The organism is Paenibacillus sp. XP01 (assembly GCF_057364885.1).
Window position 1 is genome coordinate 5,530,001 of the sequence record NZ_CP139481.1, and the last position, 115,343, is coordinate 5,645,343.

Sequence of the window (115,343 nt, forward strand, 5' to 3'; positions counted from 1 at the left end):
TCGGCTGCACTATTGGATGCATTGTTGCCAGTCGCAGCCCCTCCTTGACCTTGTACCGAAGGAATATACACCGTTTCACCGACAAGGAGTGCATTGGGATTTTTAAGCTGCGGATTTGCTTCGAGCATACTCTTCAATGGAACTCCCCAAGCTTGCGAGAGCTTCCATAACGTATCCCCCTGCTGCACCTTGTGACTATGCAGCACCCCATCCAGATTTGGCGTCACGGGCTCAGCAGGAATTTTGACCTTCATGCCAACGTCCAATTTGTCAGGATCAGCGATTTGCGGATTCGCCGCAATAATTTTTTCAAGCGACACATTATACTTTTTGGAAAGCAAATACAGGGTGTCGCCCTTTTTCACCATGTGTATTTTCACTAGAAACAAACCTCCTAGGCGATACTTGGGCTGTACAATCGCCCATATTGTTAATACATCCTATGCAGCAACCGCCCTGATGACATCAATAACGCAAAAAAAATCCTTCCCGCCCCGGAATCGGCATGCATTTGCATACCCATTCTGTCATTAGGCAAAAAGGATCTCTTACTACAAAATCAGATATTAAAACTTAAGCTTCCCACACTTTATGGCCGTCTTTGTCAACGATTTGACGGAACGCTTCAAGCAGCCTCAGTGTCACAGGGCCGGCTACACCTGCACCGATGGTTCTTCCATCCACTTCGTATGCCGCAATGACTTCAGCAGCAGTCCCCGTGAAGAACACCTCGTCCGCAACATACACGTCATGCAGCGTGAACGGAGTCTCTTTCAACTCGAATCCAAGTTCGCCGCAAAGGTCGATAATAGCTTGACGTGTAATCCCCTCCAGAGCTCCCAGATAACAAGGAGGCGTGTAAACAACACTGTTTTTCACGATAAAAATGTTGTCACTCGATCCCTCGGTCACGTACCCCTGGGAGTTCAACATAATCGCTTCGTCAACACCCGCATAATTGGATTGGATTTTAACCAATACGTTGTTCAGGTAGTTCAGGGATTTGATTTTCGGATTCAGCGCGTCCGGGATATTGCGTCGTTGTGATACGGACACGGCCTTTAACCCCGTCAAATAAGCTTCCTCCGGATAAATTGCGAGCTGCTCCACGATGATAATCACGGAAGCTTTCGGACAACGCGTCGGATCCAACCCCAAATTACCTGCTCCACGCGATACAATCAAACGGATATATCCATTGCGCATCTCGTTGCGGCGCACGGTTTCAGCCACAGCATCAAGCATTTCGTCATACGACAACGGAATGTTCAACGCAATGGATTTGGCGGAATCGTACAAACGGTCCAAATGGGCCTTGCATCTGAAAATATTGCCATTGTAAATGCGGATTCCTTCAAAAATGCCATCCCCGTATAAAAAACCGTGATCGTACACGGATATGGTTGCATTCTCCTTGGTTACAAATTGACCGTCCAAATAAATCCACTGCTCTGACATAATCATTGCACCTCCGTTATATTTCAAAATCACTGCTCCGAATACTCCGTCCAACTCCTCTATTGTACAACAAAAAGCAGTCAGGACGTGAATTTTCACCCATACGCATGACAACCTTCAACAAATCTCAACCCGGCCCTCAGGTCGTCTTCAACGAAGGATAGGTATAACAAGGGTAGCTTCCAAGAACACGCACCTGGCAATTCAAAGCCTCGATTTCGGCCATGGCCGCCGTTAATAGCACGGAGTCTACCGTCTCTTCTACATCAATGTAAAAGTAGTAACTCCCCAGCCTTTTTTTCGTCGGACGCGATTCCAGCCTGGTAAGGTTCAACTTCCGCCATGCAAATGCCGATAACACCTGATGCAGCGCCCCTGGAGCATCCTCCGGAAGCGTGACGAGCAAACTTGTCTTGACATGGTCCGGTTCCCGCGGAATTTGCACCGGCTCATGGCCGATGAGCACAAAGCGAGTATAGTTGTTGTCATGGTCCGTAACCCGTTCCGCCATGATGTCCAGGCCGTGTTTCTTCGCCGCAAGCTTTGTGCCGATGGCCGCCCAGCCTTTGCCCGGATTTTTTTTGACCAATTCCACCGCTTCGGCCGTACTGTTCACCCCTTCAAGATCTGCTTCAGGGGAATAAGTACGGATGAAGTTTTGGCATTGCGGAATCGCAACGGGGTGTGACATGATTTTGGTGATTTTGCCGAAATCATACCCTCCGTCGCCTGTTGCAAATTCAGACCCGTGCCCGATCACGTTTTGTATGGAAGGATAGACCCATTCTGCTTGCATGGGGATATCGACTTCATTGACTAACCAATCCATGTGGAGGCTGACCGAGCCTTCGATCGTATTTTCGATAGGGATCACGCTATATTGGGTCTTTCCGTTGTCTGTTGCGCGGAACACATCGGAAATCAATTTGGAATGGTACAATTCCAGCGGTTCTCCATTAAACAGAAATTCAATAGCCTCGTGGGAAACCGATCCTTCAGGTAACACGGCGATTCTTTTCATGCGTTGATTTCTCCTCTGACGATGTCCAGAAAAGGACTGTTTTCTTGATCTGAAAGCACGGTCACCCCGTCCAGGTCAGGATCAAGCCACAACGCGGAAGCAGCAATGCCCTCGCGCTTCATTGTATCCAACAAATATTGCTCCAAACCGGTCTTGCGAGGATCATGTCGGTCCACCAACGTCAGTACCGTCGGTCCGGCTCCGCTCAACGCAGCGCCCAAAGCCCCGTGATCCGCAGCATGCTCCAAAATCTCAGCCATGCCCGGCACAAGCGATGCCCTGTAAGGCTGATGCACCCGATCCTTCATTGCTGCGTGGATCATGTCCAGACGTCCGCCGGCCAAAGCGGCAACAAGCAGCGAAGATCGGCTCACATTGTACACCAGATCCCCTTTGCTGAATTGATCAGGAACTACATCACGGGCTTTCGAGGTGGACAACTGGAAATCGGGCACAACGACAAGTGCCTGCAGATCCTGATGAGGCTCGATTCGGATATGTTCTACCCGCGTTCCGTCCCAAGCTGCAACAACAACCCCTCCATACAGGGAGGCTCCAACATTATCGGGATGTTTCTCCAACGACGTCGCCATATCAAACAATTTAGCGTCCGTCAGGGGGGACCCAATCAAAGCGTTCGCCGCAGCAAGCGCGCCAACGATGGCGGAAGCGCTGCTGCCTAACCCGCGGGTAAGCGGAATGTCCGAGAACATGGAGACTTCCAGCTCCGGAACAGGCACCCCGGCTTCGCGGAACACCATTTGGGCAACCTCATAGATCAAATTGGTCTTGTCGGATGGCAAACCGTTCAGATTATCCCCATGCAAATGGAAAACGGTCTTATCCGCCGGCTTCATTTCCAGCCATGCATATAATGACAATGCCATGCCTAGAGTATCAAACCCGGGACCCAGATTGGCCGTGCTTGCAGGCACCTTTACAACAACTTTTTGATTCATGCTCATTCGGTTTGCATCTCCAATCGTTCGATTGCCGCCATTACGGCTTTCTCGCTATCTTTAACAACCAACGGTTCGGATGCCACCGTCCGGATCGCAACGTTGGGATCTTGCAGCCATGATGGATCAGGACGCCTCTACCGCGGACTCTCCGCCTTTAAAATGCCTTTTCGAGCTTCAGCTCGTATACTCACGATGCCCAAAAGGTTGAAGCGCGCTCAGCAAATATGCTTTAACGCACAGCAAGGTCCGATACGCTTTCAAAATCGTATATCCATTCCGTTGTCCACTGATCCATCAGGCTCTACATCGGCAGCAACCGCCGTTCCTCGTGATTCGCGCGCGTTAACCTTCTACGCGATATACGCTCTTGATTCGGCGTATAACACTCAAGGATTCAAAATGCTTAAGCACCTTATCCATGCTTGCCTTGCTTGCATTATGCGTCACGATAATGATCTCTGCATCCGGATTGTGCTCATTCGGCTGTTGAACAACCGAAGCAAGGCTAACGTTGTATTCAGCAAAGACTTGCGTAATCTGTGCCAACACACCTGCTTTGTCATCCACATGCAGCAGAATAAAGTTTTTGGATACGATCTGTTCGTCGCTTTGCAAACGTTTCTGCTTATAGGGAACGATAGCTTTAAGGCCGTTGACACCCAGCTTCAAGTTTTTGATCACAGCCACAAGGTCAGCCACAACGGAAGTTGCCGTTGGCAATTCGCCTGCGCCCGCCCCGTAAAACATCGTTTCACCCACGGCTTCGCCATGGACATAAACCGCATTGAATACGCCGTTGACCGAGGCAATCGGATGATTCTGTCTGACCATCGTCGGCTGTACGCTAATGCTGATCTCGTCGCCCTCGCGGTCGGCAATGCCGAGCAGTTTCATTTCATAGCCCAAACGTTTGGCGTAAATGATGTCTTCACGGGTCACCGACGAAATGCCTTTTACGGCGACATCCTTGAGCTCCACGTTTGTCCGAAATCCAAGCGTTGCCAAGATGGCCATTTTGCGTGCGGCATCCAGTCCTTCGACATCTGACGTAGGATCGGATTCAGCGTATCCCAACGCTTGCGCCTCGGCCAACACTTCCTCATAAGAAGCGCCTTCCTGGCTCATTTTGCTCAAAATATAGTTCGTCGTTCCGTTCACGATCCCCATGATGCGGGTAATCCGATCGGAAGAAAAGCCTTCGATCAGCGTGCGGATAATCGGGATTCCTCCGGCCACGCTCGCTTCATAGAACACGTCGCACTGCTTCTCCTGTGCCTTTGCCAAAATTTCCGATCCATGCAGAGCCATCAGGTCTTTATTGGCCGTAACGATATGTTTGCCTCTCTCCAAAGCTTCCAGAATATACTCTTTCGTCCGATCGATCCCCCCCATCACTTCTACGATCACATCGATATCCGGGTGGCGGATGACATCCCAGGGATTTTCCGTCAGCTTGGCACGGTCAATAGGAATGACACGGTCCTTTTCCGTATTTTTCACCGCGATTTTCTCAATGACAATCGGTGATCCCACTTGGCTGCTGAGATCCTCCTGATTGCCTTCCACAATACGAACAACCCCTGTCCCTACTGTTCCGAGACCCAATAGTCCCACTTTTACCGGTTTCACGAACGATCTCCCCCTAATGTCTGTTGATGGTTGCCAACCACCTGCGATGAATCCGTTGCCTTCGAATCTAGTTTTGCATGTTGCCCCGTGCAGTCCGTAATACAATCAACCTTGGCCTACAATCCGCGTACGACGAACACCAGGCAGTTCCTGCATCCGTTCCAGCATCTCCCCGATTTCGCCATGCAGATGCGACGTTTCGACTGAAATCACCACGTTGGCCCTTCCCTGGAGGGGGATACTCTGGTTAATGGTAAGCACATTGGCTCCATAGCCGGCCACATGCCCCAATACTTTGGACAGGATGCCCGACTGATGCTCCAGATCAATGGATATGGTCACGATTCTCTCGCGCTCGAGTTGGTTGATCAAATGAATTCCATCTTTGTATTTATAAAACGCACTACGGCTCAATCCTACCTGTTCCACGGCCTCATGCACCGTTTTGACATCCCCTGAAGCGAGCAGTTCCTTCACTTGCATCGTCTTCACGACTGCCTCGGGCAAAATGTCTTCTCGTACTAAGTAATAGCGTTCATTCATGAACGTCCTCTCCTCAAAGACTCATGTTTTTATTTAGTGGACATTATATCGGATATGTGAAAAAAGGGCAATACATAACACGCACATTTTCAAAACGACCGTCTCCCCGTATGCACGTTGGCCCAAAGTATGTAATGTACTAAAAATGACTATGTTCATTCAATACACGCCCAAGAACATAAAAAACGCAGGCAGCGGGAACATCCCGCCACGCTGCGTTTTTTTACATCTTTCTTCCGGCAAAGACAGCTTTTAATAATAACTGCTGCTTTCCACGAATTCGAACTCGAAATCGCCAATGCGCACAATGGTGCCTTCTTCGGCCCCGCGCTTGCGCAGTTCGTCGTCTACGCCCATATGGCGCAGCGTTCGTGCAAGCTTGAGGATCGCTTCATGCGAATTCAATTGCATGCGCTTCATCATGCGATCAATCTTGGCGCTATGCACAACGAAGATATCGTTTTCCCGCACGATGCGGAACCCTTCGTCTTCTTTTTTGTCCAAGCTGTATACCTTGCGTTCGGATACCTCGGCCACTTCGTCCACCGTGACTTCTTCCGGCACTTGATCCAGCAGATCGGCGGCACGGTAAAGCAACTCTGAAATGCCCTTCCGCGTGAGGGAAGATATCGCCATAACTTCAATATCCGGTTGGACCTCGCGAACCTGTTTCAGGAATTGTTCCAGATTTTCTTCCGAATCAGGCATATCCATTTTGTTTGCCGCGACGATCTGCGGTCTTTCCGCAAGCAGCGGGTTGTACTGTTTCAATTCTTCGTTGATCTTCTGCCAATCTTCAAACGGATCGCGTCCTTCGGAACCGGACATGTCCACCACATGAATGATGATGCGGGTACGCTCGACATGGCGTAAAAACTCATGCCCCAGCCCGATGCCCTCATGCGCTCCTTCAATGAGTCCAGGCAAATCGGCCATCACGAAGCTGCGGCCCTCATCCACGGCTACAACGCCCAGATTTGGCGTGATGGTTGTGAAATGATATGCCCCGATTTTCGGCTTCGCCGCCGAGACGACGGACAACAACGTCGATTTGCCCACGCTCGGGAAACCGACCAGGCCAACATCCGCCATCACTTTCAGTTCCAGCACAATATAGCGCTCTTCGCCTTCCTCGCCATTTTCCGCAAGTTCGGGCGCAGGGTTGTTCGGCGTAGCGAAGCGAATGTTGCCGCGTCCTCCCCGTCCACCTTTAGCCACGATAACTTGCTGACCATGACGTGTAAGGTCCGCAAGCACTTCTCCGGTATCTTCATCCATTACGATTGTACCTGGTGGTATGCGCACGACCATATTTTCCGCATTGGCTCCATGCTGGCTTTTGTTGCGGCCCTTTTCTCCGCGTTTCGCTTTGAAATGGCGCTGGTAACGGAAGTCCATCAGGGTACGAAGCCCTTCATCCACGCGGAAGATCACATCGCCGCCCTTTCCCCCGTCACCGCCTGCAGGTCCTCCTTCAGGTACGTACTTTTCCCGGCGGAAGGAAACAATCCCGTCTCCACCGTCTCCGCCTTTGACATATATCTTCGCTTTATCTACAAACATGGCTACCCCTTCCTATACCTCACACGACATTCTGAATTGGATAAACGTATCTTCAGACGGAAGTTGCTCCGTTCTGACTTTCTTTCCTTTGAGTACGGCATCAAGCTGTTTTATCGTTTCCGGGTCGGGCGTCTGATCCCCGTCCAGCCGCACAACGACATCCCCGTGATCCTGTCCAAAGCTCAAGGTCAGTTTGCGAACCTCTCCCCAAGACGACCGGCCGCCGCCATACTGATAGGCACGGATGGCATCCGCAATTGCGCATGTTAGTGACTCGCCATCCTCGGGAGAGACCAGAGCACCAAGCTGCAGGTTTTCCTCCACTTCCACGTGCAAATCGAGCGCAGCCCCGCTCGCGCGGAAGGATTGAAGGTAAAATACGAGTGAAGGAATGCCCAGTTTGGAAATCCGGCTTTCCTCCTGAACCCGTTCTTTTATTCTTTCCACACATTGCAATGATTTATCAAGCTTGCCCATTCGAAGGTATCCATACAATACCTGAAGGTCGTTCATCCAATCATGCCGGTGATGATTCAGCGACGATATCGCTCTTTCTTCCAACGATTGTATAATGGCTCTGCGCTCCGCATCCGCCTGCTTTCTCATCGCAGCTAGCGAAACCAGCAGCACAACGACGGACCACAATGCATATGCAACGATCGATACGGCCGCCGGATACAGCATGATGAAAACCAAAGGAATCAGAAGTGAACATGCCGCAATCCACGGCACTCTTTTCCAAGATTTCATGGCTTCTCCCCGTTCTACCAAACTCGGTTGGTTTATCCCACCGTTACCAAGTATATCATGTCTGATCTGCCAGTTCATTACCGAATGCACATCCACGCAAAAAAGCCTCCGGCAAAAATGCCGAAGGCTTTCTGGCGAAGAATGCCGATATTACGCCTCTACTGCAGCTGCTACTGGAGCAACATCTACAGGATAGACGCTAACTTTTTTGCGGTCACGGCCCCAACGTTCGAATTTAACAACGCCGTCCACTTTGGCGAACAAAGTGTCGTCTTTGCCGATTCCCACGTTAGTTCCTGGGTGGATCTTGGTTCCGCGTTGACGAACCAGGATGCTTCCACCAGTCACGGCTTGACCGTCAGCACGTTTAGCGCCAAGGCGTTTGGAGCGGCTGTCGCGTCCGTTCTTCGTGGAACCCACACCTTTTTTCGATGCGAACAACTGAAGATTTAATTTCAACATGATGGTTGACCTCCTTCTTTAATTATTGAACTGCTCTATTTTAATATACTTCCCGTATGACTCTGCAATACTAGTGAGCATAATCACCATGGATTCGAGCAATAATTGCACCTGAGACCCGTCTTCATCCTTATTCAACGTTGGCATGGAGGCGCTCAGAAAACCGTTTTTCATCTTGGAATTCATTTCGACACCCGTCAACGCTTCAATGGAATTGACCGTACCTACCGTAACGGCAGAAACTCCGGCACAAACGATATCTTCTCCCCGCTTGGCATAATTGGCATGCCCTTGGATCGAAAATTTCTCTATACTGCCTTCACCATTGCGAAAGATTTGAACGATAATCAATTATCGCACCTTCTTACGCGTTGATTTTCTCAATGATTACTTTAGTGTACGGTTGACGGTGACCTTGCTTCACATGGTAGTTCTTTTTCGGTTTGTATTTGTATACAACAACCTTTTGACCTTTACCATGCTTCTCCACCTTAGCTGTTACAGTTGCTCCGGATACAACTGGAGTTCCTGCAGTCAGACCTTGCTCGCTGGATACAGCCAGGACACGATCGAACGTTACGCTTTCGCCGTCGTTCGCAGCCAATTTCTCGATGAACAGAACATCGCCCTCTTGAACTTTGTACTGTTTGCCGCCTGTTTCAATAATTGCGTACATTTGCCTTGCACCTCCTCATGTCTCAGACTCGCCCGATCTCGGGTGTCAGCCACCTCGCGGGGCTGTTCTTGTACCCGGCCAGTGCGGTTACAGCATGTGCAAGACCTACCGGCTCAACACATACCTGAACATTATAGCACTACTCACGGCAAAAATCAATGCAACGGCGAAATATATCTTTTCCCCGTTCCATGACAGGAAGAGCATGCCTCCACGTAAGGGAGCGTGCTTTCCTCACGCACCTTTTTGCGGGTCATTTCAAGCAGGCCAAGCTTGGTCCAACCTATCACGAATGCTTTCGTTCTGTCTTTTTTGAGCTGGGCCTCCAGCGTGGCCGCCACTTCCTGCCGATTCGCCTCTTCCTCCATATCGATGAAGTCCACGATAATCATGCCGCCAATGTCACGAAGCCGCATTAAGCGGGCAATTTCTACTGCAGCCTGCATGTTGGTTTCAGTGACGGTGTCTTCCAGTCGGTCTCCGCCAGCACCGGTATATTTGCCGGTATTTACATCCACCACAGTTAGTGCTTCCGTGTGGTCGATCACGATATATCCTCCGCCCGGCAGCCAAACTTTGCGCGCAAAATCAAGCTTCAGCTGCTCCTGCACGCCGTATGCCGCAAAAATCGGATCTTGCCCTCTGTAAACCTGCACTTTAGGCCGATGTCCCGGTCCGATTTCTTCCAGCAGGGCGGCGATCGCATCGGCATTCGGCTGGCTGTCGGTAATGACCTCATCGCTTCCAGGCGTGTACACATCCCGGATAATGCGCTGCACCAGCCCAATATCACGATGCAGAAGTTTCGGAGAAGGCATCCCCTCGGCCTTTCGGAGAATATTTAGCCATTGTTGGCGCAGAACTTCAAGGTCTGCCTGGATGGCCTCCTGATGCTTCTCGGCAGATACGGTACGAATAATCAACCCTTCTTCGCCGTTCCGAAGTTGTTCACCGAGTGCCTTGAGTCGGGAGCGGTCCCCTTCGCGGGCAATCTTTTTGGATACGGCCACATAATCTGCCATGGGCATGTACACTAACCAGCGTCCCGGCAAAGAATAATGCGTCGTCACCCTCGCTCCTTTTCCGCCCACCGGCTCTTTCAGTACCTGAACAATAATATCCTGTCCAGGTTTGACCAACTCCGAGATGGAGGGCTTCACCTTGGGCTGTTTCTCCAGGTGTGGATGAAGCAGGTCATCCACGTACAGAAATGCGTTTTTTTTCTGCCCGATATCGACGAAAGCAGCCTGCATTCCCGGCAATACATTCACGATCCGTCCCTTGAAAAAGGAGCCGAGCAGTCCCCGGTCATTGGTATGCTCTGCCGCGAATTCTACAACCCTTCCTTCTTCCAGTAGCGCCATTTGCACGAGGTTGTGTTCATTATGTATGATCATTTGTTTCATGGCTGCACCTCAAGAAGAGCATTCAATTCTTCCACATCCGTTTCTGTATGTTAGCAATGCATGCACGCATGCATACATGAACCGTATAACCTTGATTTCGGCCGGTTAACCAGCGAAAACTATTTTTTTTCGGTATTTTGCTTGAAATAAGAACCGATAAGCCGCTGTTCCGGCAGAACGGCCATAATGCGGCCCTCTTTGTTCATGACGTATATCATATGATATCTTTCTCTCTTTAATAGACGCAAAATGGTATCCAAAGGTTTCGCCGGAAATGAGATTATCGGCTGCACAAGACTGCCAGCGGTCGCATGACGAACAAACACTTCTTCCCTATTCATCAGAAAGCGGATAAATCGATAGGGAACATTCCTAAAATCGGTTACATTCGAATACAGCAGGAACACCCCGATCAGCAGCAGGTTTAAAGGCAATCCGTCTCCTGCAGCCAGCCAACGGCTAATTGCATATCCACTAATGCCCAGGCTGCACAAGATGCCTATACGATACGTCCACATCAATGTGCTGTAATAAGGAGCAAACAGGCTGACAAGCGCCTGCACGATTTTGCCGCCATCCAGCGGCATTACGGGTAGAAGGTTGAACAAAGCGATGAGCATGTTTCCCTGGATGATGTACCGGATAAATTCAGGATCGCCCACACCCAACTGCAGTATTAGCAGTGCAGCTCCTACCATCAGCATATTCTGCATTGGACCGGCGAGCGCGATCAGAATTTCCTTTCCCGCCGTAAGATTCCCCCGATCCTCGATGACAGCCACGCCCCCGAACGGAAGCATCTGAATCGAAAGGACTCGGCAGCCCAGCAGGCCCGCTGCAGCCGCATGCCCGCATTCATGAATGAATACGATGGCGAACAAGGTCACCAGCTCGATAAAATGCCCTGTCAGCACGGAAGCCAGCATAATGATGACAAAGAACGGATGCATCGTGATGCGCACGCCCCAAAACCTAATCAAGGGCAACCACTTCTGCCGGATCTACATATTGGTCGCCTTCCTTAATGGCAAAATACAACGATGCAGGCTGTTCGCCCCGGCTTGCGGGCAAGCTTCCTACGACGCCTCCGGCTTCCAACCAGTCATTTACCGCTACATCGCTCTCTCCGAGTCGTCCGTAAATGGCCGTGAGGCCACCCGTATGCTGAACAACAACCGTAATGCCGCTCTCCGGGTCCCCCAGCACCTGCAGAACCCTGCCTGCATCCGAGCTGACCACCCGCACGGAATCTTCTCCGGCCAGATCAGGAACGATCTCAATCCCTTTCATGCTCATCGCAAAAGGCTGCACAACGGTTCCGGATATCGGCTTGCCCAGCAGCGAATGCACTCCCTCCCCGCCGTTGACAGCATCCGCGGCATGCCCGAATACCGGCAAAAATGAGGGGTGTCCCCCAAAGTGCTTCTCATACCAAGCCGTTGCAGCCTCAAAATCCATCTCCCGATGCAATGCATCGGCTACTGCCGTTTTGGGAGATACCGTCCAGGAAGCATTCCATTGAAACATTCCCCAGACTGCTCCAAACAGCACTGCACTGACAAGCGTTCGCTTCATCAATGATTTAAAAAAATGGAAGCGGACGTGTCCATTCGGTCCGTACCGCCCATTCTCCTGCTTCCATAACAGCTCAGGATCGCGCTCCCGTTCCTGCATCGACGATGCAAGGTCTCCAGGCTTGTCCTGTATATCATCAGACATCGACGGTATGCGCCGCTGATTGGCTTTGTCTTCCTTATGAACGAATCCCGGCCGCTCCTCCTGCATGATCTCCTTCGCAGCTCCGTCCAGCAGCCGCCTGATCCGCTCTTCCCTTCTCTGCTTCACCCTCAGTTTGGTATCCATGGAATGTCCTCCCGCCAAGGCTTGTTCAGGATGCCGCGATTCTGCGTTAACCGCCATTCGCATCCTGTGATTTCGCCAGAAAACCTCCGTCATATGACAGACGGCTTGTCTGCTTGCGATGATCAATTCACAAACGCATTTCTTTGGTACATTCTATGAAGGGTCTGTCCATAATATGAGCAGGCATGTTCGGAGGAAAAGCAAATTCGGGACACAACAATAACGGCGTAAATAAAGAAAGAAGAGAAGCCGAAAAAGCCGCGCTTACCGCCACGGCTGTTCGTCTGAGGGAATCATGAATCGGCAAGCTAAATCTGTCGCTTAACCCATACCGAAAAACTTTTTAAAGCGTGAGAATGCTCCCTTTTTTTGATCCATCTGCATCAAGGGAACGGTATCTCCGAGAATACGACGCGCAATATTGCGATAGGCAATCGCTGCATTCGAATCCGGGTTCATGACCGTCGGTTCGCCGGAATTGGCGGACTTGATCACCAGCTCGTCATCGGGCACGATCCCGATTAGATCAATGTTAAGCACCTGCAAAATACCATCGATATCCAGCATATCCCCCGACTTGACCATATTGTTGCGTATACGGTTCACCACAAGCTTCGGTGATTGTACATGGGAACTTTCGAGCAATCCGATGACCCGGTCTGCATCGCGAACGGCAGCATTCTCGGGCGTCGTAACAACGATAGCCTGGTCTGCGCCGGCAACCGCATTTTTGAATCCCTGTTCAATCCCGGCCGGGCAATCAATAATAACGTACTCAAAATCTTTTTTCAGTTCAAGGATGATATCCTTCACCTGTTCAGGCGATACGGAATTTTTATCTCTCGTTTGTGCTGCAGGCAGCATGTATAATTGTTCGAAGCGTTTATCTTTAACCAGAGCCTGATTCAGCCGGCAGCGGCCGTCGGCAACGTCACACAAATCGTAAATGATCCGGTTTTCGAGTCCCATTACGACATCCAGATTGCGAAGGCCGATATCCGTATCGACCAGACAAACCTTTTTCCCGAGCAGCGCCAGCGCCGTTCCGATGTTTGCCGAGGTCGTCGTTTTGCCAACGCCACCTTTACCCGAAGTGATCACGATCGCCTCTCCCATGAGCTACACTCCTTTAAACACATTAAAATCACGGCGTAACCGAACGATATTGCTCATTTTGTCGATCTGCATCTGATTGTCCTGCAAATAAGCAAATTCCATCCCGGCTTCGCGGCTCTCCCATTCATCGGGAGGACGGCTGATGATGTCAGCGATCCGCAACTGCGTCGGCGCAAAAAACGAGGCCGCAATAATGGATTCCTCATCCCCGCCGATCCCCGCGTGAGCCATGCCCCGAAGAGAACCCATTATGTATATATCACCGGTACACGTAACCGTTCCTCCCGGATTGATATCTCCCAAAAACAGCAGATTTCCTTCATGGTGCAGCACTTGGCCCGAACGAACCATGCCGCACATCGTTACGATTGGCGGCGGTCCTATCACCTCTGGTTTTAGGTCGGGCGAGTCGATGGAACGAATGAGCAGGTTGCCCTTTTGACTCAAAATATTCAGTATTGATTCTTTCTGGTCCTGGGTAACCTCACGTTTGCCCAATTTGACGTCGACATGAACGATGGGACCCGTCAGAATATTTTGATGGCTATGTTCCAGCTTATAGCGGAGCTCAACGAGCAGATCCTCGAATTCACATTGATCGTCCAGCAAGAAAACCAGGCCGTCTCGGATGCCTTTTATCGTCACGTGATTCGATTTGACCGTCATAAGCCTGTCCCTCCCATCTCATTACATTTCGTGCCCGACGCCTCAAGTTCCTGCTTCCCTATCCAGAAATGGTTTAAGAAGCTTCCTTTGGTTTGCTGCGCTTCTTCGCAATCTTCTCCAGCTGCTTGCGAAGCGGCACGTAAATGATCAAAGCAAACACAAAATGAACAAACAAATTCGGAATCATGTACTCGATCAGCGCCCAATCAAACGTAACATGATTCAGACGAAAAAGCTTGTACAGGAAAAACAGCATCGTATCGTTAAGAAGGCTTCCCAAAAAAACGACCGTAACCATTACCGGAAGCGGTGCGCGCGGTGCCTGGAAAATGAGGCCCATCATATAGGCGGACAATCCCATGGAGAATCCGTAAGGGCCGATCATCTCGCCATAGAATACGACATCGTGCAGCAAGCCGAATAATATCCCGAGCACCAGCGCCGTATGACGGTGGTAATAGACAGCGAAGAAAAGGATAACGATATACACAAGATTAGCCGAAATCCGCATCTGCCAGGCAGAGGGAATCAGAAGCGGCAGCACGGTTCCTTCCAAAATGAAGAGAATGAACAACAACAGAAACAGAACCTGTTTGCGAGCGCCCACTATTTTTTCACCTCTGGAGGGACAACCACCATCAGCTCTTTCCAATCCAGAAAGCTGGCATAAGGCTCAATCATTGCAGTCCGCGTCAGTCCATACTCCCCGACTTCAATGCTTTTCACTTTACCGATACGCATGTATTTCGGGAAGTTGTTGATAATCCCGGACGAAATGATTTCATCGCCTTCTTTAATTTTGGATTCTTCCGATATTTTGGTCATCTTGAACATGCCTGTTTTGGGATCATAACTTTCGATCATGCCGAATACGTTGTCTTCCTTGCCCACGGCCGTAGCGGCGATGGCATTGGAGTTGGGATCGTTGGCATCCAGGGAAGTCAACAGATTGACGGTCGACGTGTATGCACTAACATGACTAATTACACCAACGAGACCTTCTTGTGAGGTCACAGCCATTCCCGGTTTGATGTTTGCATTTTCTCCGATGTCGATATTGATCGTCCTGCTGTTTGGATCGGCATTGGCACTGATGACCTGTGCGATTCGATAATCGTAGTTATAACGGTTTCTTTGTTCTTCCGTGAAATGAAAAAGTTCTTTGTATCTTGCGTTAACCTGCTCCATCTCATTGTATTTCAATCGATCCCGCGTATAGTGACCCATGGCAATACGAAGCCGTTCATTCTCTTCATAAACGGAACTCATGTTCGCTATATCCTTAAAAAAGCCCGCTACATAGGAAGCGGGCTTGTAAAATACGTATTGTACGAAACCGACGGAATCCTTCAGGAATTTTTCCGGCCAGGATAACGCCGTCCGCGGACCGAGCGTAAAGCCCATTAACGCGATAAATGTAACAAGGCCCACCAGCAAAACAAAAAGTCTTTTGTTGCCCAGCAGCTTAAACAGTTCGAACACCCTCTAACATCCATTATTCTCTTCCGAGCCTGGCCCGGCGGGGAGACTGTCAGGTCTATAGTCCCTTTGAGAATATTCGCCATCTCCCCGAATACGCGGGTTTAGCTCTCCCGGCCATCCGCCGGGATTATTTTCGCTGTTTATACATATTCCGGTTCACAGGGAACCAGAATGTGCTTATCTTTCAATTAACGTTTGGAGCGAACTGCCGAGCTGCTTCTGCTTTTGAACAAATGGATGTTTTCCAACGCTTTACCGGTACCGATCGCTACGCAATCCAGCGGATTCTCCGCGACAATGACTGGCATACCGGTCTCGCCCGCCAGCAGCTTGTCCAGGTTGCGAAGCAATGCGCCGCCGCCAGTCAGTACGATCCCGCGGTCCATGATGTCGGCCGCCAGTTCCGGCGGGCATTTTTCAAGCGTCACTTTAACCGCTTCAACGATGGCGTTCACCGTATCCGCCAAAGCTTCGCTGATTTCATCGGAAGTGATGGTGATCGTTTTAGGCAGGCCTGTAACGAGGTCCCGGCCGCGAATTTCCATCGTTTCCACGGACTCGAGCGGCATCGCGGAACCGATCTCCATTTTCAACTGTTCGGACGTACGCTCACCGATCATCAGATTGTACTGGCGTTTGATGTACTGAATGATGGACTCATCCATTTCATCGCCCGCAACGCGAACGGAACGGCTGGTTACGATTCCTCCGAGGGAAATAACGGCCACTTCAGTCGTACCGCCGCCGATATCCACAACCATGCTTCCGGTCGGCTCCCATACCGGCAGATCGGCACCGATTGCGGCTGCAAACGGCTCCTCGATCGTGTAAGCTTCGCGTGCGCCGGCTTGCTTCGTTGCATCTTCAACCGCGCGTTGCTCCACCGCAGTGATCCCGGATGGTACGCACACCATCACGTTTGGATGACGCTGGAACATGGAACGCTGCTTCTGTGCCTGACGGATAAAATATTTGATCATCGTTGCCGTCGTGTCGAAATCGGCAATAACGCCATCCTTCATGGGACGAATGGCACGAATGTTGCCAGGTGTCCGGCCGATCATTTTTTTCGCCGATTCACCCACGGCCTCAATGCTTTTGGTATCCGTGCGAAGAGCAACAACCGAAGGTTCACGCACCGCAATCCCTTTCCCACGAACATAAACCAACGTATTTGCTGTCCCCAAATCAATCCCTAAATCCTTACTTCCAAACATGACGTAATCTCCTTTTCTGCCTTATATAGCCGTCCTGAATTTTCAGAACATTTTCATTTTTTTAGAATGCTTTTTGATTTCACATGCCATTTTTCATCATCGTTTTCATTTCCCGGCAATCTGCAGGGAGATTAGTATTGATCAAAAATTAGTTCAACGCCACCCATTATATTATACCAAGCCCTTCTCCTTCAAACTTACATAGGTTCCATCGCCAATAACTAGGTGATCCAGCACATCTATGCCAACAATCGTGCCGGCTTCGATCAATCGCTTCGTGATTTGGATATCCTCTGGGCTCGGTGTAGGATCACCGCTTGGATGGTTGTGAGCGCACACAATCGATGCGCTGCTGCATTTGATGGCAGCACGGAACACTTCGCGCGGGTGGACAATGGAAGCGTTCAGGCTGCCCATGGAGAGTGTTTCCTGGGCAATAATGTGGTTTTTGCTGTTCAAAAAGAGACAAACAAAATGTTCTTTTTGCAGATAACGCAACTGCTCGACCAAAATATCAGCCGCATCGCGCGGAGTGCGAATCGAAGGAGACTGTGCCAGTTTGCTCTTGGCAATCCGGTGGCCCAGCTCGATGCCCGCCTTCAACTGCACGGCTTTGGCTTTGCCGATGCCCTTCATTGCCGTCAGTTCCTCAAGCGTCAAGTCCATTAGCGAGCGGATCCCGCCCGTCTCTGCGAGAATTCGCTGCGCCATGTGAACGGCGGATTCTTTTCTTGTACCGGTTCGAAGCAGAATGGCCAGCAGTTCGGCATGGCTCAAGGCGCCCGCCCCATATTCCATCATGCGTTCTCTCGGGCGTTCTTCATGGGGGATGTCGCGCATCATATACTGCGGCGACTCCATATACTCCCTCTTTTCACGTCATCCATTCGAATTATTCATGGGCCGGGGCTCATTCACGCGGCAATACATGTACCCCGAATCCGTCCAGCATATCGCTGAGCAAGGATAAAGGCAGACCTACGACATTGAAATAACATCCTTCGATGCGATCAACCAGAGAAGCACCAATGCCTTGTATGGCGTACGATCCTGCCTTGTCCATAGGTTCTCCCGTACGTACATAAGCACGGATCGTGGCTTCAGACAATGCTTTCATCGTTACATCCGTTTGCCGATAATGAACCGAAGACTGACCGCTAATGGCATCGATACAAGCTACGCCTGTAAACACGCGGTGGGTTCGTCCTTGCAGCCTCGCAAGCATGTTCTCCGCATCCTTCTCATCTGCCGGCTTGCCCAAAATATCTCCATCCAGAACAACGATCGTGTCGCTCCCAACGATGACGGCATCCCGCTGCTGGCCTTCGATGCTGCGAAAGACGGCAAGCGCTTTGCGCATCGCAAGCTCCTGCACCGTTTGTTCAGGAGTCCATGAAGGGGGCGTATCTTCGTCAGCACGGCTTGGGATTACTTCAAAATCCAACATCAGTCCGGCCAGCAGTTCTTTGCGACGTGGCGATGTAGACGCCAAAATAATGCGGCGTTGTCCTGTTTTATCCAATATCAACGGCTCCTCACATTCCAGTGGTGTCCTCGTCCTTGCATACACTTCTTGCGGTTCTGCAGCGTTCGTTGTTGTTCAATTCATCATAATTCGTCATTCTCCTACAATCTGCGGTATAGCCATACAGCGGCGATGATGCCGATCAGACTGAGGAGGCTCATTTGAAATTGAAGTGAAATGTCATAACTGAAAATGTCAAGATCAGCCTGTGGCGACCAGCGAATGGTCGTGGCTTTGGTTAAAAAAGCTACAGCCTTGACCGGCTGCAGTGCCTTGGCGATCCATGCTCCGGCCAACCAGCCGAGCAGCAGGAAAAGTAATAACATGCCGAAGTTTTTTTTCATCCGTTATCGTCCCTCGCCATTTTTTGACACCCACATTATTATACGGGGTTTTGTACGTCAATACAAACACAAATCCGGCAAGGGGAACTATTTCCAGTTCCCTGCCGGACAAGCATTTCAAGACTGTGTTAGGAGATCCAACGATTACTGCTCCTGCAGCGTATCAAGCCATTTTTTTTGCTGCAGCACGTAGTCCATCAAATTCGTCTGCACCGACCACATATGTGCGGCAGAAGGTTTTTTGTTATATTCGGCAACCGCCGTGATGGCGCTGTTCATCGCTTTGGCCATCGCCGCCGCATAAGGCGCTGCCTCCCCGTTCGTGTTTGCGGACAGGTCGTTGAAGCCGCGCAGCCACGATTCATGCCGATTCTGAATGGAGGTCATCGTTTCGGCGGATACCGCTTGGGGCGCTGCCTTGCCCAGTTCTCCGATGGACAACGTCGAGAGCAGCCCGATCAACGTTTCGCTATCGTTAAAGAACTGTGTCGCGGTTGCCTGGTTAACGCCCAACGCCGTCACACCGACTTCCGGATACGGTATCTCTTTAACGTAAAGTTCCACGCCCTGGGCCTTTAGGCGCGTGCTGAGCAGTTTGGCCTCTTCGCGATCAGGGGATATGCCGGCATAGACCCGGTTGCCGTCCTCCGGGTCCGCCTCTGCAGCAATCCCGGCCTGAGTCAATTCAAGTTTGGCCTGTTCAGCACGCTCCGGGGAACTGAAAACGCCGTACTGCAGCGCATAGTAATTGCCGCCAGCCAATGTGGCCTGGGCCTGCTGCCCTGCCGAGACCGATACATTGGCCGTATTCTTTTGAGGTACGACGTTTGGAGCTGCCCCGTCTTTGTTGAAAAACGAAAGGATGACGAGGCCGAACAATGCTCCGGTGACGATTGCTCCCGTTACGGAACCAATCATTTTCCACCCCCGCGGGGCCCGGTTTCGCTGATAGGAATAGTGATTGTGCTCGCTTACCCAGTTGTGGTCCGCGTACTCCTCGTTCCATGGATCAACGGCTTCGCTCGCTTCCGGAAGGTCCCGGCGCTCATTGGCATACCCTGCCTGCGGGTACTCGCGTTCAGAAGCATGCTTGTCCATTCCTTTCCCGGGTTTGAGACCCTCGGTAAGTATCGGCAGCGTTTCCCCCCAATCTCCCGGTATCTCCTCCGCAGACCATTGCGGAGCACTGTCTATGCTCGCTGGAGCATGCGTTATCTCCTCGTTCGCCGCTTGGAGCGTTGCAGGCGCGAGCCGCCCTTCGTTTTGCGGCTTGACAGCATCGTGCTCCCCGAAGCGAAACGTCATTCTAGCATTGTTCACCCCGTACCCTCTCCCTTTGTCCCATTTATACAAGCTATATGCGGGAGAGCAGCCATTCATTCCTGAAACAACGAAAAACCCGTCTCTTCCCTAATACGGGAGACGGGTTTCCCCTTGTGTTCCGATTCTATGCTTTGATCAATTTGGCGAGCGTGTCGCCCACCTTCCAGATGTCGCCTGCGCCCATGGTAAGAACAAGATCACCCGGCTGCAAACGGCTCTGCAGATCGGCAACCACGTCCTCCTTCGTAGGCAAGTAACGAGCCGATGCATTGCTGTTCTGCACGATCAGTTCCACCAATTTGGCGGAATGCACGCCTTCGATCTGTTTTTCCCCTGCCGGAGAATAAATGTCGGTAATCAACACCTCATCGGCTTCGGCAAATGCACGGCTAAATGCGTCCAACAGGAAAAACGTGCGCGTGTACCGCTGCGGCTGGAACACCGCGATGATGCGTTTTCCCGTTGCTTTCGCCGCACTGATCGTGGCCTCGATCTCGGTCGGGTGATGTGCGTAATCATCGATAATCAACATGTCGTTGGCTTCGCCCAGCACCTGGAATCTGCGTTTGGCTCCATGGAACTCAATGATAGCTTCGACGATTTTATCGAATGAAATTCCTGCTTCCAAACACGTAATGACCGTTGCCATCGCGTTGTATACATTGTGCTTGCCTGGTACGGAAAGTTCAACGGTTCCGAGCGTTTTGCCCTGGTGGTTCATCGTAAAGGAGATTTGGCGGTCTCCCAATTGGATATCCGTTGCAGTGTAATCCGCATCCCGATCAATGCCGTACGTAGTAACGCGTGCCTGCAGCTGTGGCAAAATACTTTGAATGTTCTCGTCGTCGGCGCATACGATAGCCGTGCCTTCCGGACGAATCTGGCTAAGGAACTGCACGTATGCCTTTTTGAGCTCTTCAAAGTCGCTATTGTAATTTTCGAGGTGATCGGCTTCAATGTTGGTTACGATGCCAAGCCATGGATGGTATTGCAAAAACGAGCCGTCGCTCTCGTCAGCCTCCGCAACGACCCAATCGCCTTGACCCGCTTTCGCGTTGGTGCCCAGGTTCATGATTTCCCCGCCGATGATGTATGTCGGATCCGTTCCGCATTTATCCATGACGAGCGCGATCATCGAGGAGGTTGTCGTTTTGCCGTGTGCTCCCGCAACCGCCACGCCCTTGCGTTCATTAAGTAACCGTGCCAGCATCTGGGCCCGGTGCAATATAGGAATGTTCAGCTGCTGAGCAGCCACACGCTCCACATTGTCCGCCGGAGCTGCCGTCGAATAGACGACCAAGTCGGCCCCGTTTACATGCTCCGCAGTATGTCCGATGTATATTTTCGCCCCTTTGGCTGCCAACTTCTCGGTCAACTCCTGGGAAGCGACATCCGATCCGGTCACGGTGTATCCCATTTCAAGCATAACTCTGGCAATGGCACTCATGCCATAACCGCCAATCCCTATAAAATGAACGTGTTCCGATGTATTTAACAAAACCTTCACCAACCTTTTTCAGAATCGGTTTGATGCAAAAGGGCTGCCCGCACATCCGCAATCAAGTACAATGTGCCGGAGACTACCCCCAGATCTTCCGCTTCCGTCCGTGATTTCAATAATTCAAGCGCCTTCACCCAATCGGGCTCGACGATGATTTCAAGTTCCTTCTTCGCGAAACCGGGACGCACCTGTGCTACAACGTCCTGCAGCTTGGCTGCATCCATTTTGCGCCTAAAGTCCGGCTCGGTCAGGATCAGCGTATCCACTAGTGGCAGTATATGCTGCAAATATGCTTCATGATGCTTATTCTCCAGCATGCCCATCATCAAATTTAACCTTTTGTGGGGGTAGACCTCCTTAATGCTTTGGGCCAGCGATTCCGCCCCTTCCGGATTATGTGCTCCATCCAGAACGATCCGCGGATCATCAACCACTTTTTCGAAGCGCCCCGCCCAAAATGCATGTTCAAATCCTTGCACGAGATCCTTGTCTTCCAATACAAACGCCATGTATTGCCGCAGCACTTCAAGTGCCATAAGCGCGCCCGCGGCGTTGTCGCATTGGTATGTACCCTTCATGCAAATGCGAATGTCCAGTTCGCGGAAAGGTCCGGCAAAATGAATGGTCTGACTGTTTTCGTCGCGATCCACTCTGCGATAAGAAAACTGCTGCCCTGCCACATAAGCCGTCGAACGAAGTTCTTGGGCCCGATCCGTGATGACCTTGATGGCTTCAGGCTGCGACGCACAGGTGACCACAGGTACCCCCGGCTTGATAATGCCCGCCTTTTCCCACGCAATGGCCTCGACCGTATCCCCAAGCACATCCGTATGGTCCATGCCGATGTTGGTAATGACCGAAACGACTGGAGTAACGATGTTGGTTACGTCCATCCTTCCCCCAAGCCCAGTCTCCCATACTACCACGTCGGGGTAGCACTCCTCCGCATAATAGAGAAGCGCAAGCGTCGTCGACACTTCGAACATGGTTGGAGAACCGAGCGGAGTCGAAGCCATCTCCCGCACGAGCGGATGCAGCCGATTGGCAATTTTCAGCAGCGTCTCCTCAGGGATATCCTCTCCGTTGTATTGAAAACGGTTCGTGAATTTGGTGATGTAGGGCGACGTGAACGTACCTACGTCATACCCTGCCTGAAGAAGTACCGACGTCAAAAAAGCGCAAGTCGAACCTTTTCCGTTCGTTCCCGCGACATGGATGAATTTGAGACGCCGATGCGGATTCCCCAGCCGTGCCATCAGCGCTTCGATACGCTCCAGCCCCGGTCTGATGCCAAAAGGAATAAGACCATTGATCCAGTCTACCGCCTCGACATATGTCTGCAAAGGTGCCTTTTCGCCTGCTCCATTGATTTCCGTCATCTGATTTCACCTTCGGTCCCAATGTAATTGAAAAAATCGGCCGGATGGCGAACAGCCGCCATCCGACCCAGAAATGCCTTACGCCTTCAGTTCATTGATCCGGGCAATGACTTTATCCCGTTTGTCCGAATAATCGGCCATTTTGGCGCGTTCTTCTTCAATAACCTTGGCAGGAGCCTTGGATACGAAGCCTTCGTTCGCCAGCTTTTTCTCTACGCGCGACACTTCGTTTTCCAGATTCTGCAGTTCTTTCTCCAAACGGGCAACTTCCTGCTCGATATCGATCAGTCCCGCCAGCGGCAAATACAATTCGGCGCCTGTGATGACTGCCGTCATCGCTTTGTCCGGAGAGCTGAGGTTCAGACCGCTGTCGAATTCGGACGTGTTGCAGAAACGTTTGATGAAATGGCTGTTGCGTTCGATGATGCTGTTGGCCTCGGCGCTATTGGCTTTGATCAGCAATTCGACTTTTTTGCTCATCGGCACGTTGACTTCGGCGCGAATGTTCCGTACCGCACGGATCGTATCCATCAGCAGGTTCATTTCGGCAACGGCTTCCGGGTTTTCCATGGCCGGGTCATACGTCGGCCAAGCAGCCAGCGTAATCGTCTCGCCTTCATGCGGCAGATGCTGCCAAATCTCTTCGGAGATGTAAGGCATGAACGGATGAATCAGGCGCATGGTCTGATCGAGCACATAAGCCAATACGGATTGGGTTTTCTTTTTCGCCACAGGATCTTCGCCGTAAAAGGACAATTTTGCAAATTCGATGTACCAGTCGCACAGATCGTCCCAGATGAAGTTGTAGAGGAGACGACCGGTTTCGCCAAATTCATACGCTTCGATTAGACGCGTAATGTCACGGGAAGTTTCGTTCAGACGGTGCAAAATCCAATAATCCGCGGTCCCAAGCTCGCCGGAAATGTCGCGATCCTCGATAGTGAAGCCTTCCAGGTTCATCAGGGCAAAGCGGGATGCATTCCAGATTTTGTTCGCAAAGTTGCGGGCCTGCTCCACGCGTTCCCAGCGGAAACGCAAATCTTGCCCCGGCGTGCTGCTCGTCGAGATCATGTAACGCATGGCATCCGCGCCGTATTTCTCGATAACGTCGAGCGGATCAACCCCGTTGCCAAGCGACTTGGACATTTTGCGTCCTTCCGAGTCACGCACCAATCCGTGCATGAGTACGTCCTTGAACGGAATTTCGTCCGTGAATTCCAGCGCGGTGAAAATCATGCGCGCAACCCAGAAATAAATGATGTCATAACCCGTTACAAGCACGCTGGTCGGGTAGTAACGTTTCAGGTCGTCCGTATCTTCCGGCCATCCGAGCGTGGAGAACGGCCACAGCGCGGAGCTGAACCACGTATCGAGCACATCCTCGTCTTGTCTCAGGTTGCGGCCCGCATATTCAGGGAGCGTTGTCGGATCTTCGGCGGAGACGATAATTTCCCCAGTTTCGTCGTCATACCAGGCAGGAATCCGGTGACCCCACCACAGTTGGCGGGAAATACACCAATCGCGAACGTTCTCGATCCAGTTCAAATAGGTTTTCTCGAAACGTTCCGGCACAAAGCGTACGCCGTCGCCTTCTTGCTGTTTCTTGATGGCTCTTTCGGCGAGCGGCTTCATTTCAACGAACCACTGCGTGGACAGATAAGGCTCGATTACGGCCCCCGTACGTTCGCTGTGGCCAACCTGATGGACATGGTCCTCAATGTTGATCAGCACGCCCAGCTCTTTCAGGTCTGCAACAATTTGTTTGCGGCAGTCGCTGCGATCCATGCCTTGATACTTGCCTGCTTCGGCATTCATCGTTCCCGTTTCATCCATGACGATAATTTGCGGCAGATCGTGGCGCAAACCGACTTCGAAGTCGTTCGGGTCATGCGCAGGCGTAATTTTAACGGCACCGCTTCCGAACTCTTTGTCGACGTACTCGTCCGCAATAATCGGGATTTCGCGGCCGATGATCGGCAGCACGAGCGTTTTGCCAATCATGTCGGCATAACGTTCGTCTTTGGGATGCACGGCTACGGCCGTGTCGCCAAGCATCGTTTCCGGACGCGTCGTTGCCACGGTAATATGGCCGCTTCCGTCCTTGAGCGGGTATTGCAAATGGTACAGGTGGCCCTGAACCTCTTTATATTCAACCTCGATGTCGGACAACGCCGTCCGGTTCACCGGATCCCAGTTAATGATCTTTTTGCCGCGGTAAATCAGACCTTTCTCGTACAGCTGCACAAACACTTTGCGCACCGCTTTGGACAAACCTTCGTCCAGTGTAAAACGCTCGCGGGAGTAGTCCAGCGACAGGCCCATTTTGCCCCATTGCTCGCGAATCGTCGTTGCATATTGTTCCTTCCAGTCCCAAACGCGATCCAGGAATTTCTCACGGCCGAGATCGTAGCGGGTCAGTCCTTCTTCCCGAAGCTTTTGTTCCACTTTGGTCTGAGTCGCGATTCCGGCATGGTCCGATCCCGGCAGCCACAGCGCATCGTAACCTTGCATCCGTTTGGTACGGATCAGGATGTCCTGCAGCGTAAAGTCGAGCGCGTGCCCGATATGCAGCATGCCGGTTACGTTCGGCGGCGGAATTACGATGGTAAAAGGCTCAGCGTCTTTGCGCTGTCCTGCTTGAAAATATCCTCGCTCGATCCAGGTCTGATACCATTTTTGCTCCGCAGCCTTCGGGTCATATGTCGTCGGCATTTCGGTTGCGGCTGACTTGTTTTGTTCCGTCATTTGTCATTCCTCCGTTACTCATCATCTTCGCCAAAAAACAAAAAAACCTTTCATCCCTCAAAGGACGAAAGGTTAGCTTTCGCGGTACCACCTTTGTTTCACGCAAGCACAGACCAAGACAGAGCATCCTTGAGGCTTCGCGTGACACTTTAAGCAGATAACGGCTGCTACCGGCCCATTCTACCAAGCAGGGATGAAGCTCATACCGCTTCACGAACTCCCGCGTTCAAAAAGGCAACTCCCGGGCGACTTCGATCAGCTGGTTCCTGCGGAATTTTTCAGCGCTGCAATCCCGCTCTCTGAAAGGTCATACTGTCTACTACTCCCGATCTTCGTCTTTCCTTAAAATTCCCATGAGGCTAATGAAATAACCAAACGCCCGCCATTCGCGGATGTTAGGAAAAAACCTAAACACATCATACCTTGCCCGTGCCCGATAGTCAACCTGGCAACCGCTGATTCACGTCCCTGCCATGCGTTTTGCGGCATACCAATGGCAAAAACCCGCAATCCAAACGGATCACGGGTGAAACAGCGCTTGTTTTGATTCCAGAACAAACCCTTAACGGCATTGCCATTCAAGGAATGTAAAGGACCTGACCCTCTTCGACGACCTGTTCGGAGAGGCGGTTATACAATTGCAATTCCCTCGTCGTCAATTGATAGCGGTCGGCGATGGTATCCAGCGTTTCTTCCCGTTGAACGATGCACATTTTCACCTTTCGGAAAGGCGTCTGCTCTACGAGCGAACCCAAAAACAGGTTTTTCCACTGCACCTCTTCCGAAGCAGCAGACGGTTCCCGCGACGTTTCTGCAGCCGCCTCATTGGGGCGCTCCTCCTCTGCCTCTCTCGTGCCTTTGCCCGAAATCAAAGATGAAATGCCAAACCCATCCTCCTGGGGCGGACGCGTCTCCCGTTTGCTGCCAAAAGCCACCTTGAGTTCCGGCTTGTCTTCCGTTTCGGCCACGGGTTCGGGAATCGCCGATGGAGTTTCTGCCGGGGGATCAGCCAGCTGCACCTCATTAGACTCGCGTTCCTTTGCAGGAACAACCGCTTCAGAAGCGGCAAACACGTCCTGCCAGTTTTCCCCTCCTGCCGACTCTTCTTTCTGTTCTTCCTGCGTTGGAGCGGATCTTGTTTCTCCAAGGGTCCATGGGTTCGCAAAGGCTTCACGGGATTGACGAGATTCCTGAGCTTCCCGCTCCTGGTTTGCATGTTCCGGCAATGACGATGCCGAAAGTGCATGCCATGCAGGCAAGCTTGGTTCAGGTTCCGGTGGAGCCGGTACCTTCGCGGCATCCGCAGCGGTTCTTTCTTCGACATCCGTATTAGCGTCCGGGTCCGAAGCCGTATCGACCGGCTCGGAATATGCCGCTCCAAAGAAGGATAGATGGGCTGCTCCGTTCGCTTCAGCCGCCTCGTTTGCTTCCGCCTCTTCCACCACTCCCGGCTCACGCTCGGCTGCCTCCTGCGCAAGGAGTTGGGGTTGCTCCGCCGGAACCTGCCCGGAAACAGGACCGTTGATCGTTTCAGGCTTTAACGAATCGTCCAAACGTAAGGCATTGTCCGCTTCAGGCTGGTATAGAAGACCCCTGGCCGCCTCGTCCAGTTTGGGCGCTCCAATAAGCCTTTCCTCTTCGCTTCGCTGCAGCAGATATTCCTGGGCGTGAACGTTTATTTCGCTATCAGGTTGCTCCGGTTCCGTTTCGAAGCCATCCTGCGGCAGCTCCGGCGAATGAACGACTGTGAACTCGTCTGCCGGCCACCCTTGGTTCTCCTCCGCCGCAAAACCCTGAATGCCCCGAAGCGACAACACGCCGGTAATGTTCAAGCTTCGCTCCGATAACAGATCAACATCAAAGTTTTCAATTTCGATCGAAATATCATCAAGGGACCGAACCCGGTTGAGCGGAACCGTGATTTCAACAGGAATGAAATGTTTCAACTCTTCGGAATAGTCATTCTCTCCCCTATAAGCCCCCGTTAGCAGCAAATGCCCCCTAAGTGTCGCGTAATCTTCCTGACCGATCACCTGAATGCGCGGAAAAAGCTCAATTTCCTCCAGTTCCTCAATCGCAGGGACTCCCTCTGACAAATGAACGCGCTCATAAATATCGAACCGCAAACCATATGGTTGATTCAGCAAAGGTGGCGTCCTCCTTTCGGCATATGTTCACCATAATCCTTCTCATGGGACTGATGCATGGTCCAAATGTTTCATTACCCCATCTATATGCCCTGCATGAGATAAGCATGCCACCTTTTCCTCAAACCTTATGTTTTAATGGTCCTGGCCCTCCCGCTTGGCCAACTGTTCGAAATCGGACGGCCACGGATCGGCGACCTCCACCTTAGCTCCCGTCAGCGGGTGCGCAAAAGTCAGCCTTTCCCCGTGAAGCGCTTGTCGGCCGATCTGTTCTTTCCGGCCTCCGTATAACACGTCCCCGACAAGGGGATGACCGACGTGAGCCATGTGCACCCGAATCTGGTGGGTGCGTCCCGTTTCCAGCTTTAACCGCACAAGCGTTGCGTTTTCCCATACCTCTACAACCTGCACACGGGTAATCGCCTCCTGTCCCCCATCGGACACGCGCCTGCGCTGTTTGTGATGCCTGTCTTTGCCGATCGGCGCATCAATGATTTTCAGCCGCCCCGGAATCTTGCCTCCTGCAATGGCAACATATTGCCGGTCGATCTCCTTGCGTCGCATGGCTTCGTCCAGCTTGGCTAAAGCAAATGCGTTTTTGGCGTACAAAACCGGACCTGTCGTATCCTCGTCCAAACGATGAATGTGGCGCACGCGGGTTTGTATCCCGTTCATCTCATAGTAAGCTGCCACGGCATGATCCAGAGTGACCGCCCGGTCCTCGCGGCTGCCGTCCGAATGCAGCTTCATGCCTGCCGGCTTGTGTACCACAAGGCAAAAATCATCCTCGTATAATACGTCAATATCTGCCCAGCGCGGCTCCACGTCCAGGGGAAGAGAAGCAAAAAGGGCCAGCCTTAGCCGGTCCCCTGCCAGTTGTATGCCGCCTGTCGCCTTGAGCTGGCGGAGCATTTTGTCGGGCATGCCAAGCTCCGAGAGCAGCCACTGCTCGGCTGCAGCTTGTCTGTCAGCACTGCCCGTTACTTTTTTTCCCGGAGTCAGCTCAAGCCAATCCCCGCGGCGTTTCCAACTTGTTATGCTCATAGCGATTGCAATGCCTTGCGGTTTGCCTCGATCGTGTCGTCGATGTCTTGTTCCGTGTGGACGCCCGATACGAACATGCCCTCAAACTGGGACGGTGCCACACTGACACCTTGATCGATCATGGATGCAAAATAGCGACGGAAATGATCCAGATTGCTTTCTTTGGCTATGTCATAGCTCGTCACCGGAGTCCCCGTAAAGAACGGGCAGACCATGGAGCCGACCCGGTTGATCGTGACCGGAATGCCGGCTTCCGCCGCATTTTGCTCGAATCCGGACTGCAGGCGTGCAGATAGCGTTTCAAGCCGATCATAAACTTCGGGCGTAAGCAGCTTCAAAGTTGTATATCCGGCAGTCATCGCAAGCGGATTGCCGCTAAGCGTTCCGGCCTGGTAGATCGGTCCGGTCGGCGCGATCTGCTCCATCAGGTCCCGTCTGCCGCCGTAGGCACCAACAGGCAAACCGCCGCCAATCACTTTGCCGAGACAAGTCAGGTCAGGCGTTACCCCAAAGCGTCCTTGGGCACAGTTCAGGCCAACCCGGAAGCCTGTCATCACTTCATCGAAAATAAGCAAACTGCCGTATTGTTCCGTCAGGCTGCGCAGCCCTTCAAGAAATCCAGGTAGCGGCGGCACAACACCCATGTTTCCGGCCACGGGCTCCACGATCACGGCGGCAAGCTCCTCACCATAACGCTCGAATGCCAGGCTTACGGATTCCAGATCATTGTACGGAACCGTAATCGTATTGCTTGCTACACCTTCAGGCACGCCAGGGCTATCCGGCAATCCAAGCGTGGCCACGCCCGATCCGGCTTTGATCAGCAGGCTGTCCGCATGTCCGTGATAGGAGCCCTCGAATTTCAAAATTTTGCTGCGGCCGGTCACGCCGCGAGCCAAGCGGATCGCACTCATCGTCGCTTCCGTACCCGAATTGACCATGCGCACGATGTCGATCGAAGGTACGCGCTCGCACACGAGCTTGGCCATTTCCGTCTCGATGAGCGTTGGAGCCCCAAAGCTCGTCCCTTTCAGGGCAGTCTCGCGCAAAGCTTCAACAACATCGGGATGGGCATGCCCCATAATCAGCGGTCCCCAGGAAGCGACATAATCAATGAATTCGTTCCCGTCGATATCGTAGATTTTGGAGCCTTCGCCGCGCTCTGCATAGATTGGCGTCAATCCAACCGATTTGAATGCGCGAACCGGACTGTTCACTCCACCGGGTATGTACTGCTTGGCTTCCTCGAATGCGCTGCGGGAGCGCTCGTCGTTCCGACGGCTTCCTTGTTGTGCGGTCATTGAACATCCTCCTTTGGATTATCCTCCGGCTGTCCATACAATCAAGTACCGACAGCCGGATGGAAACTTCAACATCAATTTGCTATTTAACGATGGAGTAATGGCTCGGGTGCCATGTCCATGATGCTTATATGGTCTAACCGTTTATTTCTCGGCAAGCCAGCGGCAAGCGTCCTTGCCATGATACGTTATGATCATGTCCGCGCCGGCACGTTTCATGCTGAGCAGGATTTCCATGGCCACTTTTTTCTCATCGATCCAACCTTGCATCGCAGCCGCTTTGACCATCGCGTATTCACCGCTCACATTATAAGCAACCAGCGGCAAGTCGAATTGATCCTTGATCGTGCGCATGACGTCCAGGTAGGAAAGGGATGGCTTCACCATCAGCATATCAGCGCCTTCGAGTACATCTGTCTCCGCTTCGCGAATGGCTTCCCGAACGTTAGCCGGGTCCATCTGATATGATTTGCGGTCCCCGAATTGCGGCGTGGAATCGGCAGCCTCACGGAACGGACCGTAGAAGGCGGAGGCGTATTTGACGGAATAGGACATAATCGGAATATGGCTGAAGCCATTTTCGTCCAGTCCCGCCCGGATGGCTTGCACGAAACCGTCCATCATGTTGGAAGGTGCGATGATATCCGCCCCCGCCTTCGCTTGGGATACCGCGGTTTTGACCAACAGCTCCAGCGATTCATCATTCATCACATCGCCGCATACATGCCCGTCCACTTCGGTGGTATGCACCATGCCGCAGTGGCCGTGATCGGTATATTCGCACAGGCAGGTATCCGCTACAACGATCAGTTCGGGATACCAGGATTTGATCAAACGCGTCGCTTCCTGCACGATGCCGTCATCGGCGAAACCGGAAGTGCCTACACTATCCTTCGTTTCCGGAATGCCGAACAATAAGACGGCCGGGATTCCAAGTTCAACAATTTCGGTGACCTCTTCCTTAAGTCGGTCCAACGAGAACCGAAATACGCCGGGCATCGATTTGATCTCGGATTTGACGTTCTCTCCATAAATAACGTAAATCGGCTGGATGAAATCATCGACCGACAGATGTGTTTCTCTCACCATATTGCGAATGCCCGCTGACTGGCGCAAACGGCGATGACGTACAATCGGAAAACTCATAACGTAATGCCTCCCTTAAAATATGTTCATGCAAAAAGGGAAGCGCGCCGGGTTCATATCGAAATCAGCACGCTTCTGTCGTAAGCGCAACCTTGCAATGATCGCACTCTTCGGTTCAGTTCATTAACACCCGATCAACGTGAATCCTTGCCTGCAAGTACAGGCTTTCTTTGCCACTCGCACAGTGCCGAAATCAGGCTCTCCATCGTCGCTTCTTTCGCCATCATCGTTACATGCAATCCGGCCTTCTCGGCCGTTTTGCCTGTAACCGGCCCAATGCACGCAATTTCCACGTTTTTCAGCAGCGGCAGCGGATCGGACAACCCCATGCGCTTTAACATTTCCATAAAGTTCGTCACGGTGGAAGAACTGGTGAACGTCACCGCATGAATCCCGCCCTCTTCAAGCAGCTTCAGCAGCTCGTCGTCGTTCTCGCCCGCAAGCACCGTATCGTAGATAATCGCCTCGGTGACCTCAAGCCCACGTTCCCGCAGCTGTTCGGGCAGCCACGACCTGGCGAGGTCGCCGTGCGGAAGCAGTACTTTTTGCCCCTGAATCAGTTCGTTTTCATAGGCGTCAAGCATGCCTTCGGCCTGGAACGGTCCGGGAATCAGCTCGGCAGCAATGCCGCGTTTGCGCAAGGCTTCCGCCGTGGACGGGCCTACCGCAGCAATTCTCGCTTTGTACATGGAACGAATGTCTTTGCCCTGCTGCTCCAAATGGCGGAAGAAAAATTCGACGCCGTTAACACTCGTAAAAAACACCCAATCATAAGCATCCAGCTGATGAAAGGCTTGCTCTACGCCATGTAAAGCAGCCTCATTCGTTGGCATCACCGTTTCGATGACCGGGAACTCATAAGGCTCCCCGCCAAGCTCTTCGATGCGGTTCACCAGTTCGCTCGCCTGGCTGCGCGCCCGGGTTACCAGAATCCGCTTGCCAAAGAGCGGCATGAATTCCGCCCACTTCAATTGTTCCCGCTGCTTGACGACATCACCAACGACGATGACTGCCGGCGGCTGGAAATCGGCAGCGAGCACTTTGGCCTCAATGTCCGCCAGCGTACCCGTGAGCGTGTCCTGCTCGGCCCTTGTCCCCCAACGCACCAGCGCTACCGGCGTTTCCGGCGGTCTGCCGTGTTTGATGAGCTGCTCGCTGATATAACCGATTTTCGCTACGCCCATCATAAATACCAGGGTACCCGTAGCGTTCGTCACTTTATCCCAATGAATGCTCCGGTCCAGCTTGTCCGGGCTTTCATGGCCCGTAATGATGGAGATGGATGAGGCGTAATCGCGATGGGTCACAGGAATGCCTGCATACGCAGGCACGCTAATCGCTGCGGTTACGCCAGGTACGATTTCGTAAGGAACACCGTTTTTGCGCAGCAAATCCGCTTCTTCGCCTACCCGTCCGAATATTGTGGGATCTCCGCCTTTAAGACGGACCACAACTTTGCCTTCAAGTGCAAGATCGACAAGCAGCTGATTGATCTCTTCCTGCTTCATCGTGTGTCTGTCCGGCCGTTTGCCCACATATATTTTAACTGCGCCAGGCTTCATCAGCTTGAGCAATCGCGGACTGGCCAAACGATCATAAACAACCGCATCCGCCTTGCCGATGGATTCCCATCCTTTTACCGTGATCAGCTTTGCGTCCCCTGGACCAGCACCAACCAAAAACACCTTTCCCACCATGTCCTCATCCCCTAACTTCTGCCAGTATCTGCTCTGCTCCCCGTTCAATCAGTCTCCAGGCCACTTCTTCTCCGAGGCGAACCGGGTCCTTGCCGGTAAGAGTCTCCTTCAAAATCAGTCCGCCATCCGGCGTACCGACCATTCCCGTTAATTGTAACGTGTTTTGTCCATCGGGGGAATCCACTTCTTGTTTCGTCCAGACGGCATGTGCACCGATCGGAACCTGGCATCCACCGTTCAGCACGCTGAGAAACCGTCGCTCGGCCATTACCGGCAGCGCTGTCTCCTGATCGTTATAAAGGCTCAGCAAGTGGCGAAGCTCCGCGTCGTCCTCACGGCATTCGATGCCCAGCGCACCTTGTCCTACAGCCGGAAGCGACTGCCCCTCGTTCAGATATTCGGTAATGCGATCCTGCCAGCCCATCCGGTGCAATCCTGCCGCCGCCAAAATGATGGCATCCAAACCTTCGGTCTCCAGCTTGCGCAGGCGGGAATCGATATTTCCGCGCAGCGATTCCAGCTGAAGGTCAGGACGGTAGGCTTTGATCTGGCTGGAACGCCGCAGGCTGCTTGTGCCGACCCGCGCGCCTTCGGGCAGCTGATCCAGTGTAAGACCTTTGCCTGAAATCAGCGCATCCCGGGGATCGACGCGACGGGGAACCGCCCCGTTGATGAGTCCTTCCGGCAATTCTGACGGCATGTCTTTCATGCTGTGCACCGCCATGTCGATCGTATGATCCAGCATGGCCTGTTCGATTTCTTTGACGAAGAGGCCTTTGCCGCCAACCTTGGAGAGCGTTACATCCAGAATAAGGTCCCCTTTGGTGACGATCTTATGGACCTCAAAATCGAACTCCAGCCCCTCGCGTTTGCTTATGCTGCGCAAATCGTCGATGACGTGACCCGTTTGGGTCAATGCCAAGGCACTTTGCCTGCTTCCCACTTTAATGGTTCTCATGTTCTACGTCCCCTCCTGAATTACGGGATATCCAGCTCCCGATTTCTTCTTCCGTCCACCACTTGAACCGGCCGGAACGAATGTCCTCCAGTAGATTCATCTCGGTCAAGCTTCGCAGCAAGATCGCCCGTTTCCGGGGAGATGGCACACGCGCCTTCACTTCCTTGCGCATCCGATGAAGGAATTCGATATATGTTTCGTATTCATCGCCGAACTGCTCTTCCAACGCGGCACGGATTGCCGCAGCTGCGGCCGGACCTGCTCCGGCAGTAGAAATCGCAATGCTCATTCTCCCCCGTCTGACCACGCTCGGGGTGGTGAATGTACTCCGTTCGGATGACATCGCATCGTTGACCAGAATATTTTCAGCCATTGCCTCCTTGACCACGGACAAGTTGACGTCTTCCCGGTCTGTAGCCGCATATACGAGAAAGGCCCCCCGCAAATCTCCGTTGCGGTAGGCCCGGGCCATCCATTCGATTCGGGAATCCTGATGCAATTGTTTCAATTCCGGCGTCGCGTCCGGACTAATGACTTTAATTTTGGCCCCCGTATTCAGAAGTCCTCTGACCTTCCGCTCAGCAACGCGGCCTCCGCCGATTACGCAGCAGGTCTTCCCGGCTGCATCTACAAAGAGCGGCGTGTAACACTCCATGATTCACTCTCCCGTCCAACGATGAAATGCCGAGTATGCATTGGATAAAAAGCTTATGATGACCAAACCATAACCGATCAGCGTCCATCTTGCCATAACGATCGCGGAGAACTGCTTTCTTCTTTTGGAGATAAAATACCCGATATAGATCGCGATGGCCAGGCCGGTGGCCAACACCTTCAAATCCAGCAGCAGCATCCAGCGGGTTTCCGCCACGATGGACAACACGGCCAGCACGACCGATACACCTAAGAGCGGCGTTCCGATCAGTGTGGCTCCATCCATGGTTTTGCTGATCACTTCAAGACTGGGCAATCGACGCATCGTTTCATTCCATTTTTTGCTTTTCAGCTTGCGATGCAGGAACATGTAAAGCAACGCAAACACGGCAGCTACAGTCAAAGCCGCAAACCCCAGATTGGCAAGCGTAATGTGCATAATCAACAGACCGTGTACCGTTTGCCAATTATGGAGCGAAATTTCGCCGGCCGTAAACCACAATCTGTTCAGCACGGTGACCGCAAACCCAACGATGTTCAGCAGCAGGATCGCAAATTCCGAACGCGGAATCCGGGTCATCGCCAAAGACATCAATACAAGGCTGAACGAAAAGATGCAAAGAAAATCAAAGGTCGTATAAATGGGAAAATGCCCCTCGGTCCACATACGCATCACGATATGCGTTACCTGGAGCAACCATACAACGATAAGAAACCCCAAGCCCGTCCGCTTCGCCCCCACATTGCGTCGAATGCAATCCGAGAAATAGAACAGAAGGCTCAGGGCATACATGTAAATCAGAGCTTCATAAATTTGTTCAGCAAGGGTCAAGCCGTCCACCCGCCTTATACACTTGCCGGAGCATATGTTGTCATTGCGCCTTGCCGCGAGTCGTTCATGCGTACAGAACCCGATTTGCGCAATGCGGAGGCGTCGCTTTGATTCACCTTCTCAGCAGCAGTCTCCACGGCATCTTCCAAGGCAAAAATTTGGGTGAACATGCGCAAGGCGTCATCGCCCTGCTTTGTCCCCGCCATTTCCTTGATCCGGTTAATCGGATCCGTGGTCATCTGGTTGACGATGCTTTTGGTCAGTCGGCGAATGACCTTGCGCTGGTGCTCATCCAGCTCGGGCAGCTTGTTGAACAGGCTCTCCATCGTTTCTTCATGGATGGAAGCCCCCTTCTCCTGCAGCGCACGAATGACCGGACGAACACCCAACGTTTTGAGCCAGTGATAATAATCTTCCATGTCCAACTCGATCATTTTCTCGATCTTCGCCGCTTCCGCTTTACGCATCTCCAGATTGCTTTCCACGATCCCTTCAAGGTCGTCGATATCGTACAAAAATACGTTGGACAGCTCTCCAATGGCCGGATCGATATCGCGGGGAACCGCAATGTCGATCAGGAACAACGGACGGGATTGACGGTGTTTCATGCTCTCCCTCACGACTGATGCGTCCAAAACGTAGCGATCAGCTCCTGTCGAACTGATCACGATGTCCACTTCATGCAACCTGTCCAGCGCCTCTTCCACGGTGCACGGCGTCCCCCGGAATTTGGCTGCGAGCTCCTCGGCCCGCGCCAGCGTCCGGTTAGCGACAATCACCTCGGAAGCTCCACTCGCGTACAAATGCTTCACGGTCAGCTCGCTCATTTTACCGGCCCCGAGAATAAGCACCTTCTTGTCCGTAAACATGCCAAAAATCCGCTTGCCCAATTCAACGGCCGCATAACTGACGGAAACGGCGCTTTCGCCGATCGACGTTTCGGAATGCGCACGTTTGCCGAGCGTAACCGCCTGTTTGAACAGCATGTTGAACCAGGTCCCCGTCGCTTTCTCCTCTTGCGCTTTGAAGAAGGCTTGCTTGACCTGACCCAAAATTTGCGTTTCTCCGATGACCATGGAGTCCAGGCCGCAAATGACCCGGAACAAATGGCGGATCGCCTGGTCATCCTCATATATATATAAATGCTGCGTAAATTCCTCGCGCGGAACGCCGAACCACTGTTCCATAAAAGTGCGAATGAAATAACCGCACATGTGAAGACGGTCTACCACGACATACAACTCTGTACGGTTGCAAGTGGCCACGATTACACCTTCCAACACACTCTTGGTCAGCTTGAGCTGCTTCAGCGCTTCGGACAGATCTTTTTCTGCAAACGTGAACCGTTCCCTTACCTCTACAGGCGCCGTGCGATAATTCAAACCAACGACAACGATGTGCATTGCAAGTTCACCTGCCTAATAAATTTCCAATCATAGTGTTTTCTTCATATCTTCATCCATCTTGGATCAACATAGTTAATTATATCACATATCATGGACTTGACAGGGGCGTTTTTATGAAATGTTTATGAAATCCCCATGAGCATGCTTCGCTTGCAATGCCAATAATGGTAGTGTTTCACAAATCTTCAGCGTTATGCGCGCACATCCTATTTAACATGCTTAAGCCAATAGCCACGGAAGAATCCATGGCCATTTTGGCATTCGACTCTCCTTGAAATCCATTGAAATCAAGCAGCCTTGTCATTAAGCTCGCATCATGGCAGGTCGACCCATCACGTTCAGGTGTCAAGCTTCGGTTTCGTCCTGCGGTTGATCGGTTTGTTCCTCCGATGCCGGCGTTTCGCCGATGCCGGCATAACTTTCAATGATCGCCCACAGTTCTTCTTTTCCCCATCCTTCTTCAGAGGAAAACGGCACGAACGGATCATCGGCACGAAGGCCCAACGCTTCCTTGATCACCTTCAGGTGTTTGGGGCGGCGCGTTTTGGGGATCTTGTCCATCTTCGTCGCCACGACCACGACGGGCAAGCCGTGATGCCGCAGCCATTCATGCATCATGACGTCATCCTTGGAAGGCTCGTGACGCATGTCCACCATTTGCATGACCAGTTTGAGCTCATCACGCTCCAGCAAGTACTTTTCCATCATTTTTCCCCAGGCAAAACGCTGCTGCTTCGACACCTTTGCATAACCGTATCCCGGAAAATCGACGAAATAAAGATCCTGGTTGATCCGGTAATAGTTCAATTGCTGCGTTTTCCCCGGCGTTGCGCTTGTACGGGCCAGGTTTTTGCGGCTGATCATGCGGTTGATCAGGGATGACTTGCCCACATTGGAACGCCCCGCCAAGGCGATTTCCGGCAAGCCGTCGGCTGGATACTGCTCAGGCCTCACGGCGCTGATTACAAATTCGGAATGCTTTACTTTCATGTCTGCTCGATCCTCTCTTTACCCCTGCCCACTCAACGAGAATCGATGAGGGCAGGTCGTTCATCATCACCATCATACCAAAAAAACCGTTCCAGCGGACGCCGAAGCCTCCGCAGAACGGTTTATTCTTCATACGCTCCCTCGGATGGCGCGCTACAATTGGATTCCCGTTTGCTCTACCAGTGCATGCTGCAGCACTTGATCCATGTGGGCTACGGGCACAAATTCCACATCTTCCTTGATGCTGTCCGGAATGTCCCGCAAATCCCGCTCATTGTCCTTGGGCAATAATATTTTTTTGTAACCCGCGCGATGGGCAGCGAGGGACTTCTCCTTCAGGCCGCCAATCGGCAAAACGCGTCCACGCAGCGTGATTTCGCCTGTCATGGCGATGTCTTTGGAGACGTGTTTGTTGGTCAGCGCCGAGATGAGAGCCGTCGCCATCGTGATTCCCGCCGACGGACCATCCTTCGGAATCGCTCCCTCCGGTACGTGAATGTGAATGTCGTTTTTCTCGTGAAAATCGGCCGGAATGCCCAGCTGAGCCGCTTTGGAACGGGTATAGCTGAATGCCGCCTGGGCGGATTCCTTCATGACATCACCGAGCTTGCCCGTCAACGTCAGCTTGCCCGTACCTGGCACCACGGTGACCTCAATCACAAGCGTGTCCCCGCCGACCTCGGTCCATGCCAGCCCCGTCACCGTACCGATTTGATCTTCCAATTCGGCCATCCCGTAACGGAATTTGCCTGGGCCCAAATATTCCTTAACGTCATCCGGCTCGATGTTAATTGGCGTTTCCGCGCCTGAAACGATATTTTTCGCCGCTTTGCGGCAGAGCGAAGCCATCTGTTGTTCCAGGTTGCGTACGCCGGATTCGCGGGTGTATTCACGAATGACGCGCAGCAAGCTATCGTCGCCCACATGCAGTTGGTTTTCTTCCAGGCCATGATCGCGTTTCTGCTTCGGAAGCAGATAGTTTTTGGCAATCTGCAGCTTCTCCAGCTCCGTATAACCCGGGATGTTCAGCATTTCCATGCGATCCAGAAGCGGACGCGGAATGTTGTGCACCGTATTGGCCGTCGTTACAAACATGACGTTGGATAAGTCAAATGGCAGCTCCACGAAATGGTCGCTGAACGTATTGTTTTGCTCCGGATCGAGCACTTCGAGCAGCGCAGCTGACGGATCGCCCCGGAAGTCCGAAGCCATTTTGTCGATCTCGTCCAGCAGGAAAACAGGATTCAACGAACCTGCCGTCTTCATGCCTTGAATAACGCGCCCCGGCATTGCCCCTACATAGGTGCGCCGATGACCGCGAATTTCGGCTTCATCCCGCACGCCGCCCAAGGAAATGCGCACAAATTCCCGACCGAGCGATCTGGCAATGGAACGGGCCAGCGACGTTTTGCCGACCCCTGGCGGTCCCACCAGGCATAGAATCGGTCCTTTAAGCTTTTTCACCAGCTTCTGAACGGCCAAATACTCAAGCACGCGTTCCTTCGGTTTCTCCAGGCCATAATGATCGGCATTCAGCACGTCCTCGGCCTTCTGGATATCGAGATCGTCCTCGGTCATATGGCTCCACGGCAGAGCCAGCAGCCAATCCACATAGTTGCGAATAACCCCGCCTTCGGCGGAGCTTGCGGGCATTTTTTCAAGGCGATCGATTTCCTTCTCGATTTTTTCCTTGACCTGCTCAGGCAGATTCAGTGCTTCCATCTGGCTCCGCAGCTCTTCCACTTCGCCGGCACGGCCTTCTTTTTCGCCGAGCTCCTTCTGGATTGCTTTCATCTGTTCGCGCAAGTAATATTCCTTTTGTGTTTTTTCCATCTGTTTTTTCACGCGCTGGCTGATCTTTCGTTCCAGTTCGAGCACTTCGCGTTCGTTATTCAAAATGTCAAGCAGCTTCTCCAGCCGCTCACGCACGTCGATCGTTTCCAAAATCTCCTGTTTGTCCTTGATTTTAAGGGACAGGTGGCTTGTAATCACGTCGGCAAGACGTCCCGGCTCTTCAATGTCCGACACAGCCGCAAGCGTCTCGGGAGTTACTTTTTTAGATAAATTAATATAGGTTTCGAACTGGTTAAGCACCGTCCGCATAAGCGCATCCGTCTCCGGATGAACGTTGTCCTCTTCAGGCAGCTCCTGCGCGAGCACCTCGTAAAATTCCTCGTTATCCGTATATTCAATGATTTCAGCCCGTTCCAGGCCTTCCACCAGCACACGAATCGTTCCGTTAGGCAGCTTCAGCATTTGTCTGACCTTGGCTACCGTTCCGATTTTGAAAATATCCTCAGGGGTAGGTTCCTCAATATTGACTTCGGCTTGGGAACACAGGAGAATCAAATGTTCTTCTACCATCGCTTTTTCTAAAGCCTTGACCGATTTCTCCCGGCCCACATCGAGATGCAGTACCATACTCGGGTAGACGAGAAGTCCTCTTAAAGGCAGTAAAGGAAAACGACGACCTTTCGTTTTGCTCGGTCCCATCGCTTTCGCACCTCCAATGGCTCTCAGGTTGTAATCCATATTATTTTATCAAATGTTCACATAAAAAACCAATGAAGGGAAGCTCTTAGCAGCTTCCCGAATCGCTAACCTGTCCCGGGCGCGGCAGATCCGCGCGCAAAATGGAGGCAGAGGCCGGCGGAAAAATGTCTGAGGCCGGCGCAGCCGGTTCCTCCACCATTCGCTGCTCCTTGGCCTGCTGGGCATCCGGCACCCATGAGAAAACCTCTTGGAATACCTCCTGCACCGTACTCACAGGCACCACCCGCACACCGTCCAGGTTTTCAAAAATGGACTGCCAATTTTCAGCCGGGATGATGACCTTTTTGGCCCCCGCCTGGAAGGCTGCCTCCACTTTGGCCAACACGCCGCCGATCGGCTTCACGCGGCCATGGATGCTGATCTCGCCCGTCATGGCCATTTCGTGGTCTACCGGGCGCTCCTGTATGGCCGAAGCGATCGCAGTTGCCATCGCAATCCCCGCAGACGGGCCGTCAATGGGCGTACCTCCCGGAAAGTTGATATGCAAATCATAATCATATGGGCGAAGTCCCATCGACTTCAGTACGGTGAGCACGTTTTCCACCGAGCCTTTGGCCATGCTCTTGCGCCGAAGCGTGCGGGATCCGCCGCCGATTTCTTCTTCATCCACTACACCCGTAATGTTGATGCGTCCTTGTTCTTTTGCCGCCGGCACAGCCGATACTTCAATTTCGAGAATGGTGCCCATGTTCGGCCCATATACGGCCAAACCGTTTACGAAACCGACCTGCGGATGCTGGGGAATTTTGCGCTCCGGGCGTGGTTGAATCTGGCTGCTGCCAGCTACCCATTCCACGTCAGATGCCTGCAGCATCTCGCGCTTCTCTGTCAACGCAAGCCCGGCGGCAAGCTGAACGATGTTTACCGCTTCGCGTCCATTGGTCGCATAGCGCTTCACAACGTCCACTGCCTCGGGGCAGGGGTTGAAGCCAATCTTTTGAATTGCGTCCTCGGCGATCCGCCCAATCTCCTCCGGCAGCAGTGGACGGAAATATACTTCCATACAGCGCGAACGCAATGCAGGCGGAAGCTCATGCGGCGAACGCGTGGTCGCACCAACCAGACGAAAATCAGCAGGTAGACCGTTTTGGAAAATATCGTGGATATAAGCAGGAGTATGTGTGTCCTCTGAATTATAGTACGCACTTTCCAAAAAGACTTTGCGGTCTTCCAGCACTTTTAGTAATTTGTTCATCTGAATGGAGTGCAATTCGCCAATCTCGTCAATAAAAAGCATGCCTCCGTGGGCCTTCGTCACCGCCCCGGGTTTCGGCTGCGGAATGCCGGCAACACCCATGGCCCCAGCTCCCTGATAAATGGGATCATGTACCGATCCGATCAACGGGTCAGCAATTCCGCGCTCGTCGAACCGGGCGGTCGTGGCGTCCAGCTCCGTAAACTTGGCATCCGGCTTAAACGGGGACGACGGATTTTTTTTCGCTTCCTCCAACACTACCCTTGCCGCAGCCGTTTTTCCGACGCCCGGAGGCCCATAAATGATGACGTGCTGCGGGTTGGCACTGCATAATGCCGCTTTCAGAGCGCGCAACCCGTCCTTTTGTCCAACAATATCGTTTATCGTCATCGGCCGCGTCTTTTCCGCCAGCGGCTTTGTCAGCGAGATGGAGCGCAGCTTGCGCAGCTTCTCCAGCTCCTTGCGGGATTCGCGCTCAACCGCACCGCGGTTTGTTTTCTGGCTCCGAAGCAGATTCCAGAAGTATAAGCCGATCACCACGCCGAAAAATAGCTGAATCAACATGAATACCATACCTAATTCACCCATGTCTCCACATCCTCCTGTCCAGTATTCATTATTCTGAGACCATGCTAATACTTGGTAGTATAGCCTTTTCCCTAAGACGTAAACGGGCAGGAATGAAATTATGTGGATTAACGTTACAGCTCGACGGTTGGTCGGCTTGCAAACACAAGAAAACCCGCCATCGCTGACGGGTTTTCTTGTATTTTGCATATGAATGATCGAGCAATCAGTGCGATCGACCAGGAATAACTCCTGTTTTCTCATAGGCTTCGACGATTTGATCAATTTCCTTTTTGAGTTCGTCGACCATAATTTCTTCCGGTACCTTGCGAATCATTTGGCCGTGACGGAACAGCAGTCCTTCGCCGCGCGCTCCCGCAATGCCGATATCCGCTTCCTTCGCCTCTCCCGGACCGTTAACGGCACAACCAAGCACGGAGACCTTGATCGGCACTTTCAGCTTCGAAATGTATTCCTCGACCTCGTTGGCAATCGAGAACAGGTCGATATCCAGACGTCCGCATGTCGGACAGGAAATCAGCGTCGCTGCATTGGAAATCAATCCAAAGGTTTTGAGCAAATCGCGGGCAACCTTGATTTCTTCCACCGGGTCCGCGCTGAGCGAAATACGCATCGTGGAACCGATGCCCATCGACAACAGCGCGCCCATGCCGGCAGAACTTTTGATCGTACCCGAGAACAGCGTCCCCGCTTCCGTAATACCCAGATGCAACGGATACCTGATTAGCTCGGCTGCCTTGGAGTACGCCGCAATGGCCATCGGCACATCTGAAGCTTTGAGCGATACGATAATGTCGTGGAAATCGAGTTCTTCCAGAATGCCTATGTGATAAAGGGCACTTTCTACCATAGCATCGGCTGTAGGATATCCGTATTTTTCAAGCAAATGATTCTCAAGCGACCCGGCATTGACCCCGATCCGAATCGGAATGCCACGTTCTTTGCAGGCTTTGACGACCTCTTCGACTTTCGCACGTTTACCGATGTTGCCCGGATTGATCCGCACTTTATCGATCCCGTTCTCGATCGCCAGAAGAGCAAGCTTGTAGTTGAAATGAATATCCGCCACCAGTGGAATATGAATGCGTTTTTTGATCTCCTTGATGGCTGCGGCAGCTTCCTCATTATTCACTGTTACACGCACGATCTGGCATCCTGCTTCCTCAAGTCGTAAAATCTCTGCTACGGTTGCCTCAACGTCTGCCGTCTTGGTTGTACACATGCTTTGGATAATGACTTCGTTGTTGCCGCCGATCGTTAAGTTCCCGACCTTGACAGGACGTGTATCTTGTCTTAAATACATGAGTGATTTCTCTCCCCATAACGTCAAAGCTCCACCTTAACAGAATGCCTTACGCCTTCTGCCAAGGTGGAGAACTGACAAGTCTATATTTCAGAGCCGGACGGAAAAGCGCCTAATTCAGGCACTCTCCTCCTGCTTGTCGTCCTTCGATTGGCCAAGTTCAGGCACGACTTTTTTCTCTACGACCTCTTCGGTAATCACGCAGTTCGTAACATCTTCGCGCGAAGGCACTTCATACATGATATCCAGCATGATGCCCTCGATGATCGCACGCAATCCGCGTGCACCCGTGTTACGTTTAATCGCTTCTTTGGCGATGGCAAGCAAAGCAGCCGGTTCGAAGGACAGATTAACATTGTCCATCTCAAGCAGCTTCTGATATTGTTTGGTCAACGCATTTTTCGGCTCGGACAAAATCCGTACCAGCGTGTCTTCATCCAGCGGCTCCAACGTGGAGATTACTGGAAGACGACCTACGAACTCCGGAATCAAACCGAATTTCAACAGGTCTTCCGGCAGAACCATGCCCAGGTATTCGCCTGGCTTCAGGTCCTTTTGCTCGGATACGGTGTTGAAACCGATCACTTTTTTGCCGATCCGGCGTTTGATCATTTGCTCCAGACCATCGAAGGCTCCGCCGCAGATGAACAAAATGTTCGTCGTATCGATCTGGATAAACTCTTGATGCGGATGCTTGCGGCCACCTTGCGGCGGAACCGAAGCAACCGTACCCTCCAAAATTTTAAGCAATGCTTGCTGCACACCTTCACCCGATACGTCGCGTGTAATAGACGGATTCTCGGATTTGCGCGCCACTTTATCAATCTCATCAATATAAATAATTCCGCGTTCCGCTTTTTCCACATCGTAGTCCGCAGCTTGAATCAATTTGAGCAAAATGTTCTCAACGTCCTCACCTACGTAACCTGCTTCCGTCAAGGAAGTGGCATCCGCAATGGCAAAAGGAACGTTAAGGATTTTGGCCATCGTTTGCGCGAGCAACGTTTTACCGGAACCGGTTGGACCGAGCAGCAGGATATTACTCTTTTGCAGCTCGACATCCTCAATTTTGTTTTGTGTGTTGATCCGTTTATAGTGGTTATACACCGCTACGGAAAGAGATTTTTTCGCAAAATCTTGTCCAATGACGTATTGGTCGAGAATGTCGCGGATTTCTTTCGGTTTCGGAATATCTTTCAGATCAAGCTCTTCATCATGTCCGAGCTCTTCCTCCACGATTTCGGTGCACAACTCGATGCATTCATCACAAATGTAAACACCGGGTCCCGCAACAAGCTTGCGAACTTGCTCCTGAGATTTACCGCAAAAAGAGCATTTCAGCTGCCCTTTCTCATCGTTGAATTTAAACATGTGAAACCACCCCTTTAGGAATTGATCGGTCTGGTGAGCACCTGGTCAATAATGCCGTAAGCCTTGGCTTCTTCAGCGCTCATGAAAAAATCACGGTCCGTATCCCGCTCAATTTTATCAAGGGGCTGACCTGTACGTTCGACGTAAATTTGGTTCAATTTTTGGCGCGTCTTGATGATCCAGTCTGCATGGATTTTAATGTCCGCAGCCTGTCCTTGTATGCCGCCGAGCGGCTGGTGGATCATCACTTCGCTATTGGACAGCGCATATCTTTTGCCAGGCGCGCCGGCTGTCAGCAGCAACGATCCCATACTTGCCGCCATCCCTACGCAGATGGTAGAAACATCTGGCTTAATATATTGCATCGTATCGTATATACCCATTCCTGCGGTGACAGAGCCACCCGGCGAATTAATGTACAAGCTGATATCCTTCTCGGGATCCTCGGCCGCCAAGAACAAAAGCTGTGCTATGACAAGATTGGCTACATCGTCATCAATCGCACTGGTCAGAAAGATAATGCGATCCTTCAGCAAACGCGAATATATATCGTAAGACCGTTCGCCTCGATTGGTTTGTTCCACAACCATTGGCACCAGACTCATGAGACCAACCTCTTTTCTACATGTAATTGGACATCGGGCCACCATTAAAGCATACCCCAAATTTTATTCTAACACGTTCCGATGACAATGTCATTTTTCCAGGAATGTGTCAAGTAAAAGTTGGTTTGCTTTTTAGCCTGATCATATTTAACCATGTTTTCTATGTATGTGCAAATCGGAGGCATCCTATGCCCTTATCCCTTTTTAATTCGCTCCGCCGGGAATCGGAATCTGCAGCCGGTAAAAAACCATCCATTTCGTGAATCATTTATGCATAAAATGGATGTCGTAATTTAAAAATAAGGCACGCAATGAATCACGTGCCTTATCGTTATTCAGCTGTTATCCAACAGCTTGTCTTATTTTTCGTCAGCTTCTGCAGCAGCTTCTTCCGCTGGAGCTTCAACCGGCTCAACCACAGTGCTGTTCTCCACGAGAACGTCGATGGTTTTGCGCAGTTTCACTTCTTCGCGAAGGCTGTCAAGGGAACCGTTGCTTTCCAGAATGCCGCGGATCTCTTCAGCGGAACGCTTGTAGGACTCGGCCATTTTTTCAAGCTCTTGATTCACTTCTTCGTCGGAAACTTCGATGTTTTCCGCTTTACCTACAGCTTCCAACACGAGGTTGTTGCGAACGCGCTTCGCTGCATCGTCTTTCATTTGTCCTCTCAGGTCAGCTTGCGTTTGACCGGAGAAGCTCAGGAACATTTCGAGGTTCATGCCTTGGCTGCGCAGACGGTTGTCGAAATCGCGCATCATGTTTTGAACTTCGCTGTCGATCATCGCAGAAGGGATTTCCACTTCGGCGTTTTCGGCCACTTTTTCCACAACGGCATTCTCTTGAGCGCCTTTGAACTCGTCCGCTTTGCGGGATTCCAGTTGTGTTTTCAGGTCAGCCTTGTACTCTTCCAGAGTATCGAATTCGCTGACGTCTTTAGCAAACTCGTCATCCAGCTCAGGAAGTTGTTTGCGTTTGATTTCGTGAACTTTCACTTTGAATACGGCTTGTTTGCCAGCCAGTTCGGCAGCATGGTACGTTTCAGGGAAAGTCACTTCCACGTCTTTGAAGTCGCCTGTGGACAGACCCACAACTTGCTCTTCAAAACCTGGAATGAATGTGTTGGAGCCCAGCTCCAAGGAGTAACGCTCCGCTTTGCCGCCTTCGAAAGGAACACCGTCAACGGAGCCGTCGAAGTCGATTACAGCGATATCGCCATTTTGTGCAGCGCCTTCGTCGATCACAACGAGTTCTGCATGACGTTGTTGAAGACGCTCGAGCTCTTCATTTACGTCTGCTTCAGTTACTTCAGCTTTTGCTACAGCAACTTCCACACCTTTGTAGTCGCCCAGCGTTACTTCAGGCTTAACGGTTACTTTTGCTTTGAATTTGAAAGCTTGTCCTTTGCCAAATTGCTCGATGTCCACGTCAGGACGATCTACCGGGAAAATATCCGTTTGATCGATCGCTTCAGTGTAAACCTCTGGCAGCAGAATGTCGATTGCATCCTGATACAGGCTTTCCACGCCGAAGCGCGCTTCAAAAATCGGACGTGGCACTCTACCTTTACGGAATCCAGGCACGTTCGCTTGTTTTACCACTTTATTAAAAGCTTTGTCGAGAGCTGCAGCTACACGTTCTGCATCCACTTCAACTTCAAGAACCCCAACGTTCTTCTCTATCTTTTCCCAAGTTGCTTTCATTATAAACTGTCCCCTCCAAAATTCACATGTTCACGTAGGCGATCACAAAATAACCATTTTAGTATAAACAAGTTTACATTCTTTTTCAAGGGGAATCCCTTGAGGCAGGTTAAGGAAAACGTTTCCGCCCCCTACCCGCCCTCCAAACCTGTCGAAACAAATTGTTTCATGGAACGATATGCCTGCTCCAATCGGAAGCGCAAAGGCCCCGAAACGGCATACATGGAACGAATTTCTTCCTCGTCATGTGCCCCGCCCAAACTGTCAGCCACGGTCATGTGCAGGGCGGCTGCCCAGATGTCGGTCATCAAATCATCATCTTCAAGCATCGTTTGGTAATCACGCGTTCCGTACACGGCCATGACAAACTGCACCCATAATTCCTGTGCAAAATAAAAAAGCGTTGGCTCGTGCACTTCCGTTTGATCGGCGACCCTTTCCAAAATGTGAACAATCTGGATCGGAAAATCCTCCGGACTAAGCGGAACCGTTTCTACATCCACCTCGATCCGTTCTTCTCCCCGTGTAAAAGACACGACCTGCTGCACGCCTCTGCGCCTCAGTGTCTGAAGCACGCGGAATTGAAGCAAAGGATGAAGCGCCTTTTCCCTTAACCAATTTATAAGCGCGTCATCGATTTCAGGCAGCTCCAGGTAAGCCAGCTGCTCCAGAGCCAGCATCGTTTGTTCGGATAACGGCTCTTCCTTTACCGTGCGAAGCAGTTTGTCTGCATAACCGCTATCCTGCTCAAGCTTAAGTCGGGCATGCTCGCGAGCCATGTCTTGTTCGCTGATTTCTTCGTCCTGATCCTCCTGATCGGTCTCCGCCATCTGCTCGTATTCGGGAAAAGCAGCCTCAAGCCATTCGAGCAGCGCTCTCCATTCCTCATGATGCCGTTCCTCTTCCCCTTGGCACTGCAACAAGAATCGCAGCATATTCATCGCTTCGCCATACCGTTCGTTCTCCAGCATAACCGTCAACTGAATTTGGTAATAGTCCAGCGTTTTCGGAAAAAGAATTAAATTATTGTCCTTACCGGTTTCCCGATTATTGGATTCCTTGATAAGGAGCACCTCCTCATATGTCCTGAATCATCAGTGGCATCAAACCCCGATTCGATGTATATTAAACGAAAAACGCGTCCATTTCCCGAGTTCACCTGATATTCTAACATAATGCCAAATATAAGAAAAACTTCAATCGGTGTATTCGTCAAAGAAGACAGACCGCGTTTAACTGTTGTTTTTCTTGCAATATCCAGATGTGTGTCTTGATGGATCTCAGTTTGATATTATAAGAAAAACTTCAATCGATGTATCACCAATGAAGACAGACCGCGTTTAACTGTTGTTTTTCTTGCAATATCCAGATGTGTGTCTTGATGGATCTCAGTTTGATATTATAAGAAAAACTTCAATCGATGTATCACCAATGAAGACAGACCGCGTTCATCGGTTGTTTTTCTTGCAATATCAGAAGTGCCTCCATTTTGTCGGATCAACAGGTGCTGGAAGTCGCCAACGGTCAGCACCTGTACCGAACCTACCTCTTACGAATCTGAGACACCTCATTTACTGCTTTTCGGGCATGTTCATTTTCTAGCGAACTTTAGACACGCTATTCAGACGGTATATGGTATGAACAGGCTAAACACCACCAAATAGCAGTGCTCAGGTTCGTTAGAAGTTTCTGCCCCCTTAAAATCAGCATATAAGACTTCTTATGTTCGTTAGAGCTTGAAGACTGAGGGAATTTTCCGATCTGGTATTTGGAAGAAAAATATCAGTCATATATTTAGGCACCCTTAAATCCCAATTCCTCAGTTTGGTCAACTCTGCAAGAAATCATACAGATCTTTAATTTCAAAATAAAAGAGGGGAACGAGCTCAATCCTGCCGAACATCGTGGCAATTGACCAACATAAACAAAACACTTGATCTCCCGAATTCATTGTGATATAATCATTTTTGCGCGAAAAAAATATGTCCCAGTAGCTCAGCTGGATAGAGCAACGGCCTTCTAAGCCGTCGGTCGGGGGTTCGAATCCCTCCTGGGACGTAATGAAAAAGCTCTGTTAAGAGCTTTTTTTGCGTTCCGGGGATGAGAATCCCAATGGTTCGTCGGAGCATAAGCTTCGGGAGGATTACATCGCAGTCTCGACTGTAAGGAGAGTATCCCTCCTGGGACGTAAAAAGAAAAGCTCTGAGAAGAGCTTTTTTTGCGTTCCGGGGATGAGAACCCCATTGGTTCGTCGGAGCATAGGCTTCGGGAGGATTACATCGCAGTCTCGACTGTAAGGAGAGTATCCCTCCTGGGACGTAATGAAAAAGCTCTGAATAAGAGCTTTTTTTGCGTTCCGGGGATGAGAATCCCATTGAAGAATCTCCAAATAACTTGCGCCAGATTCGACGCACTCCACTTTTTATCCACTCTGACTACTACGCCCCTCCATTTTATATGCGTTTATAATTACATATTTAAACCGATACATCTTAAGCATCGTATCTTTTGCCCTCCCATTGAAGGCATTGACATGTAGTGTTATGCTTGCAGATGTGTATGTATCAATGCATACATATTCACTTCATAGAACACAGGAGACTTTGCCATGTCATTATCAATACAGCAACACGCTTCTTCCCCTTCTTCTGCAGAAGAGCATTCGGCTGCATCGAAGAAATTCGGCCTGTTATTGGCAGGCATTATCGTTATCGCGGCCACCATGCGTTCACCGATTACGGCCACCGGTCCCGTCGTGGAAATGATCCGTGCAGACACGGGAATCGGCCATACGATGGCAGGGCTCTTAACATCGCTCCCTCTGCTTGCCTTTGCCGCGGTCTCTCCCTTCGCACCGCGCCTGGCCAAACGTTGGGGATTAGAAATTGCCTTGTTTATGGCCATTATGATCGTGACCCTTGGGGTGGCCTTAAGATTGCTGCCCTCCGTTTTTGCTTTATATGCGGGAACGGCCATTCTGGGATGCGGCATAGCGTTAAGCAATGTGCTGCTTCCAAGCTTGATCAAACGGGACTTCCCTTTAAGGGTAGGCATCGTAACCGGACTATATTCCGTATCGATGAACATATTCGGCGCCATCGCTTCCGGGATCAGCGTGCCGGCGTCGGGGGCAACTTCCATGGGATGGCGCGCCTCATTAGGCATGTGGGCTTTATTATCCATCTTGGCGCTTGTGTTGTGGTTTCCGCACGTCGCGGCAGGACGCCGGCAGAAGCTTCAAGTCTCAGGCCATGTACAGGGAGCGACCGTACGGCTTCGCAATTCTTCGCTCGCATGGGCCATTACCATGTTTATGGGGCTGCAGTCTTTAATATTTTATACCACGATTACCTGGCTTCCGGAGATTCTTGCCGAACAAGGCTTTAGTGCCACCTCTGCAGGCTGGATTCTTTCTCTCATGCAAATGGTTAGTGTGCCAGCGAGCTTCATCGTTCCCATTCTTGCCGGAAGAACCAGAGATCAACGTGTTCTTACCATCATGACTTGCTCGTCTTTGATTATTGGGTATTCCTTCTTGTTAAGCGGCATTTCTTCCCTCGTGACCACGGGCGTCATTTTGGCAGGCATCGGAGCAGGCGCTTCATTCGGCGTAGTAACCATGTTCTTTGTTCTTCGCACAAGTGACGCGAGGCAGGCTGCGAGCATGTCGGGCATGGCCCAGTCTTTTGGTTATATGCTGGCAGCAGGTGGTCCTTTGTTATTCGGCGTGCTGCATGATTGGACGAAAGGATGGACCATTCCCCTGTTGGTTCAGGTTATCCTTGCCATTGTTTTATTAATCGCAGGCATCCAGGCAAGCAAGGATCGCGTAATCGGGTAAATTTCACACCGCCGAAACGAAAATACGAATCCAATCAAAACGGCCTTCATCCCTTGAAATCAAGGATGAAGGCCGTTTTGATGTTGTCCTATATTCTACTTCACTTTTACCGTAATTTTATCGGTGCTGGTCACTCCAGCTTCGTTGATTAACTCTGCCCTGTACGTATACGTACCGGAAGCACGACCCGACAGCTCGCTAACCGCACGTTGAGCAGAAGGCGTAGCTGCGCCCAGTGCTTGAGTATCGATCAACTGATCATTTTCGTAAAGACGATACTCCGTCGCATTGGTTCCCCACCACAAGTTCATGGTGATCTTGTAGTTTCCATCTCCATCCCAGTTATCGTGGGAAAGTACAGCCTTGCCTGGCGATGCATCGGTAACCCGGACAGTCAGCGTTTGACTGCGCGTTGTGCCCTTGTCGTTTGTCAGTTCTGCTACATACGTATAGGTGCCATTTGTTTTGCCCGTAATCTTCGTTTGGGCAAATTGTGCCATAGGCGCATTATAGGTCAGCTTCTGGGTATCGATTAACACGCCGTCTTCATAAAGCTTGTAGCTTGTGGCATTCTCCCCCCACCACATGTTCATGCTAACGGTATACGAGCCTCCGAGCAGGCCATTGGCATGACCGTTGTTGTGGGACAATACAGGGGTTCCTGGCGCCCGGGTTGCCGGTGTTTCCGGCTCAGGCTCCGTGAACTTCAAGCTGAGCGCCGTTCTGGCGGTACCGGCAAGCCCCTGTTGATCTTTTACGCTGAACTCGACGACATATTCGCCGGCTTCGATGCCCTCCAAAGGAAGGCTGAAGGTACCGTCGTTCTGCACGTCTAACTTGCCTTCCGCATAGACGGATCCATCCTCCTTTTTCACAACATACGCAGCGTCCAACGAGCCTGCAGGGTCAAACTCGATGTTCCAGCCGCTTTGGAGCGCTGGGGCAACCTGAAAGTACAAATCTTTCACGCTGCCGTCAACGACAACCGTTTCATCATGTTCGAATTCAAGCTTCTCTGGAGCCGTCACGACCGGAGCTGTCTTCTTTACCAAAAACGGAGGCGTGTCTTCGACATACGTTTTGCCGTCCGTTCCGATCGACGTAATATCCACGGTGTACAATCCGTCCGGGATATCCATTGCTGCTTCTGTCGCATAGTCCAAATAATTCCCGGTCCAAGCCAAATTGTATCTCGTATTTGCATTGAAGTTATAATAATTTCCGAAAATGTACCCGATGTATCCATCCTGGTAAGGGCCACCTTCCGGATCCAGGCCGTTGAAAATTTCGATCAACGCAAAATTCATCGGATTGTGGAATTCCATCGCCACGTTCAACGTATCCAACGTACCGTCCGCCTTGAGCGGATAATGGAACGGATTCGTTTCATTGCCATATTTCGTTTCGATATACTTGACGCCGGATTGTGTCAGATTGAAGTGGGCTACGTACGGCACGCTGTACGTTTTCGTTCCATGGCTGAATTTAAGGTAACCTTGGGCTTCTCCTACAGTGGTCACGCCTTTTGGAACTGTAATCGTAACCTGTACTTCTTCCTCCCCGTTCAGCGTGAAGGACGCCTTGTCCACGGATACCGAAACACCGTTCACGGTGCGCGTCGGATTGACGGATACGGCATAATCGCCGCCTTCTCCCTTAAGCGCCTGTACCTTGATCGTTTTGCTGACCGTTTTTTCGTCCGTGCTCAAGAAATTGCCAAAGTTGATGCTGCCCGTTATGTTTTCTTTTTCGATCTCTTCGCCGCTGACCGTATATTTCGTCACGTCCATGACTTTCACGAAAGCCTCGGGATCGAATGCTTCAACCGCCTGAACGCGGCCAGCCCCTTGATCGAATACGTCATAGCTGGCAGTATCCAGAACCTTGGTGTTGTTCATGAGCGCAGCTTTAATGTCAAAAGGAGTCCAATCGGGATGTTTCTCGATGAGCAAAGCAGTTAGTCCCGCCACATGCGGGGTAGCCATGCTTGTCCCCGTTTTGCGGCCATAGGCCTGCGTATAATCCGCTCCCGGCTCATCTTTGCCATAAGCAGGAATCGTGGACAAGATGCTTGTTCCCGGCGCCACTACATCCGGCTTAATGTCTAGCGTTACTTTGGCAGGTCCGCGGGAGCTTGAAGAATATACTTCGTCGCCTGGTGCCATGTCTTTGACAAAATCGCTGAAGCTGACCTCGACCTTAAGGCCGGCATCCAGTTGAGCCTTGATGGCTTCTCCATCTTCCTTGCTCATGCTCAGGGCGGGAATGAATTCGAAATCATCCCCCAGGCTTACCCCAATCGGGCCAGGAATATTGTTAAACACAATGACCGCTACCGCGCCCGCCGCTTTGGCATTGGCGATCTTCTCCACGAACGCCAGCTCGCCGCGTTGGATAAGCGCAATTTTACCGTTTATCTCTTTACCTTCGAAATCGGTCGGTTTGCCCAAACCGGTGTACACCAATTCGTATTTTCCATTCAAGACCGCCTCCGGGTCTTCCGCAAGATTCCATCCCATCAAATCCAGATGATAAACGGACTCTGTTACCGACGAAGAATCAGCAGCCGCTGCATCAAGCGCAGGAAGACCTGCTTCCACTGCAGGCGTTGAATTGGAGTCTTCTTCTGAAGGCGCAGAAGGTACATTTACAGGACGTTCTTCATTAGCAACACGTTCCTCAAGACCCGATTCTCCATCAGCATCGGCTCCCTGTTCAGGCTCGGTGTGCTCTGCGGCTTCTTCCGAAACAGCAGGCTCCTCTTTGGGGGCGCTCAACGAAGAATCATCGGATATTGCCCCATTCTCGGGCATGCCCTGAGCAGAGACATCCTCATCGTTTACCTCTGGCACAAGACCCAACTCGGGTGTTTGCTCTGCATCAGGTACGGGTTGTTCCTCAGGCAGTTCCCCTTTGCCCTCCGTGCCGATCCAAAAATGCGTATCTGCCGCAATCGTCTGGCTCGGTCCCGTGGAATTCCCTACCGTGATCGCCATGGCCGAGGCACCCGGCGAGCCCAACGTATAGCGATTAGGCCCATCATTGCCGCTTGCAACGACCGAGGTGACGCCAGCCAGCATCGCGTTGTTCAACGCCACAGAGGTCACATAACTAGGATCGTTCGACTTATTGCCCAATGAAAGGTTGATGATATCCATATTGTCTTCCACCGAACGGTCAATCCCGCCCAAAACCCAGGAGGTTTGGCCGCTGCCGTAAGGGCCCAGCACTCGGTAGGCATAGATTTCGGCCTCAGGCGCTACTCCTTTTACGCCAAAATCGCCTGCTTCGCGGGCAGCGATGGTACCGGCAACATGCGTTCCGTGAGAGGTGTAGTATGCACTGCCGTTTTCGTTAAATTCGGGTTGCCCCGAACCTTTCCACTCTTCATGCGTCGTTTCGTACGGATCATCGTCGTTGTCGACAAAATCCCATCCGCCTTTATAGGCGTCCTTGAGGTTGGGATGCTCGTAATCGATCCCCGTATCAATGACACCGACTTTGACGCCCTCGCCCGTGTATCCAAGCTCCCAAACTTCAGGGGCTCCAATGAAAGGCGCCGAATCCTTCATATAAGGATTGACTTCTTCGTTCTCTGGTGCCAGAGATATTTCCGTATCGGGATAAACGCTGACCACCCCTGGCATACGAATCAATTGCCCCAACTGGTTTCCTTTTACCTCAAGGGCAATTCCATTAAGTGCATATTCATAGTTTTCCACGACCTCGTGGCTGATGTTGTTCTTTGTGAGGTTATGTACAAATGTCTGTTGTTGTTGTTCTACTCGCGCGACAGCATTTGTTTCCATAGAGGAGGTGAATGATCGGCCGGAAAGGGTCGCTTCCCCTTGCGCTACAGCCACGGGTTTATCGGAAAGCTCCACGATGACTTTGGTTGTCTGTCCACCAAGGCCTTCAAGGCTTTGATCCAGATAGGGTTCGGCACCCAGTCGTTCTTCCCGCTGCTCCAAAATTTCCTTCCACTGCTTAAATTCGGCTGCATCAGGCGCTTCGAGCGAAACGGCCGGATCGGCTGGAGCGGCTCCAGCCGCCGGCAAGATGGCAGTACTCATCAACAATGCGCTTAAAAATGCGGACAACAATCGTTTACTCATGGCCAAGCCCTCCTTCTCATGGTTTTTTCGCTAATTCGCTAAAACGGTTCGGGTCACCAAGCAACGACACAGCATCTCTCCCGATCAACGATCCCTCCTTCAACCAGAGTTTGACCCTTGGTAAATTATTCGAGCAGAACACCACGTAAACCTTCTAAATAATTACATTTTTTATATAAAAATTGGTGATATGGGTCCTTTTAAATAGAAATGTGACAAACTGCTTATTTTGTCGATGCTATCGCCCGTGCCAAAAGTCCATGCCATAAAAAAGGGACCAGGCTTCTCGTTGAAGAGAACGTTCCTGATCCTTCGGTTCACATACATGCTCGGTATACTTTACCAACCAAAACCGTAACTTCGATTTAAAAACACTCTGGTTTGATCGCTTCAATCCGAATGCGTTTATAATCGGCATAGACGGCATCGCCGTTCCATAACTGCGGCACCACAATCTCGCTGACTTCCTGACAGATTGCGTTAACCATATCATCATTCATGCCTTGAAAATAATCCCCGCCAAAGTTGGCGAGCCACCCTTCAATACCCGATTCTCCGTCGGCCAATTTGGTCGGACGGTCATAGTGGTAGGCCTGACGAACCATAAAGCCTTGTTTTTCCAACAGAGAGGTGTAATCCCCGATCGTCGGAAAATACCACGGATTGCGTTCGGCGGCGTTGATGCCCGTTTTGCGCTCAATCACTTCTTCCAGCGACTTCACGATCGTTTGCACATTTCCCTTTCCTCCGAACTCGGCCACAAAGCGACCTCCGGGTTTCAACACGTCCCATACCCGGCCGGCAACAAGCTCTGGGCCTCGCATCCAATGAAGGGCTGCATTCGAGAAAACGGCATCATAACGTCCGCGCATTTCAAAGTGATGTGCATCGCCTTGGATAAATTCAAGCTCAGGGAACTTCTCCTTCGCGCGGTGAATCATGTCAGAAGATGCGTCCAAGCCAACAACTTCCGCTCCCGATTGCGAAATTTCGAATGTTAGATCCCCCGTCCCGCAGCCCAGATCGAGAATGCGTTCCCCCTTCTGCGGCTGTAAGCATGAAATTAGCGTCTTCCCATATTCCGATACAAAGGCCAGCTTGTCATCATAATCCGCTGCCTTCCATTGGTTGATGGATTGCATAAACACCACCTGCGCTTTCGATAAGATATCTATATTGTGGCACAAATTTATTTATAGATGAAATATATAAAACTAATTTTGTTGATAGGAATTACCTATACAAAAGGCGAATGGCCTCCCTTTGAACAGGAGCACCAAAAGCTGTCTTTCAAAGACCATTTACTCATACAATGAATCATGAAAAGCGTATTTGCGGATGAAATCGAGGTTAAACGGAAACGTTTTGTGCATGGCTTTGTTTTTCAAGCGTTCAAGCGCATCGATGGCTTCAGACTTTAACTCCACTGGGTATCGGTACATCATGCTGTTAGACTCGAACTCGTCCTCATCCACGACGACCCATTCCTTATCCTTTTCCCGGATCAAATCCAGATCCAAATCCGTAAATTGAAGCCCCTTATCAGTCCAAACAGAGGGCATGGCCACATTGCAATACGTGAACGAAACCTCCCCATCGACAACAGCCATGGCAGCCGTAAACCATTCCTTCAGGGAAAAATATTCGATGGACGCATGTTCCATGGTAAACACCTTGTTTTTGGTATGATGGATCAGCTGCCTGCCCGGTTTGCAAAAGACGATCACATGATCGGGTGTACTTTCAATCAGCTGCCCCTCCCATTCATAGTGCGGAATATCCGGATATTTCAAAGCTCTGATTTGGATCATTTTGTTCAAGATCTGTTTTCCCCCTTATCAACGGATGCCACCAAAGCTTATCTCAGGAAGCTCCTTTTGACAAACGCCCGCAGAAAGTGCTGCTCCCACGAACCTTTGGGGTTCTCATCCCCTAATGGAAGCCTTAACAATAAATCACACTAGGCCACTACGAGTGCAGTACCATCTTCCGATCGCTGTTATCCCCAGATTTTTTCCGATTCCTTTTCCCAAAGGAAAAATCCGGTGATAAACGCGCCCGCTTCGCTTCTTCAGATTGGTTCTGCCTCTCCGTTAACGTGTGAATATTTTTTCGGGTTTATATTAAGAGAGCTTATTTTACGTCCCAGGAGGGATACTCTCCTTCTAGTCGAGACTGCGATGTATTCCTCCCGAAGCTTACGCTCCGACGAACCCTTGGGGTTCTCATCCCCAGAACGCAAAAAAAGCTCTTCTCAGAGCTTTTCTTTTTACGTCCCAGGAGGGATACTCTCCTTCTAGTCGAGACTGCGATGTATTCCTCCCGAAGCTTCGCTCCGACGAACCTTTGGGGTTCTCATCCCCGGACGCAAAAAAAGCTCTTGCCAGAGCTTTTCTTTTTACGTCCCAGGAGGGATTCGAACCCCCGACCGACGGCTTAGAAGGCCGTTGCTCTATCCAGCTGAGCTACTGGGACAAGTATGTATTATTTTTTTCGGAACGTTCTCTATTATACTCCAATTTCTATAATTTTCAATACTTTTTTTAAAAAATTAATAATCCTTCTCCATCATCTTCATGCTTCAGACCGATATGGAGAAATAGGCCAAGACCGTTAAAACATAAAGCAGTAAAACCCGTCGTTACAAAGAACGACGGGCCTTGCATTCCGGTTACTTGTTTCCCTGACGCCACGGATTTTTCTGGGCGGCATGCTTGCTGTTTTTCGCCAGCACTTCCTCGGCAAACTCGGTATGATGCGCGTATTGGTTCCCTTTGTTTTTCTTGTACTTGGAAGCCATTGCAGTCACCTCCCCGGAACTGTCTATAGTATGCTCCGGGGGAACAAGCTTACTCTCGAAGCTGGCAGGTAGTTGATGGAGCCATCAACTCGCCCAATCTCAGCGTTGACCAAGCAAATACCGTTGCAAAGTCGGACCAAGCAAACCAAAGCCGAAAAGCTCCTGTTCGAAACGTGCTTTGTCCTCTCCTGAGGTAATGCCCTCACTGTTCTGAAACGCCGTTTCGGTCGCTTCCTCAAAAGCGGTGTGCAGGTTATTGTTGTACCAGTCGAGGGTGGAATCCGAATGATTGCGCACGATCCGAGTGATTTGCAGCGTATTTTGCGGCTGGCTTGCTGCCACATAGACCAGCAACGACGGATCTCCGGCATTGGCAGGCTGGACCTCAACTTCGGCGCAAGACAAACCATCCACTTCGGTTAATCTGCGAATTTTGGCATCCTGAATAGCATACATGTTATATCGCGCTCCTTCTCCATTCATGTCGTTTGCTCGATTTCACGTCTCGTCTCGGAAGTCCCCAAACGGTAGATCTCTCCGTATACGTTTTGCAGCGCTATTTCGTAGGCACGATTTACGGATTCCTCCGGTGTATCTGGCCAGGGCAATACCATTCCCGGAAAAGCCTCCTCTTCCTTCTCCTGCATTACATCAAGCAGTCTCTGCAGCTGCAGGGCTTCATCCGGTGTGGCTTGGATGGTCCATTCGTACGATGCAGCATGTTGGTCCGGTAACACGGAACGGCCAGCCACCGAAACGTAGTAAATGGGCTTTCCCATATTTAGAAATTCTCCTTTGCGTGGCATGCTTCGAACCTGGTCCTCAGATATAGTTTCCGAAGCGGACAGACATTTTATGCCTACTTTCGGCATATATTTGTTACACTTCCGACGAAAAAACCGTATTTGCTGGCCGTGATTACAAGATAAGAAAACATCTATACAGATCAACACTCGACTAAGAAAGGATGAACAAACCATGTGCGGTATAACCGGCTTCATACAATGGAATCGGGATTTGACCCAGGAATCGGAGCTGCTTGTCCGAATGACGGACAGTTTGTCGAACCGGGGGCCCGACGCTTCAGGTACATGGATTTCCAACCCATGCGCTTTTGGTCATCGCCGGCTCAGTGTCATGGATCCGGAGAACGGAGCCCAACCGATGCATGCGTTTCAGGGAGATACCTCTTATACCATCGTGTATAACGGAGAATTATACAATGCGCCCGAGTTGAAGAAGGAACTTCTTCAGCGAGGATATCATTTCCGCACGCAATGCGACACCGAAGTGCTGTTGACTGCTTATATCGAGTGGGGACCAGCCTGCGTGGAACGCTTTAACGGCATTTATGCTTTTGCGATATGGGATGGGGCACGGGAGCAGGTATTCATGGCGCGTGACCGCCTGGGTGTCAAACCCCTGTTCTACAGCCACGTAAAGGACACGCTCGTTTTTGGTTCGGAGCCCAAAGCACTTCTTCTGCATCCGGACGTGGATGCAGCCGTAGGCCCTGAAGGATTGGCAGAAGTTTTCATCATCGGTCCGGCACGAACGCCCGGCCATGGCGTATACTCCTCCATGCATGAGCTCAAGCCTGCACATGCGCTCATTTATAACAGGGATGGTGTTCAGATCTATCCGTATTGGAAGCTTGAAAGTGCGGAGCATGAGCACAATCTGGACGAAACAGCCGCCCAGATTCGTCTGCTTCTGCAAGATACGCTGGAGCGGCAGCTCGCTTCCGACGTTCCCGTATGCTCGCTGTTGTCCGGCGGACTGGACTCCAGCGCCTTGTCCGCACTCGCCGTGGACTACTATAACCGGACGGGGCAGGGGCAGGTGAGTACCTATTCCGTAGATTACGTGGACAATGCCAAGCATTTTCAGGCCCATTCCTTTCAGCCGGGTGCGGACGGACCTTGGATTCAACGCATGGTCGACGAATTGAAGACGGACCATCACTGGATCGAAATCGAGAATGGCGACCTGGTCAAGGCCCTGACACAAGCGATGCTGGTACGCGATCTTCCAGGCATGGCGGATGTAGATTCTTCCTTATACTTGTTTTGCAAGGAAATTAAAAAAGGAGCTACCGTCGCCATTTCGGGCGAAGCAGCCGATGAAGTGTTCGGCGGATACCCATGGTTTCATCGGGAAGAAATGCTGAATTCGGGAACGTTCCCCTGGTCCGTTGCGCCTGACATGCGAGCCAGCTTGTTATCCCCTGACGTCCGGGAATGGATTCGTCCACTGGACTATCTCGCAGACCGATATGCAGACGCTGTAGCTGAAGTACCCGTCCTTCCGGGCGAAAAGGGAAAAACGGCACAAATGAGGGTCATGTCCTACCTGAACATTACACGTTTCATGCCTACTCTGCTGGATCGCAAAGACAGGATGAGCATGGGTGCCGGTTTGGAAGTACGCGTGCCTTATTGCGATCATCGATTGATTCAGTATGTATTCAATATTCCTTGGGAAATGAAAATAACGGGAGGACGGGAAAAAGGCATTCTCCGTAAAGCACTGGAAGGTGTATTGCCGGATGATGTACTGTACCGCAAAAAAACCCCGTATCCCAAAACGCATAACCCACAATACTTGGCCGAGGTCAAAAAACAGGTGCTGGATATACTGGACGACTCGTCCTCTCCAATACTGCCCCTAATCGATAAAGAAAAAATTCGCAATCTGGCCTCCTCACCGGATGCTTCTTCCAATCTTCCGTGGTTTGGCCAGTTAATGTCGGGTCCGCAATTGTTCGCCTATTTATCGCAAATCAATTCGTGGTTGAGCACATATAAAGTAAGCATTCGTTAAGTTCAAAAAAGCACCCTTCTTCAGTAGCGTTTAACTGAAAAGGGTGCTTCCATTCGGGCAAATCTTTATCGCTGCATGGCTGTGATCGCATTACGTTCAAGCAAACCTTTGCCGAAGACCTCTGCAAACGGAGAATCGGCCATATGAATATAACCGATGTAACAACCGCACTTGTTCATGCCGCATGGCCGGTCAGCCGCCAGCGATTCCAAGCCGTCACGGTACAGATGACCGATGATGCGCCGATCCTTGTAGCAGCGTCTGACATGACCGGAGCCTTGGACATAAAACACCGTCGAACCAGCGGCACAGGCTTTGCCCAGACTCGGATAGTCGCGCAAATTCCCCTCGAACAACGGATCGATCGATTGCAGAAAACGAATCTCTTCAACAGAATAATAATTGGGCTTATCCTTAAATGCATTTACCCACAAATATACGTCCTCCGGCAATGCCTGCCGCATCGATTCGATCGCTGGAAAGGCGCTTCGCAGCCCCACAGTTCCCACACTGAAATCAAGTCCCAACTCACGCAAAGTCAGACACTGCCTAACAAAGTTTTCCTCTTTGGTTTCCCGCGGATGATACGTCGCCCAGAAGGCTGCCGTTTCCCGATTCAATTCCCCGGCCCAGTCCAACTTGACAGACAGATTGGTCTGCACGGCCACTTTCTCCACATGCTCCATTTGCGAAAGCTCCACCATTGCCTCACGGTACCAGCTTCTTATGAGCGCTTCGCCATACGGATTAAAGAAAAGGGACAACCGGTGACCCGCGGCGGACTGTTCTTTCACCCAATCCACAAACCGGCGCAGCTGTTGTTTATCGAGTTCCAGCGTTTCCTTCGAGTCCACCGTTTTGCTGAAAGGACAATATGGGCAATCGTAATTGCAAGACGACAATTTGCCGCGATAATAGATTGTAGCCTTCATGAGAACACAAATCCTTCCATCCGAGAACGGATTTGTGCCGAGATCAGCCAGTCTCCGATCGCATCCGAATAACCGAGCCCGTCCTCGTTCAGCCTTAAAATCGTTTGGCCGTTCTCCTGCTCCAAACTCGCCATGCCTTCCGTCATGAGCTCGGATAACCATGAATAATCGCTCATAACGTCTGTCCCAAACCTGTTCTTGTAATCGATCAAGGCGAGTCCTTCACGATGCAGGAGAGCCTTCAGCATAAAGCGCCGTTGCTGTTCATCCCGGGTCAGCACGATCCCGTAATCCGCTTCATCATATCGTTCGGCGGCCACATAATCGGCGATGATGCTTTGGGTTTCTTTGTAGCTCACGCCATACTTGGAAGCATAATGCACCTCGCGCGTATACGAGCGGGCACCGCAACCAAGGCCGACCATGCCTTCCTCCTGACAGCTGTAGGGCAGAAGCCGCTTGTCAGAAACAGATGGCTCTTTGGCAAACCGACGCATGGAATGCTGCACGTACCCCCGGCTTTTCAATACTTCCCGAGCAGCCTTGTATAACTCCATCCGAATGTCAGGCCCCTGCCGCTCAATGTCATCGGGCTTTACGATCGTATTCTCGCGCGTGTACAGCGGATAAATGAAAATCTCTCCAGGTCCATAGGAGAGTGCACGCTCCAGGGAGTATAACCATGATTCAACGGTTTGCCCCGGCAGGCCGTAGATCAGATCCAGATTGAGCAGCGGAAACGAATAACGGGCAAGCTTCTCCAACGCGCGCTCAACCTCCATCGGTTTTTGCGGGCGATAGATCGCTGCCGCTTCTGCCTCGATAAAACTCTGGATGCCCATGCTGACACGATCCACCCTGCGCTCCTTCAGTATGGATAACTTTCCGTCGGTCACGGTATCCGGGGATGTCTCGACCGAAATGGAAGCCTGATGCGCATCAAGTCCCATTATGTTTTCCGCGATATCGAACAGTCGGTTCAACTGCCCTTCATTCAAGAGCGTGGGGGTGCCTCCGCCAATCGCAAAACGCGAATACGGCCTGCGCGACGTAAGCGGCGCCCACTGCCTGGCCTGGCGTTCCAGAGCATCCACATAGCGCTCATGGGTATCGTCACGCCGGTCAGGCAGCGTGAACAAATTGCAAAATCCGCAGCGCGCAGCGCAAAACGGAATATGCATGTACAAAAAATACGTCTCCGTCTCTTCCCGCTCCCAGAGCGGCCCAAGCGGAATCGGCGGGTCCAGTTCGCGATATGCCGTCTTGTGAGGATACGAGTACAAATACGAGCGGTAGGGTATAGAAAGGGCTTCCCTAAGTCCGATATGAGGTCCGGACCCGAGTCCGAAACCGGAGTCGGGCTGTACGGAATTGCCCGGCGTCACCTTTTGAATCAAGTCGTCCATCCTGTGCTCCCCTTTACAAAAAAAATTCCCGGTAAGGCACGTTCCAGACTGCTTCATGCGCTAACCGGTGCCCCTGATAACCATCCTCGCCATAACAGGTGCCGTGATCGGAAAAAGCCAGACAGAACGTCGGCCGCGAACGCTTCCTCATCGCATCAAACAACGGTCCGAGCGCCTTGTCCACGTACCTTAGCGCAGCCCGCTGCGTTTCGACGGAATCCTCCCGGGCCCCCTCCACGAAATACCGATTCGGGCCATGTATGGCAGATACGTTCAGAAACAGAAACAACTTTTCGTCCGGCGCTGCCTGTTCAAGTAATTTCAAGGCATGCCGGACCTGATGTTCCGTGGAACGCGGGTTCGTGACGCCAAAGTTCATGCGCCAGTAACTTTGCTGGAAATAGCCGGGCAGCACTTTGGCCAGCGGGTTCTTTTTGGTAAAGAAAATGACGCCGCCGATGCAGATCGTCCGGTACCCTTCCGCCGCAAGGCCGGATACGATGTCGGGGGTGTCAAAAAGCCAAGTATGGGGGTGCGTCTTTAGCCCGGTATTCCGGGAATGGAACAGGCGCACATGAGATGCTTTGTCCGTATTGGCGGGCGTCGGCATGAACCCGCCGAAAAAAGCATGGTGGGCCGCATAAGTAAAGCTGCCAGGCGTATGACGTTTCTCCCACCCGCCAGTGCCGCACAGGTTGGGACAATTCTCTTCCTCCAGCTTGGCTGCGTCGTAACGAAGCGTATCCAGCGTAATCATCAACAAATCATGGGAGCCCACGATGGTGTTCATATCAGGCATTGGTGCAAAGGCTCCTTTCGCAATAGTTCCATTTCCCATTCGTAAGTTCCGAGTCCGTTCCATTCTACCCTGTACAGCAAATCGCCAAAAGGGTTCACGTCAAGCACGTAAGCGCGCGGTTCCGATCCGCTCAGCATGACGTCGATGCCTGCAGACCAGGAATTCGGAAAGGCGGACATCGTCGCCATCGCGGCCGTCCGCACGCGTTCCATCCGCGCTTCGGACAAGCCCGCCGCCTTCGGCAGCATGCGCTCGTTTCGCAGGTGCAAATTTGTGATCGGGGTACGGCTCAGCCGGACGATCGCGTGTCCGGCAAGACCACCGGCCACCAGCTGCCGTACGTCATAGCTGCGACCCTCCAGGGTAGCCTTGGGCATCCAGCGCTCGATCCGCGCCCCCTCCGCACACAGCCAGTCCAACAGCGTTTCGATGTCTTCCCCGGACGTATACCGGCGGAGTCGTCCCTCATTATAGAAAAACGTTTCGCCTGCGCTGCGCTCCATGCCTACAGTCGTCACCGCGATTTCCGCGCCCGTACGCGGGTTCAGCTGATAAGCGACCACGCCCGAAGCACCCGACCCGCTGGCCAATTTCACAAAGACGCGATGCATGCCCGAGTCCAGCATCGCCGCCCGCAAGCCGGCGTAACTCCTTACATGTTCCGATTGCGGCAGCACTGGAGGTACGGATATGCCATGATCGCCCAAATGCCGCTGGCATTTTCTTTTGTCAAACATGATGGCGATATCCTTCGGATCGTTCAAGAAACGAGCACTCGGCCACAACTCCTGCACCTCTTCATCAAGCCGCTGCAAACATGCCTTCCAGCCACGAAACCACTGACTTGGAGCGTAAATGCGTCCCCACACGTACTCCATACTCAGCGCATCTTCGGCAGCAATAAACATCGACCCGGCAGGATCACGATTGGAGTCCTTCTCTTGACCAGGTCCCTCTGCCGCACCAAGCGCGATCAACTCACGTTCCACCGTCCAGTCCTCGCCCGGCGCATCAAGCCGGACCAACACGGGGCCGTCCCCCCTCGGCTCCCGCCATTCCTGTCCGGCAGCATCGGCGAGCGAACCGCCTGAACGCCAGGTCTGAAGCAAGCGGGCGTAGGGCAGCACGATCGCAGGTTTTAAACCGCATCGGCGCCTGGCCTGCTGCATGTCCTCCGTGCGGCGGTTATCCGGGTTGCCGATGACCATCATGGGCACGTCTCCCCACGTCTTACACCGATGATCCGGCAAGCTTCTGCCGAAATCCGCATTGGCATGATCAAGCATCATTATTCCGTTAAGGCCGGATAACGCCAATCATCCTCATCGCCGTCCTGTTGATCGCTGACGTTTACAGGTAACCCCGAGCGCTTCCAGCGAATCAGCATTTCATCCGTCATGTAGTGGTAATGAAGATCAAGATGCTTCAGCCCCTTGATTTTATCGCTGGCCAGCAGCGCTTCCGCGCCTTCATCGGATAACGTGCCTTCGGAAAGGTCCAGCACCTCAAGCTGATCCATGATCGGTGCCTGCACCACCGCTTTGGCGATTTCGTCCTGGATTTCGCTATCCTTCAATCCGAGGTATACCAGTTTCGGAAAACGCTCCTTATCCATCAAAGGCAGCACATCCTCCAGCGAACCGTCAAATCCGTAATCCTCCACGCCAAGATACACTTCCAGCTTGCGCAGTTCAGGCAATACCGCTTTGGCGATGGAAGCCAGCACCCCTTTCGGGAGACCTCCGCAGACAATGACGAGTTCCTCCAGTTTGGCATGCCGCAGCGGTTCCAGGCTAAGCTCATTGCTCCCCTGTACCGTGAACGATGTAAGCTCCGGAAATGCTCCGAGCAAAGGCGTCAAATCCGTCTGGACGATCCACGACACCTCGCATTCCTCACTGTCCATTTCTCCTATGTACAATTTCCTCAGTGCCGGAAAATTCGGAGCCAGTCCGACCAGCGTGTCGATGAATTCCTCCGGCGAATTTTCGTAAGCCTGCCCCCAGTCGCCGATGATGAGGCTTTCCAACGTTTTGCTTTCCGGCTTGCCCGCGAGTTCCTTCAACAAACCCTCCATGCGAATGCCTTCCTCATAATCGTCGTAAGAGACCGTAAGCTTAACTTCCTGCATGCGCTATTCCCCTCCATTTGAGTTCATAAATGGTCCGTCACCCTGAAATGGTACCCCATATCGCCCAAGGCTTGCAACTTCTTCCAACCGCAGCCCTAGACGAATGCAGAAACATGAAACTGCTAATTCAACCCCTGAAAAAACAGGAACATATGTTTCCATTCTAAAATATGGATTACCCTCTTGCCAATAGGTATTTGGGTGGAATTACAATTACGGAAGGCTAATGCCAAAACGAAAAAAAGCGTTAATAACAGGTGGTCCTCCCCGTAAAAACGTAGAAAATGACCATTCCTGCAATAAACGCTTTAGTTCCTTCAAGCCGTATTCACACGGGAGCAGCAGTAATTCATCTCTTATAATCCGTCCGTTTTATCGCTTTCGGTCCCCGAATGCTAGGCCTTGATTCTGTCTACGAGCGCTCGAAGCGCATGACCCCGATGGCTGATGGCCTGCTTTTGCTCCAACGAAAGTTCGGCCATCGTTTTTTCGTATTCGGGCACGTAAAACAGCGGATCGTAGCCGAAGCCGCCTTCGCCGGCGGCATCGCTCGTAATCCAGCCTTCCACGGTTCCTTCTGTCTCGTATTTGTCTCCGGTAGCGGGATCGTACAACACCAATGCGCAGACAAACCGTGCCGTGCTGAGCAGCGGCTGCTGCGTGTCCTCGCCGGATTTGAGCGATTCCAGCGCGGCCAGAAGCTTCGTATTGTTACGTTCGTCGGTGGCGCCTTCTCCAGCGTAACGGGCCGAATACACCCCCGGCTCGCCGTCCAGCAGATCGACGCAGAGACCGGAATCGTCCGCGAGCACAGGCATGCCAAGCGCATCCCCTACCGCTTTCGCTTTCTTCCAGGCGTTCTCGGCAAAAGTAGTGCCATCCTCAACGACGTCCGGCAGTTCCGGATAATCGAACATGCTTTTGACCTCTTTGCCAAGGGGCGCGAAGGCATGGGCAAACTCCCTGACCTTTCCCTGATTGCGAGTAGCAACGATGATCGTTGGGCTGTCCAGTCTCATCTCAAGCCTCTCCCAAACCTTTGGCGCCGATCTTGAGCGCAATCGGTCCGAGCACTTCTTTCTGGCGTTCGATCATCTCCAGAATGCCGCTCTCGCCAAGCTCCAGCATCGTGTTCAACTCGCGACGGTCGAATGGGGCTTCTTCGCCCGTGCCTTGGAGCTCAACGTATTTTCCGCTGCCGGTCATGACCAGGTTCATGTCCACTTTGGCCTTGGAATCTTCGTCGTAATTCAAATCGAGCACAGGCTGCTCGCCTACAACGCCAACGCTGACCGCTGCGATGAAATCCGTAATCGGGAACACCTGCAATTTGTGCTGCTGGGCAATTTTGTTTACGGCCAGCGCCAGCGCGACGAAGGAACCGGTAATGGACGTGGTGCGTGTCCCGCCATCCGCTTGGATGACGTCGCAATCGAGCGTAATCGTCCGTTCGCCAAGGGCTTGCAAGTTGACGACCGAGCGCAGGGCACGGCCGATCAAACGCTGGATTTCCATCGTGCGCCCGGTCAGCTTGCCCCGGCTCGCTTCCCGCTGGTTGCGCGTATGGGTTGCGCGCGGCAGCATCGAATATTCCGCCGTAACCCAACCCTTGCCTTGTCCTTTCATGAAAGGAGGAACCCTTTCTTCTACCGTTGCGGTACATATGACTTTCGTATCTCCGACTTCAATCAATACAGAGCCCTCGGCGTATTTGTTCGTATTAATTGTCAAATTCATCGGCCGCAGCTGTTCGCTGTTTCGTCCGTTAGATCTCATCATTTCTGCCTCCTACGACTTAAGCATCCTGTAATGTCGAGCATGTATTGCACATTAAGCATCCCTTATATTTTACCAAAGAGTTCTTCCAAAAGCACCCTAAACGGAGTCCTATATTAAATCGGAATTTCGTTGATGTGCTCGGGTTTGGAAACCGGAGCGCTGTAATCCTGATTATCATCGGCCATGACCGCTTTCTCCCCGTTCCATTCAATCTGCACTTTGGCGTCCTTGCCGGATGCGTTTTCCGTCGTCGTCAGCACGACCGATTGCAGCAGTTCGCTCGGCACCGGATCCCCTCCGGTGAACATGTCGTCCTTGAGCGCCACCGTCACGGTGCCGTCTTCCTCCGTTTTGACCGATTGCAATTGCGTGCCGCCCGTCATGACCTCTTGAAGCTCGGTATTCTTCGCAGGTCCTTTAATCAGCTCAGTCAGCGCGGCTTGTACCTTGTCCCCGCCCGGAGCGACAAATCTCGTGACGGGAACATAATATTGTATTCCTGACGGAGAGGCTGCGGAAAAGTAGACGGTTACCGGACTGCTGTTTGTTGCAAAACTGTCGCCAAGATCAAGGTTGATGCCCACGGTGCGGTTCAGCCGTTCGGACAACGGCGTGCCGTTGACCGGCATCTGGGACAGCTTTTTGCCGTCCACCCAAATCTGTACGTTTTCCACGTCCGGCAAACCCGTCAATGTCCAGGTAATGGCCTCCAGGATCTGCCGCTCGTTTTTGGCTTCGTATTTGGCAAAGTTGCCCGAAAACTCCACCACGGCCAGCTTGTCATCCGGATGAACCGTTACGTTCTGCACCACGGTCCCCTGCGGGAGCACGCCCTGAAATCCTTCAGGCAGCATGCCGGCATAAGCCCCGCCCAATACCATCGCATCCAGCGCCGTTTTGGGATTGCTTGCATCCACGCTTGCCGGCAGATTGAAGGATACCGGAGCAAGCAGCCCCTGTTGATCCTGCAGGTAGACGGTCGTGAGCGGAAGAGTCGCCATCTTGCCGTTGCTCTCGGCAGCCTGGATCATGGCCGCCTCCTGGATCGGCGGCGGCGGATCGATGGCCTCGGATGACTGTGCCCCCAACATGCCGCAACCGGACAGAACAACGGGAATTCCCAGCAGCGCTGCTGCCGATGCGGCACGCAAATGACGGATCTTTCTCATGATCACGTTCCCCCTCATCATTTTTACAGTTTGTACTACCATGTATACGAGCCTCTGTTCAAAAAATAACTACTTTTTCAAACAAGCCCTGCTCTGAACAAACTCTACATGGTAATGATTGGTACTTGGGCGAAACAGACAAGGAAACCAAATCCGCCGGATGACGTATTAGGAGACTAGGGTAAGGACATTGCTAATCTCAGAGGAGGCATCGCCCATGACACATCCCGAACACGAAAAAATCCCCTACAGCCTGAACAGCCGCAAAGTGGCTGAGGCTACGAGGGAATGGCTTCATAAGCGCGGCGTCACGATCCCCGAGATCGCCGAACTTGTCATGCTTTTGCAAAAGAGATATTATCCGGGTCTAACCATGGAGGAATGCATCGAAAACGTGGAAATGGTGCTTCGCAAACGCGAGGTCCAGAACGCGGTGCTGACCGGCATTCAGTTGGACTTGCTCGCAGAGGAAGGCAAACTGATCAGTCCGCTGCAGGAAATGATCGAGAACGACGAAAGTTTGTACGGCGTGGACGAGATTCTTGCGTTTTCCATCGTGAACGTATACGGCAGCATCGGCTTCACTAACTATGGTTATGTGGACAAGCTGAAACCCGGCATACTTGATCGTCTTAACGATAAAAGCCTCGGACCTGTCAACACCTTCCTCGATGACATCGTTGGTGCCGTTGCGGCAGCGGCCAGCAGCCGGATCGCCCATCGCAAACAGTCTGAACGCGAAGAAGCGATGGGGCAGCAACCCGTCAGGGATGACGGCATCTGATCCATCTCCCTTCAACCTTGTCATTTCCACACGATGGGGTAAACTGAAAAAAGCGGCCCAAGGCCGCTTTTTTCGCTTCCGTTTTTTTGCGTTTCCGCCGGGTTAAACTCCCCCCGCATGCTCCTTCAGCCGTTCCGTCCCGTCAACTCTCGCAAAGGCATGCCGTCGGCCGATGGCCTTGGCGGTGTATGGTTTGATCCGATGGTGATCTGAGGGCCTTTGCGTTCCCGCATCATTGCGCGCAGCACCGTCATGCCGATGATGCAGAGCCCGGTAAACACATACATCAAGCGAACGATCACGTGATCCGAATCCGTGCCGGTCATTAATCCATGGAACAACAAGCCGATGAACACGGGGTATGATAACAAATGGATCATGAACCACCACTTGCGGCCCAGCTTGTTCCGCAGATCGCTGGATAAAAGTACGACGATCAGGCCGTAAAAGGCCAGCGTGCCCAGTCCGCTGCCAACCGGATGCACCGAAGCCGTGAACGGGATCAGCAATTCCCCCCAGCTGAACGGGCTGTAATAATCGATATACAGCGTTAATGCATGAACCAGGCCGATTCCGAAGGCCAGCCAGGTTGTTTTGGTATGCCATTTGTACATTAGCGCTTTCGGTTTTCCTTTGGCTGCCGGCATTCCCTGGGCAATTCCCAGAAACACGCTTGCAAAGAGCATCAGATAAGCGGCGATGCCCGTTATTCGAATAATGCCCCACGTCGGCAGGTAATTCACGATCCATTGTGCCATATCGGCTCCCCCATATCTAATCATCTTTTCTTTACAGCAAATGAAAACGGTGATCGGGATCGATGCCGGGCCAGCGTTCCTCCAGCAGCTCCGTATCCCCCCTGAATATTATGTTTCCTTCCTTGGTAATCCACAGGACATCATGGGGATCATGATGCCGGTTCAGCCAGCGCAAAGCGTCCTCGCTTCCCAAAATGCAGACGGTCTTGGCGATGATTTCGCATTGCGAAGCGTGTTTGCCAAGAACGGTGCATTGGAGCACATCCGTCTCTGCCGATGCCATCGTGCGCGGGTCAATGAGGTGATGGCCGATGCTTCCATCCGCCAGCCTCCAGCGCCTGCGCCAAATACCGGAGGTCGCCACAGCCCCGCACCGCAATTGGATGCTTCCGGTCAAATTCCGCTTCTCGAGAAAAGGATCGGTCACATAAATCGTCCACGCCGGATGATCTGACGTCCCCCATGTCTGCATATCGCCGCCTGCATTGATCATGCCTGCCGGTATGTGCAGCGTCCGCCGCAGCCACTCGGCAATGCGTTCTACGGTCCAGCCCTTGACGATGCCGCCCAGGTCCAGCTGAGTTCCAGGGTCAATGTGCACCATGCGGCTGCCCTCGCGCTGTATCCAGCGGGGACGGCTGTAATCGTACGGCTCTGTCGTCGAATGCACGGACCGCTCATGGGTTCGCATTATCTCAGTAATCCGACTCTGATCCGTCATCGACGGCTGCGGTGCAAATCCATTCATTTCTTGCCCAAAGCTTGCCTCATACCCTTGCTCGCGCAAGGCTGGCAAAATGCCGGGTTGAAACATGCCTTCCGTCTGGCCCATGTATCCGTAAGCCAGGCTCAGCACTTCATCCATGGCAGCGGATACCGGCACCCAGCCTGTTGAGCGATTCAGGCGGCTCAATTCGCTATCCGGCAAAAACCGGCTAAAGCGCCGTTCCTGCGTCTCGAACCAGTTTCTGATCAGCGCTTCGGCCTGCATCGCTTCTTCCAATCCGGCTGCCAGCTGCACCTCCACATCCGTATTCATCGCACGGAAACGGAAACGGACAGGACGTACGCCGTGCTCCGTACGGCTCATGAGGCACCTGTGCGTGACTGGTAGCTGCCACTGTCATAACCGGAGCCCGAACCCGTACCCTGACTGCCTTGCGAGGAAGATCGATCCGCATCGGAACCGTCCGTGTACGAACGTTCGGGAACCGCATTGCGCCCGTCTTGCATCCCGCTTCGTTGCCCCGCTCTAAAATCGTCGTGCCATTCGTCCATCACATCGTCCCGATTCTGGCCAGCGCTGGAAGAAACATCCGTGGCATCCGAGCCATTCGCTGCCGCATAGGCGGCATCAAAGGCATCGGACGATCTTACATATTGAAAGAGCCCAGCGACAGCCAATGTGGCAATCGCCGATATTTTCCATTTTGTCCATGGATCTTGCCTGGTTTTGGTCATCGTGTTCCCCTGCCTTATTCATCAAAGTTTATGGTCCCATGTTATGCCCATTGGCTTAAAACAACATGAATGAACCGTTAAGGCAGGCTAAAGCTTGCGCAAAAGACGGCCATGAACCCAAAAAAGCCCGCAAGCGGGCATACTTCCGCTTGCGGGCCTTTGAACCCGGACAACCGCTTCAACCTTTGCTGAAACGTTTAGTGCAGGCTGCTTCAGGCGGTTCCATTGGCGACAAAAACGAATTCCCCTTCGGAACGCTGCTCCTGCTTGACGATGCCCCGACTTACAAGCTCCTGCAGGTGGGCCAGCGTTTCCCCCATGGCAAATCGAAGCTGCTGCGTACCAAGACGATCGCTAAACATCCAAATGCAAAGGTCATATGCGTGCGTATCCGCCTCACGAATCCGTTCCGCCATCTTATTCAGCCGTTCTTCATGATGCGTCAGCAAATAGGAGACTCGTTCGGCAAAAGCGGCAAACGGATTTCGATGGCCAGGATAGGCAACGGCCACATCCAAGGTGCCGATACGGTGCAGGCCGGCGATATACGTGGCGAGTGGTTCGGGATCACTCCCTGGCTGCAGGCTGACGTTCGGCGAAATTTGCGGAAGAACGGCATCCCCGCACAACAGCTCTTTGGTTTCCGGCGCGTAAAATGAAAGATGCCCCGGGGCATGTCCCCCCGTCTCAACAGCCGTCCAGCGTTTATTCCCCATGTCCAGCCATTCCCCATCGGCAACATACGTTACTTCAGGCAGTGGGGCAACCTGGGTGTGAAAACTTTTCATATGCAATCCAAGCTGCTCCACTTTGTCCGCAGGCATGCCATGACTTCCGAAATAGGCAGGGAGCACCTCATCTATCGTTGCGTCCTCCCCCCACATCGTTTGCGCCTCCTGATAAGATCGCTTGGACATGCGTACAGGCGCACCCGACTTTGCCTGCATCCATCCGGATAGACCCAAGTGATCAGGATGATGATGCGTCAGCACAACCTGACGAATGTCCGCAAAGGAAATGCCCAGCCCTTCCAATGCTTCAGCCCACTCTTGCTCCGTTTCGGACGTGCGCGGTCCCGGATCGATAATGGTCGCTCCTCCATCCGCCTCGAGCAGAACATAGCTGTTCACCCAGCGTAACGGATAAGACATGCTGATCTGTATTCGATGCATGCCTTCCGGCAAAGGTATCGTTTCTGATCGTTTCATTGGTTTCTCCTCCCGGCTTACTCCTCTGGCCGATGGCCCACAAAAATCATGCGCGGCGACGACGTGGCATCATAGATTTCTTCATCGTAACCGCCATGGACCTGGTCCACCTCAAGCCCCGCTTGGGCGAGGAGATCTAGCATTTCATCGCGTGTATACAGTTTGACTCGTTCTTCATAGTTTCGGGGATCTCCCCCTGTTTCAACATCGGTAATCCGAATGTGTTTATGTACGTACCCGTCCCGAATATTGCGCTCTTCTTGAATCCGTTGTCCTTCATCCTCGCGTTCGGATCGGGCAACAAGATGCCGCTTTACATAGGCCGGGTTCAGAAAATCGATGATATAACGGCCCCCCGGCTTCAGCACCCGCCGGATTTGGCGCAATACCTTGAGCTGTTCCGCATCTTCACGGAAATAGCCGAATGAAGTAAACAGATTAACCACTGCATCATAATCGTTTTCCTGCGGCAGATTGCGCATGTCCGCCTGAGCCCACCGTACACGCTGCCCGGGATCCATCCTGCGCGCTTCACGAAGCAGCACTTCCGACAGGTCGATTCCCGTGACACGGAATCCGGCCTCAGCAAGCGCAAGCGAATGCCGCCCCATCCCGCAGCAAAGATCAAGCACTTTGGATCCCGGTTTGAGCCGCAGCCAGTTAATCATGTCATGCACTTCATGCTCCGCACCTTGCACATCCCGGTGTTTATAGACAAGCAGGTAATCCTCTCCAAAGCTCTCTTCATACCATTCCGTCATTGCAGTTCGCCCTCCAACATGGTCAATAGCTTGTGCCTGTTTGAGTGTGCTTACATTGCATGTGCTGTATGTGGTACAGGCCAGGAGCGTTTCTCCAATGCTCTAGTCATTGTATCTCCTTCACCACCCAAACTCAAAGCATTCCGTATCTTCGTGTTGAACACCCATATACGCAACAATATAATGGTAAACATGATCGCATGCCTTCAAACGGGTAAAAGATAACATACATATCATGCCGCAGGAGGTGGAAACTCATGATTCGAATCGGACTAACGGGCTGGGGAGATCAAGATGACCTCTATCCGCTTCGTACCAAAGCCAAGGACAAGCTTTCCCTGTACGGGCATTACTTTTCCACCGTCGAAGTGGATAGCACCTTTTATGCCGTTCAGCCCAGGGACCGCATGGCGCGCTGGGCGTCGGAAACGCCGGACGGATTTTCTTTTATCGTCAAGGCCTATCAGGGCATGACCGGCCATTTGCGCGGCAAGCCCTATTTCAACAGCACCGGGGAAATGTACAAAGCATTTCGCGATTCGCTCGAACCCGTCATGGAAGCGGGAAAAATGCAGGCAGCGCTGTTCCAATATCCGCCATGGTTCGACTGCAACAAAGACAGCGTCCGGGAACTGCGCGAGGTCAAGCTGCGCATGGAAGGCATTCCGTGCGCCATCGAATTCCGGCATCGCAGCTGGTACGAGGGAGACATGCGTGAGCGGACGCTCGCTTTCCTGCAAGAGCAAGGCTGGATCCATAGCGTGTGCGACGAGCCGCAAGCCGGGCAAGGCTCCATCCCCATCGTTGCAAGGGCAACTGATCCAGAGATGACGCTGGTGCGCATGCACGGGCGCAACGTTTCCGGCTGGCATCAGAACGGCGCACCGAATTGGCGCGAAACGCGGTATTTGTACCGCTACAGCAAGGAAGAGCTCAGCGAGTGGAAAGTTTATCTGGAGGAGCTTCAGCAGCAGAGCAAGGACGTGTTCGTCATTTTCAACAACAACTCCGGCGGCGATGCCGCAGCCAATGCCCAGATGATGATGGAGCTGCTGGATCAGCCTGTTAAGCCGTTCCCCGACCGGACAGAGCCGGAGGAAGAAGAAGGCCCTGAGCAGCTGGAGCTGTTTTGAGTCAAATCATTCTAACGAACCCAGGAAGTCTTATTCGGCACTTTATCGCAGGTTTGGGTGGCTAACGAACCACAGACACGCTATTGTACGTAAAATCAGCCTTTTTCACCAAATTGGCCTTCCATAAGACCGCTGATGTTCGTAAGCATCCATCTTGCGTTCATACTCCCAAAATAAGGTGTTCAAGATTCGTTAGTCCCGGCACCGCTGGTTTAAACTTAAGAAAAAAAGGAGCAAATCCCAACCGGATATTCTATTCCGCTGGGTTTTGCTCCTTTACTTTTTGCGTTGGGTTGGCTCTTTCTATGCGTAGTAGCATCGCTTTCGGTTACCTATCAATCTTAACTTGTGCCAAGGTGTCTAGTTCATGGGTTGCATGGGTTGCCGGACGTTCATCCCTATCGTTGCAGCGCGGCATCCGAGTCTGCGGACGATACGCGCCCCGCAAGCTCCTGGTTCAGTTTATGAGCCTCTACCCCGGCCAGCAGCACGATGCCGATGCCGTGGGTGTCGTTCAGAATCCATCCCAGATCATCACGGTAGTATAAAGCGGTAAACGAATAGCCCGAGCCGCGGCATACACCGTAAACGTTGCCTTTTGTGTCGATGGACAGACGGGTCATGCCTTCCCATCCTTTACGTACGGCCTCCAAGTAAGGCTGCGGCTGCTTCAGCCAGCCCTCGCGAATGCCGCGGGCGAAGGCATAAATGAACATGGACGTGCAAGAGGTTTCCTCATAGGAATCCGGACGGTTCAGCACCTGATGCCAAAGCCCGCTGCTGCCTTGAAGCGCAAGATAACCTTCGCATAGATCGCAATAGAAATCGAGCAAGTCCGCACGTTTAGGGTGCTCTTCTGGCAGAATGGACAACAGTTCCGTCAACGAGAACAATACCCAGCCATTCCCGCGTCCCCAAGGAATGCCCGTGGCGCTGCCGCGCACGAAATCGTAGACGTGGGACATGATCTTCAGCTCCGGGATGTACAGGTACTTGCGGAACATGAAAAATTGGTTGACCGCATCGTCCCAATACGACGAATCATCCACCCACCGTCCGTAACGCATCAGAAACGGCGTGCTCATGTACAGATCGTCGCACCACATCGTTTCCTGGCGCATCTCTCCGCTGCCGCGGACCCGGTAAAAGGCCCCGTCTTCCAGACGTTCCTGGTCGTCCGTCATATAACGCGCAATCCGGTGAGCCGTATCGAGCCCTCCCCGTATTTCGCCCAGCTCCATCGCCGCAAGCAGCGTAGAACCGAACGAGCCGCAATCGTCAAGGCTGTCGATTGCGGACAGCTGATTGTTGATCCCGGCTGCCCCGTAATTGGCCCTGTCCCAGAGTGCATAGCGATCAAACGAGGTGCTGAGCCCGATATGGTCGCGCACGTACTGCACGTAATCGCTCCGACCGAGCTCCTGCCCGGTGCGCAGCAGCCCAAGCAGCGTTACGCCGAGCGGGTAGTTCCATTTGCCGTAATGCGTGTTCTCCAAGTACGGCCGCACGCTGGTATCTGGCAGGTCCACCTGCCAGTATACGCCTTTGTCGCCATCGTCGAACACGGTGTCCGTAACCGTGATTTCATCCGGTCCCGGCTCGCTTCCGGCAGCAAAAGTTCCCGTGTACAGCCATGGGTCGGAACATCCGCAGACCGGATGAGGCGGCCTTAACCTCCAACCGCGACCCTGCGGCTCTTCCAAAGTAAATCCCCAGTCGTTCTCGCCCTGCTTCCATTCGCCCCTGGCGACGAGATCTGCCGGGCCGTAACGGCGATCCAGCTCCACCCGATATGTGCCGCTCTCCGATGAGACGTATGCCTGCCTGCCATCAACATACAACGTCAATGCACCGATATGCTGACCTTCCAGCACCACGGGCGACGTTCCAGGCTCTGTGACGTCCAGCTTCGTCCAGGCATAAGCCACTCCCGGCTGGTCCATCCCGAAAATCCGGGCAAATGAACCCGAATTCAGCTCCTCTGCACTCCATTCACGGCGAGGATACCATGTCAAACCGGTATCTTCCTCGCTCATGCCGTCGCGGGGAAGCGAGGAGAGAGGTTCATCCAGCGGCTCGGAGTAAAGCCAGCCCTCTTGTCCGGCACGATCAAGCCCTGGCGTGAGGAAGTGCAGCGGAAAGTTTTTGAACGAACCCGTTCCGTAAATGCCGCCGAAACCGACCTTCGTTTTCACAAAACAAAGCAATACGTCGTTCCATCCAGCATTGACCCCGATCGGAATGGACGTCCTTCTCTCGGGAAACAGCTCCTGCAGCAGCTCTGATTTGAAAATTTCCTCGCCATTCACGTACACCGTGACCGGGCTGTAGCAGTTAAGCCCCGTATTCAGCGTTGTTTCCTGCTGGCTCCACAGCTTGCCCCATACGTACACGTACTGCCCAACCTTCGCATCTGCCCACTTGTCGGCCAAATTCAGATCGTAACGGTAATCGCCCAAACGGCGGAATCCGCCGCGATGATAGGCCCTGAATAAAAAGGAATGCTTGGGATGATCGCCAATGTAACGCTGGGCCACCGTCGTCAAAATGTCCGGAATCGAATCATGTACCTTGCCTGCTATCGCTTCAGTTTCATGAAAATAACGAATGATCGTCAGCTCCCTTCCCCGACCAGGATTTGTTCCGCGAACTTGCGCGTCTCCCCTGCCTTCACTTCGACCACTTGCTGGTCCAGCGTAAACCAAACGGACATGGCTGACGGATTATGCACGATCGTGCGGTCTGCCGAGCATTCGAGACGTTTGACGGCTTTCCAGTAAGCAAGCACCTCCCGATTGGTGGCATACCACATGTCGTCCCGTCCGCCGATGGTTTCCGCAAAGGTTTCGATGATTTCCCAATCGTCGTTGTCGTTGAATTCGTAACTATGTCCCCACACATACAGCAGCAGCGGCGTTCCTGTCTTGGTATGCCGGATGAAACGATCCGTCTGCGCGGCCAGATCGTGGCTGTGGTGGCAAGTCGGATGCCATTCCAGCGGTCTCTCAGGCAAGGTGAATTGCCCATGCGATCGAACCGTGCGGGCATAATCGATGCCGAGCCACTCCAATTTCGTGCTAAGCGCCCGATCATAACCTCCGTTGGGGTACGCCATGCCTCTGACCGGATAACCGACGAGCTGTTCAAGCGCCTTGCGATCCTCCGTAATTTCTTCGACCAACACTTCATCGGGAACATACGTCAGCGTAGGATGCGTCACCGTATGCACGGCAACCTCGTGTCCCGCATATAGCTCTGCCACTTCTTCCTTGGCGACTTTCCCTTCTTTGCCGAGCAAGCCCGAGTTCAGGTTAAACGTGCCCCGCAGCCCATGCCGGTTCAAGATGTCAACCAGCCTGCGGTCGTGAATCACGCCATCGTCATAGCTAAGCGTCACGGCTTTCATCACGCCGCCCGGAAAGCGATCGAACTGAATGCGATGTACCATTGAATAGCCCTCCCCAGAATTGAATTCCACCAAAACTTTTGCGGCAGCCATCTTTCCATTTGCAGCGTACATCTCCCATGCCGATGAAACATCCTTGTGTTACTCGCCGGCTCGTGGAGAACTCGTTGTCTCACGCAAGCTGTGGCTGACGAGATCAAAATATGTGCCTTCAAGCAGGCCGATCAGCGTATTCGTAACGCAAACTTCAATTACGTTCTTCCCTGGTCGAAGCCATTCGGCTGCGCCCGTCCATTCATAAGGGGACCAGCATCTCACGCCAAGACTGTGCCCGTTCACTTTCACTTCGGCGGCATCCTGTACGTTCCAATCGCTAAATTCCAGTTCGAATGAGGATTCTTTCAAGTCGCCGAGGTCCAGTTCGACGCTTTTTCTATAACTCATTTCCCCGGCATAGTGAGGATATAATGCTTGCGGCTCTGGCGTTATGCGATCTGCCGTATCCGGTTCCCGCACCAAAGATGGAATGGGCCTGACCCCATACTCCACCCCGAAACGCCCTTGCAAATAAATCGGATCGACGATGCCATGCTCATCCTTGGTTACCTGTACGGTCACGGTCAATTCGTTCAGGCCATGCCGGATCAGCGTTGAAATATCGCAGGCTACATTATCGTGATCCGTAATTTCGACCTTGCGGAACTGCTCGGGACGTATCTCCTGTCCATTGAGTTCCATGACCCACTGGCCCGTCACTGCAGCCCGGTCCATAAACAACGTGCACTCGGACGATGATACGTCCCATTCGAATGAAGTTTGATAGCGGCACTCTACCGGATAGGACAGGCTTGCTTTTTTCGGGGTGCCGAACACCTGCGCGAACCGAAGCGGCAAACGATGGCGCTCGGACAATCCGGCGGCCTGATCGATAAACGGCTTGACCTCGACCTGCTCTCCGGTGATGAACTCGCCTTGCGCATCGGATGCTGTCAACCGGAAATGGCTTATCCGCAGCACGTTGGACTGCATGGCCTGCACGCTCCAAGGCCCTTCCGCAGACAGCGTGATCCGCGTCGGCTCTTTTCTCTGTTTCTCGTTACCTGCACCGGTTTTCACCAAGGATTCGGACGTATCCGCTTGCACCAACGACAATTTAATGGCATGGGCACCATAAGGGGCGAGTTCAAGCGAAATGCACCATTCCGCGCCATGTCTGGAACAAAACAACGCTTCCAAGGCACCTGTCTCCAGATCAAGCCGTTCGGCAACCAGCAACGATTCAGGCACCGACTTTGCATCCTGCCAAAGCCTTTCGGGCACGATATGCAGCTGCCCTTTCAGCCGCTGTCCCTCCTGGTTGGTCAGAAACACCATATGCTCGCCTTCGGATAGCTCCCTCGTTTGCATCAGCATGGAGGAACTTTCTTCCTCCATGCTCCAGCTGACTGCCTCGGGCAGCACCTGATCAAGCAGCAGGGAGATCAGCTCCAGGGAAGCATCATCTCCGCTTCCGGTCCCGGCGGGAAGAAAGTAGGCACCCCCTTTGCTGCCGCCTCCGTCACTTGGTCCATTACCCTGTCCCTGATGCCACATGGCTTCCGTGTCGTAGGCCCCTGCATCGCCGTGCAAGCCCCAATACTCTTCCTGGGCCACCTCCGTTGCACCGAAGAAGCAGCCTGCCTCATCGCCTGCCGGACTGCCGGGTTGAATCGGAACATGCGGCGGCAAGCCGACCGAAACGGCCGTTCCGCCTTGCTCCACGAACCGCTTCACCTGTTCCCAGGCGGCTGCCTCCAAATTCAGCATCGGCGGCAGGATCAGTACCTCATAACGTGCGACCCCAATCCGGATGACGCCGCTCTCGACATCTGCTTCAGCCAGCAGTTCCGGATCCAGATGGTCATAATCCCGCCGATTCTCCAGCAGATGAACGCCGATGCGCATCCAATCGTTCGTAAGCCGTTCCAGCTTGGCGCGTTCGTGCTCGTCCTGACCGCCGTATTCAAAACCATGCAGCGGATTGCCCATCAGGCTCCAAAACGTGGTTGTCGGATCAAGCAGGGCGATGCGGATATGGGCCGTGCCTGTGCTCATCAGATAACCGAGACGTCCCGCATAATCCGCCAACTGGCGAAAATGCCGCCAATACGGGTTCTGCAGGAACTGCGACGGCGGAGCGTCGTGCTTCGCCAAACCTCCGATCGTATAGAAAAAGGCGTGGAAGTTATAGAAATTCGTGCCCATCGCCGCCATGCGGTCGATCATCCATTTGGCGTCCTGCAGCGTCATTGACCAGCCGACGCTGTGAAAACATTCAATCAGGTTGCGATCCCGTCCGAGCTGTCTTGCGAGCGAGCTGACCATTTTCGGATTCTCGCGCAGCCTTCGGCCGTAACGCTCCAGAATCCAGGAAAGGGAACGCCCGATTTTCTCGTGTGCGGAATCGCCTCCCGGCATATGGCTGAACAATTGGGTCGTCATGCGTACGCCGGGCACTTCTGCCGCATATTGAATGCCTGCCTTTTCGCACCAGTCGTGCACTTGCTCATGATACGAGGACCGCAGCAGCAAATGCAGCGTTTGGTAATAGTCGTAGCGAATGCGCTCGGCTCCCGGCACATCGGCGTATAACAGCGCTGGCAACGCCTCTGTAAGACTGTAACCGCAGCGTTCGGCAAAATGTCGGGGGAGCTGCGGCGACCATGGGATGGCACCAAGCGGCGCGATTTCGTCGGTAAACATGCCCTTGATGACGCTTTCAAAGTGCTCTCCCACCGCTTCACGGTAACGGTCATGCGTCAGTTCGATAAATCGGGACATCGCCTCCCGGTGACAGGGGTCGACAAACGTGCCGTAGTACTTGAAATCGTCGATCTCCCGTTCCTGAAACACGATGACGTCCCACTCTCCCGGCGGAGCATCCCACAGCAGCCGAAAGGCCGTTTGATATGTAAAAAACCGTTTGCGGTTGTAGGACGTCAGGCCGGTCTCCTGGTACACTTGCTCGGTCTGAATGTTGCCGATGAATCCGCGCACGTCAAGGGCATCCTTCCATACCCTCTGCCCCTCGTCATTTTTCGGAATCGCCCGGGCATACAGTATCCGTCCCCATGACAGTTCCTTGTCCACATGATCTCCGCCTTGGACGGCAATCTGATGGTGAACGAGTTGGCGCTGCTTCGCCTCGGGATAATCAAGCGTCACTTCCCCTCCGGCCATGCCGCTGGGATAAGGATACTCGTCATACAGCCACACCTGCATGCCGCACTCCGCTGCAGCCTCAACCGCGATGCGGACCTTGTCGAACCAGGCTGCCGACAGATAAGGAACCTGCAGGCCCTGACGCGGGCAGATAAAAAATCCGCCGACACCCTGCCTGTGCATTTCGGCGATCTGCCTGCGGATTTGCCCTTCCTCCATGTCCCCGTTCCAAAACCAGAAAGGGTGTATCCGGTACTGCGCCTCGGGATTCAGAAACGTCTCCGAGTTCCACATGTTCGCCTTCCTCCCCGCATGTTCATGAATGATCTCCGCTTGCCTTTTCAGTGCGTTTAAGTTTGAATGCGTTTGTTTTTCTTTGATTATACATCAATTCCCAACGATGGAAACGTGAAATCAGCGTTCATTGGCCTGTTTTTTCAACAATACTGTCCGATTCGTCCTAGGGAAACGGCCCGGCTGCCCTCGTTAGGGAACGCAAGGCCGCCGGGCTCCGTCATGTCATTTCTACTTCAGTGCAGCATACAGCTCGTTGACTTCCTTCACGTACTCGTCTCCGCCGCTGCTTTTCCACAAGGCAACCGCATCCTGGAAGCCCTTCTCGTCGATTTGGCCGACGATGTATTTGATGCGTGCATCGTTAATGATATTGTCGAGCTGAGGTCCCTTCTGAGCGTACACATCGGAGATCAACGGTTCGCCCGGATTGGGAACGACGATCTCTTCGTTGGCTTTCTGTACTTCAATGACTTTCTCGCGCACTGGCGTCGGCTCGATGCGGAAAGCCCGGTCCTCCGGCACGAACATCAGAATTTGGTTCAAGCCCTGCAGATCGCGCAGCTTGAGCTTATCGGTCGTCGGAACGATATAATCTCCTTTTTTCTCGTACTGCTGGCCTTCCAAGCCGTTGGACAATAGCGCCTGCAGCTCCTGGTCGTTCAATTTATCCAGGAACGTGAGTACTTTTTTCAAATCTTCTTCGGTTTTGACGCTGCTCTTCGACACGGCAATGAGGCCGTTGTATCCCGACGTCGGCATATCGCGAAGCCCCTTCGGGCCCTCCATCGCCTGCAGCACGTCGACGCGTCCGGTCGCCGCCGGGTCCTTCTCCAATATTTTCTGATCCATGCGCTGGGCATTGTCGGCCACGTCGACCATCACTCCGGCTTGCCCGTTCACGAACGGATCGGACAGCTTGGTCGCATCCATGACGGCAAAGTCCTTGTTGACCAAACCTTCGCTGTATATTTTGCGGAAAAAGTTCAATGCGTCCATGTATTCCTGCGTTTCGTGAGCCGGAACGAGCTTGCCGCTCTCGTCCTCGCCCCATTTGTTCGGTGCGCCGAACCAGATCTGCATGTTGTCCCACGGACCGGTAAACTTGCTGGCAACCAGGCCGTACGTATCGTCCTTTCCGTTGCCGTCAGGGTCGTCATGCGTGAACGCTTTGAGCACATTGTAGAACTCGTCGATCGTCTTTGGTTCCTTCAGTCCGAGATTCTCCAGCCAATCCTTGCGGATGGTCACCCCGTTGCGGCCGAGCGGGCGAGCACGGTAAATGCCGTACGTTTTGCCGTCGATGGAGGCGTTGTTCGTGATGATCTCGTTCATTTGGCTCAGGTTCGGATAATCCTTCAGGTAAGGGCCAAGCTCCCAGAATGCCCCTGTCCGTGCCGCATTGATGAAACTCGGCGTTTTGCCCAGCACGACCATAATGTCCGGCAGCTTGCCCGATGCAAGCGTAATGTTGAATTTGTCGTCATACGAGCTGCTCGGCACCCACTGCAGATTGACATCCACGCCCGTCAGCTCCTCTAACTTTTGCACGACAGGGCTGTTCTCCGGCGGATTTTCCGCTTCGAAGTTCGGCAGCATAATGGTCAGCTGCTCCTTGCCCTCAGCGCTTCCCCCGCCTTCGGCCGGTTTATCGGTCGAGCACGCCGCCAGAATCGTTCCCAATAACATGGATGCGCAAATTACAAGCGCCACCTTTTTCAAACCCGTTTTTTGTCCCATACGTTCTCCCCCTTGGCTTTAACCTTTGATTGAACCTAACATGACACCTTTGGCAAAATGCTTCTGCAAAAACGGATACACCAGCAAAATCGGAATGGTGCCGACGACGATGACCGCCATTTTCACCGACTGCTCCGGCGGTTTGACGAAATTGGGGTCCATGTTGGCCATATCGCCCACGCTGGCCTGCGATAGCAGCACAATCTGTCTCAGCATGACCTGCAAGGGCCATTTGCTGCTGTCCGAAATGTACAGCAATGCCGAGAAAAAGTTGTTCCAGTGTCCTACCGCGTAAAACAGCGCAAACGTGGCAATGACCGGTTTGGATAGAGGCAGGATGATCCGCCACAATACCCCAAGATCGGAACAGCCGTCGATCCGGGCCGCTTCCTCCAGCCCAGGCGGCATTTGCTGAAAAAAGTTTTTGACCACAATCAGGTTGAAAGCGCTGATCGCGCCAGGAAGCATCAGGGCCCAGTAGGAATCGAGCAGTCCAAGTCCACGAATGACAAGGTAGGTCGGAATCATGCCGCCCCCGAACAGCATGGAGAAAATGACCATGTTCATGATCAAATTGCGTCCCCAGAAATCGCTGCGCGACAGCGGATAAGCCATCGTCATCGTGAAAAACAGGTTCACCAGCGTGCCCGCAACGGTAATGAAGATGGAGACGCCGATGCTGCGGAAGATGGTGGATGAAGAAAAAATGTATTCATACGCGCTAAGCGAGAACACCTTGGGGACCAGGAAAAAGCTTCGTTCGGTAATTTCAGCCTCGGTGGCAAACGAATTACCGATAATGTACAGGAACGGCAGGACGGTCAGGATGCCCAGTATGCCGAGCAGGATGTAGTTGAATACGTCGAATACCCTGCCCGCAGGGCTGTTGAACAAACGGCTGTTCATGGGCGGTGCCTCCTTTTGAAGAATGGGTTACATTGCGTGCAGACCGAGCCTGCATGACAAATACGGGGACCGGGACAATACCGTGATGGCTAGTGCTAGTAAATGCCCGGATGGCCGAATTTTTTGGCAAGCTTGTTGCTGCCGAGCACCAGAATGATGCCGACGACCGATTTGAACAGGCCTACCGCGGTACTGTAACTGAATGCTCCTTGCGTGATCCCGACGGTATACACGTAAGTATCGAAGACATCCGCCACATCGCGATTGAGCGAATTGGTCATCAGGTAGATTTGCTCGAACCCGGTGTCCAGAAAGTTGCCCAGCCTCAAAATGAGCAAAATGACGATGGTCGTGCGGATCGCCGGAAGCGTCACATGCCACATGCGCCGCAGCCTGCCTGCACCGTCCACAATAGAAGCTTCATATTGTTCAGTATCCACACCGGCCAGTGCCGCGAGGAAGATGATCGTGCCCCACCCCATCTCCTTCCACATCATCTGAATGATGATGAGCGGACGGAAGGCGTCCGGACTGGAAAGCACATCAATCGGTTTGCCCGTGATCCAGGCGATCAGTTCATACAGAATGCCGCCTTGAGGCGTCAGGAATACATATGTGATGCTGGCGATGATGACCATCGACACAAAGTGGGGCACGTAGACCAGCGTTTGAATCGTTCTTTTGAAAAAGGCCATTCGGATTTCATTCAACAATAAAGCGATGATGATCGGTGCCGGGAAAAAGAAGATCAGATCATAGATGGCAAGGATCAACGTATTGCGAAGCAGCCGGAAAAAATCCGGATTGGAGAAGAAGGTCGTGAAATTCTCGAAGCCTACCCACTCCGAATTGCGAATGCCCAGAAACGGCTGGTAATCCTGAAAAGCAATGACGATCCCCCACATGGGCAAATATTTAAAGATGACGAAGTACAAAAATCCGGGAAGCACAAGCACGTATAACCATTTATTGCGTCTGATCTGCCTTTTCCAGTTCGCCTCCTGTTTCGTCTGCAGTCCGGAGCCTTCGGTCTGGATCGCGGCGGCGGCATTCCCATTCTTCCCGCTCATAGCTCTCTCCCCTCTCTCGATTGAAAGCGTTACCAACATGCCTGTTAACCACAGTATACATCCGGTATTTTTCCGGCAACCTTCATTTTTTGCAAAGGGACCGCAGGGCCGCACCAAGCCCGCTATAGCGCCATTTCCAAAGCGGCTTGCACCTTTTTGGACTTAATGCATTGCACATTTTTGCAACTTGCTACATCTTTGCTTTGAGAGCAGTTCTAAGCTTTGCGGATAAACAAAACCGGAATCCGTGAAGCCGGATTCCGGTGATTATTTGCCACCCCATTGATCGCGATATTGACTCGGCGTGATGCCTTCCTGTTTTTTGAAAATGCGATTGAAATAACTATGCTGGTACCCCACCTCGCCTGCGATATCGTTAATTTTCATCGTGGTCTCGCGGAGCAGTTTCTTGGCGGCATCCATGCGGACACGGGTCAGGTAATCGATAAAGTTCATGCCTGATACCTGTTTGAATGCTTTGCTTAACGCATAAGCGGTCATTTGCTCCGCATCCGCACAGCTTTCGAGCGAAAGTTCGCTGCGATAGTTCTCCTCGATATAACGCATCGTACGCTCAACGACCTGCTTCAGCGGTTCTTGGGCGCGCTGTTCGATTTCCACTGCATACGGCCGGATCACCTCGCGAATCATCCACTGCGCCATCTGTTCCGGTTCGCGAATCGCCGATAAACGCTCATACATATTGATGCCTTCGAACAGCCTGTAAGGCGTTACCCCGGTCTGCAGCATCGTATGCTGTATGCTTCCGAGAAGCTGCAGCATCATCTGCTGCAGGCGGAATTCGGTGCTTCCGCTGTGCATAATCTCGGCCATGAAGCGTTCAAGCCCTTGCTGCGCCTCGTCCTGTTTGCCCATGCGAATCGCCTGGATGATCTCCCGCTCCAGACCAAGAGGATATGTTGCCTCGTCCATGCGGCGCCGGAAACATTGCTCGTCCTCCAAATCGAGCACCTGGTTCCCTTCCTCCACGCTTCGGTAAGCGACGGCTTGCTCCATTTCCACATAAATGCCCGGCAGCTCCTTGAGCTCTGCTGCCGCCCGGCCGATCATCAGCGTCACGTTCATTTTAAGCGTGCGGTTCATGACGTCTATAAATTCCTGCGCCCAGGCCATGGCTTGTTGTTTGGCGTCCAGCACGTTTGGCGTGACCACCAGCATCGCTGCCGACAGATCATGGAAATTCATGACGCTGACCTGGGTAAAATGTTCCCTCGCGACCTCTTCGATAATATTGACTGCCGCAAAGGTAACGAGTCCGGTATCCTTCGTTTCGAACCGGCCCTCCAGCCGGGAGTACCCGGTGAAGTACATTTGCATCAGCAAATAGCGATGCGCTTCGACATCAAAGCCCAGATTACGCATCCGTTGTCTCAGATCCTGCTCGTTGTAGGCAAGCAAGTGACCCTGTACCAACTGCAGCACAAAGCTGTCGCGCAAATGCGGAAGCTGTTCCTGCAGTTGGCGGTGAGCAGACAAACTCTGCGAAGTCAGTTCATGCCACTGCTGTTCCAGCAGCTCGAATTCGTCCAGTCCCATGCCGGGAAGCGTTTCGTTTCTGTTCGGCGACAACAAATGAAGCATCCTGGCGACCGGAGAATAGATTCGATGGGAGGCGAACCACGACAGAAGCAGCCCCAGCAGCAAGCTGCCTGCGCTGGCGATCACGATGATTTTGGATACCAGCTTGACCGGAGACGTCACGGACGATAACGGCGCGGCCGATACGTACGTCCAATCCGAATCGATCCGGCTCAGTGATCCATAGGAAACCGAGTAGGTCTCATCCCCATATTTATACAGAAAGGACGGATTGTCTGCATGCTCGGCCAACGCTTCCTTAAGCCGAAGCTCAAAATCCTTCTCCTGTTCGCTTGCTCCCGGGTTTCCGGTGACCAGCGTGTTTCCTTCCCCATCCATCAGGAACGTGAAACCTTCGTCATATGGAGTAAGCGTTTTCAGCAAACTGGCGATTTTATCGTTATCCACCGTGATGATCAAGGCGCCAAAGGGATTGACGCTCTCCCCAGGTATTTTGTGTACCAGTACCAGCCCTTCCCCTTTCCCCATATTCAGCAGGCTGCTGCCGGAAGGCTTGGATTCAGATTCGGAGACGGATTGGCCGGCCGTCCAGTCGGTCCAGTAAACATGGTTGCCCATCGAGAGGTAGCGGTCGTACGCCCGGATCTCTGCTTCATTTTTCAATTCGTTGTATTCGTGGTTAAACAAAATCGGCTGCGGTTCCCTCAAATACATCTGCACGGATTGGATCAGCGGATGGGAACCCTGAAGGACGTAAAGCGTGGTCACGATCTCCTGCGTTTCCTTGAAATAATAGACGAAATCCAACGTGCGCAGAGCACTCCCGAACCGAGGTTCGAACGCCCAATGGGACAGGTTCATTTCCAGATAAGCCAATTGGTCGTCCACGTTGCGGGCCCGGTTCTCGATCTGGCTCTGATGCATGCGGTTGAATTCACTCTCCATCTGTCCTACGACCATCCGATACATGACGCCGCCGGTAATCAATCCCGGAATGCTGGCAATGAGCAAAATCAACATCAAGCTGTTCCGGTAAAAGCGGCCCCGCTGCCGCCCTGATCCCCAACGGTTCGTGCGCAGCCAGCGTCCGGCGGACATGCCTGCTCTTCTAATCGGTTCCATCGAGCCCCACCTGCCTGTCTGCATATGTACTCCATGTCATGGAAGTTCCTCATCTCCCTTGTAACATGATCTGCCCTCCGGCTTTCCGCCTTGCTTTTTTCGTTCATGGAACCGAGGGACGGAAGGGTATGATGCGATCCATGCGCAATCGTATTCCTGCATCTTCGTAGTTTCTTATTTTCCCATCAACCTTGATGGATTGTAAACCCTTTCCTGTATTATAAGCTCATTCCATAGCCGAAAGAAATGGTGCAAAAACGAACATTTTTTAACCGATGTTTTATTACGCGGGCAAAATGGATTACAATGGAGTTAAGCAGACATGAAGGAGGCTCTTGAACGATGAAAGAACAAGCTTATTTTCAGGAAAATAGAGAAAAACACCTGGCAGAGTTGAACGAATGGTTGTCCATTCCGAGCATTTCTGCCATTTCCACGTATAAAGAGGATGTACAACGTGCCGCGAAATGGGCAGCGGATGCGCTCACGCGCGCAGGCATGGAAAACGTGGAAATCATTCAGACCGCTGGACACCCGATCGTATACGCCGACCATTTGCATGCACCAGGCAAACCGACGGCCCTGATTTACGGTCACTATGACGTACAGCCCGTCGATCCGCTAAATCTGTGGGAGACGCCTCCGTTCGAACCGACAGTGCGCGATGGCAAACTGTACGCTCGCGGGGCAACGGACGACAAAGGCCAAATTTTCTTACATATTAAAGCGGTTGAAGCCTTGCTCGCCGAAAACAAAGAGCTGCCCGTCAACGTGAAATTCTGCATCGAGGGCGAGGAGGAAATCTCCAGCCCGAATTTGCCGATTTATTTGAACGACAACACGGAGAAGCTGCGCGCAGACATGGTGCTGATCTCCGATACGTCGTTGCTGGAAAAAGGAAAACCGGCCATCTCCACGGGCCTGCGCGGCTTGTGCTCGCTCGAAGTCGATCTGTACACGGCCAACACGGACCTGCATTCCGGCAGCTTCGGCGGCGGCGTGCCAAATGCGCTGCATGCGCTCGTATCGCTGCTCGCTTCGCTGCATGACGAGCAAGGCCGCGTGAGCGTCGACGGATTCTACGATGGCGTGCTGCCATTGTCTGCCGAGATGAGAGAAGAATTCGTGAAGCAAGGCTTCAACGAAGAACAGCTTCGCCAGGACCTGGGACTGGAACAATTGTACGGCGAAGAAGGCTACTCCTTCGTGGAGCGAGTCGGAGCGCGTCCGACCTTGGAGCTGAACGGCGTTTGGGGCGGCTTCCAGGGAGAAGGCACCAAAACCGTCATTCCAAAGGAAGCCCATGCCAAAATCACGTGCCGCCTCGTGGCCGATCAGGACCCGCAGCATGTGCTGGACCGCATCGAAGCCCACCTGCACGCACATGTGCAGCCTGGCGCAACGATTCAAGTGAAGCAAATCGAACGCGCTTTTGCATTCAATACCGATCCTTCCAATCCGATCCTGCAAAAAGCGGCAGACGCCTACGAGCAAGTCTACGGTGTGCGCGCGTTGTTCACGAAGGACGGCGGCTCCATCCCGATCGTCGAGAAGCTGTCCCGCGTGCTGGGCGTTCCGGCCGTCATGATGGGCTTCGGCTTGCCGGACGAAAACCTGCATGCCCCGAACGAGCACTTCAACCTGGAGAACTTCGATAAAGGGCTGCTCACCATCGTGCAATTCCTGAAAAGCCTGTAAGCAAACGATTTGTCCTTGATATGGTTCGATTGTTATTAATTTGATGGGTTGGTTACTGTTTATGGCCGATTCTATGCTTGCATGGCGAGCCTGCACCTCTGTATGAAGAATGAGATTTGACCCTGGGATACGGACGGTGACCCCCGACTTATAGGTTGAATTGAAATGGATAATTGACGAAACACCGCGTGCCTTTGTTGGCGCGCGGTGTTTTTACGGCGTATGGTGATTGGAGAAAAACATTGCGGGTTAAGGCCGAAGGTTTGGCGTGAGGGGATTTGGTGCGATGGCTGCGAGCATAGGCGTGCACGGGCACTCTCTCGCAAGCACACGGTACACCGCTTCACGACAATGGTGGTTAGCCACACAACTATGTTACGTGACTCGCTTGATCCCCAAGTTGCTGTACGCTACCAAGGGCAGGGCGTGTTGCCCCGTATCGCTTAAACTCTTACGAATCTGACACATCTTATTGGCTCGACAGACGGTGTATTCCAAATGTAACGAACATCAGACACGTTATTCGTACCAGATCGGCTCGTTCGGGGCCAATTTCGGCAAAATAACGACGCTGAAGTTCGTTAACATTTCTAGACAGCTATTTTCAGCCAAATAAGCGTTCTGATGTTCGTTAGAATTGAATTCCCCGTCTCCTTCCGCTTGCCTCCCTTCTTTTTGTACTCTCCACAGCTCCCCAAGATACGTTATCTTGTATCACTTTTATTGGGCAACCCAGCACGTACTACCACTGTAGCGCACCTGTTGTCCAGTCACCTATTCCCCTTTAACCTGTCCCATCAACTGGTCGATCCACGTTTTCTCGCCCGTGATCTGGGCCAAGGACAAGTTAAGCACTTCTTCGCGAAACGTGTCCGGCTCGCGCTGCTCTTGCCTTTGCAGCAGATCCGCTTCAAGCGTATCGAGCTGCTGCCGCCTCAGAGAAAGGATGCGCAGCCGATTCTCGGCGGTAATGTGGTGGAACAGGGATACCCGGATCAGGAATTCCACCTGGCTTTTGGCCTCCTTTTCGGAAAAGCGATTGACCAGTTCCGTAATCTTTTTTTCGCCCAATTTCGTCAATTCATAAATGGTTTGATTAGGCCTTCCGGCCTGCTCGTTCAATCGTTTGGTTACCAGCCCCTCTTCCGCAAAACGCCGCAGCGTCGGATACAGCATGTTGTGATTGATGTCCGTCAGGTAACCGATGTCGTGCTGGATTTGTTTTTTGATTTCGTAGCCGTGCCGCGGACCTTTCTCGATCTGAATCAATATTAGCAGCTCTATGTACATGGTTTCGTACCTCTCGTCGTGTGATTTGCCTTGGAGTACATGTTTAGTATCAGATTATCAATTAGCGCCGTTTCGTTCAATCGATTAATCCCCGGGAAAAGAATGAAATTCCAGTAACATGGGTCGCAGGGATGTGTTATTCCATTTATTGATATGTTAAAATAACATATGTTAAACTAACACACAATTACTTATGCTTTTCATTATCCAAAGGATGGGGAGGACTCGTGCATGAATCATGAAATTATCTCCTTGGAAGCCATTACGCAATTTCGTTCGCCTGTGGAAGAATTCAGTCCTTATGAATGGTACAAGCAAAAGCTGGAGCATGAACCGGTCAGTTACCATGAAGTGACCCGAACCTGGAACGTATTTCGCTATGCAGACGTGAAACGGGTGCTGAGCGACTACGAGCACTTCTCCAGCGTCAGGGAACGCACCACGATCAGCGCTGGCGCCGACAACGATGAAGGCAAGCATGCGGGCCGAATCGATTTCATGACCGATCCGCCGGAGCACCGCAAGAGCCGTGCCCTGCTATCTGCCGCGTTTACGCCGCGCAGCCTGAAGCTGTGGGAGCCGCGCATTCGCCAAATCGTAGACGGGCTGCTGAAGGACATGCAGGATGCGCCGACCATCGATGTGGTCAAAGATTTCACCAGCGCGCTGCCAACGATCGTCATTGCCGATCTGCTCGGCGTGCCATCCACTGACCGCTTGCTCTTCCAGCAGTGGGTTTATGACCTGTTCCTGCCTTTGCCGCAAGATCACGCGGAAGACGTCAACGAACGCAAACGCAATGCGGCTACTGCCTATTACAGCTATCTTCTGCCCCATGTCATGCACAAAAGAACCCATCTGACCGACGATATCATTTCCGATCTGATTCAGGCCGAGGTGGACGGAGAACGTCTCACCGACGACGAAATCGTACGCATGACGATGTTCATCCTCGGAGCCGGCATTGAAACGACCAGCCACTTGCTCGCCAATACGTTCTACGCTTTCCTGTACGATAAGCCCGAGATCTATGGCGAGGTACGGGCCCAGCGGGGACTGCTGCCCAATACGGTCGAGGAAATGCTGCGTTACCGCTTCCACATCGCCAAAATGGACCGGACCGTAAAACAGGACAATGAACTGCTCGGCGTGCCCGTCAAAAAGGGCGACGTCGTCGTCACCTGGATGAGCGCAGCGAACATGGATGAAGCCGTATTTGCCAATCCGTTCACGCTGGATATCCACCGGGCCAACAACAAACAGCATCTGACCTTTGGCAACGGTCCTCACTTCTGTCTCGGAGCTCCGCTGGCAAGGCTGGAAGCCAACCTGGGCATCGGACTGTTCATGGACCATTACTCAAAAATCGAGCCTGTTGCAGGTTATAAATTCGAAGATCACCTAAGCCCGTCCGCGGCGGGACAGATGTTGACTTCATTGCCGATTCACGTCACTCGTTAATTTATTTCCGTCAGGGAACACGTCGATTGACGATTCTCCATCTCGAAGTGAGATTATCGCCCGCGGCAAAATAAACGCTCCAGCAATTTCACACGTTCCTACAACACGAAAAAACTCCCTTACTTAGACAGCACACGCATTCCATTCTAGATGGTTTAACTTGCGCTGTTTGTGGTAAGGGAGTTCCGTTTTTTCTGTAACACATACCGACTTATGTTCGAAAAACCGTAAAATTCAACTGATGGGTCAGCTGTTTCAGATGGTCTATATCCCGCTGCACCTGTTCCGTGCTGTCCCCGTTCATCGCCTGATTGGCCCGCAGCGTCCGGCGGGTGTTCAGCATGCCGTCAATCAGCTTCAATACCGCATTCCGGCCGCGATGGTCCACGATCATGTACTTTTTGCGCGCATCCAGTTCAACCCATACGATATGGCTGAATATTGCAAACAAATGCCTCCGGTAATGTTCCATGTCCGCTTCCCTGTAATGCTCGCCGTAAAAGGCATAATACCCGTGCACGTGCAGCTTCTCCGTAAGCTTCGCGATGAATGGGTCCGATCCGAGCATCGCGTTTCGTTCCATTGTCGTGCCTCCATGTTTTCCGCGATCCAGTTGATCCCGTTTTTTTGCACTTATTGTAGCATAAAAACATGGTTATCATACAGGAGTCCTTTATAAGCTTCTAACAATAACTAGGATCATCCAATGCTGCTATTACAGAATCAAGCATTCTGATGTATTCTTCATTACTTACATTGCCGCGAATAAACGATGTATTCACACCAGATTTCCTCAACTTTTCAATCCAACTCAACGCTGCCTCTCTGCCTATACCACGCTCCAGCATACCATAGTACAGATACGCAATTTCGTTACTTACATTCGTATTAAACACCATCGGATCATCAGAATTGATGTTCACCTGAATATTAGATAATTCATGATTCGTAGGTGTTTGCAGTTTAAACAACTGATTACCAAAGATTGAATCAATTTCTCCAATGGCTTCGTTTGAAGAAGGATTAACTTCAATCACGATTCCTTGTCTTGAAATTTTCTCAATGAGGTATTTTTGCATATCCTGTGCCATAACTTCCTCAACCCCTGTTGTATTCATATGGACAGGCTCTCGCATTAAACGCAGATAACCTCTACAGTGATATGCCAGTAACAACTGGTCTTTGTCCCATGTACGGACAGTATGCATTTCACGAACACATTGTGCGGATTGATGTACCATCTTAGTATCATATTGGACACGTTGCATAGCTTTCAATACAGAATCACCGATGTGATTAAACCTTTTCTGGTACACCTCGTACAGGAGCCGAACAGTTAAACCCGTAGTGACTTGAAAAATATCCTCAGCCAGCGCCAGAATCTTCTGTTCGAGATAAATAAATGTTTTCGAATCAAGGTGCGACATTTTACTATAGACCCCCCAGATCCATAACATATTATCCAGGTATTCTCCTCTTGGCAAAATGACTACCTTGTTCTGTTGAACCCAATTGCATATATCCACTCCCAAAGCAATACCGTGACCTATTCGGTCTCCAGAATGAAGTTTGCAATAATCAATCACCTCATCCATCCGTCTCAAGCCTGAATTGATATGTCTAAAATCCTCTCCTGCATGAAATGTGAAAAACAGGCTCTGATCTTTCAGAACATATCCATCCCGATCAATCACTCGAATAGAGTCGTGATCACTGTTCCTCGCTTTTTCAAAAACGGGTGCAAATACCTGAACCGGGGTGCTATTCTCCAAACTAGCGGCATCAAGACCAACAATAAAGTTAGAAAGATATGGGATCCTTTTTCGCAAATTAGTCATCAAATGAATCTGATTTAAATAGGCTTGTTGTATCCTACCATAATATAGATGCCTGATCGTCGTTTCATTGTCACCTTCATAGCTACTCCAACACTTGTCCGTGTCGTCATCTCTTTTCAAAAGATGATATACGATGCCTATTCTAGGAAAGATAGTATTTGTATTACTTCGAATTCCATAGTCTTTTTCCAGTATGTTTTTATACGCTCCGAGAATTCTTACGACCTCTTGCTTAATCCGATGTTCCTGATCATGAATGGGAATACGGATCTCTGCCTTGTTCAAGTATGAATTTTGAAACAACGTTCTAAGCAGATGGGTGTAATAATCATCCTGATTCTTACGTATTCCTCGGGTGGCCCTACTGAAGTAGGGCCTAAAGAAATCCAATCCTTTGATTGAAGTCGATTGTGTAATTTGCTGATAGAATTCGTTTTTAATAGAAATATACTTGAAAAACACTGAAAAAAAGGATTGAAATTGATCAGGTTGATGATAGGCTGTCTTTTTATAAATCATCGCCTTATGCAAAAACAAATTCTCTGCATACGTTTTAATATGGGATGATGATGGAAACACAGAGAACATGATATCATGTCTACGATCTCCATCATCTAAACCAAAGTTCTGTTTCAATTCATCCAATACGGCCAGAAGATCAGAGGCATCATAATCTGCAATGGACTGATCCGTCAATATAGTTATCACAAAGGTGGACTTTTCTGAATCAAGTATTTGGGCAAGCCAACTAACTAGATTGGGAAGATGAGGTACCTGCTCAAGCTCCGATAAATATTTCCCCATAACAAGCCTTAGAATTCGGGCAACCAGAATGTAACAATAGACTTGGCTTGATTCCGCCAAATGGTTTGTTTCAAAACATGTCAGGAAATGCTCAGCCTCCGCGTTATTCATAACTAATTGCCATAAATGAGAGAAATTAAAAGCAGCAGAAGCATGAATGTGATTCTCGGCAACCCCTCGCTGCATCACATCATGTAATGATGCATCTGCGAGGTTAATATGCTGGTAGACTCCGTTCAATTGCTCGGGATCCGTAATTCCATTCATAGAGTAGTGAATTGCGACAAAAAGATCCATCGGCATCAGTCGACTAAGTGTATGAAAGAAATGAACCTTATCCAATTCTTTATACTCAGACCAAAATCGATCATATTTGTTGCTTTCACTTTCATTACGGCCATTTTTCCAGTATTTGAACACAATCTCTCCATCACGGTGTGAAATAAAGGCCTTCGCAAAAGATTCCATGATGCCTAAATAGTGTTTATATATACTTTGATTCCATGCATGATTCGAAGATACAAAAAACGGATAAAATATTTCGAGCATCAGATTGATTTCATCAAGGCTGTCTGGTGAACATTTTAACAAGATATTTCTATGTAAAATATGAGATAATTTCTTTCTTTGCTTTGCAATCACTTGGCCTTCAATTAAACCGGAATTAACGGGCGTAACTTCTGCAAGTTTCAGTACAGGGTTCCCACTCTGCATATAAAATGCCAAGTCTTTAAAGGGGAACAACGCTACATGCAAGAGAAGGTTAATTTTCCTGATCATACTCATCTCCAGATGGTTCTATGTCTTCTAAGGATTGTCCAAGCTGCTCCAATTCTTGGGAGACCCCGTACTTCACCGCTTCTAACGCTTGTTCAAGCTCCTTACGCATAAGCCTCTTTGCTTCCTGATATTGTTGGTCTTGTTGAATCGCAGGATTGGCCTCTTGTAGATAAAAGGAAATCTCTCTGATTAAGTGTGGGTACGGGTACTCCGAGCTTTCTGTAAACAAAACGTCCAGATCAAAAGAAACTTCATTCTTTAACGTCGCTAAAAAATGTGTTGCTTCTACACGACCAAACCATACATAACTATTCTGTGATAATTTTTTTACCTCAGAGAAAATTTCCTTGTAATCATCTATACTTAATTTATCTTTGTGTCGATACTGCGTAATCCTGCCTACTACACCTCTTACTCTTCTATATATTGTGTTCTCTCCATCTCTCACCTCGTTCATAAATGCATCATATCCGCGATAGAATTTCGGAGAAAGACGCAAGCTGTCTATTTCTGAGTTGACTAATTGTGTTGCTAAATACCCCTTTATCTTTTTGTATATTCTTTGCAACAACTGTCCAACCGTTTTACTACTATACTTTTCCCCATCCTTGCTCTGATTGATTTTCTGAAGAGCACGATAATCCTTGTTGGATGTAAAATTTTCTTTAAGACTATCGGTTAACATAATCTTCGACAATGTATTAACAATAATTGTATGGTATACCTCATTATCAATTGAACATAATGGCACCTTTTTTAATTCTTCCACTAATTTTACAATTTGCTCTTCTCCTGAAATAAGCTCGTGAAAGAGCTTCTCAACGAAGTCAAATTGTGATGAAGTAGAGCTGAGTTCTTGCAAAAAATTCAAACTCCGCTTCACGTCCATATTCTCCTCATAATATCCTTTGCTAAACAAATCACTGATCAGGGTTTTATTCTGACGCATTACGTGGACAATGGACATAAATACAATTCGTTCTTTTTCGATGGCCTTTGGAGAAAATGCTTGTTTCGTATAGTAGATATCCTCTTCATTTTGAGCATTTTGAGAGAAAAGTTCATCAAGTAAAAGAAAACCTGACTGCAATTTGCTATGCGCAGTAATGCCCAGTACAACATAATACAAATAATACCCTTGATACCTGTTTATGTTTTGGTCTGATATAGGGACATCTGCCTTATGTTTGCCCATTTCTTCAAAAACTTGTTGCTTCATTGTTTGATATTCAGATTCGGAGTAACGAACATCCTCTAATAAAGAGCGAATTAACTCGCCCAATATTAGAACAGGCAATCTATTATCCGACTGTACTTTCCCATATTCGATAAATGTACTCTGAGCCTGATCTCCCCACCGAAAGATCTGATCCATAAATTCACGTTGTTTGGCCGCCAAATGAGTAGAAGACATAATAATCGTATCGATGAGAGCCTTAACGGACTGAAATAGTTTTTGTTGCTGTTCTGCGGTCGGTAATTGCTGATATTCGGCGCTCGCTTTGAGTTTATTAATTTGATGCACGTGATAATAAACATTCACAAGACCTCTTGGTTTCTTGTCAAAAATAACATAGCTGCTTTTAATAGGACGTTCTACAGATTGTTTACCTTCCGAGAATTGAACTTCATAAGAAAACAGACTGTCGTCCCCCATTAATTGACTTAACTGAGTCATAAATTTCAGATCACCAAATGAAAATAGCGGAATGGTATTGTTATTCCAGTTCACCAACTGATGACGACGAGCAGGAGGAATCAATTTTTTCAAGTATTCATGTGACAAGTTCCATTTTCGTTGTAAAATCGTTGGATTTCGCTCCTCCTCTTCTTGGCTAAGCTCTCGCCCTTCAAGACTTTCTAAACCTCCATCCCTAAAGCGCATGCCAGGACGTAAGTTGCTCTGTTGCAAGTTCTCATCCTGCAACAAGGCTGTAGTCAACGACTCAGCGAATATGTCATAATCACCCGACAGCACGGTAACAATGTTAGGATGGTTAGCGTATTGCAAAATGGATTCAATTAACTCTCTTGTTTTGATTGTCTTGAGATCAATATCATCGATGAAGATAAAGATAAGAATCTCCTCGTCCAATTTAGAGCTACCAAAAGCTTTTTGCGTTTTGATCAGCTCATTCACGAGCATATGTAACTTTCGCTTAAATTCGATATCCGGGATCAGCATTCTGGATGATTTTCTGATATGTGTAGCTAAGTCGGCATAATTTTGTGTTAACAACGTCCTATATTCGCTCTCCGTGTATAAATGATACTCAATTAATTCATTCATCTTGCTTCGCAATGGATTATTCTGTCTATACACACAGTTGTTAAAAAACTCAGATAGTTTCTCCTCCTTATCTTCACGCGTTGTCTTCTTCTCGATCTTGTTGAGTAACTTGTTTACTTTCTGCTCTAATAATCCAATAATCGAGCCCATGATTTTTGTGTTTTGTCCAAAATTATCAGGCTCAATAATAGGTAAAATAACATTCAAATCTCGTCTTACCCTATCATTTAGATAAGCTCTTACCGTATGGATTGCCGAAGATTTTCCCGTTCCCCTTGCTCCGAAAACCCCTATGGTGTTATTAATCTCTCTACTGTATTCAAGTTCAATCTCTGTATCATCACAATTCTCTTTCACTTTGGTCTTCGTTGCGGCTTGCCGAATAGTTTCAATATGCTCAAGCATTAGGTCATATGTGGGCATGATCAAGCCAATTTGATCCTTCAGATTTCTTGCACCGATAAACACCTCTACATCCTGTACCTGCTTCGTTTCATTTGTGGACATCTCTGATTCTCCTCTTCTTCTTTTCTATTTGAAATAATTACCGTAACGCTAGGCTGTAATATCTGGCTTTTTCTTGTCCACGAACAGCTTATGTAACATAATTACGGATGCATTGCTTAGGATCACTTTTTTGGCGTAAAACTCTTTCTCAAAAAAACGTGACAACACCCAAAATACGACGATATGGACAAACAAGAACAACCGAATCACCCAATCGGATGAAACAAAAATCAAAATAGTACCATAAACCATTACAAGCAAACTTGCTAAAAAGAGAGAGCGAATCATAATCATTTTTGATAGTAGAATTTGCAGATTAGTTCGATCTTCTGTTCCTGATAACGAGTTGGCCCACCTGAAATAGATGATCCAATTATTCCTTTTTATACTTTCAGCATCGGTGCTCTCATCTTTAAAGACTTCATTTTTGATGTTGTACCTCTCTACAAGCTCTTTTTCAACTTCCGAAAGAATATGTACATTCTCATCATATACCACTTTATTTTTGGTTTGTTTCCTGAACTTTGCATCTTTAAACTTGATATGCCTCGCTGACCAATGAGATAATAATGAACCAAGAACGTAACAAATGACCAGCAAAAGCAAATACATAATTACGTTGTGTTTAAAAATGAATTGGATTAACGGATAGCTTGGCTGGCTAATCAATGTCGATTGTGACACAATCAGTTGATAAATCCAATTGAAATCCTCGATTCTCAGAAAAAAAATAGTCGTTCCGGTTAATAGAGCTGCCAATACAAATCCTGGAATAAAAATTCCAATAAAGTCATACAAAAAATCCTCTAGCTTTTGCATATCTCACTCTCCGTTTAATATTAATCAATTTCTATTAACAGTCTGCTAAATAAACTTTCATTGATACTTTATTTATCGGAAAATTTAATGTTTTATTTATGGGCCGGACTCGTCATATGTATCAAAAAGAAACAAGTGTTACGGCACATGCCACTTATTGCCGATCAACGCTTGTTCCTCTTTTATTAACTGACATATAGAATCAAACTCTCAGTGTGAATGAATTCATAAAACGACGGATACTAAGCCCAAGGCTCCTCATATTGAGATGCGAGAAAGCCTCTTCCCTTTCACCCAGACGCCCTCGATTTCCAATGCCTCATTCAGCAGCACGATATCTGCCTGTTTGCCCGGCGCGAATGAACCTGTGCGATAATCGATGCCCAGCAGCCGTGCGGGCGTCAGGCTTGCCGCGCGTGAAGCGGCATTCAGGTCAAGGCCGACCTCCTGCACGAGATAGCGGAATCCGCGCACCATGGTCAGGGTGCTGCCGGCCAAGGCCCCGCCTTCTTTCAGGCGGGCCACGCCCTCCTTGACGATGACCGGCAGATCGCCGATTTTGTATTCGCCGTCGTCCAGCCCGGCGGCGGACATCGCATCGGTGATCAGCACGAGCTGATCGGCAGCCTGCTTCAGCTGCGCCAGGACGGAAATCGCCGCCGGGTGCACATGGATGCCGTCGGCGATCACCTCGGCGCTGATGCGCGGATCGCTCAGCACGGCTCCGGCCGCCCCGGGATTGCGGTGATGCAGCGGCGTCATCGCGTTGAAGGTGTGCACCGCATGATGCAGGCCTGCCTGCACGGCGCGCTGCACGTCTTCATACGTGGCGTCCGTGTGCCCCAGAGCCGCCGTAATGTGCCGGCTGCGCAGCCACGAAATGACTTCCAGAGCGCCATCGCGTTCCGGCGCCAAAGTCACCTGGCGAATCAGTCCTGGATATTGCGCTTCCCAGTCCTTCAGCCAGGATACGTTGGGCAGCACGATATGGTCCGGATTTTGCGCGCCCGGCCATTTCGGGCTGAAAAACGGTCCCTCCAGGTGCACGCCTTCCAGCTGTGCGTACGGCATTTCGCCAGAACGATAGCTGTGCACTTCGCTCAGCACCTGATCCAGGCGTTCTTTCGGCGCGGTCATCGTGGTCGCCAGCATCGCCGTCGTACCTTGTGTCGCATGGAACGACGTGATTTTGTCCAGCACCTTCGGACTGGCGTCCATGAAGTCTTCGCCATTGCCGCCGTGCACGTGAATGTCAATGAACCCGGGCACGATTACGCCCTGCTCCGGCACGGGCAGGGTGACCGCATCGCGGCGGATCGACGCCGGAAGCCCTTCGGGCCGTCCGGCATAAAGGATTGTGCTATCGGTCCAGGCGAGGAGGCCGTCCTCCGCCAGACCGTCTGGCAGCACCATTTTGCCGCGCAGAAGGTAAATGGGGCTGCCGCTCTCTTTTCCGTATGCTGTTCCTTGGGCTTGTGCTCGTGTGTCACTCATTTAACCAACCTCCCCGCTGCGCTATCCAGCAGCACCACCACGTTCGGATGGCATTGCAGCAAAGAAGCCGGGCACGCCGTCGTGATCGGTCCCATGAACGCCTCGCGGATGATGTCCGCCTTTTCCTCGCCGCGCGCGATCAGCAAAATCTGCTTCGCCTTCAGAATGCTGCCGACACCCATCGTAATGGCCTGCCTTGGTACCTCATCGATATGATCGAAGAAGCGGGCGTTGGCTTGACGCGTTTCTTCTTTCAAATCCACGACATGGGTGCGGCCTGTCAATGCGCTGCCCGGTTCGTTGAAGCCGATATGCCCGTTATGCCCGATGCCCAGCAACTGCAGATCGACTGGACCGCGCTCTTCGAGCATTTGCTCATACGCCTGGCATTCCTCGTCCAGATCGGCGGCACTGCCGTTCGGCACATGCGTCCGCTCTGCATCGATGTCGATATGATGGAATAACTGCTCGTTCATGAAATGACGGTAACTCTCCGGATGATTTTTCGGGAGCCCGACATATTCGTCCAAATTGAAGGAGGACGCCTGGGCGAAGCTCACCAGCCCTTTCTCGTACAGAGCGATCAAATGTTTATAAATGCCGACCGGTGAGCTACCTGTAGCCAGTCCCAGCACGGCTCGCGGCTTCGTTTGCAGCAGGCTCGCGATCAGTCCGGCCCCGGTAGCGTTCAAATCTTCTTCATGCTCAAAAATGCGAATGTTCATGTCGTCAGGCACCTCCGTTGTGATGAACTCGATAAGACTGCACGTTGTGATACGATTGCTCCAGCTTGGGAATGAAACGGTCGAAATCCGCGCTGACCATGCCGGTGAACAAAATGTCGATGACATGCAGCAGCGCGATGCGGGAAGCCATGTCTCCACGCCGCATGCCTTCTTCCAGCGATGAAGTGAACAGCGGAATGTCGGCCTCATTGGCCAGCTTGTTGCTCCCGTAGGACGTCAGCGAAATCGTCGCCGCACCCGCCTGCCGTGCGCAATGCAGAGCATCGATCGTCTCCGGCGTTTCGCCCGAATACGATACGGCCATCGCCACATCACCCTCGGTCAGCGAAGACGCGGACGTAATCTGCATATGGGAATCCGAGAAGGCCGTGCAGCTTTTGCCGATACGGACCAGCTTCTGATAAAAGTCCTGCGTCACGATCGACGAGGTGGCCACCCCGTATAAGTCGATACGCCGGGCGTTGCAAAGCAGCCGAATGGCCTGCTCCACCCTGCCCAGGTCAAGCAGCCTAGTGGTGTCCGAGATGGAAGCCAAATGGTTCGCCTCGATGGCGGCCACGATTTTGGACAACGGGTTGCCTGCCACGATATCCTGATACGCCGACTCCTGGGCAGGCTGGGATATTTCGGCGGCCAGCTTCATTTTGAAGTCGGGGAAACCTTTGAAGTGAAAGGATTTGCAGAACCGGGTAACGGTCGCCGGACTCGTTCCACTCTTCTGAGCCAGCTGATTAATCGTCCAGCCCGGAACGTCGGAGGGAGAGGCGAGAATAACCTCGGCAATACGCCGCTCTTGCGACGGCAAGCTGTCCAGTTCCTGTCGTAATGCATGCAATATGGCTGCCATATGAATTCCTCTTTTGAAAATTATTTTTATTATATATTTCGTATGTCAGAAAATTATTTTCATTCGTTAATTTCATTGTAAACATTCACACGAGGCAAATCAAGAAGCTTACACTGCTTTAGAGATAAAAATTTAGAGATGTGGATTGATCCAAGTAAGGCCAGCTTGATGGAAGAAGCTGCGTGTTTTATAGTGGAAAACAAAGAGACGGGTTCATTCCCGATATGGAGGAACTGCGCATGAACGGGCGACAACGCCAAAAGATCATTCCGTCCCTATGGATCATTGTGGAGGTACGATCCGGGGAACATCCTTTCTTTTCGCTGTACGCGGTGGATTGGAAACGTGGCGGCCGCTTGAGTTGGGAGGGCTGGGAGCGTCTGGAGGAACTGCTTCAGTTCCATGTGCCGATTCGGCGCAAAGTTGGAAGCACACGAACGACGACGGAGCCTTGCGCCAAAATAGCCAAAAAAGCGCGGCATCTTCGGTTAAACGAAGCAAGCCACGCAGAATTGGAGCGGTTGTTTTATCGGAAGTTTTCACGTAAAGCTTGGAAAGCATTTGTGAGGATGCATCAGGCAGATGGATGGCTATGATATCGGTAATTTGAGTTTCTGCATCTCATTCGTAATGTGGTTACGCACCAGATATGATCGGACAATTATGTACTCTCAATAAGAGAGTGAATTTCTTTCATTAAAATCTAACGACGAACAGGATGATTATATTATGCTTTGTTGCTATAAGAACACCATCACGCTCAGCCTGTAGATGCTTGTCCCCTTGGAACCTCTGCAGGCTGGGTCTTTCCCAAGGGAGCGTGATGATAATGAAACAGTACAAAACAAATCGAAATCAAGCTTACATCCGGCACCAAAGACAACGTGTGATCCAGCGCAAGATGAGGATCGCTCAATTACGAGGCTGGGCCTATAAGTATAAGGGCATGTTTGCCAAAGGCAAAGTCCACTGCTCATGCTGGTGGTGCACCCGCAAAACATCCCGGCTTGGTTACTCCAGGTCAGATCTGGCGAAGATTTGCCGCTGTGAAGAACAGGTACTTGTATGGGCTGATTAACAGACAAAGAAGAGGACATTATCCTTCAACCATGAGCTTCAAGAGTTGGTTAATTTCCATAATAGACAATGAAGGGCATGATCTTATTCTTGTTTTCGCACCTTCCCCTGGAGCTCCGGGGGATTCAACCAGCTATATACAAAGGAAGGTGTAAATTTGAACAAAAAGATAATCTGGGGTCTGCTAGTCCTGGTTATTGCTATTGCAGCCTTTATTATTGCCCGTACACAAAGCGAGACATTCCAGACGGTCTATAATATCTCGGCGATCGTGGTTATTATTCTGATTTCCCTTCTATTTTTCAGAAAAAAAACGTAGGAGAGCTTGCGTGAACTACCCTCCACCTACGCTAAACGCTTAGAGGTCGGGGCTTCTAAGTTAAATGTTTCGAGTGCCTCATTGCGAGTTTCAAAAACCAGATTATTCCAAATGATGCCTCGGTCATAAAGACCAGGGCATTTTGTATGCCTGCAGTGAAGGAACTATGCGAATGTACATATTCTTCTGTGCACTCTTCTTACCGTTATGGATTAATGAACGAATGGTTTAGTTAAACAAAGCTTTTCCAATGGGGTTATGGCTTGTTCCCCGCACCAGCTACAACTGAATAAATCCCCTGTTTGTCATGCTTCAGTATAACGATAAAGGTGCCTGGATTAAATTCAGGATCATCTTGTTGCATATCATAAAAACTCTTTAAACGTTTTGCTAGCAACTTACTCTCGTACTGGATAACATCCCGATTCTCATCGGCCTTATATTCTTTGATTTTTACAGCATCACTTGGAAGTACCGAAGCGGCTTCAAGTAAAGCTTCCTTTTTTGAAAGCCTTGGACTATCCGTTGATTCAAACTGCAAAGTCACATTGAAAGCTGTTTTGTTCTTGGTTACTTCATCTTCCGAATATAAAACCAGAAGCTTATCATTTTGATAAGTGCTGATCGCTGCATCCTCTCCCCTTTCATCTGCTCCGCGAAGTTGTTCAATAGCCTTCTTCGTATCACCAAGCCCTCCATCTTTCGTAATTAAAGGCTCAATTGTTGGACTTTCGCTTACTAAGGTGTTGCTATTTTCTTTATTTATTCTATTTTGTTCCGCAGCCGGTTCAGTCACAGGGCTTGTAGCCTCTTTTACTACCTCATTGGTGTTTACATTTTCATAGCCCGATTCACTACAACCTATTAATGCTACAGACAAAGAAATACATCCGGCCATTATAATTAGTCTCTCACTATTACGCACACTCAATCCTCCATGTATGTATATGGTTAATCCTAGCACAAGGGGTTAATTACCGCGATATGGAAAGACCGCCTTTAACTCAGCCGATCTCCTTCCTATGGTTACATCCCTGACTTTAGAAGAAATTGAGGAAATTTTAGCTGGATGGAAAGTAAAAAGCAAACAACTCCCTGAGAGTATCACTTTTGTCCAGAACGACTTATAATTCTTCCTGTTAGTAAATATATTAAAGGGTTTACGTCGATAAGTCGACAAAAACCCTTATACATCAGTGCTTTTATGCCTTTGCCAATCTCTTATCATACATCAATTGCATATACACCCCGAACGGATCGCGCACAATACCGTATGCCTCGCTAAACACGATCGGACCAAGCGGCGTGATCACTTCGGTTCGTGGGTCCCCGACCAACGAGTGGTATATCCGTTCGATCTCCTGTTTGTCCACCGATTGGATGCAAAGCGACGTGTTATTGCCCACAATGTAGTCCAGTTTCGGCACCATCGATTCTTCCGCCAGCATGATTTTGTGCACCCCGACTTCCAGGATGGAATGAGATATCCATTGCTCCCGTCCCGGTTCAATCACCATCGCCGGGTCCATTTTCTTCATATCCTCGTACGTGACCTTAAATACAACGTTGGCCTGCAAATGCTCGGTATAAAACGCAATGGCTTCCGCCCCTCTTCCATTCATCGACAAAAACGTAACCACTTCATAACTCATTCCATTCGCCTCCTGATTATTTTGCTGTGTTCCATTGAACAATGTATACTATACAATTCAAAGGTTTCAGAAATGGATACCATTGGCGGGCATCATAGAAATAACTTCAACCAATGCACGTTCCCGGCAAAAATCAAGCGCGACGCAGCCTTCACAATAAACCAACCGCTGCACTGGAGGACCCTTTACAATGATGAAAAAATACGAATCCCTCTATAAAATGATGAACTACGTATACAAAAAGGATCGCTTTACGCTTCAGGAGCTGCGGCAAGAGTTCGGCATTTCCAAAAGCACCGCGCTTCGTTACATCAAAGCGTTGGAAGACATCGGCGTACCTTTGTATTCCGAGATGGGCCGATATGGCGGCTATCGCATACTCGATACGTACAAAGTGCCTCCCGTGACCTTTACGCCTCAGGAAACCTATGCGCTGTTTTTTGCGTTAAAGGGAATTGAACTCTTGGGCTCCATGCCCTTTCGCGCCGAATACGGCACGATCCGCTCCAAATTTCTGGAGACTGTATCGCCGAAAATCCAAAACACGTTAGCGCTTATTCAAACCCGCGTTTCCTTTGGAACGGTCAAAATGACAGACAACGCCCCCTTGCTGGAAGACCTTCTTCAGGCGGTCATGGAGCCAGCCATTATTCGTATCGTTTACCAATCCCCGAACAAGCAAACGGAACGACGTGTTCAGCCGATCGGCATTTATGCCAATCACGGCCATTGGTACTGTCCGTCCTATGATCTGGATCAAGGGGAGTACAGAGTTTTTCGCTGCGACAGGATTGTAAACGTCACAGTACTGGACGACGAACAGCCCTTGGATCTGATCAAAGAAATGGATTTGGACAATCGCTTTCAACTGGTTAACCAAAGCAAACAAGCCATTGAGTATGCAATTGAAATTACCGCTGAGGGTCTAGCCATTTTCGAACGGCACCACTACCCCAACATGTCCCTTTCCGAAAAAGACGGACATTTTTGCATTACCGGTTGGATTGAACCGGCGGAGAGGCATTTCTTGCTGCAGTACTGTCACCGGTTCGGAACGACTTTGCTGGATATACAGCCTCCAACCTTAAAACAGGACTTCGTCAAACAACTGCAAGAATTAGCCTTCCGGCTACATTGAGCGGCATAATAGCAACGCTGTTTTCAAGCCCGAAACAGGCATGAGCACCCGTATGTAATCTGTTGATCCGCCTTCGTTGTACCCTAAATCATGACGTCAATCTTATTAAGAATCTTAGGCGCATATTATGCTGCCCATTTTTAAGTTAAAACTGAACCATCGCGCTTGACCTTACATAATATGAGTTGACTGTATCCCCTTAACCTTGTTACACCAACCAAACCCGAGCAAGGAGGGGTGAACATTGAAGGGTATCGATCATAAAAGCAAATTTCTGTTGACCCACCGTGAACGCGAAGTTTTCGAATTGTTGGTTCAGGACAAAACAACTCGCGACATTGCAGGGCAGTTATTCATCAGCGAAAAAACGGTGCGTAACCATATTTCGAATGTGATGCAGAAACTCAATGTTAAGGGTCGTTCGCAAGCCGTCGTTGAGCTGATCAAGCTTGGAGAACTAAAGATCTGACGCGAGCGTACACAGTTGTTAAAAAAGCATGAAAGTCTTTTCCTATTCTTCAACTACGAAAAGAATGGGGAGAGGCTTTTTTGCTTCTTGGACCTTTTCCATTGCTGCCGCTACAATAAAAATATGCCTTTGCGTCCGATGTATTCATCTGCGCAAAGGCATATTTTCCATACTTGCTGCTTCTTACCGAAGATTGTTCATGCGACCGTTGGAACGTTCTGTTACGCCATGATCAAGTACGCCATCACGATGATGATTCATCGCATTCGTCGGGAAGATACGTTCTACCATGCTTGAGAAGGTATCCAGCATGCCGCTGACAGGTTTGCCGTTGCGAAGATCCGTCGAATATTTCTCGGCATGTTCCACGAATTCCGGGTTAGACGACACATAGACATTCTCTACGTTAGGCGCAAACTGCTTGACTCTGGCTGCGATTTTGCCCTTGATTTCGGCAGGCGTATTGTCGTCCGAGCTGTTTACCCGGTTTTCGCGCTTTACGCCATAATCCCCCGTATTTTCGTTGATGGGAATTCTGTCGCTCCCGGTCAATCCGCGCATCATGCCGTACGAACCGGTGCCCATCGTACCGTAAAGTCCGCGATCATTGCTCAGATGGCTGCGATCCGTTGCGGTTCCCGTGTTTAATCCTGGGGTAACCCGGTCAACGCTGTATGGGGACCTCGCTCCCGCACCGTCATTTACGCGAAGTCCTCCCATGTCAGGGGACAAGGTACGGCTGCGCATCGTATCATCCGCGTAGCCGGAATAACTGCGAGCACGGTATGAATTCGTGTTCAACTTGCCCGCGTGACCATCGGTAAGTCGAACAGCAACATATGCATTGCGATCGGTCAACAAAACATTCGCCGATTTCACTTCTTTCATGTCGGCAATGTGTTTGGCCAGCTCGTCGCTCGTCTTCAGGCTGGTCACGTTATGGGCGCGGTAGTTCCGAGCACGGATCCCATCCAGGCCGTTGGTTTCGACGCCATAACGATTGATCCCTCTTGCTTCGTGACGCACGCTTTTCGTTTGCACATTGCCGGCATCCCGGCTGGTGCCGCAACCCGTTAACCCTGCCATAACAAAAATTGCGGTAGACAAAGATAAAGTAATGGCTTTTGCTTTTTTGGCTGCTGGCATTAGCTCATCCTCCAATGTGGGTATTTTGGTCACGAAAATAGGATGCGCCCTAGGCCTTTGCGATATGCTGAAAGGATATGGAACAGCAGGCTGAAAAATATAAAAGCGGCGCATGCACCGGAGTGCAGCACCGCTTTCTGAATTTTAGTTATTTGAAGTAGAAGTGGAAGAAGTGGAATCCGATTTTTGACTGTCCGCTGACGAATCATTTGCCTGTTTCAGCGTTTCAGGGAAGTTTTCCGCTTCTTTAAGTGCATCTGCTTGCAAAGCATACGCCCACTTGCCATCCGTTGTGATCACCCAGATCGTATCGGGCTGCGATTTCTCGACAAGGCCGCGATACACATCTGTAACCGTTGTTCCATTGACCGTTTGTTCAATGGACAATGTGAAACGCGGCACGGTATTTTTCAGTTCCGATGCCTTGCGCACGTCGTCCGCGGTCGCCAAATTTTTGATTTTGCCCAGCAAAGACACGGCATCATCAGCCTTGGCTTCCTTACCGTTCAAAGTCCACGTTCGGTCCGCTGCCCCTGCTTCCGAATTCGTCTTCAACAGCCATGTCGCTGCCTCGCCTTCCCAATCGGCAGACTGTACATTGGCTTCATCCAGGTTAAACGGCGTTGTATCCAACAATTCCCGGCGGGTAAGATCGATGCCGGTCACCGTATCGGTTTGGACGGCAACGACAGGACCGTCGTTAACACGTACATAACGAGCATTATCCGCCGGAAGCTGGCCACCGATGGTCACCGTCAATTGCTTACCGTCTTTCAAACCGATGCCGATCCGGCTTGCACTTTGTCCAAGTCCGTATTTCTCCAGGTCCTGCGGTTGTTCCTCTACGACCATCTCCTGTTCGGCAGCGCTAAGCGAATCCAGCCAGCTGCTTACCGCGTAGCCGTTCAGGGGATAAGATTCGGGTTCCGTCATGGTCCATACCCCTTCTTTAAGCTCAAGCTTGGAGGCTGGGGATGAACTGCTGCCAGACATAGACGCGGAGGCAGCATCCGCCGCCGTTTCCGTGTTTTCACGTTCAATGGACAGCGACTGAATGTCGCCTGCTGCAATGTCCAGCAGCTTTGCTTTCTGTGCTTCTTCTTCCCGAAAGTAATTCTGGTTCGCGGCATAGATCCAGCCAACGATCAGCACCAAAACGACCAATATCGTAGGCATCCATTTCTTCATACGCGTCTGCGCCTCCACCACAACAGCACACCGATCAATACAAAGAACAGCGGGAATCCGACAATAGCGGCAAAGAAAATGATTCTGGCCTGCTCACCGCTAAGGTAAGCGACTTCGTAACCCGGATTCACCCGGGCCCGGATCGTTACGCCATCCTGCTTTTCGCTCAGATAGTTGGCAATGTTTAAAATAAAATCACGGTTGCCGCCGTTGGCGATCTGCGAATCCTGCATAAAGATGGATGAACCCAGAATGACTGCCTTGGGTTTGCCGTCCGTTGTATCTGCTGCATACCCGATTTCGACCGGCCCTTGCACGTCCTGATCCTTGTCATTGGTCGTTTCGTTTTGCAGCAGGCCCTCGATGTTCGTTTCGCCATAACTTTCCACGCTGGAACGCAGCAGCGGCGACAACGTATATTTGTCCTGCCCCTTGCTTGTCAATGCGATGGACAACGACAGCATAGGGTACAGCTTGCTTTCCGAAAGTTTGTCCGTGATGGCATGACTTCCATACTCCGGCACAACCCACAGCGGACCCATGGTGCTCGCTTGTTGATGATCCACCATCACTGCATGTTTATCCACGACGCCATAATCGGCCATTAACGCATCGATGTTCTTCCATGAGGACTTCATATCTTCGCTGAATCCGAGCGATAGCAGCAGTTTGCCGCCATTCTCCAGATATGCCCGAATTTCCTTAAGCTCAGTATCGCTAATGTCTCGCTGCGGTCCAATGATCGCCAGCACATCCGCGTCATCGGGAACTTTTCCGGCCTGATTCAGCTGCAGTTCCTCCGTGGTCACATTGCTCTGCTCGAGCGAGGAACGCAATGTGGAAAGCTGATCCAGTCCAAGCTCTTCATGACCGGAAAGGAAGACCATCTTGTGTTTTTCCGTAGACGTCAGGTTAATTAGCGCTTGGGTAAATTTCTCTTCACCCGTAAACTGGTATGAACCATCCGCGCCGTCTCCAGCTGCCGTAAACAGGCTTCCAATATCGATAACCTTGTATTGATCGCCCCGCTCAAGCACGATGGAGCTGCCGGTGATGCCGTATTTCGAAGCCAGGGCTGGCTCTTGCGAGAGATTGTACTGTTTCACCTTCAGCTTGCTGTTTCGTTTCGCATATTCCTGTACCATGTCGGTGACTTCCCGGTTCAATACCGTATTGTTGGCATTTTCCACGATGAGCACCAATACGTTGACGTCTTCTTTTACGTTTTGGATCGCGCTAAGGGACTGATCGGATAAGGTATATTGTTTGTTTGAAGTCAGATCCAGCTGAAAGCCGCTGAGTGAATTCAAGAACAGGGTTACCAAAACGAATATGCCGATTACAGCGACAGACAGCACGGTGCTGTTGGTGTGACTCAACCATTTTTTCATGTTCTCACCTCCACCGCTTCCGTTCGACGATTTGAATGCTTAACAGCAGAAATACCCCTGTGAGCGTAACGTAATAGAGAACGTCCGGCCCGTTCAACACGCCTTTGGTAAAGCTCTCGAAGCGGCTGGTCAATGCAAACGGCGCGAGCCATTCCTGCAATGCCGAACCCGTGTTGCCCCCGAATGAATCAAGCATCCACAGAACGAGCAAAATAATGAAGCCGGCTACCGCAGACACCATCTGATGCTGGGACAAGGTCGAGGCAAACAGACCGATGGCCATCATGCTTCCCCCCATGAAAATTAATCCCAATGCAGACAGCCACACCGTCGTCAGGTTCAGCGTGCCGAAAAAGGACATGATGAATGGGTAAACCAGACTGCATAGGATCAGTACGAGCAAAATCGCGAGCGAGGCCAAATATTTCCCGAAAATAATCTCGGTTACCCGCGCCGGCGAGGTAAGCAGCAGTTCGTCCGTTCCCTGCCTGAACTCCTCGGCGACAAGCCGCATGGTTAACAGAGGCACCACGAACAGCAGCATCGATAACGTATCGCCAAGAACCAGGCGGTAGTCCACAATGCTCGGCTGGTAATACACAAAGCTGGAATAGAACAAAAGACTCGTTAACAAAACATAAATGGCAAAAGCAAAATACGATGTGGGCGACAAAAAGTACGCCTGCAGCTCTTTATTGCATACCGCCATCATTCTTCTCATCGGGAACCCTCCCCTGTACCGCCGTCGGATTTGGCACCCGGTGGTTGCTCGGTCTCATCGACCGCTGCCGAGGGGTCATCCTTGATATCAGGCCCAGGCCGTTCGGGGTTTTCATCATTTGCGTATGTAAACGCATTCGCTTCCGTTGTTTCAGACCCCTCCCCACCGCTTTCGGTTGTCGTGAGTTTAAGGAAGACCTGTTCCAGACTGAGATTTTCCTTCTTCATTTCCAGGATGGGCAGTCCCGCACCGGATAAAAGGTAGAACAGTTCTTCCCGGAAATCTTCCGGAGATTGCCCGGTCAGCAGCATTTTTACGGTTTCTCCTTCCGCATGGCCATGGCCGGCTGCCGCTCCTGGCTCCCGCACCGTTTCATGCTGTACCTTTTCCCAAGGCTGAAGCACGTTCTTCAGCTCTTCCTCGGTCGCCTTGACCTCAATGGACACCTTGAACCGGTCCTCCATCGATGAACTGAACTGCTGCGGCGATCCATCCATGACGAGTTGGCCCTGATTGATAATCAGCATCCGATTGCAGAGCGTGCTAACCTCAGGCAAAATGTGCGTGCTGAGAAGCACCGTGTGATTCTCGCCCAATTCCCGGATCAGGTCACGGATTTCGATAATTTGGTTCGGATCCAGCCCTGAGGTTGGCTCATCCAGAACGAGCAGGTCCGGTTTGTGAATGATGGCCCCGGCCAAGCCAAGACGCTGCTTGTACCCTTTGGAGAGTCCTCGTACCAATTGTTTTTCCCGATCCTGCAAACCGAGGCGGCTGACCATTTCGCTAACTCTCAGCTTGACCTCTCGTGCCGGCACATCCCTCAGCTTGGCAACAAATTTGAGATAGGTCTGAACCGTCATGTCTGGATACAGGGGCGGCGTTTCCGGCAAATAGCCGATTTTGGAACGAATGCTTCGTCCGTGATCGTGCACGGATATGCCATCGACCATGATGGAGCCTTCCGTGGGATGCAGATACCCGGTGATCATGCGCATCGTTGTCGTTTTTCCGGCACCGTTCGGGCCAAGAAAACCAACAATCTCTCCGCGCTCCATGGTGAAATTCAGTTGATGCACGCCACGGCGTCCATCATAAACTTTGCTGACCTGCTTCACTTCGAGCACATGCTTCATCCTTTCCCGTTAACCGTTAAAATACCCGTGCGCCATCGATTGCTGCAGACGGTGTGCACGGGAAGTCTCCTGTATCTTACGAATTGTATCCTAAACCCAGCTTAGTGCTACTTAAAAGATTGCTTAAAAAAATGTGTCTAAAACGTGAACAAACATCATTTGCTCACTGATGAACAACCAAAAGCTGCCGGAACGGGTTTGCAAGAATCGCATAAAACCGCATGTCCAAAGCCTTCTCGTCAGACCGTTACGCCATATCCTTTCGAGAAATGATGGCGCGCTAAGCATCTTCTCCAGATTCGTTTGCACTTCCCCGCAAAAAAAGGCAGTCCGGAGAAAATACTCCGAACTGCCTTGCTCCGACGATGCCTCAATGGCCCATCATCATGGCTGGATCCACTTGCTCTTCTGTCTGTGTCTCTTCCTTGCGATCCTGTTTTGGCTTACGCAAAATCAGGCTCAGTAGACATCCAAACAGCGCGATGCATGCTGCCAGCAGAAACGTATCGTTGAAGCCGGCAATGATTCCCGACATCATGTCCGAGGGTGCGCTGCCGGTCGTATGAATCTCGGTGCGCGACGTCAGGAACCCCGTTAACCCTGCTACCGCAAACGAAACTACGACTTGCTGGGCTGCCGCCGTAAGCGGAGTCACCCTAGCCACCAAATGACGCGGAGCAGCATTCAGTACATGCGTGTTAAGCGGCATCATCGAGAAGCCCATGCCCAGGCCCATCATAGCCAACGCAACAATAATCAAGGCAAGGCCTGTATCTGCCGTAATCGTCGACAGAATGAAAAGCGCTACCGATATAATTCCGAGACCTGCAAAAGCGAGCGGCCTTGCCCCAACCTTGTCGAACAGTCTTCCGCCAAGCGGCATTCCCACACCGGAAGCCAAAGCTTGCGGCAAGAGGATAAGCCCGGTTTCAAGTGCTGTATACCCTTTGATCTGCTGCAAGTACAACGGAATCAGAAGCATGGACCCGAATAGCGCAACTTGCGCAACCCAAGCCAGAATAATACCGCGCGTGAAGTCCGAGGATCCGAATACCCTGAGCTCCAACAGCGGATTTTGGCGACGAAGCTCCACGATCACGAACAAGATCAAGGCAACGCCGCCAACGATGATGCCCGTTAAGCTGGAAGCGGACGTCCAGTCGGTACCTCCTTCGCTGACACCGTAAGCCAGCATGGAGAACGCGATCGGCGCGAGAATCATGCCGAGCAGGTCTAGACCCGGCGCGCGTCCGCGATCCGTGTCCGGCAAAAATCGAATGCACAGCAGGAAAGCGGCAATGCCGATAGGCAGGTTGATCAGGAAAATCCAGTGCCAGCTCCAGGATTGAATGAACCAACCCGACAATACCGGCCCAAGCGCAGGCGCAAGCAGCATCGGAATGCCGAGCATGCCCATGATTGAACCTCTTTTATCGGGCGGGGCCAGACGAAATACCATCGCCATACCGATCGGTGCAACCATGCCTCCGCCGAGGCCCTGAATCACGCGGAAAACGATCAGTTGTTCGGGCGACTGCGCAATGGAACACAACACCGAGCCCAAGGTAAACATGGCAATCGTGAATAAAAACACCCGCTTGGCTCCGAAACGGTCCGTTAACCACCCCGCCAGCGGAATAACGGCAGACAGGGCCAGCGTATACCCCGTGACGGTCCATTGGATCGTTTGGAGATCCGTTTTGAAGTATTCGACCAGGTTCGGAATGGCAACGTTAACGACTGTGCTATCCAGAATGACCATAATCATGCCGACAATGATGGAGAGAAGCGGCAGGAGGATCGATTTGATCGAAAATGCCTCCGGGTGCTGCCGTGCTTGATTTTGCTGTTCCAATAGTTCACACTCTTTCCGGCCTGCGGGTACATCCCCCGTTCATTGGCCTATAATTTTAAAACATTTGTTTTAAACCTTCGTTTTAGCACTGGTTTAATTCTAATGAAAATACCTTTGCTGTCAAGGTATTTTTATGTAAAAATTTCAGCACTATTATCGCCGGAGAAATTGCGATTATTTTCCATATTACGGGCCAAGGAATCGGAAAAATGCGTTATAATTCATTTTGAGACCACACGTCTTTCAAGAGCCTGCTTTCTTGTCACGAACCGCGTGAAGTATTTTGCAACAAACGATTGATTGGATGGAAGGTGGAGGATCGATATGGAGGAGATTCAAGCACACCTGCGAACGCGG

The 115,343-nt window shown here is 51.3% G+C and carries 95 protein-coding genes, 2 tRNA genes and 1 other annotated feature (2 of these 98 running past the window's edge); of the genes, 11 read left to right on the forward strand and 86 right to left on the reverse strand.

Annotated elements, in window-relative coordinates:
* From SNR34_RS24915 to SNR34_RS25125, 43 genes are all read right to left on the reverse strand, one after another.
* Window positions 1-380 carry the 5' portion of a LysM peptidoglycan-binding domain-containing protein gene (locus SNR34_RS24915; RefSeq protein ID WP_486180437.1) on the reverse strand. 1,228 nt of this gene lie to the left of the window's left edge, so the window shows 380 of its 1,608 coding nt (coding positions 1-380); its start codon is at window positions 378-380; the stop codon falls past the left edge of the window.
* 193 nt (window positions 381-573) lie between these two features.
* Window positions 574-1,458, reverse strand: a complete 885-nt coding sequence (ilvE, locus tag SNR34_RS24920; protein ID WP_486180438.1) for a branched-chain-amino-acid transaminase — start codon at window positions 1,456-1,458, stop codon at window positions 574-576.
* A 139-nt stretch (window positions 1,459-1,597) separates the two neighbouring features.
* A complete protein-coding gene (gene pheA / locus SNR34_RS24925; RefSeq protein ID WP_236414384.1) occupies window positions 1,598-2,479 on the reverse strand; it encodes a prephenate dehydratase in 882 nt (293 codons plus the stop codon).
* Complete coding sequence (gene thrB / locus SNR34_RS24930) at window positions 2,476-3,444, reverse strand: homoserine kinase (protein WP_236414386.1); 969 nt, start codon at window positions 3,442-3,444, stop codon at window positions 2,476-2,478. Before thrB ends, pheA begins: the two co-directional genes overlap by 4 nt.
* Window positions 3,445-3,783: 339 nt before the next feature.
* The gene (locus SNR34_RS24935) at window positions 3,784-5,070 is read right to left on the reverse strand and encodes a homoserine dehydrogenase (protein WP_486180439.1); all 1,287 of its coding nucleotides are present in this window, start codon (window positions 5,068-5,070) and stop codon (window positions 3,784-3,786) included.
* 105 nt (window positions 5,071-5,175) lie between these two features.
* The gene (locus tag SNR34_RS24940; protein WP_236414391.1) at window positions 5,176-5,613 is read right to left on the reverse strand and encodes an ACT domain-containing protein; all 438 of its coding nucleotides are present in this window, start codon (window positions 5,611-5,613) and stop codon (window positions 5,176-5,178) included.
* Between the two features lie 252 nt (window positions 5,614-5,865).
* Window positions 5,866-7,176, reverse strand: coding sequence for a GTPase ObgE (gene obgE / locus SNR34_RS24945; protein ID WP_236414392.1), 1,311 nt, complete (start codon window positions 7,174-7,176; stop codon window positions 5,866-5,868).
* 12 nt (window positions 7,177-7,188) lie between these two features.
* A complete protein-coding gene (locus SNR34_RS24950) occupies window positions 7,189-7,926 on the reverse strand; it encodes a Spo0B domain-containing protein (RefSeq protein ID WP_236414394.1) in 738 nt (245 codons plus the stop codon).
* A gap of 150 nt (window positions 7,927-8,076) precedes the next feature.
* On the reverse strand, window positions 8,077-8,388 hold the full coding sequence (gene rpmA, locus SNR34_RS24955; protein WP_236414395.1) for a 50S ribosomal protein L27: 312 nt from the start codon (window positions 8,386-8,388) through the stop codon (window positions 8,077-8,079).
* Between the two features lie 18 nt (window positions 8,389-8,406).
* Window positions 8,407-8,739, reverse strand: a complete 333-nt coding sequence (locus SNR34_RS24960) for a ribosomal-processing cysteine protease Prp (RefSeq protein ID WP_236414397.1) — start codon at window positions 8,737-8,739, stop codon at window positions 8,407-8,409.
* Between the two features lie 13 nt (window positions 8,740-8,752).
* Window positions 8,753-9,064, reverse strand: a complete 312-nt coding sequence (gene rplU / locus SNR34_RS24965) for a 50S ribosomal protein L21 (RefSeq protein ID WP_236414399.1) — start codon at window positions 9,062-9,064, stop codon at window positions 8,753-8,755.
* Window positions 9,065-9,219: 155 nt separating this feature from the next.
* Window positions 9,220-10,470, reverse strand: a complete 1,251-nt coding sequence (locus SNR34_RS24970; RefSeq protein ID WP_236414401.1) for an Rne/Rng family ribonuclease — start codon at window positions 10,468-10,470, stop codon at window positions 9,220-9,222.
* A gap of 119 nt (window positions 10,471-10,589) precedes the next feature.
* Entirely contained in the window at window positions 10,590-11,450 is an 861-nt protein-coding gene (locus tag SNR34_RS24975) for a M50 family metallopeptidase (protein ID WP_343261588.1), read from the reverse strand.
* Window positions 11,443-12,333, reverse strand: coding sequence for a peptidoglycan DD-metalloendopeptidase family protein (locus tag SNR34_RS24980; RefSeq protein WP_343261589.1), 891 nt, complete (start codon window positions 12,331-12,333; stop codon window positions 11,443-11,445). The genes SNR34_RS24975 and SNR34_RS24980 overlap by 8 nt, the downstream gene beginning before the upstream one ends.
* A 321-nt stretch (window positions 12,334-12,654) precedes the next feature.
* On the reverse strand, window positions 12,655-13,449 hold the full coding sequence (gene minD / locus SNR34_RS24985; RefSeq protein ID WP_236414406.1) for a septum site-determining protein MinD: 795 nt from the start codon (window positions 13,447-13,449) through the stop codon (window positions 12,655-12,657).
* A gap of 3 nt (window positions 13,450-13,452) precedes the next feature.
* Complete coding sequence (gene minC / locus SNR34_RS24990; protein WP_236414407.1) at window positions 13,453-14,115, reverse strand: septum site-determining protein MinC; 663 nt, start codon at window positions 14,113-14,115, stop codon at window positions 13,453-13,455.
* Between the two features lie 73 nt (window positions 14,116-14,188).
* Complete coding sequence (locus SNR34_RS24995; protein ID WP_236414408.1) at window positions 14,189-14,722, reverse strand: rod shape-determining protein MreD; 534 nt, start codon at window positions 14,720-14,722, stop codon at window positions 14,189-14,191.
* Complete coding sequence (gene mreC / locus SNR34_RS25000; RefSeq protein ID WP_236414409.1) at window positions 14,722-15,597, reverse strand: rod shape-determining protein MreC; 876 nt, start codon at window positions 15,595-15,597, stop codon at window positions 14,722-14,724. Before mreC ends, SNR34_RS24995 begins: the two co-directional genes overlap by 1 nt.
* A 188-nt stretch (window positions 15,598-15,785) precedes the next feature.
* The gene (locus SNR34_RS25005; protein ID WP_236414410.1) at window positions 15,786-16,814 is read right to left on the reverse strand and encodes a rod shape-determining protein; all 1,029 of its coding nucleotides are present in this window, start codon (window positions 16,812-16,814) and stop codon (window positions 15,786-15,788) included.
* 171 nt (window positions 16,815-16,985) lie between these two features.
* Window positions 16,986-17,675 carry a RadC family protein gene (gene radC, locus SNR34_RS25010; protein ID WP_236414411.1) on the reverse strand — a complete coding sequence of 230 codons (690 nt, stop codon included), beginning with the start codon at window positions 17,673-17,675 and terminating at the stop codon, window positions 16,986-16,988.
* Window positions 17,676-17,724: 49 nt separating this feature from the next.
* Entirely contained in the window at window positions 17,725-18,336 is a 612-nt protein-coding gene (locus tag SNR34_RS25015; RefSeq protein ID WP_486180440.1) for a Maf family protein, read from the reverse strand.
* A gap of 104 nt (window positions 18,337-18,440) precedes the next feature.
* Window positions 18,441-18,683, reverse strand: a complete 243-nt coding sequence (locus SNR34_RS25020) for a DUF4321 domain-containing protein (protein ID WP_339274287.1) — start codon at window positions 18,681-18,683, stop codon at window positions 18,441-18,443.
* 144 nt (window positions 18,684-18,827) lie between these two features.
* Window positions 18,828-20,003, reverse strand: a complete 1,176-nt coding sequence (locus SNR34_RS25025) for an SPOR domain-containing protein (protein WP_486180441.1) — start codon at window positions 20,001-20,003, stop codon at window positions 18,828-18,830.
* A 127-nt stretch (window positions 20,004-20,130) separates the two neighbouring features.
* Entirely contained in the window at window positions 20,131-21,453 is a 1,323-nt protein-coding gene (gene murC / locus SNR34_RS25030; protein ID WP_236414848.1) for a UDP-N-acetylmuramate--L-alanine ligase, read from the reverse strand.
* A gap of 56 nt (window positions 21,454-21,509) precedes the next feature.
* Window positions 21,510-22,886, reverse strand: coding sequence for a bifunctional folylpolyglutamate synthase/dihydrofolate synthase (locus SNR34_RS25035; RefSeq protein ID WP_343261591.1), 1,377 nt, complete (start codon window positions 22,884-22,886; stop codon window positions 21,510-21,512).
* 78 nt (window positions 22,887-22,964) lie between these two features.
* The gene (locus SNR34_RS25040) at window positions 22,965-25,631 is read right to left on the reverse strand and encodes a valine--tRNA ligase (protein WP_236414416.1); all 2,667 of its coding nucleotides are present in this window, start codon (window positions 25,629-25,631) and stop codon (window positions 22,965-22,967) included.
* A gap of 57 nt (window positions 25,632-25,688) precedes the next feature.
* Window positions 25,689-25,973 (reverse strand) — a binding site (T-box leader).
* Between the two features lie 236 nt (window positions 25,974-26,209).
* A complete protein-coding gene (locus tag SNR34_RS25045) occupies window positions 26,210-27,778 on the reverse strand; it encodes a LysM peptidoglycan-binding domain-containing protein (protein WP_486180442.1) in 1,569 nt (522 codons plus the stop codon).
* 135 nt (window positions 27,779-27,913) lie between these two features.
* Window positions 27,914-28,822: an RluA family pseudouridine synthase gene (locus SNR34_RS25050; RefSeq protein ID WP_339274296.1), complete on the reverse strand. Its 909-nt coding sequence runs from the start codon at window positions 28,820-28,822 to the stop codon at window positions 27,914-27,916.
* On the reverse strand, window positions 28,819-30,123 hold the full coding sequence (gene hemL / locus SNR34_RS25055) for a glutamate-1-semialdehyde 2,1-aminomutase (protein WP_236414420.1): 1,305 nt from the start codon (window positions 30,121-30,123) through the stop codon (window positions 28,819-28,821). The genes SNR34_RS25050 and hemL overlap by 4 nt, the downstream gene beginning before the upstream one ends.
* A 144-nt stretch (window positions 30,124-30,267) precedes the next feature.
* Window positions 30,268-31,269, reverse strand: coding sequence for a porphobilinogen synthase (hemB, locus tag SNR34_RS25060; protein ID WP_236414421.1), 1,002 nt, complete (start codon window positions 31,267-31,269; stop codon window positions 30,268-30,270).
* Window positions 31,270-31,403: 134 nt separating this feature from the next.
* Complete coding sequence (cobA, locus tag SNR34_RS25065) at window positions 31,404-32,966, reverse strand: uroporphyrinogen-III C-methyltransferase (RefSeq protein ID WP_486180443.1); 1,563 nt, start codon at window positions 32,964-32,966, stop codon at window positions 31,404-31,406.
* Between the two features lie 4 nt (window positions 32,967-32,970).
* Window positions 32,971-33,924 (reverse strand): hydroxymethylbilane synthase, encoded by a 954-nt coding sequence (gene hemC, locus SNR34_RS25070; protein WP_236414423.1) that lies wholly within the window; start codon window positions 33,922-33,924, stop codon window positions 32,971-32,973.
* Window positions 33,911-34,579 (reverse strand): precorrin-2 dehydrogenase/sirohydrochlorin ferrochelatase family protein, encoded by a 669-nt coding sequence (locus tag SNR34_RS25075; protein ID WP_236414424.1) that lies wholly within the window; start codon window positions 34,577-34,579, stop codon window positions 33,911-33,913. Before SNR34_RS25075 ends, hemC begins: the two co-directional genes overlap by 14 nt.
* A gap of 3 nt (window positions 34,580-34,582) precedes the next feature.
* Window positions 34,583-35,410 (reverse strand): cytochrome c biogenesis protein CcsA, encoded by an 828-nt coding sequence (ccsA, locus tag SNR34_RS25080; RefSeq protein ID WP_445259714.1) that lies wholly within the window; start codon window positions 35,408-35,410, stop codon window positions 34,583-34,585.
* A 14-nt stretch (window positions 35,411-35,424) separates the two neighbouring features.
* Window positions 35,425-36,813 carry a glutamyl-tRNA reductase gene (gene hemA, locus SNR34_RS25085; protein ID WP_486180444.1) on the reverse strand — a complete coding sequence of 463 codons (1,389 nt, stop codon included), beginning with the start codon at window positions 36,811-36,813 and terminating at the stop codon, window positions 35,425-35,427.
* A 348-nt stretch (window positions 36,814-37,161) separates the two neighbouring features.
* Window positions 37,162-37,806 (reverse strand): ribosome biogenesis GTP-binding protein YihA/YsxC, encoded by a 645-nt coding sequence (yihA, locus tag SNR34_RS25090; protein ID WP_236414427.1) that lies wholly within the window; start codon window positions 37,804-37,806, stop codon window positions 37,162-37,164.
* A 153-nt stretch (window positions 37,807-37,959) separates the two neighbouring features.
* Window positions 37,960-40,299, reverse strand: coding sequence for an endopeptidase La (gene lon / locus SNR34_RS25095; protein WP_236414428.1), 2,340 nt, complete (start codon window positions 40,297-40,299; stop codon window positions 37,960-37,962).
* Between the two features lie 85 nt (window positions 40,300-40,384).
* Window positions 40,385-42,142 (reverse strand): ATP-dependent protease LonB, encoded by a 1,758-nt coding sequence (gene lonB / locus SNR34_RS25100; protein WP_343261595.1) that lies wholly within the window; start codon window positions 42,140-42,142, stop codon window positions 40,385-40,387.
* A gap of 205 nt (window positions 42,143-42,347) precedes the next feature.
* Complete coding sequence (gene ispG, locus SNR34_RS25105; RefSeq protein ID WP_236414430.1) at window positions 42,348-43,445, reverse strand: flavodoxin-dependent (E)-4-hydroxy-3-methylbut-2-enyl-diphosphate synthase; 1,098 nt, start codon at window positions 43,443-43,445, stop codon at window positions 42,348-42,350.
* Between the two features lie 117 nt (window positions 43,446-43,562).
* The gene (gene clpX, locus SNR34_RS25110; RefSeq protein ID WP_236414431.1) at window positions 43,563-44,816 is read right to left on the reverse strand and encodes an ATP-dependent protease ATP-binding subunit ClpX; all 1,254 of its coding nucleotides are present in this window, start codon (window positions 44,814-44,816) and stop codon (window positions 43,563-43,565) included.
* Window positions 44,817-44,830: 14 nt separating this feature from the next.
* Window positions 44,831-45,421, reverse strand: a complete 591-nt coding sequence (clpP, locus tag SNR34_RS25115; RefSeq protein WP_236414432.1) for an ATP-dependent Clp endopeptidase proteolytic subunit ClpP — start codon at window positions 45,419-45,421, stop codon at window positions 44,831-44,833.
* 359 nt (window positions 45,422-45,780) lie between these two features.
* A complete protein-coding gene (gene tig, locus SNR34_RS25120; protein ID WP_236414433.1) occupies window positions 45,781-47,121 on the reverse strand; it encodes a trigger factor in 1,341 nt (446 codons plus the stop codon).
* Window positions 47,122-47,252: 131 nt separating this feature from the next.
* Window positions 47,253-48,185, reverse strand: a complete 933-nt coding sequence (locus SNR34_RS25125) for a hypothetical protein (protein ID WP_486182512.1) — start codon at window positions 48,183-48,185, stop codon at window positions 47,253-47,255.
* 920 nt (window positions 48,186-49,105) lie between these two features.
* Between SNR34_RS25125 and SNR34_RS25130 the strand changes: the two genes are divergently transcribed.
* Window positions 49,106-49,179, forward strand: a tRNA-Arg gene (locus tag SNR34_RS25130).
* A gap of 550 nt (window positions 49,180-49,729) precedes the next feature.
* Complete coding sequence (locus SNR34_RS25135; protein ID WP_486180445.1) at window positions 49,730-50,962, forward strand: CynX/NimT family MFS transporter; 1,233 nt, start codon at window positions 49,730-49,732, stop codon at window positions 50,960-50,962.
* A gap of 95 nt (window positions 50,963-51,057) precedes the next feature.
* Here the strand turns inward: SNR34_RS25135 and SNR34_RS25140 are convergent, their stop codons facing one another.
* From SNR34_RS25140 to SNR34_RS25170, 7 genes are all read right to left on the reverse strand, one after another.
* Entirely contained in the window at window positions 51,058-55,077 is a 4,020-nt protein-coding gene (locus tag SNR34_RS25140) for a S8 family serine peptidase (protein WP_486180446.1), read from the reverse strand.
* Window positions 55,078-55,442: 365 nt separating this feature from the next.
* Complete coding sequence (locus SNR34_RS25145; protein ID WP_236414438.1) at window positions 55,443-56,219, reverse strand: class I SAM-dependent methyltransferase; 777 nt, start codon at window positions 56,217-56,219, stop codon at window positions 55,443-55,445.
* Between the two features lie 159 nt (window positions 56,220-56,378).
* Window positions 56,379-56,888: a DUF402 domain-containing protein gene (locus SNR34_RS25150; protein ID WP_236414852.1), complete on the reverse strand. Its 510-nt coding sequence runs from the start codon at window positions 56,886-56,888 to the stop codon at window positions 56,379-56,381.
* Window positions 56,889-57,478: 590 nt separating this feature from the next.
* Window positions 57,479-57,552: transfer RNA gene (locus SNR34_RS25155), tRNA-Arg, on the reverse strand.
* A gap of 196 nt (window positions 57,553-57,748) precedes the next feature.
* Complete coding sequence (locus tag SNR34_RS25160) at window positions 57,749-57,877, reverse strand: hypothetical protein (protein WP_290371429.1); 129 nt, start codon at window positions 57,875-57,877, stop codon at window positions 57,749-57,751.
* Window positions 57,878-57,976: 99 nt separating this feature from the next.
* Window positions 57,977-58,333: a hypothetical protein gene (locus SNR34_RS25165; protein ID WP_236414439.1), complete on the reverse strand. Its 357-nt coding sequence runs from the start codon at window positions 58,331-58,333 to the stop codon at window positions 57,977-57,979.
* Between the two features lie 23 nt (window positions 58,334-58,356).
* Window positions 58,357-58,656, reverse strand: coding sequence for a hypothetical protein (locus SNR34_RS25170; RefSeq protein WP_339274309.1), 300 nt, complete (start codon window positions 58,654-58,656; stop codon window positions 58,357-58,359).
* A 199-nt stretch (window positions 58,657-58,855) separates the two neighbouring features.
* Here SNR34_RS25170 and asnB point away from each other — a divergent pair, with 199 nt between their 5' ends.
* Window positions 58,856-60,700, forward strand: coding sequence for an asparagine synthase (glutamine-hydrolyzing) (gene asnB / locus SNR34_RS25175; protein WP_486180447.1), 1,845 nt, complete (start codon window positions 58,856-58,858; stop codon window positions 60,698-60,700).
* Window positions 60,701-60,765: 65 nt separating this feature from the next.
* On the opposite strand, the gene SNR34_RS25180 is transcribed toward asnB, so the two are convergent.
* From SNR34_RS25180 to SNR34_RS25215, 8 genes are all read right to left on the reverse strand, one after another.
* Window positions 60,766-61,632: an STM4011 family radical SAM protein gene (locus SNR34_RS25180; protein WP_486180448.1), complete on the reverse strand. Its 867-nt coding sequence runs from the start codon at window positions 61,630-61,632 to the stop codon at window positions 60,766-60,768.
* Entirely contained in the window at window positions 61,629-63,038 is a 1,410-nt protein-coding gene (locus SNR34_RS25185) for an STM4012 family radical SAM protein (RefSeq protein ID WP_486180449.1), read from the reverse strand. Before SNR34_RS25185 ends, SNR34_RS25180 begins: the two co-directional genes overlap by 4 nt.
* Window positions 63,039-63,051: 13 nt before the next feature.
* Window positions 63,052-63,837: an STM4013/SEN3800 family hydrolase gene (locus SNR34_RS25190; protein WP_343261602.1), complete on the reverse strand. Its 786-nt coding sequence runs from the start codon at window positions 63,835-63,837 to the stop codon at window positions 63,052-63,054.
* Entirely contained in the window at window positions 63,825-65,126 is a 1,302-nt protein-coding gene (locus SNR34_RS25195) for an STM4014 family protein (protein WP_486180450.1), read from the reverse strand. The genes SNR34_RS25190 and SNR34_RS25195 overlap by 13 nt, the downstream gene beginning before the upstream one ends.
* Window positions 65,126-65,968 carry an STM4015 family protein gene (locus SNR34_RS25200; RefSeq protein WP_486180451.1) on the reverse strand — a complete coding sequence of 281 codons (843 nt, stop codon included), beginning with the start codon at window positions 65,966-65,968 and terminating at the stop codon, window positions 65,126-65,128. Before SNR34_RS25200 ends, SNR34_RS25195 begins: the two co-directional genes overlap by 1 nt.
* A gap of 395 nt (window positions 65,969-66,363) precedes the next feature.
* Window positions 66,364-66,987 (reverse strand): XTP/dITP diphosphatase, encoded by a 624-nt coding sequence (locus SNR34_RS25205; RefSeq protein WP_236414451.1) that lies wholly within the window; start codon window positions 66,985-66,987, stop codon window positions 66,364-66,366.
* A gap of 1 nt (window position 66,988) precedes the next feature.
* On the reverse strand, window positions 66,989-67,747 hold the full coding sequence (gene rph / locus SNR34_RS25210; protein ID WP_486180452.1) for a ribonuclease PH: 759 nt from the start codon (window positions 67,745-67,747) through the stop codon (window positions 66,989-66,991).
* A 113-nt stretch (window positions 67,748-67,860) separates the two neighbouring features.
* Window positions 67,861-68,916: a GerMN domain-containing protein gene (locus SNR34_RS25215; RefSeq protein WP_486180453.1), complete on the reverse strand. Its 1,056-nt coding sequence runs from the start codon at window positions 68,914-68,916 to the stop codon at window positions 67,861-67,863.
* Window positions 68,917-69,133: 217 nt separating this feature from the next.
* Here SNR34_RS25215 and SNR34_RS25220 point away from each other — a divergent pair, with 217 nt between their 5' ends.
* The gene (locus tag SNR34_RS25220) at window positions 69,134-69,700 is read left to right on the forward strand and encodes a phosphatidylglycerophosphatase A family protein (RefSeq protein ID WP_236414455.1); all 567 of its coding nucleotides are present in this window, start codon (window positions 69,134-69,136) and stop codon (window positions 69,698-69,700) included.
* 125 nt (window positions 69,701-69,825) lie between these two features.
* Here SNR34_RS25220 and SNR34_RS25225 read toward each other — a convergent pair whose 3' ends face one another.
* The 5 genes from SNR34_RS25225 to SNR34_RS25245 all read right to left on the reverse strand — a co-directional run bounded on the left by SNR34_RS25225 (window position 69,826) and on the right by SNR34_RS25245 (window position 73,888).
* Window positions 69,826-70,458 carry a ferric reductase-like transmembrane domain-containing protein gene (locus tag SNR34_RS25225; protein WP_486180454.1) on the reverse strand — a complete coding sequence of 211 codons (633 nt, stop codon included), beginning with the start codon at window positions 70,456-70,458 and terminating at the stop codon, window positions 69,826-69,828.
* Window positions 70,459-70,489: 31 nt separating this feature from the next.
* Entirely contained in the window at window positions 70,490-71,548 is a 1,059-nt protein-coding gene (locus tag SNR34_RS25230; protein ID WP_486180455.1) for an FAD:protein FMN transferase, read from the reverse strand.
* The gene (locus SNR34_RS25235; RefSeq protein ID WP_486180456.1) at window positions 71,545-71,919 is read right to left on the reverse strand and encodes a hypothetical protein; all 375 of its coding nucleotides are present in this window, start codon (window positions 71,917-71,919) and stop codon (window positions 71,545-71,547) included. Before SNR34_RS25235 ends, SNR34_RS25230 begins: the two co-directional genes overlap by 4 nt.
* A 212-nt stretch (window positions 71,920-72,131) precedes the next feature.
* A complete protein-coding gene (locus tag SNR34_RS25240; protein WP_486180457.1) occupies window positions 72,132-73,127 on the reverse strand; it encodes an MBL fold metallo-hydrolase in 996 nt (331 codons plus the stop codon).
* Between the two features lie 17 nt (window positions 73,128-73,144).
* Window positions 73,145-73,888 (reverse strand): class I SAM-dependent methyltransferase, encoded by a 744-nt coding sequence (locus SNR34_RS25245; protein ID WP_486180458.1) that lies wholly within the window; start codon window positions 73,886-73,888, stop codon window positions 73,145-73,147.
* Window positions 73,889-74,145: 257 nt separating this feature from the next.
* Here SNR34_RS25245 and SNR34_RS25250 point away from each other — a divergent pair, with 257 nt between their 5' ends.
* The gene (locus tag SNR34_RS25250; RefSeq protein WP_236414461.1) at window positions 74,146-75,021 is read left to right on the forward strand and encodes a DUF72 domain-containing protein; all 876 of its coding nucleotides are present in this window, start codon (window positions 74,146-74,148) and stop codon (window positions 75,019-75,021) included.
* A 398-nt stretch (window positions 75,022-75,419) separates the two neighbouring features.
* On the opposite strand, the gene SNR34_RS25255 is transcribed toward SNR34_RS25250, so the two are convergent.
* From SNR34_RS25255 to SNR34_RS25285, 7 genes are all read right to left on the reverse strand, one after another.
* Complete coding sequence (locus tag SNR34_RS25255; RefSeq protein WP_486182513.1) at window positions 75,420-77,558, reverse strand: glycoside hydrolase family 88/105 protein; 2,139 nt, start codon at window positions 77,556-77,558, stop codon at window positions 75,420-75,422.
* A gap of 77 nt (window positions 77,559-77,635) precedes the next feature.
* Window positions 77,636-78,469 (reverse strand): polysaccharide deacetylase family protein, encoded by an 834-nt coding sequence (locus SNR34_RS25260; RefSeq protein WP_486180459.1) that lies wholly within the window; start codon window positions 78,467-78,469, stop codon window positions 77,636-77,638.
* A gap of 99 nt (window positions 78,470-78,568) precedes the next feature.
* Complete coding sequence (locus SNR34_RS25265) at window positions 78,569-81,922, reverse strand: glycosyl hydrolase (RefSeq protein WP_486180460.1); 3,354 nt, start codon at window positions 81,920-81,922, stop codon at window positions 78,569-78,571.
* Between the two features lie 231 nt (window positions 81,923-82,153).
* On the reverse strand, window positions 82,154-83,662 hold the full coding sequence (locus SNR34_RS25270; RefSeq protein ID WP_236414466.1) for an extracellular solute-binding protein: 1,509 nt from the start codon (window positions 83,660-83,662) through the stop codon (window positions 82,154-82,156).
* A gap of 18 nt (window positions 83,663-83,680) precedes the next feature.
* Window positions 83,681-84,568 (reverse strand): carbohydrate ABC transporter permease, encoded by an 888-nt coding sequence (locus SNR34_RS25275; RefSeq protein ID WP_236414467.1) that lies wholly within the window; start codon window positions 84,566-84,568, stop codon window positions 83,681-83,683.
* Between the two features lie 95 nt (window positions 84,569-84,663).
* Window positions 84,664-85,638 (reverse strand): ABC transporter permease, encoded by a 975-nt coding sequence (locus SNR34_RS25280; protein ID WP_236414468.1) that lies wholly within the window; start codon window positions 85,636-85,638, stop codon window positions 84,664-84,666.
* 267 nt (window positions 85,639-85,905) lie between these two features.
* Window positions 85,906-88,320 (reverse strand): helix-turn-helix domain-containing protein, encoded by a 2,415-nt coding sequence (locus tag SNR34_RS25285; protein ID WP_486180461.1) that lies wholly within the window; start codon window positions 88,318-88,320, stop codon window positions 85,906-85,908.
* Window positions 88,321-88,662: 342 nt separating this feature from the next.
* On the opposite strand from SNR34_RS25285, the gene SNR34_RS25290 reads away from it, so the two are divergent.
* Window positions 88,663-90,018 (forward strand): dipeptidase, encoded by a 1,356-nt coding sequence (locus tag SNR34_RS25290; RefSeq protein WP_339274338.1) that lies wholly within the window; start codon window positions 88,663-88,665, stop codon window positions 90,016-90,018.
* A 774-nt stretch (window positions 90,019-90,792) separates the two neighbouring features.
* Here SNR34_RS25290 and SNR34_RS25295 read toward each other — a convergent pair.
* Entirely contained in the window at window positions 90,793-91,308 is a 516-nt protein-coding gene (locus tag SNR34_RS25295; RefSeq protein WP_339274340.1) for a PadR family transcriptional regulator, read from the reverse strand.
* Window positions 91,309-91,539: 231 nt separating this feature from the next.
* On the opposite strand from SNR34_RS25295, the gene SNR34_RS25300 reads away from it, so the two are divergent.
* On the forward strand, window positions 91,540-92,769 hold the full coding sequence (locus tag SNR34_RS25300; RefSeq protein ID WP_343261613.1) for a cytochrome P450: 1,230 nt from the start codon (window positions 91,540-91,542) through the stop codon (window positions 92,767-92,769).
* A 211-nt stretch (window positions 92,770-92,980) separates the two neighbouring features.
* Here SNR34_RS25300 and SNR34_RS25305 read toward each other — a convergent pair whose 3' ends face one another.
* From SNR34_RS25305 to SNR34_RS25335, 7 genes are all read right to left on the reverse strand, one after another.
* Window positions 92,981-93,352 carry a hypothetical protein gene (locus tag SNR34_RS25305; protein WP_486180462.1) on the reverse strand — a complete coding sequence of 124 codons (372 nt, stop codon included), beginning with the start codon at window positions 93,350-93,352 and terminating at the stop codon, window positions 92,981-92,983.
* 100 nt (window positions 93,353-93,452) lie between these two features.
* Window positions 93,453-96,191: an amidohydrolase family protein gene (locus tag SNR34_RS25310; RefSeq protein ID WP_339274343.1), complete on the reverse strand. Its 2,739-nt coding sequence runs from the start codon at window positions 96,189-96,191 to the stop codon at window positions 93,453-93,455.
* Window positions 96,175-98,988: a hypothetical protein gene (locus SNR34_RS25315; protein WP_339274344.1), complete on the reverse strand. Its 2,814-nt coding sequence runs from the start codon at window positions 98,986-98,988 to the stop codon at window positions 96,175-96,177. Before SNR34_RS25315 ends, SNR34_RS25310 begins: the two co-directional genes overlap by 17 nt.
* A 48-nt stretch (window positions 98,989-99,036) precedes the next feature.
* Entirely contained in the window at window positions 99,037-99,807 is a 771-nt protein-coding gene (locus SNR34_RS25320; RefSeq protein ID WP_486180463.1) for a hypothetical protein, read from the reverse strand.
* Window positions 99,808-100,065: 258 nt separating this feature from the next.
* Window positions 100,066-101,301, reverse strand: coding sequence for an N-acetylglucosamine-6-phosphate deacetylase (gene nagA / locus SNR34_RS25325; protein WP_486180464.1), 1,236 nt, complete (start codon window positions 101,299-101,301; stop codon window positions 100,066-100,068).
* On the reverse strand, window positions 101,298-102,026 hold the full coding sequence (gene nagB / locus SNR34_RS25330) for a glucosamine-6-phosphate deaminase (RefSeq protein ID WP_486180465.1): 729 nt from the start codon (window positions 102,024-102,026) through the stop codon (window positions 101,298-101,300). Before nagB ends, nagA begins: the two co-directional genes overlap by 4 nt.
* Window positions 102,027-102,030: 4 nt before the next feature.
* Entirely contained in the window at window positions 102,031-102,894 is an 864-nt protein-coding gene (locus tag SNR34_RS25335; RefSeq protein WP_339274349.1) for a MurR/RpiR family transcriptional regulator, read from the reverse strand.
* A gap of 239 nt (window positions 102,895-103,133) precedes the next feature.
* On the opposite strand from SNR34_RS25335, the gene SNR34_RS25340 reads away from it, so the two are divergent.
* The gene (locus SNR34_RS25340) at window positions 103,134-103,490 is read left to right on the forward strand and encodes a hypothetical protein (RefSeq protein ID WP_486180466.1); all 357 of its coding nucleotides are present in this window, start codon (window positions 103,134-103,136) and stop codon (window positions 103,488-103,490) included.
* Between the two features lie 1,056 nt (window positions 103,491-104,546).
* Here the strand turns inward: SNR34_RS25340 and SNR34_RS25345 are convergent.
* Window positions 104,547-105,215, reverse strand: a complete 669-nt coding sequence (locus SNR34_RS25345; protein ID WP_486180467.1) for a hypothetical protein — start codon at window positions 105,213-105,215, stop codon at window positions 104,547-104,549.
* A 277-nt stretch (window positions 105,216-105,492) separates the two neighbouring features.
* Entirely contained in the window at window positions 105,493-105,942 is a 450-nt protein-coding gene (locus SNR34_RS25350; RefSeq protein ID WP_486180468.1) for a VOC family protein, read from the reverse strand.
* Between the two features lie 190 nt (window positions 105,943-106,132).
* On the opposite strand from SNR34_RS25350, the gene SNR34_RS25355 reads away from it, so the two are divergent.
* On the forward strand, window positions 106,133-107,080 hold the full coding sequence (locus SNR34_RS25355; protein WP_343261621.1) for a helix-turn-helix transcriptional regulator: 948 nt from the start codon (window positions 106,133-106,135) through the stop codon (window positions 107,078-107,080).
* 244 nt (window positions 107,081-107,324) lie between these two features.
* Entirely contained in the window at window positions 107,325-107,549 is a 225-nt protein-coding gene (locus tag SNR34_RS25360) for a helix-turn-helix domain-containing protein (protein WP_017692532.1), read from the forward strand.
* A 183-nt stretch (window positions 107,550-107,732) separates the two neighbouring features.
* Here SNR34_RS25360 and SNR34_RS25365 read toward each other — a convergent pair whose 3' ends face one another.
* The 6 genes from SNR34_RS25365 to SNR34_RS25390 all read right to left on the reverse strand — a co-directional run bounded on the left by SNR34_RS25365 (window position 107,733) and on the right by SNR34_RS25390 (window position 114,986).
* A complete protein-coding gene (locus tag SNR34_RS25365; RefSeq protein WP_339274355.1) occupies window positions 107,733-108,695 on the reverse strand; it encodes a YhcN/YlaJ family sporulation lipoprotein in 963 nt (320 codons plus the stop codon).
* Between the two features lie 144 nt (window positions 108,696-108,839).
* Window positions 108,840-109,883, reverse strand: coding sequence for a DUF4340 domain-containing protein (locus SNR34_RS25370; protein ID WP_343261622.1), 1,044 nt, complete (start codon window positions 109,881-109,883; stop codon window positions 108,840-108,842).
* A complete protein-coding gene (locus SNR34_RS25375; RefSeq protein WP_343261623.1) occupies window positions 109,880-111,274 on the reverse strand; it encodes a GldG family protein in 1,395 nt (464 codons plus the stop codon). The genes SNR34_RS25370 and SNR34_RS25375 overlap by 4 nt, the downstream gene beginning before the upstream one ends.
* Window positions 111,275-111,278: 4 nt before the next feature.
* On the reverse strand, window positions 111,279-111,995 hold the full coding sequence (locus SNR34_RS25380; protein WP_343261624.1) for an ABC transporter permease subunit: 717 nt from the start codon (window positions 111,993-111,995) through the stop codon (window positions 111,279-111,281).
* Entirely contained in the window at window positions 111,992-113,122 is a 1,131-nt protein-coding gene (locus tag SNR34_RS25385; protein ID WP_236414496.1) for an ABC transporter ATP-binding protein, read from the reverse strand. Before SNR34_RS25385 ends, SNR34_RS25380 begins: the two co-directional genes overlap by 4 nt.
* 379 nt (window positions 113,123-113,501) lie before the next feature.
* Window positions 113,502-114,986 (reverse strand): DHA2 family efflux MFS transporter permease subunit, encoded by a 1,485-nt coding sequence (locus tag SNR34_RS25390; protein ID WP_343261625.1) that lies wholly within the window; start codon window positions 114,984-114,986, stop codon window positions 113,502-113,504.
* Between the two features lie 324 nt (window positions 114,987-115,310).
* Here SNR34_RS25390 and SNR34_RS25395 point away from each other — a divergent pair, with 324 nt between their 5' ends.
* Window positions 115,311-115,343, forward strand: partial view of a GNAT family N-acetyltransferase gene (locus SNR34_RS25395; protein ID WP_486180469.1) — the 5' end (the start) only. 531 nt of this gene lie beyond the right edge of the window; only the first 33 of its 564 coding nucleotides appear in the window; it begins with the start codon at window positions 115,311-115,313; its stop codon lies off the right edge, out of view.

What these genes read in the sequence shown, in the direction of transcription:
- ilvE (WP_486180438.1), bottom strand. Translation starts at nt 1,458, where the DNA reads ATGTCAGAGCAGTGGATTTATTTGGACGGTCAATTTGTAACCAAGGAG.
- pheA (WP_236414384.1), bottom strand. Translation starts at nt 2,479, where the DNA reads ATGAAAAGAATCGCCGTGTTACCTGAAGGATCGGTTTCCCACGAGGCT.
- thrB (WP_236414386.1), bottom strand. Translation starts at nt 3,444, where the DNA reads ATGAGCATGAATCAAAAAGTTGTTGTAAAGGTGCCTGCAAGCACGGCC.
- SNR34_RS24940 (WP_236414391.1), bottom strand. Translation starts at nt 5,613, where the DNA reads ATGAATGAACGCTATTACTTAGTACGAGAAGACATTTTGCCCGAGGCA.
- obgE (WP_236414392.1), bottom strand. Translation starts at nt 7,176, where the DNA reads ATGTTTGTAGATAAAGCGAAGATATATGTCAAAGGCGGAGACGGTGGA.
- SNR34_RS24950 (WP_236414394.1), bottom strand. Translation starts at nt 7,926, where the DNA reads ATGAAATCTTGGAAAAGAGTGCCGTGGATTGCGGCATGTTCACTTCTG.
- rpmA (WP_236414395.1), bottom strand. Translation starts at nt 8,388, where the DNA reads ATGTTGAAATTAAATCTTCAGTTGTTCGCATCGAAAAAAGGTGTGGGT.
- rplU (WP_236414399.1), bottom strand. Translation starts at nt 9,064, where the DNA reads ATGTACGCAATTATTGAAACAGGCGGCAAACAGTACAAAGTTCAAGAG.
- SNR34_RS24970 (WP_236414401.1), bottom strand. Translation starts at nt 10,470, where the DNA reads ATGAAACAAATGATCATACATAATGAACACAACCTCGTGCAAATGGCG.
- SNR34_RS24980 (WP_343261589.1), bottom strand. Translation starts at nt 12,333, where the DNA reads ATGGATACCAAACTGAGGGTGAAGCAGAGAAGGGAAGAGCGGATCAGG.
- minD (WP_236414406.1), bottom strand. Translation starts at nt 13,449, where the DNA reads ATGGGAGAGGCGATCGTGATCACTTCGGGTAAAGGTGGCGTTGGCAAA.
- minC (WP_236414407.1), bottom strand. Translation starts at nt 14,115, where the DNA reads ATGACGGTCAAATCGAATCACGTGACGATAAAAGGCATCCGAGACGGC.
- SNR34_RS25005 (WP_236414410.1), bottom strand. Translation starts at nt 16,814, where the DNA reads ATGTTTGGAAGTAAGGATTTAGGGATTGATTTGGGGACAGCAAATACG.
- radC (WP_236414411.1), bottom strand. Translation starts at nt 17,675, where the DNA reads ATGGAGTCGCCGCAGTATATGATGCGCGACATCCCCCATGAAGAACGC.
- SNR34_RS25020 (WP_339274287.1), bottom strand. Translation starts at nt 18,683, where the DNA reads ATGAAAAAAAACTTCGGCATGTTATTACTTTTCCTGCTGCTCGGCTGG.
- murC (WP_236414848.1), bottom strand. Translation starts at nt 21,453, where the DNA reads ATGAGTGCCATTGCCAGAGTTATGCTTGAAATGGGATACACCGTGACC.
- SNR34_RS25035 (WP_343261591.1), bottom strand. Translation starts at nt 22,886, where the DNA reads ATGACGGAAATCAATGGAGCAGGCGAAAAGGCACCTTTGCAGACATAT.
- SNR34_RS25040 (WP_236414416.1), bottom strand. Translation starts at nt 25,631, where the DNA reads ATGACGGAACAAAACAAGTCAGCCGCAACCGAAATGCCGACGACATAT.
- SNR34_RS25050 (WP_339274296.1), bottom strand. Translation starts at nt 28,822, where the DNA reads ATGAGCATAACAAGTTGGAAACGCCGCGGGGATTGGCTTGAGCTGACT.
- hemL (WP_236414420.1), bottom strand. Translation starts at nt 30,123, where the DNA reads ATGACCGCACAACAAGGAAGCCGTCGGAACGACGAGCGCTCCCGCAGC.
- hemB (WP_236414421.1), bottom strand. Translation starts at nt 31,269, where the DNA reads ATGAGTTTTCCGATTGTACGTCATCGCCGTTTGCGCCAGTCAGCGGGC.
- cobA (WP_486180443.1), bottom strand. Translation starts at nt 32,966, where the DNA reads ATGGTGGGAAAGGTGTTTTTGGTTGGTGCTGGTCCAGGGGACGCAAAG.
- hemC (WP_236414423.1), bottom strand. Translation starts at nt 33,924, where the DNA reads ATGAGAACCATTAAAGTGGGAAGCAGGCAAAGTGCCTTGGCATTGACC.
- SNR34_RS25075 (WP_236414424.1), bottom strand. Translation starts at nt 34,579, where the DNA reads ATGGAGTGTTACACGCCGCTCTTTGTAGATGCAGCCGGGAAGACCTGC.
- hemA (WP_486180444.1), bottom strand. Translation starts at nt 36,813, where the DNA reads ATGCACATCGTTGTCGTTGGTTTGAATTATCGCACGGCGCCTGTAGAG.
- yihA (WP_236414427.1), bottom strand. Translation starts at nt 37,806, where the DNA reads ATGAAAGTAAAGCATTCCGAATTTGTAATCAGCGCCGTGAGGCCTGAG.
- lon (WP_236414428.1), bottom strand. Translation starts at nt 40,299, where the DNA reads ATGGGACCGAGCAAAACGAAAGGTCGTCGTTTTCCTTTACTGCCTTTA.
- lonB (WP_343261595.1), bottom strand. Translation starts at nt 42,142, where the DNA reads ATGGGTGAATTAGGTATGGTATTCATGTTGATTCAGCTATTTTTCGGC.
- ispG (WP_236414430.1), bottom strand. Translation starts at nt 43,445, where the DNA reads ATGTATTTAAGACAAGATACACGTCCTGTCAAGGTCGGGAACTTAACG.
- clpX (WP_236414431.1), bottom strand. Translation starts at nt 44,816, where the DNA reads ATGTTTAAATTCAACGATGAGAAAGGGCAGCTGAAATGCTCTTTTTGC.
- clpP (WP_236414432.1), bottom strand. Translation starts at nt 45,421, where the DNA reads ATGAGTCTGGTGCCAATGGTTGTGGAACAAACCAATCGAGGCGAACGG.
- tig (WP_236414433.1), bottom strand. Translation starts at nt 47,121, where the DNA reads ATGAAAGCAACTTGGGAAAAGATAGAGAAGAACGTTGGGGTTCTTGAA.
- SNR34_RS25135 (WP_486180445.1), top strand. Translation starts at nt 49,730, where the DNA reads ATGTCATTATCAATACAGCAACACGCTTCTTCCCCTTCTTCTGCAGAA.
- SNR34_RS25140 (WP_486180446.1), bottom strand. Translation starts at nt 55,077, where the DNA reads ATGAGTAAACGATTGTTGTCCGCATTTTTAAGCGCATTGTTGATGAGT.
- SNR34_RS25145 (WP_236414438.1), bottom strand. Translation starts at nt 56,219, where the DNA reads ATGCAATCCATCAACCAATGGAAGGCAGCGGATTATGATGACAAGCTG.
- SNR34_RS25150 (WP_236414852.1), bottom strand. Translation starts at nt 56,888, where the DNA reads ATGATCCAAATCAGAGCTTTGAAATATCCGGATATTCCGCACTATGAA.
- SNR34_RS25160 (WP_290371429.1), bottom strand. Translation starts at nt 57,877, where the DNA reads ATGGCTTCCAAGTACAAGAAAAACAAAGGGAACCAATACGCGCATCAT.
- SNR34_RS25165 (WP_236414439.1), bottom strand. Translation starts at nt 58,333, where the DNA reads ATGTATGCTATTCAGGATGCCAAAATTCGCAGATTAACCGAAGTGGAT.
- SNR34_RS25170 (WP_339274309.1), bottom strand. Translation starts at nt 58,656, where the DNA reads ATGGGAAAGCCCATTTACTACGTTTCGGTGGCTGGCCGTTCCGTGTTA.
- asnB (WP_486180447.1), top strand. Translation starts at nt 58,856, where the DNA reads ATGTGCGGTATAACCGGCTTCATACAATGGAATCGGGATTTGACCCAG.
- SNR34_RS25180 (WP_486180448.1), bottom strand. Translation starts at nt 61,632, where the DNA reads ATGAAGGCTACAATCTATTATCGCGGCAAATTGTCGTCTTGCAATTAC.
- SNR34_RS25185 (WP_486180449.1), bottom strand. Translation starts at nt 63,038, where the DNA reads ATGGACGACTTGATTCAAAAGGTGACGCCGGGCAATTCCGTACAGCCC.
- SNR34_RS25190 (WP_343261602.1), bottom strand. Translation starts at nt 63,837, where the DNA reads ATGCCTGATATGAACACCATCGTGGGCTCCCATGATTTGTTGATGATT.
- SNR34_RS25195 (WP_486180450.1), bottom strand. Translation starts at nt 65,126, where the DNA reads ATGATGCTTGATCATGCCAATGCGGATTTCGGCAGAAGCTTGCCGGAT.
- SNR34_RS25200 (WP_486180451.1), bottom strand. Translation starts at nt 65,968, where the DNA reads ATGCAGGAAGTTAAGCTTACGGTCTCTTACGACGATTATGAGGAAGGC.
- SNR34_RS25205 (WP_236414451.1), bottom strand. Translation starts at nt 66,987, where the DNA reads ATGAGACTGGACAGCCCAACGATCATCGTTGCTACTCGCAATCAGGGA.
- rph (WP_486180452.1), bottom strand. Translation starts at nt 67,747, where the DNA reads ATGATGAGATCTAACGGACGAAACAGCGAACAGCTGCGGCCGATGAAT.
- SNR34_RS25215 (WP_486180453.1), bottom strand. Translation starts at nt 68,916, where the DNA reads ATGAGAAAGATCCGTCATTTGCGTGCCGCATCGGCAGCAGCGCTGCTG.
- SNR34_RS25220 (WP_236414455.1), top strand. Translation starts at nt 69,134, where the DNA reads ATGACACATCCCGAACACGAAAAAATCCCCTACAGCCTGAACAGCCGC.
- SNR34_RS25225 (WP_486180454.1), bottom strand. Translation starts at nt 70,458, where the DNA reads ATGGCACAATGGATCGTGAATTACCTGCCGACGTGGGGCATTATTCGA.
- SNR34_RS25230 (WP_486180455.1), bottom strand. Translation starts at nt 71,548, where the DNA reads ATGAGCCGTACGGAGCACGGCGTACGTCCTGTCCGTTTCCGTTTCCGT.
- SNR34_RS25235 (WP_486180456.1), bottom strand. Translation starts at nt 71,919, where the DNA reads ATGACCAAAACCAGGCAAGATCCATGGACAAAATGGAAAATATCGGCG.
- SNR34_RS25240 (WP_486180457.1), bottom strand. Translation starts at nt 73,127, where the DNA reads ATGAAACGATCAGAAACGATACCTTTGCCGGAAGGCATGCATCGAATA.
- SNR34_RS25245 (WP_486180458.1), bottom strand. Translation starts at nt 73,888, where the DNA reads ATGACGGAATGGTATGAAGAGAGCTTTGGAGAGGATTACCTGCTTGTC.
- SNR34_RS25250 (WP_236414461.1), top strand. Translation starts at nt 74,146, where the DNA reads ATGATTCGAATCGGACTAACGGGCTGGGGAGATCAAGATGACCTCTAT.
- SNR34_RS25260 (WP_486180459.1), bottom strand. Translation starts at nt 78,469, where the DNA reads ATGGTACATCGCATTCAGTTCGATCGCTTTCCGGGCGGCGTGATGAAA.
- SNR34_RS25265 (WP_486180460.1), bottom strand. Translation starts at nt 81,922, where the DNA reads ATGTGGAACTCGGAGACGTTTCTGAATCCCGAGGCGCAGTACCGGATA.
- SNR34_RS25270 (WP_236414466.1), bottom strand. Translation starts at nt 83,662, where the DNA reads ATGGGACAAAAAACGGGTTTGAAAAAGGTGGCGCTTGTAATTTGCGCA.
- SNR34_RS25275 (WP_236414467.1), bottom strand. Translation starts at nt 84,568, where the DNA reads ATGAACAGCCGTTTGTTCAACAGCCCTGCGGGCAGGGTATTCGACGTA.
- SNR34_RS25280 (WP_236414468.1), bottom strand. Translation starts at nt 85,638, where the DNA reads ATGAGCGGGAAGAATGGGAATGCCGCCGCCGCGATCCAGACCGAAGGC.
- SNR34_RS25285 (WP_486180461.1), bottom strand. Translation starts at nt 88,320, where the DNA reads ATGGAACCGATTAGAAGAGCAGGCATGTCCGCCGGACGCTGGCTGCGC.
- SNR34_RS25290 (WP_339274338.1), top strand. Translation starts at nt 88,663, where the DNA reads ATGAAAGAACAAGCTTATTTTCAGGAAAATAGAGAAAAACACCTGGCA.
- SNR34_RS25295 (WP_339274340.1), bottom strand. Translation starts at nt 91,308, where the DNA reads ATGTACATAGAGCTGCTAATATTGATTCAGATCGAGAAAGGTCCGCGG.
- SNR34_RS25300 (WP_343261613.1), top strand. Translation starts at nt 91,540, where the DNA reads ATGAATCATGAAATTATCTCCTTGGAAGCCATTACGCAATTTCGTTCG.
- SNR34_RS25305 (WP_486180462.1), bottom strand. Translation starts at nt 93,352, where the DNA reads ATGGAACGAAACGCGATGCTCGGATCGGACCCATTCATCGCGAAGCTT.
- SNR34_RS25310 (WP_339274343.1), bottom strand. Translation starts at nt 96,191, where the DNA reads ATGATCAGGAAAATTAACCTTCTCTTGCATGTAGCGTTGTTCCCCTTT.
- SNR34_RS25315 (WP_339274344.1), bottom strand. Translation starts at nt 98,988, where the DNA reads ATGTCCACAAATGAAACGAAGCAGGTACAGGATGTAGAGGTGTTTATC.
- SNR34_RS25320 (WP_486180463.1), bottom strand. Translation starts at nt 99,807, where the DNA reads ATGCAAAAGCTAGAGGATTTTTTGTATGACTTTATTGGAATTTTTATT.
- nagA (WP_486180464.1), bottom strand. Translation starts at nt 101,301, where the DNA reads ATGAGTGACACACGAGCACAAGCCCAAGGAACAGCATACGGAAAAGAG.
- nagB (WP_486180465.1), bottom strand. Translation starts at nt 102,026, where the DNA reads ATGAACATTCGCATTTTTGAGCATGAAGAAGATTTGAACGCTACCGGG.
- SNR34_RS25335 (WP_339274349.1), bottom strand. Translation starts at nt 102,894, where the DNA reads ATGGCAGCCATATTGCATGCATTACGACAGGAACTGGACAGCTTGCCG.
- SNR34_RS25340 (WP_486180466.1), top strand. Translation starts at nt 103,134, where the DNA reads ATGAACGGGCGACAACGCCAAAAGATCATTCCGTCCCTATGGATCATT.
- SNR34_RS25350 (WP_486180468.1), bottom strand. Translation starts at nt 105,942, where the DNA reads ATGAGTTATGAAGTGGTTACGTTTTTGTCGATGAATGGAAGAGGGGCG.
- SNR34_RS25355 (WP_343261621.1), top strand. Translation starts at nt 106,133, where the DNA reads ATGATGAAAAAATACGAATCCCTCTATAAAATGATGAACTACGTATAC.
- SNR34_RS25365 (WP_339274355.1), bottom strand. Translation starts at nt 108,695, where the DNA reads ATGCCAGCAGCCAAAAAAGCAAAAGCCATTACTTTATCTTTGTCTACC.
- SNR34_RS25370 (WP_343261622.1), bottom strand. Translation starts at nt 109,883, where the DNA reads ATGAAGAAATGGATGCCTACGATATTGGTCGTTTTGGTGCTGATCGTT.
- SNR34_RS25375 (WP_343261623.1), bottom strand. Translation starts at nt 111,274, where the DNA reads ATGAAAAAATGGTTGAGTCACACCAACAGCACCGTGCTGTCTGTCGCT.
- SNR34_RS25380 (WP_343261624.1), bottom strand. Translation starts at nt 111,995, where the DNA reads ATGAGAAGAATGATGGCGGTATGCAATAAAGAGCTGCAGGCGTACTTT.